This window comes from Methylovulum psychrotolerans (assembly GCF_002209385.1).
Lineage (GTDB): Bacteria > Pseudomonadota > Gammaproteobacteria > Methylococcales > Methylomonadaceae > Methylovulum > Methylovulum psychrotolerans.
In genome coordinates, this window is sequence record NZ_CP022129.1 from 171,673 (window position 1) to 287,015 (window position 115,343).

Here is a 115,343-nt window from a genome sequence, read left to right on the forward strand (position 1 = left end):
TGCCATTTACTACTAACCAATATCTATAACGTTCAAACTTTTCGGAAAAAATCAAATGGTAATTATCTCCGCGTACCATATTCGTAGAGGCCATAGTAGTGACATAAGGAGGACTATAACTTTTTATAAGCAAACCATACATTAGTAACTCATTTTCTAGCGTATCAAGCTTTTCTACTGAATATATTTTATCTTTGGATTTATCAAATGGAATATTACCTAAAATAATTGCAGAAAGCCTATACCAATCATATTTCTCTGATGTAGAAACAAACGAGATCAATGATGCCAGGTTAATAGAATATTTTTTAGTTTCTTCATGTGCATTATTTCGCACACTTATATCTATACTTATATTTTCAAAGCGATTAAGCTGGCTATAAATATACGAGAAATCTTTTTCTTCACTGCTCGTAAAAATGCTTGGCTCGATTTCCGATAAAGCTTTGCTCATTTCCTGATTCTGTTTGCGCAGCTCATTAATCTCAGTCAACAACTCTTCACTGGATACTTTATTAGCCCTAACCCAACCCACTGCCGGAAACATTTTTATCGTTTTTGGCAAGCTTAACGCCACAATCCCAGGTAACTCCTCTTCATTCTGCCAGAATTCGACCAATCTTCCTTTAGAAACTTTTTTTCGAAAAGCATTTAATTGAGCGCGAAGCTTTGGCTTTTGCTCAGATTTAGCAAGTGGTAATTGATCTGGATTTTTGTGTAACAGGGCAATAACCTTTAACTGACGCTCCAGCGCATATTCATATTCTTGTTCGGTATAACTAATCCCTTTGGCAGTTAAAGTACCGTACCTACCACCGATAATTAATAGATAATAATCGCAATCATCGATAATACGTTTAATAAACTCAAATTGGTCTTCATCGGCAGCGGGAAACAGCTCCATACCCGCCGGAATACAATCCAATTGCAATAAAGTTTGGATGACTTTTTTGCGTTCATCCTGCAAATCCGCATAAGTGGAACTGACAAAAATTTGGTATCTTTTTTCCAATGATTACCCCTATCGCTTGAGTTACGGCTTGCCTAATAGTGAGCCTGTAACGGCTCAACCCATCCCAAATCCACCAAATGCCGCCAAGCGACCTCAATATGCGCAGGTTGCAACAAACGGCGTTTACGGTCATTCCACCCTTGCACCGCTGCGGTTACTTTCGGCAAATCATCGGCCTGTTCGCGGGTCGCCACCCAATGCACCGTCGCCAATAACTCCATACCAAAAGGCGACTGAAAGCCCTCAATCAACTCAGTAACCTTGGCGATATGTAAAGACAACGCCTGATTTTGCGATTGCCCGATAAATAACGCCGCCTCGTCAAGAGCTGCCTCGTCGGGGGCGATTTCCGCCGCCACCCTACCATCCCCTAAGCCTCGGATAAAATGCCCATCCATTCTATCCAAAGCGTGACGTAGCGCGTCTGCATACGGACCATACTGATGTTTAACAAATTGTAACCGTAAATCCTCACCAGATTCTTGCAAAAAATAAGCAAGTTTCTGCACTTCAATTTTCGACAAGCCGTAGTTCGGCTCACGATAAATATCCAAAACCTTCAGGATGGCTGCCCTGCCAGCGGTCATTTTGGGGCGCGGACTATTAACAGTCAAATCACTTGCTTTCAGTGTGTCGGTCGGCGTAAATAACAACACCCGCACAGAACTATCGGCAAACGCTTGCTCAATCAACGGCTTTACCTGTCGCCACTCTAAACCACCATTGCCACTCCCCAAAGGCGGAATAGCAATAGAGCGAATTCCTAACTCTGTTACCTGCCGAACCAAATCAAGCAATCCTGCTTGAATAAATTCGATGCGCGATGGCGACCGCCAATGTTCCTTAGTCGGAAAATTAATAATATAGTGCGGTGTCGCTAAGGCTCCCGTCTGATAAACCAACATTTGGCCTATCTTAACTTGCCCTGTTTTACAGGCAGTGGCATAGACCCGAAAATTGGCCGGCCATTTTTTCTTAAATTGCAAAGCAATGCCTTTGCCCATCACGCCTACACAATTCACCGTGTTAACGATAGCGTCAACATCAGTTCGAGCCAACAAATCGCCTTGCGTGAGAATAATCGCCATATTTTTGCCTCTAAAAATACCAATCGGTTTTGACTTCTACCGATAAAGCAACACCTGTCTCCGCCAATATGTTGCGTACAACATCGGCCTTGACCTTATTAGCCACGCCGATACGGGTCATAACAGACAAATGGACACGATGTTTTAACAAAAACTCGGCCTGTCTGCGCTCCATACGTCCTAGATATTTTTCCGCCGTAGGATTATCAAAGAAATATTTACAAAAACCATCTAAGCGGGGTGCTTCAGTAAGCAAATCCCAAGCAACTTGTGTCGCCAATTCCGCTAAATCCGTAAAAGCAAGACTATAGGGTTTGGTGGCGTTGCGGTCATAAAACACAAAGGCCGAATTACTCGCCGTAGCCCGCTCTACCGTCGTTTCAAAATGTAAAATGTCATCTTGTTTATACAAACACCCTGCCACATTGCCGTTGTGTAGAGCCGACAGCATGGGCGAACGCGGCGCAAAATAAAATGGCACATAATCATGGACAGAACCACCCGGTGGATTAGGCACAGGCTTTACTGACCGGGTTGTTTGCGCACCCAGATGGGCAATATTTTGATAAGCCAGCCTCTTGGCACACAGCGCATTCTTGCTAACTAAAGCCCCTTGCCGACAAATAGCCGCCAAATTATCAATAGCCGTAATATGAAATAGCCTGACTGGTGTAGGCATCATGACCGTTTTTAACTCTTAGCCTGATATTCCATAACCGCTTCTTGTGGCCGCAACGTCAAGCGCAAATCCCCGCCCACCTGCCGCACATCCAGCAACTGCAATTCGCGCTTATCCGCCATTGTCAGCACCTTAGGCAAATGGAACAAGCCACGGCCTTGATCGCCTAAGATCGCAGGCGCCATATAGACCACGATTTCATCCAATAAATTTTCCGCCAGCAACGCGCCGTTTAATACCGCCCCCGCTTCGACCAAAACCTCGTTAACCTGCTGTTCGGATAAAAATGCCATAACGGCAGGCAACGCCAACCGCCCGTTTTGCTCAGGCAAACGGTACACCTCAAACCCCGCCGCTTGTAAGCGTTGTTGCTTAACCGCATCATCCGAGCAAGTCAAGATTAACGAGCGGCCCGGTAGAGCCGCCATCCGCGCCGTCGGCGGCGTTTGCAAATGCGTGTCCAGCACAACCCTAAGCGGTTGCAGTACCGGAAAATCGACCCGCGCATTCAAGCTGGGATCATCCGCCAGCACCGTATTAACGCCCGTCAAAATCGCCGAGCTTTCGGCGCGGAGGCGGTGGACATCAGCCCGCGCTGGTGCGGCGGTAATCCATTGGCTTTCTCCAGATGCGCAAGCGGTGCGCCCATCCAAGCTCATCGCCAATTTACTGCGCACCCACGAGCCTTGCCCGGTCATCCGTTTGATAAAACCCCGATTTAACGCTTCGGCATCGGCGGCCAAAACACCGACCTGCACCTCACAGCCAGCCGCCTTAAGCCGCGCCAAGCCCTGCCCTGCAACCAATGGATTCGGGTCTGCCATAGCGGCGACAACACGGCGGATACCCGCCTTAATCAGCGCGTCGCAACACGGCGGAGTCCGGCCAAAATGGCTGCACGGCTCCAGCGTCACATAGGCGGTCGCGCCTTGAGCATCGGCAACACTGTTGAGCGCCGCCACTTCAGCATGGGCACAACCTGCCTGTTGATGCCAGCCTTCGCCAATAATGACACCGTCCCTGACCAGCACACAGCCGACCCGTGGATTAGGGTCTGTGGTATAGCGGCCATTCGCCGCCAACTGGACGGCACGCGCCATATAAAACGCATCATCGCGGGCAGATTGGGACATTAACTGGTCTTCTGTAAATCGGCGATCATTTGGGTAAACTCGCTGACATCCTGAAAGCTACGGTACACCGAGGCAAAGCGCACGAAAGCGACATGATCCAGACCGCTCAATTCTTTCATCACTTTTTCGCCCAGTTCCTGCGCCGAAATTTCCCGTTCACCCAACACCATCAAGTCTTTTTTGATACGGTTGACGGCAGCTTCTATGGCATCGCCTTCGACTGGACGCTTTTCCAAAGCCTTCAACATCCCCGAACGCAATTTCTTTTCATCAAACGGCTCCCGCACACCACCGCGTTTAATCACGCGCGGCATGGTCAGCTCCGCCACTTCAAACGTGGTAAAGCGCTCTTTACAGACATTACATTCACGACGACGGCGCACCTGATCGCCTTCATTCGCTAATCTGGAATCCAGTACGCGGGTATCGTGTGCTCCACAAAACGGACATCGCATAATTCTTAAGCCACTGTTTTATTATGGGCCGGTGAATCCCGGCAGTAATTTTCAAAACCGTTTATTCTATAACATTCTTGCCCGGATAAGGTTTTTTTCTTCGCCGTCACCCAGACGCTAAGGCCGTTCATGCTCAGCGATAATGCCAATACCGCGCCTCGCTGTGCCGGAACCACGCCAAGGCCTTAATGCCATTCGCATAGTGGACAGTCACCGCACCGCTGTCGGCGGTATTCAACACTTGCGCCCCTAACGCTTGATAACGTTGCAGGATTTTCGCGTGGGGATGGCCAAACGGATTTTGGAAACCCGCCGGGATAATAACGGTTTCCGCTTGCACGGTTTGCAAAAATGAAGCCGTTGACGAGGTCTTACTGCCATGATGGGGCGCGACCAACACATCGGCGTGTAACTGGTCGCCATAGGTCCTCAACAAACCGAGTTCCGCCCCCCGCTCTATATCCCCCGTCAACAGCGCCGAACCATAAGCCGAGGTGATTTTGACGACACAAGAATTGTCATTCTCCGAGACAAACAGCCCGGACGGCGGCGATAAGACCGTAAAGCTAACCCCATCCCACTGCCACGCTTGCCCCGCCACACATTGTTGCGGCGCGTAGGCCTGCAAAAGTTGCGGCACACTGGTCAACACCTCAGCCGCCGGGATTTCATGCAACAGCGATTCCGCACCGCCGATATGGTCATTATCGCCATGACTGATCATCAGCTTATCCAACCGCGCCACCCCTTGCAAACGCAGAAACGGCAAGATGACTTGCAACCCGCTGTCGCTTTGCGCGGAAAACTTCGCGCCCGTGTCGTAGACCAGCCAATGGTTAGCCGTCTGCACCGCCACCGCCAAACCTTGCCCGACATCCAACACGGTCACATTCAACTCGCCGGGGCGCAATTTCTGGCTATCCGGGAACAGCAGCGGTAACAGCATCACCGCCCCTAAAAACCGCGACGGCAACCCACGCGGGGCGAACAGCAACAATAAGCCCAACACCGCCATAGCCAAGGCCCAGCCGGAAGGTTGCGGATGGTTAAGGCTAGCCCAAGGCCATTGCGCCATACCAGATAATAGCCACATCAAACCCTGCAATAACTTATCCGCCGCCCCCAGTAACATATTCGCCAAAGGCGCGTAAACAAACAGTAACAGCGTAGCAAGTAAGGCCAGCGGCACTAACAAAAAACTGATCACCGGCACGGCCACCATATTGGCTAACGGTGCGCACAAAGACACTTGCTGAAAAAAGAACAGCAACAGCGGCGATAACCCCACCGAGGTAAGCCAATTGATACGGATAGCTTCGCTCAGATAATGCGGCTTGCCCAAACGCCCCATAATCGCGTAGAAAATCACCGCAACGGCAAAATAAGACAACCAAAATCCCGGTGACAACACCGCCAACGGGTCATAAACCAACACCACAAACGACGCTAAGGCCAAGGTATAAAAAGGCCGCACCGGACGCTGCCAAACAATCGCCAACATCATCACCGCCAACATGACTACGGCGCGTTGCGCGGGTACGGAAAACCCCGCCAACCCGGCATAGACAGTCCCCGCCACTAATGCCGCCAGCGCCGCCACCCGTGGCGGCGACCATGCCAGATAGCCCGTCCGCGCCCACAACCGCGCCACTAACCAATACACGCCGCCCGCAATCAGGCCGATATGGGAGCCGGAAATGACCACCAAATGGGTGGTGCCGGTTTGCCGGAACACCGTCCAAGCCGCTGGGCTAATGTCATTGCCGAAACCGATGGTTAAGGCTTTCAGCAACGCGATGGACTCAGCAGGTATCGGTGCCGCCGACAAACGGTCACTGACCGCTTGCCGCCATAAAGCCAGCGGTGTCCGCCACGAGGCTTCCACTACCCGCACCGCCTTAGGAAAGGGGCGGACACTGCCCGTCGCCCCCATACCTTCGGTGAACAGCCAGCGTTCGTAATCAAAGCCGCCCGGATTGAGCGTCCCATGCGGGGGTTTAAGCTTAACGGTAAACGTCCATAACTGCCCCGCCTTTAGAGCCTGCTCAGGCGCATACCAACTCAGGCGTATTTTCGATGGGATCTGCGGCGGCGCGTCCGTAACTTGCAAATCAAAACGCACCAGATGCTCGGCCTGCTCCGGCAAATCGGCAACCCGCCCGGTAACGACCGTATCAACCCCCGACAACGCCACGGGCAAGCGGTCGGCGAGGCGGTGCTGGGCAAACAGTGCCGCCCAGAGCACACCCAAGAAGAAAAACACCCCGAAGAGCCACCGCCAATACGCCATCAGCCCCGCCGCCCCAGCACACAACACCAGCCAATACCACGACGGCAACTGCGCCAATTGTTGCACCAACACAATCCCTGCTAAAAAAGCCGGGGCGATGACCATCATGGGCGGTCAACGCCGCTGCCTACGTCTAGGCACATCCGGCGGCACACTGGGCTGATAGGCTTTTAAGCCTTGGTCGCCTGTAAGAATTTCCACCACATAATTCATTTGGGCATAATAGTCGGCGACATCTTTGATGGTCGCATCGCCTAATGATAGCTTTTGCGCCGCCAATTTAGGCCAAGTGTCAGCGAGATATTTAAGCTTTTCCGGCGACCATAAGCTAGATTGTTCAGAAAACGCCGCCCACGGGGTTTCACTATCCGCCGTCTTGCGCAACAAATCCGCCAAGGCTTGCCCACGCTCAAACCGATAAGCAGGAGCTTGGGCGATATGGTTGCCCGTTTCAATAAGGGCGGCTAAGGGCAGGACAAACGTCGTTTGGGCTTGTAGCTCGTCTTGAATTGTTTGATCGACCCGCTGCTTATCCCAGCGGTTATCATCTGAGCCACAAGTGTCTTTACCCGGCACAGCCAACCAAACACATAAAATGCTGGTGTCGATAATCAGCACTTTTCTCACTGCGCATCCTCACGCTTCAAAGCGGCCTCAATCCGCCCTTCCGTGCTAAGCTTGCCTAAACTGCCCGAAGCCATCAGCTTGGGCAATTGGTTAACGTCCTCAAGCTGGATTAATTGGCTTACACCCGTTTTGCCGTCACGGTGCGCCACGGTAATGAACGGCAACATTTTGCCGCCTGCCGCATCCAGTAATGCAGGGTTATGGGTGGTGACAATCACATCCACCCCACGTTCTTTGCCTAATGTCCTCAGCATTTCTAACAGCAAATGCGCCCGCGAAGGGTGCAAACCGTTATCAACCTCTTCAATCACCAACAAACTGCCTTTTTCGCGTGTCAATAGCGCAGTGACTATCGCCAGATAGCGTAAGCTACCATCAGACATGCCGCGTGCGTCTATCTCATGGCTGGCCGCCTCGCCCCAGCCTTCCTCACAGTAGAGCATGGCATCAGAGTTAAATCTACCGATGGTTTCTGCCCAGACCCGTTTAATATCCGATTCCGGTAAGGACTTAAAGTAGTTTGTTAGCGTTGCTTCAACTTCTTCTTTGCGCGAGGGTTCAAGTGCCGCTAAAACGCCTGCGATATTGGAACCATCGGTATTGAGTTTTTTTGATAGAGGGGAGTCGTCGCGTATATGGCTAGGGATGGGGTCAAATATGAAAATTTGTTTAAGTTGTGCGAGAACATAATTGATATTAACGAGGGCATCTTTTTCAAAAAATGTTTTAGTTTGGTTTAAGCTAAGGGCTGAGCCAAGGTTTAATGTTAGAATTCCATCTAGGCTTGGAATAGAAGCAAAACTGCTCAGCAAACACAAATTATTCCCGCCACCACCATCTTTACTGTTATACCTGAAAATATCTTTTTCTTTGGGAAGAAGCCCTCCTACCGATTCATACGTCAACAGCGTTAAGCTCTCTGCAATCAACTCTACGTTAAGCTGATTGACCTGAACCGTCAGCACATAACGGCAATCTTGGTTTGCCTCCACACCATCCGCCAAAACTTCAAGCGTAAATTGTCTATGCGGCTTAAGGCAAACCCACTCAATCCCACCCCGCAAAGCCTGAAGCTTGGTATCGCCATTACCATTAATCGCATCAAAAATATAACCCCCAGAAGCCAATCGATGCAAAAACAACAAAGCATCCAAAGCATTCGACTTACCACTGGCATTAGTGCCTATCAACAACGTCAACGGGTCAATATACAACGTGGCATCGGCAAAGCTTTTCCAGTTTTTTAGCCTTAATTCTTTAATCATAATGGTTGCTTATGCTTATCTGTTGTATCGGACAATACGGCTTGGCTACGCGAGAACAGCTACCTATCCTCCCACAATCACCCCATCTTCCATGTGCAACACCTTACCCATCTTCGCCGCCAACTCATGGTCATGCGTCACCACCAAAAAACTCACCTGCAATTCTTGGTTCAGCTCCAACATTAATTGATAAACCTGTTCGGCGGTTTTGCTGTCCAAATTTCCGGTCGGCTCATCCGCTAAAATCACCGCCGGTTTGTTGATTAACGCCCGCGCCACGGCGGCGCGTTGGCGTTCGCCGCCGGACAACTCCCCCGGCTTATGGGCAATACGATGCCCCAAACCGACCCGTTGCAATAAGGTCGTAGCGCGGACTTTCGCCTCGGCGACCGACAGCCCGGCAATCAACAACGGCATGGCGACGTTTTCCAAGACGGTAAACTCGCCCAGCAAATGGTGCGATTGGTAGATAAAGCCCAGCGACTTGTTGCGCAGTTTCGCCTGCTGGCTACTGCTGACCTTGTTCAAGTTCACCCCGTCCAACACCACCTCGCCGCCCGTGGGCTTATCCAAACCGCCCAGTAAATGCAGCAACGTGCTTTTGCCGGAACCGGACGCGCCCATAATGGCAATTTGTTCACCGATGCCTATCTGCAAGTTAACGCCTTTTAAGACCTCGACATCCAACTCACCTTGGCTATAGCGTTTGGTCAGATTCTGGCAAGTTAAAATAGCTGGCTTATTCATAACGCAACACCTCCGCCGGATTGACTTTCGACGCTTGCCAAGCGGGATAAATGGTGGCTAATAAGGACAGCAAAAACGCCATGCCCGCGATGCCATAAACATCCGTCCACAGCAATTTTGACGGCAAATCGCTGATGTAATAGATTTCCGCCGATAAAAATTTAAACCCGGTCGCCTCTTCAATGGCATGGATCAAATCGGCGATATTCAGCGACAGCAACACCCCGCCGACCACACCCAAAGCCGTCCCCGCCAAACCGATCACCGTGCCCAGTACCATAAAAATGCCCATCACCGAACCCGAAGTCAGGCCTTGGGTCTTCAAAATGGCAATATCGCCGCGCTTATCCGTCACCACCATAATCAGCGTCGAGACAATATTAAACGCCGCCACGGCAACCATCAGCAGCAAAATGATCGACATCACCCGCTTTTCCATTTTAATGGCCTGGAAAAAATTATCGTGCGCCTTTGTCCAATCGCTGACCGCATACTCACCGGCAAATTGGTTGGCCAACGCCAAGGTAATGCGCGGGGCATCCAACAAATTATCCAGCCGGATGCGCACCGCCGACACCGCCCCCTCCATGCGGAACAGCTTCGCGGCATCGTCCAAATGGATAAAAGCCATATTGCGGTCATATTCAAACATGCCCACCTTAAAAATGCCGACCACGGTAAAGCGGCGCATCCGAGGCACCACCCCCGCTGGCGTAGAATTGACCTGCGGGCTGATGACGGTGATTTTATCGCCCATCATCACCCCCAAATAATTAGCCAACTCCGCCCCCAAAACAATACCGTATTGCCCAGCCACCAAATCGCCCAGTTTGCCGTCAACCATTTTCTGCGCGACTTCCGAGACATTAGCTTCCTTATCCGGCAACACCCCGGTCAGCACCGTACCGCTAACCCGCCTATCGGCGTTAATCATCACCTGCCCGTTAATAAACGGCGCTGCACCTTGGACATGCTGGATACCCGCCAGTTTTTGGTCTAGGGCTTGCCAATCGTCTAATTGCCCGTATTTTCCGGTCATCGTCGCATGGGCGGTCATGCTGAGCATACGCGCACTGATCTGCTCGACAAAACCGTTCATCACCGACAGCACCGTGATTAAAGCGACCACACTTAAGGCAATACCCAGCACCGATGCCAAGGTGACAAAGGAGATAAACTGTGTGCGCCGCTCTGCCCGCGTATAACGCAGGCCGATATAAAATATTAAGGGTTTAAACATGAATAGTATCGGTAGGAGGAAAAATCAGGATTTTCTGCAATGAGGGCAAAAACCGTATAAATACAGGCCGTGGTCAGTCAGTTCATAACCGAGCCGGTCGGCAATTTCTTTCTGGCGGGTTTCAATCACATGATCGGTAAATTCATCGACCTTGCCGCATTTCATGCACATAATATGGTCATGATGGTCGGCGGTCGCCAATTCAAACACCGAATTGCCGCCTTCAAAATGGTGGCGGGTCACCAGGCCTGCCGCCTCAAACTGGGTCAGTACCCGGTAAACGGTCGCCAAACCAATTTCCTCATTTTCGCTGAGGAGAATTTTATAGACCTTTTCCGCCGTCAAATGCCGCTCGTTAAGCTGTTTTTCTAAAATTTGCAGGATCTTAACGCGCGGCAGCGTCACTTTTAAGCCCGCATTTCTTAAATCATGGGATTCCATTGGTAAACTCCGGTTCGCCGCAATGGCGGCAGTGGGTGAAAATTCTGTCCATTGTAGCCTTTTTCAAGCCATCAAGGCATGACAGTTTTATAGGATAATCGTTTAACATCCTGTATGATTTTACGTTTTTAACCGAACTTGCCGGCCCCATGAGTAAACCGCTTTTTTCCGTCTGTCTGCTATCACTAACCCTAGCCTCCTGCTCGATGGTCTTAAACCACCTGCCCGGCGTATATACGTTGGAAATCCAGCAAGGCAATATTGTCGAACAGGACATGATAGACCAGCTCAAACCGCACATGAGCAAACGCCAAGTGCTGTATATCATGGGTTCGCCGATGTTGAAAAACGTCTTCCACCAATCCCGTTGGGATTATATCTATGCCGATAAAGTCAGCGGCCAAGACGAAGTGAAAAAACGCGTCACCTTAGTGTTTAACGGCGACGAACTGGCCGGAATGCAAGGCGACCTGAAACCGGGCGGCGGCGTACCCACTATCAAAGCCCCTAAGGAGCAGACCGTCAACGTGCCCAAACGCGACTTGGACAAAACCTTATGGGAAAAAATCACCAGCCTGTTTGGCTTTATGCGCAGCGGCGGCACTGACAAAGACCCCGAAAACTTAAAGCCCAAGCCTAGCGAAGCGCCTTACTAATCCCTTTGAAGTGCGGGCAGCCTGCCCGCCTTTGCGGCAAGCCCCTCCCACAAGTAGCTGATGAAAAAGCTACTTGCGCGTGCCGTTTAAAGCCGCAATTTGTTCGGCGGACAATTGCGTGTAACGGATAATTTTTTCCAAGGGTTCGCCGTCCGCCAACATCGTCTTGGCGACAGCATACTTGCTTGCCATTAGCCCCTCTTCCTTACCTTTCGTCACCCCTTCCAGCAAACCTTCCTCTTTGCCTTTCGCAATCCCTTCCGCCAAGCCTTCCTCTTTACCTTTCGCAATCCCTTCCGCCAAGCCTTCCTCTTTACCTTTCACAACCCCTTCCTCAAACGAGGTGTCCATTACATTTTTCACCTCCCAATAGTCCAGCAAGCTTTTTTGGTAATCGTCAAACTGCTTAGGCCGCAAGTGCGCCAATTCGGCAATCTCAAAACCTTTTTGGAAAATCGGCTCATTAAGTATCGCGGGGATATGGTCGAAGTTCTCCAGATTTTTAAGAAAATACAGCCACTTGTCAAAGTGCGTTGCCAATTCATCCGCCTGTTTGTTAAACAACGGCATTTGCAGAAACTTAAAATGCAGCTTATCGTAGAAAATATCGCCGTCCTGGTCTTTCAGACAAACATCGCGGCGGAATTTCGCCGCCTCTTCCTGTTCGTCATAGACAAAATCCAAAATGGCGATCATGTATACGGGCAGTAGCTTGAACGACCAGCCGCCTTTTTGGGCTTGGTTCTTAATCGGAAAAGTCGAATAAAACAGCGAGCGGTCTTTAAAAAATTTCACCTTGGCCTTCTGCATCTCGACGATAAACTGCTCGCCATTGACGTTCTTACAGTAAATGTCAAAAATCGCCTTGCGCTCTTTCGCCGTGCCGGGCATTTTTTCCGGGTTCTTAAAACTCAGCTCCGCCACTTGATGCTGGGGCGGCAACAGTTGGTTTAAAAAATCCACCAACAGGTCTTTACTGGCTTCTTCGCCGAACAACTTTTTAAAGCCGAAATCGGTGTAAGGATTGAGATATTTAGTCGCCATTATTAAGCCATCATTATCAAAAAATGCCCGGTAAGCTGTACCCTAGGGTACAGCCCCTTCAATCGGCGTTCACATCAACGCCAAAATATCCGCTAAAACCTTGCCATTGGTCGCCAAAATCTGCTTAGGGAACACCCCAGCATTACCCTGAAAATCCGTGACCGTACCGCCCGCTTCCAAAACGATCAACGCGCCAGCGGCGACATCGTACAAATTCAGTTCCTGCTCCCAAAACGCATCGACCTGACCGTCGGCGACCAAGCATAAATCCATCGCCGCCGACCCGAACCGCCGCTGCCCGGTAGTTTGCTGGGCGATACGCCCGAACCGCGCCAAATTATTATCGGTCAGATACGCGCGTAAACAGGCAAACCCCGTCGCCACCATTGCATCCGCCAAACTGGCCTCAGCAGAAACCGTAATCGCCTGACCGTTTTTAAACGCACCCTGACCTTTTGCCGCCGTGTAATAGTCATCCAAAGCCGGCGCATACACGGCCCCCGCCATCAGCTCACCGTCAATTTCCAACGCGACACTGATCGACCAAAAATACTGCCCCCTAGCAAACGAATGCGTACCGTCAATCGGGTCAACAATCCAGCGCGAAGCTTGATTTGCCGACTGCCCGCTCTCTTCGCCCCAAAACCCATACTGAGGATATTTTTCCGTCAACACCGCCTGCAAATACGCCTCCACCGCCAAATCGGCGGCAGTCACAAAATCACGCGGATTTTTTTTGTGGATAGCGGTATTTTTTAAATCTCTAAAATGCGCCAAGGCAATTTGCCCCGCTTCGCGCACCACGGTTTCAAGTTCAACAAGGGAAAGGCTCATAGCTTAAACAATCTCAAATTAAAAACCGCATTATACAAGGATGCCCGCGTAGCGCGTGTGACATTGCGCCGCCACCCAAAGAAAATCCGGCACACCTTGCCAGTGCATATACCGGATGCGTAGCCACCCCATCACCTTGTTGTGACAAATTTACCTAGCCTTGGGTAATACTTAATAGTTATTCCCGCATTTATTTGCTACCGTAACGCCAGCCAAACCAAAGGCGTTATATTCTGTTTGGCGAAATCCAGAAGAAGTACGCGCAACAATAGGCAACACTCAAATAGATCCTGTCAGACATACCCAAGTCAAGCCAAAATGGGCTTAACAGCCCATAACGCCTGCATCTTGGCTTACTTAAGACATATTTTTGACGGATTCTATCCGGTAGCCTGCAAAAAACTAATAGATTATCTAGTTAATAATGCAGTCATTTTAACCAGATAAGCTGTGAGCGGTGGCAAAACCGCAGCATGGCGTTAAGCACATAAACTTTTATTAAGCGGTGGATATATGGCAATTTTAAAAGGTAATGACCAAAACAACTCCCTAATCGGCGGCCTGTCCGACGACAAACTGTTCGGCTACGGCGGCAACGACAACCTGATCGGCGACGCGGGCAATGACATCTTAAAAGGCGGCGATGGGGACGACATCCTCATCGGCGGCAACGGCAACGACAGCCTGAATGGCGGCAGCGGTGCCGATATTTTAATTGGTGGCAGCGGAGACGACGTTTACTTCGTCGATAATGCCGCCGATACCCTGATCGAAGCGGCCAATGGCGGCACCGATAAAATCAAGTCCTCCATCAGTTGGACATTGGGCGCAAACTTTGAAAAGCTACTATTGACAGGCACAGATGCCAGCAACGGCACCGGCAACGACCTCAACAACACCCTGAAAGGCAATGATGCAGACAATATCCTAGATGGCGGGGCGGGCAATGATATTTTGAGCGGCGGCTTGGGCATGGATACCCTGCTCGGCGGGGCGGGCAACGACACCCTACAAATCAGCGATTTTAACGGCGATATGATAGACGGCGGCACAGGCATGGACAGCCTGCAAATTATGACGGATAACCAAACGTTGGATTTGCGTACCGCCACGACGCTAAAAAGTATCGAAACCATCCGCTTGGCGGACAGCCACGACACTTTAATCGTCGATGCCCAAAGCATCCTCAACCTCGGCAACACCAACAATACCCTAAAAGTCGATGCCAGCGACAACAGCAACACCCTAAAAATAGACGGCGGTTGGACAGACAACGGCATCATCAACGGCTACCACACCCTGACTAAAGACGGCGCAACCTTGCAGATCAATACCGCCATCACCGATATTGTCGCCCCCGCCCAATACACCATTTCCGACCCGACCAGCGCCGCCAATATCGGCAGTGTGTTCGACAGCTCAGAACAAGACATCACCATTGACTTTGGCGGCAAGCCTTATGACGCTTGGGGAGTCTCCAGTATCGACCTCAGCGGTTTTGGTCTGGAAGACAAATTGCTCATTTCCTTAGGGGATGGCGGCATACAAGGATGGCCCGTTTTCACCATTAATCACGTCAGCCGCAGCCGCTACATCTCACAAAGCTACGGTTTTACCAACCACTGGGGCCATGACTTAGTGTCTTGGCAAGCCGGGGCGACCAAGGCTCTGCTGATTTCTAGCCAGCTAACCCGCATCAGCACCTTTGTCCAACATGTCTATCCCGGCAGTTCCAGCGGCTATTACTACACAACCACTACGCTTAGCGTCAAAACGGTAGGGCATAATGGCTCGGTTGAATTAACCGGACTCCCCGCCGGTCTGCCCGACAGCCAATTTGTTTTTGTCTAAATAACCTCATTCGGCCTGACAAGCTGCGGAACAAAAATCGCAACCAACTCATAATCAATTTCTTGTAAACGGTGGATATATGGCGACTTTAAAAGGTAATGACCAAAACAACTCCCTAATCGGCGGCCTGTCAGACGACAAACTGTTCGGCTACGGCGGCAATGACAACCTGATCGGCGACGCGGGCAATGACATATTAAAAGGCGGCGACGGCGACGACATCCTCATCGGCGGCGACGGCAACGACAGCTTGGACGGCGGTAGCGATGCCGATATTTTAATTGGCGGCAGCGGAGACGACGTTTACGTCGTCGACAGCACCGCCGACACCTTGGTCGAAACGGCCAATGGCGGCACCGATAAAATCAAATCCTCCATCAGTTGGACATTAGCCGCAAACTTTGAAAAGCTCATGTTGACAGGCACAGATGCCATCAACGGCACCGGCAACGACCTCAACAACACCCTGAAAGGCAACGATGCCAATAATGTCCTGGACGGCGGGGCAGGCAATGACATTTTGAGCGGCGGCTTGGGCGTGGACACCCTGCTCGGCGGGGCGGGCAACGACACCCTGCAAATCAGCGATTTTAACGGTGACACCATCGACGGCGGCACAGGCAGCAACAACCTGCAAATCATGGCGACCAACCAAACCATCGACTTACGCACCGCCACGACACTAAAAAACATCGAAACCATCCGCCTAGCGGACAGCCACGACACCTTAATCGTCGATACCCAAAGCATCCACAACATCAGCGGCAACAACACCCTAAAAGTCGATGCCAGCGATGGCAGCAACACCATAAAAATGGATAGCGGCTGGACGGATAAAGGTATCAGCAACGGCTACCACACTTTCACCAAAAACGGCGAGACCCTACTGCTCAACACCGCCATCACCGATATTGAAGCCCCTACCGCCTACACCATTTCCGACCCGACCAGCGCCGCTAACGTCGGCAGCGTGTTCGACAGCTCCGTACAAGAAATCACCCTGCTGACCAGCCCCTACTGGACAACACCCAGCATTGACTTAAGCGGTTTTGGCTTAGAAGACAAATTATTGTTCGCTAATATAAGCGGCGCGTCTTTTGTCGGTACCGACCACGTCAACAGAAGCCACTATATTTCGCAAGCCGATACCTTTGGAATCGGGACGAATGGCATTATCACTGCCTATGCATTCCATGATCGGGTCTCTTGGCAAGCCGGGGCGACCAAAGCCTTGCTAATTTCCAGCCAATACACGCGCAGGACCGGTTATGTTCAAGAATGGCACACCACCTCTCGTGGCGGTTATAATTCAAGCTTCGTCTTTATCTCTAGCACGGCACAACATACCGCGACCATTGAATTGACCGGACTCCCGGCAGGCCTGCCCGATAGCCAATTTGTCTTTGTCTGACACCCCGCCCAACCACGGCTTAGGCCTTTCAGGTTGAAAACACCTGAAAGGCCACCAGCAAAATATCGGGCGGAATGCAAAGGCCTTTAGCCTTTGCGCGATACTAAACCCAGAATACCAACGTTCAGCCCCGCCTACCAGATTCTCGCCGCTTATGACCCAAGCCATCAACCCGCCCCAACTTACCGCCGCCAGAACCTTACAACAACAAGGCGCGTTAGCCGAAGCGGCGGCGCTGTGCCAACAAGCCTTGGCAGAACACCCCCAGCAGCCAGCCTTATTGGCTTTACTGGGCGTATTGTTTTGCCAACAGCAACAGTTTGACCAAGGCCGCGAATGCTTACAGGCCTTGCCGCCGGAAGCTACCCTAGCCACCGATGCCGACACCTTAACCGACATCGCCGCCATCCATTTCCTGTTAAAAGACCCCTTACCCGCCTTAGCTGCTTTAGACCAAGTCCTAAGCCAACAGCCGAACGCCTATCTGGCACAGGCGCGGCGCGGTTTAGTGCGGATGCAATTAGGCCATTTTGCCGACGCGCTGGCCGATTTCCAACGCGCGGTACCATACAGCCCGGCAACGCAACAAGCCGCCTTGCACATCAATATCGCCCGTTGCGCTTTATATCTGGAAGACTTTGAACTCGCCCTGCAAGCCGTGGCACACGCACAGGCGGCGGGCGGTGGGCATTTACAGCAATGGTTACTGGTCGCGGTGGACACCTACGTCGCCCTACGGTACTGGGAAGCCGCCGAAACCGCCATCCAACACGCCTTAGACGCAGGTTTGGATGAACTCAAATGCGTCAAACTCTTAGCATTGGTCTTAGCCGGACAAGACAAACACGCACAAGCCGCCGAATCGTTACGCAACGCCTTAAGCAAGCACCCAGAAGATGTCGAATTGCTGATGCAGCTAGCCACCCTGGCGCGGGTGCAAGGCCATTATGGCAAAGCCGTACGCTATATGCAGACCGCCATCCAACACGCACCGGATAACGCGTCATTATGGGCGCAACTGGCGCAACTGGGGGCAAAGTATTTTGACGAACAGGGCGCACGGTTAGCCGCCGAACAAGCCCTAACGCTGACCGCCAACGATTCGGGCTTAAGCCGCGCCGAAGCCCTAGTGGCAATCGCCAGCGTCACAGGCGAAGAAAGTCTGGCGGAAGACTACTATCGGCAAGCATTAGCGCAAGTGCCGGACTATACCCCCGCCTGCTTAGGCCTAGGGCAATTATTATTGCAATGGGGGCGGGTAGACGAAGCCCTCACCCATTTTGAAGCGGCAACCGCCCGGCATCCGGTCGCTGCCTTAGGCGCGTTGATTAACGCCCGGCGCTTCCCCGAAGACCCCGAACGCTTGGCGCACATAGAACGGGTCGCCTACCTGCCCAGCTTACAAGGCGCGGTGTCCGGCTGTTTGCTGTTTGATTTGGCGGCGGTTTGGGAACACCTAAAAGACTACCCCAAAGCCTTCCAGTTTGTTAACCAAGCCAACGCCGCCAACCGTAAATTACTCAGCTACAATGCCGAGCAACATAGCCAACAGTGCCGGGCGATACGCCAAACCTTCACGGCGGATTTTTTCGCCCAAACCCAAGCTTACGGCAACCCGTCCGCCCAGCCCACCTTTGTCTTAGGGATGCCCCGCTCCGGCACCACCTTAGTCGAACAAATCTTAGGCGGCCATAAAGACATTTTTGTCGCGGGCGAAATCGGCCTCCTGTCAGGCATTATCCAAAAACTCAACGCCTGGGAACGCCATCTAGGCTCAGGGCAACACTACCCCGCCTGTGTCCGCGACTTAACCGCAGACCAAGCCCGCCACTATGCCGACGAAATCCTCGCGGAGTTGCGCCACTACGCCCCCGATGCCCGCTATATCGTCGATAAATTGCCGCATAATTTTGAAAACATCGGCCTAATCCGCCTGCTTTTCCCCAACGCCCCCATTATCCATGTTCTGCGCGAACCGCGTGATGTCGCCGTCTCCAACTACTTCACCGATTACCAAGCCAAATTTGGCGGCATGGGCTTCGCCTACGACCTAGAAGACATCGGCAAACAACTGCGCGACCATCAAGCCTTAATGCGCCATTGGGATGCGGTACTGGTAAAACCGATTTTGACCATCCGCTACGAGGATGTCGTCGCCGACACCGAAGCCGCCGCCCGGCAAATCCTCACCTACCTGCAACTGGACTGGACAGACACCGTATTGAATTACCAAAACTTAGAACGCGCCGTAAAAACCGCCAGCGTCTGGCAAGTGCGGCAACCCATCTACAACACCTCAACCGAAAAATGGCGGCGCTACGCCGATTTCTTGCAGCCCTTGGAAGACATCCTCAACGCCCCGCCAAGCGAGGCGCAAACCGACCCGGAGCCGCCCGCCGCCTTACCCGCAGGCTATTTCTTTCAAGGCATGACGCGCTTACAAGCAGGCGAACAGGAAGCCGCCGCCACGATTTTTAGCACCATCCTGCAACACCAGCCCCAGCACGCCGCCGCCCTACACATGCTGGGCATTGTCCGCTTCCAACAAGGCCAAGCCGAAACCGCTCTCAAGCTCTTACAACAGGCCATCGCCAAACAGCCGCACCATGCCAGTTGGCACCAAAACCTCAGCGTCATCTACAACACCTTAGGGCTAAGCGAACAAGCCCGCCGGGCACAGGCAACAAGCCAACAACTACACGCAAAGCAAGCCGCGCAAAAACTGCAAGCCGAAAACCCCTTAGGCTTTTCGCTGGCTATGCCGTGCGGGAACGACGGGGAAGACATTGGCTCCCTCCCCTGCAAAGGGCCCTTCGGCTTCGCTCAGGAACCGAGGGGTGGGGTTTAACACACTGAGGCGTAAATGAACGCCTACTTAATTTTATGCACGCTCCTAAGTCCTCAACGTAAACGTCACCGGCCCGTTATTGACCAACGCCACCTGCATATCCGCACCAAACTGCCCGAACGCCACCTGCGGATAAGTCGCTTGCGCCAATTCCTGCAAATAGCCAAACAACTCACGCCCCTGCTCAGGCGGGGCGGCACTGGCAAAACTGGGACGGTTGCCTTTTTGGGTATCCGCCACCAAGGTAAACTGCGGCACCAACAACAAGCCGCCGTTAATATCCCGCAGGCTTAAATTCATCCGGTCATTGGCATCGGCAAAAATCCGATAATTTAGGATACGCTCTAACAAACGTTGTGCAGCTTGGCGGGTATCCGGCTTTTCCACCCCCACCAACGCCATAATCCCCGTACCGATCACGCCAATATCCACCGCATCAACCGTCACCTTCGCGCTAGTCACGCGCTGTATTACACTAATCATCGTTTATCCGCTGTCAAAAAACCCCTACCCTCTCCCTTAACCATCACAGCCCTCCCCTACGCACTGGTTAACCTCCACCGTAATATGCGAAAGCTTACCCAAACCGCGTAAACGGTAAAAAGGCTTAAGCAAGGCCTTATAATAATCCGGCGCTTGCGGCTGATGCGACACCACCGAAACAATCACCGCAAAATGCCCAGGCCCTACACACCAAATATGCAAATCCGCGACCCGGTTATCGGCATCTTGCTCAAGGGCTTGCCGGATCTCCGTTTGATAATGCTGCCCCACGCTTTCATCCAACAACACCGGGCTAGTTTCGCCAATCAAGGTATAAGACCAACGGGCAATCACCAGCACCCCGACAATCCCCATCACCGGATCCAGCCACACCCAACCATAAAACTTACCCGCCACCAACGCGACAATCGCCAGCACCGAAGTCAGCGCGTCCGCCAAAACATGCGCATAAGCCGCCTTAAGGTTATGGTCGTGATGATGCTCGTGGCCGTGGCCCTCATGAGCGGCATGATGATCGTGATGGTCATGGTCTTTCAGCAACCACGCACACAACACATTCACCAACAGCCCCACCCCAGCCACCACCAACGCCTCGTCAAAATGAATCGTCCGAGGATGAAAAATCCGCTCGCCAGACTCCAGCAACATCATCAACGCCACCACCCCCAGCGCGATAGAACTGGCAAATCCACCCAACACCCCCACCTTACCCGCACTAAACGCAAACGTATGGTCATCCGCATGAAGCCTGGAATAGCGGTAAGCCAACAGCGTAATCATAAACGCCGCGACATGCGTCGCCATGTGCCAACCGTCCGCCAGCAACGCCATCGACCCATACAGCGTCCCCGCCATAATTTCCAACACCATCATAATCAAGGTCAGCACCAACACCTGCCAAGTACGCCGCTCACCTTGTCGACTAATCACAGCGAAATCATGATGATGCTGCAAATCCTTGAGTTTTTGTGTGTGCATGGCAGTGGTTCCGAGGTTGATGGCGAAGGGGCGCGGGAAATTGGACATTCATACTGCGCTTGCCCCATCTGTTTGTGCTGCGGCAGGATTCTGCACGAACGGACGGGGACAAGCGCATGAACACCACGCCTGTTGGCTTATAGTACGCCAAATGACTGGGAGAACGGTAATTTCATTGGTTTTGCCGTGCGGCTAAAAACAACTCATAATTTGATTTCGCCTGTTTTGTCGTTGGGTGATCTGCACCTAAGACCTTTTCACAAATTGCCAGATTTCTTATAAAATACTCTTTGGCTTGATCATGCTTACCTTGTACATAATAAAGCAAGGCTAAATTATTCAAACTGTTGGCGACATCAGGATGATCTTTACCTAAAACCTTTTCCCTAATACGCAATCCCTCTTTAAACAACGGTTCGGCTTGTGCATACTTGCCTTGTCTTCGATAAAGTTCCGCTAAATTGCTTAAACTCAGCGCAACACTAGGATGCTCTTCCCCTAAGGCGTTTTGCCTGATAGTTAAACTTCGTTGACACAAAGGCTCGGCTTCATCATATTTTCCTTGAGCATGGTAAACTACAGCTAAGTTACTTAAAACATCGGCAACATCAGGATGATTTTGACCCAAAGCTTTCTCCCTAATAACCAAACTCCGTAAATACAACGATTCAGCTTCTCCATATCTCCCTTGCACCTCATAAAGTGTTGCTAAGTTATTTAAACTGCTAGCAACATCGGGATGGTCTTTTCCTAAGATAGCTTCCCTAATAGCTAAACCTTGTTGATACAAGGGCTCTGCTTGCTCATACTTGCCCTGCTTCCGATACAGTTCCGCTAAGTTGCTTAAACTCAGTGCCACATCAGGATGCTCTTGCCCTAAAGCGTTTATCCTAATTTCTAAACTTCGTTGAAACAAAGGCTCCGCTAGCCCATATTTACCTTGCGCGTAATACAGCATAGCCAAGTTATTTAGACCAAGAGCTACATCAGGATGTTCTGCCCCCAAAGCTTTTTCATAAATAGCCAAGCCCCGCTGATACATAGGTTCCGCTTGCCCATATTTCGCTTGCGCTTGATAAAGATTAGCCATATTATTCAGTATATTAGCAATCACTGGATGATTTATTCCCAAAGACTCCTGCAACACCGCCAGAACCCGTTGATATATGGGCTCTGCTTGCTCAAACTTAGCTTGCGCTTGATACAGATTCGCCAGATTATTTAAACAATTAGCAACATCAGGCGCATTTTCTCCTAAAGCTTTTTCATAAATAGCCAAGCTTTGCTGATACAAAGGTTCGGCCTGTTCATACAATCCTTGGGCTTTATAAATAACAGCCAGATTATTTAAACAATTAGCAACATAAGGATGATCTTTTCCTAATGCGTTTTCATAAATTTCCCTACTTTGTAGAAATGCTTGTTCCGCGTGCGCATACATCCCTTGCTCTTGATATGCATCACCTAAGCTATTTAAGTTTTGCGCAATATCAAGATAATGCTTACTGGCTTTTTTAGCAGCATCGTAATTAACTACAGGAGAAAAGCCGTTAACCGGAACACTCTTTGAAAAATCACCAACAACTATTGACGTGTTCATCATATTCCTCTTTTATTTCTCAGAATCATTTTTTAGCCTCTTATAGTTATCGGCTATTTGCCGCAACCTATAGTCAAGGTCTTTGGGTAAAGAATTTTCTTCGCCCAAAATTTCAAAGAAGTTTGCCAACGCCCTTCTTATAACCACCAATTCATCGTAATATGGCAAAATGACATTGTCTTTGTTAGCCGTACCGTATTGGAAGCTGTTCCCTATTTGCCCGCTCATTCCATCAGCACTTTGTTTACAATCGGTATTTTCTTTGCGAATTTTCTCAGCAATTGAGCGTATTTCTTGAGCAATATCAGTAAAAGCATCATCTTGGTCGCCCCACTTAGACACTGGCATTAAATCTTTTGGCAACCCCTGCAACTTCATAAAATCACAACCCTCAGTGTCACAAGGACGCAGCAATACCGGAACTACCGTCGCTGACTTTTCCTCGTGTCGCTGCATGGCGCGTTTTACTTCATAATCGCAATAATCAGAATTCAAAAAATCAGAGCTAATCAGCAATAAAATAATATGGGCAGCTTCAAGATTGTCATCAATGGCTTTTTCCCATTCCTCGCCAGCGGGGATTTTACGGTCGTGCCAAGCATCAATCACCTTGTCACGCTTAAGCTTACTTAAATGCTCCGCCAATTTATTACGAAAGCACTCGTCTTTATGCGAATAAGAAAAAAACAATTTTACAGTAAACTGATCTGACATAAGCTAATTCAGGAAGAAAGTATCCAAGACGCCGTTTTATAAAAACAACAAATTTTCTTGAAAAACAGGATTATTTAAATCAAGACACACCTTAGACATTCTGGCATCACTCGCCTTCATGCAGTTTTTCCATCACGCTATCGAGACTGGCATCGCTTGCCGGATGGGCGGTAGCCCATGCTAACGCCTGTTGCAAATCGGCGGCTACTTTAGGATGCTGTAACCAGTGTTCGTTGTCGGGGATAACCGTTATAGTGCGGATTAGCCACACGCCTTGCTTTTGCTCCTCAACCAGCACTTGCCTGTCCAGCGATATTTGCTCATTCCGGCTTATCACTTTGATACTGGAGTGGGATATTTGTCGTGCCATAACGGCTCCTAAAATACTAATGCACTATGCAGTAATTTAACACAAAAAACACAAAACATACCCTTGCTTAATAACGATATAAAGCCCATCCCCTAAAACCAAAAATGCACCCCAGCCACCCAACGGGTCATATCGGTGCGGCTGTCGATATGGTTAACCGTTGGCGCGGTAGACCATTCCACACCAATATAAGGCGCGAATTCGCGGCGGATTTCATAGCGTAACCGTAAGCCGCTTTCAAAATCAGACAAGCCACTGCTAATACCGCGCCCGGCATCGCCTTGGCTATAAAAATTGGCTTCGACACGCGGTTGCAGGATCAGGCGTTGGGTAATCAGCAAATCATATTCGTTTTCAATCCGAAACGCGACCCGGCCTTGCTCGCCGATATAGGCGGTGGCTTCGACATACAGCCAATACGGGGTAAAGCCTTGTAAGCCGAAAGTGGCCCAGCTACGCTCAGGCCCTGCCCCCGCATCATAGCGGATACCCAGTTGCGTATCCCAGAACGGGGTTAAGGCGTGGCCCCATAGCACTTCATTACGCGCATCGGTAAATTGCCCCGCGTCGATATTGCCTTCCGCCCTGATCACGGCCCGGTCGGCGGTTTTACCATACCACGCTTGCCAATCGTAGGTCATCAGGCTCTGCGCCCCAGTACCTAAGCCTTCCAAACGGTCAACCAGCAAGGCGGCAAGGGGGTGTTCTTCTTTATGGCTATGGGCAATCCCTGGGCCAAAATCATAGCCGTCAGAATAGGCATCAGGGTCGCGGGCATCTTTAGGGGGGTGGTCGTTAGCTGCGGTATACCCTGTGTGCTGATGCAGACCAGCCGCAACACCAACGCCATGCTGGTGCTGTTCAGGCGCGGCATCAACACCATGCTGGTGCTGTTCAGGCGCGGCATCAACGGGATGCTGGTGCGGTTCTGGCACGGCACCAACAGGATGCTGGTGCGGTTCTGGCGCAACATCAACGCCATGCTGATGCGGTTCTGGCTCGGCATCAACGGGGTGCTGATGCGGTTTGGGTGTGGCGGCAGGATGCTTAGGTTCTTCCATCGCCTCCATGTCCTCGGCGGACATATCCGCCATATTATGATGCTGATGATCCATAGCAGGCTCGGCCTTAGCTGACGGCACATTGCCCAACAGCGCTAAAAGTAACAGGCGTTTTTTCATGCCACCACCACCACCCGGAACATGCCGCCGTGCATGTGATAAAACAAATGGCAGTGCCAAGGCCAATAGCCCCGCGCATCGGCGGTAACTCGGAAACTGACGCGCTGGGCGGGTTGCACCACCACCACATGCTTGCGTACCTGCACTTGGCCGTCGGAGCTTTCCAAATCGCTCCATAAGCCGTGCAAGTGCATGGGGTGGCTCATCATCGTATCGTTAACAAAAATCACCCGCAGGCGTTCGCCGTAACGGAAATGGATAGGCGTGGACTCGTCAAACGCCACCCCATCCAAAGACCAACTATAACGCTCCATGTTGCCAGTCAGGTGCAGTTCTATGTCGCGCCCTGGTGGCCGCTGATCGCTGATAATACCCTCTACGCTGCGCAAATCGGCATACGTCAAAACCCGGCGGCCATTGTTGCGCAAGCCCACACCCGGATCATCCAAATTCGTGCGCGGCGTATCGACCCGCATATCGACACTCGCGCCGTATTCGCTTTTGGCGTGATGGACGGCGACTTGGCTGGACATTGCCCCCATCATATCGGTCATGGCCAAGGGTTCCGGCTTATCCGGCGTGGGTACAGGGGCCGACAAACCCGTGCGAATGGCTAAGGTAGCGCAAGCAAAACCGCTTCTGTCCATAGACTGGGCAAACACGGTATAGGCTTGCTGGCTGGGGCTAACCAGCACATCGTAGGTCTCCGCAGGGCCTATACGCAACTCATCGACACTAACGGGAATAATCGGCTGGCCATCGGCATGGACAACAGTGAGGCTAAGGCCGGGGATACGCACATCAAAAAAAGTTTGCGCCGCCGAATTGATAAAGCGCAAGCGCACCCGCTCACCCGGTTGGAACAGCCCCAACCAATGATCCGCCGCCGTTTTGCCATTGATTAAATAAGTGTAAGTGTACCCGGAAATGTCCGCCAAATCGGTCATGGACATGCGCATTTCGTTCCACATCGCCCGCTTGTCCAACGCCGCCCCTAGGCCATCGTGCGCAACATCATGGATAAAATCCACCGCCGTGGGCTGGTTGAAATTGTAGTAATCGCTCTGTTTTTTCAGCTTGGCAAACACCGCCAACGGGTCTTCATCCGTCCATTCCGACAATTGCACGACATAATCACGGTCAGCGACAATGGTTTCGGTGGCGGGGCTGATGACAATCGCCCCATACAGCCCAGTTTGCTCCTGCATACCCGAATGCGAGTGATACCAATAAGTGCCGGATTGCTGGACTTTAAAGCGGTAGGTGAAGCGGCTGCCCGGCGGGATACCGTTAAAACTGATACCGGGCGCACCGTCCATTTCATAAGGCAAAATCAAGCCATGCCAATGTATCGACGTGGTTTCCGCCAACTCGTTAACCACCGTTAGCGTCACCGTATCACCTTCGCGCCAGTGCAAAGTCGGCGCGGGGATGGAGCCATTAACCGTGGTCGCAGGACGCGCTGTACCCGTAAAATCAACCATAGTTTGGGCAATAGTCAGGGTAAACGCCGTGCCGCTAAGCACGTCGGCACTCGCTGCCCGACACTGGGCAGGCAACAGCGAGGCAATGCCCGTCGCGGCAAGGCCTTTCAGGAAATAGCGGCGGGTCGGCACAAAAGGCGGCATAGGCAAAATAGGGGCTGATAGACGGTAACTTAGTGTACCTTAAGTACCGTTAACCACCTAAAAGCGGCAGGCCGCGTGAGGGTCAAAGCTGGGCAAGAATGGCACTCATGTGCTTATTATTGCGCATATAGCCATGCCGTTCATTGACAAAATACTTGCCCAAAGCATGTAGCCTGGATATTTGCGCCACTTCAAACACATCCCATTCATAGCCTTGGCCAATATAATTGACCGCCATAGCCTTAGGCATACCGCCCTGAGTGGCGGCAAGCGGTTCGGCATGGAGTTGGAAACACCACAACACAGGCGTACCTGTCGCAACCGATACCCCAACAGCATGAGGCTCTACGGTATGGATAAGGCTACCGTATGCCAAAGACAGCATTTCCCGATCATTTACTGCGTTGATAATCGTCTGTAACATAAAAGCTCTCTGATAATGAATCTCCTCAGCGGTTACCTGTTTGGGTGGCTTTGGCCTTCCCTATCAACCGCCAAGCTTAACTCAACACCCATCAGCTAAAGCTGGCGGGTTGAAAATCCGCTGACTAAAACACGGGCTACCTGCACATTTGTGCGGGCTGAAGCCGCCAGATGGAAATTAAAACCAGATATAAGCTGATTGTACCGGATGATGGGGTGCGTATAAATCGGGTATTTTGTTGATTTTGTTGCCCAACATGAACGTGTTGCGCCATACGATTGCCACAAGCATTAAAAGATCATCGCTGCCTCTTGCCAACAGATTGACAATAAAAACACGTGCCGCCCGAAACACAATATCGGCGGCAATTCGGTATGGATTGCCATAATGACGGGGCTATTTATGGTCGCTGCATTTCTTCACAGTAAACGTCCTCAAAACTCATATAGCCTAAACTGATTTTAAAATTTGCCCTCTTTTACCATAAGTATCTACACAAATTTTGCAACCCTTTAATTTTGATAAAATCATCACTTTTATCAAATGCACTAACCATTAGTTTTACAATGACTAATAAAAGTTGCGTAGACACTTATGCCCCTTTACATTGCAAACAGCGAGGCACACGGTTATGGCAGCTTGCCTTTAAACTACTAAAAAATCTGCCGAAGTCATCGCCAGCCCCTTACCGAGCAGGGCGACCAGCACCACCGCCGCCTTGCCGCTGCCATCGCTATCGTAAAACAGGCCACCAGAGGTGCTGTTATAGAGGATGTGGTCGTTACTGTCTTCGACCGCGCCAGCGCCGAAAATTTTGAACTGGTCGGCGGCCAATGTGCCAGTGTCTAAGGCGGTGAAGATGCCGTGCGCCAGTTGGATGGTGTCATCGGCGACCGTAAAGTCAGTGACGGTGTCGGTGTTGCCTAGGCCTAAGGCAGAGCTAAAGACAAAGCGGTCTTGGCCTAAGCCCCCCGCTAGGACATCGTTGCCTAGGCCGCCGTTAAGCACGTCATTGCCCGTCCCGCCCCATAAGCTGTTGTTGGCGGCGCTTCCCGTCAGGGTATCGTTGTAGGCGCTGCCGTTGAGGTTTTCGATATTGCTCAGGGTGTCGATGCCGGCGCCGCCAGTGTTCTGCGCTCCGGTCAATCCTAGGTTGACCACCACCCCGGCAGTGGCGGTCGCGTAGTGGACGGTGTCCACGCCATTGCCGCCGTTGATGCTGTCATTGCCCGCATCGCCGCGCAGACTATCGTCGCCGTCGCCGCCGTTGAGGCTGTCGTTGCCCGCGCCGCCATCAAGGACATTGTTGGCGGTGCTCCCCGTCAGGGTGTCGTTATAGGCACTGCCGTTGACGATTTCGATGTTGCTAAGGGTGTCGGTGCCGGCACCTAGGGTGTTTTGCGCCGTGGTCAGGCTGAGGTTGACGGCCACACCAGCACTGGCGTTCTCATAGTTAGCGATGTCCACGCCATTGCCGCCGTTAAGGATGTCGTTGCCGCCATCGCCGCGCAGGTTATCGTTGCCGTCACCACCGTTAAGGCTGTCGTTGCCGTCACCGCCTTGCAGGATATTATTGGCGGCATTGCCGGTCAGGGTATTGTCCAAACCATTGCCGACCGCAAACGCCGCGCCCGCCAATAAGGTCAGGTTTTCGACATTGGCCGATAACCGCCAACCCACCGAGCTGTAGACGCTGTCTATCCCATCACCGCCGTATTCCAAGACCTTATCGGCGGCACTGTCCAGCCAATAGCTGTCATTGCCGGTACCACCGACCAAGACATCGTTGCCCGTACCGCCATTGAGGCTGTCATCGCCGGCATAGCCATAGAGGATGTCATTGCCTGCCAAACCATTCAGCGTGTCGTTGCTGTCGTTATAACCATATAAGGTGTCGTTGCCCGCTGTGCCTTGCAAGGCTTTGGCCTTGATGTCCGCCCAACTCCACACGGTGCCGTCACTGAACTGGAATTGCTCGATAAGGGCGGCAGTTGAGCTAAAGCAGTTGTGGACGGTCAATTGGCCGCCGCTATACGCCAGCAACAAACCGCTGCCATCGTAACCGATACGGCTGACTTGGCTGATGTCGGTGGCCAGCAGGTTGGTAAACTTGATGGTGTCGGTGCCGGATTCATCATAAAGCGTGTCCGCCCCGTCGTTTTTGGCGAACAAATAAGTGTCATTGCCCGACCCGCCGATCAGAGTGTCATTGCCCGTGCCGCCATTGAGGGTGTCATTGCCGACATAGCCATAGAGGGTGTCATTGCCCGCCAAACCGTTAAGGGTGTCGTTGCTGTCGTCATAGCCGTACAGTTGGTCATCGCCGCTAGTGCCGGTCAGGCTGATGTGCGTCTTGATGTCCGCCCAGCCCCACACCGTGCCGTCGCTGAACTGGAACTGCCCGATGCGGTTGTTGGTTGAATAAAAATAATATTCGACGGTCAATTGGCCACCGCTGTAGGTCAATAACAAAGTGTTGCCAGGGTAGTAGCCGTTATAATCAATCCGGCTGACACTGATGTCGGTGGCCAGCAGGTTGGTGAACTTGACGGTGTCGGTGCCGGATTCATCATAAAGCGTGTCTACCCCATCGTTTTTGGCGAACAAATAAGTGTCATTGCCCGACCCGCCATTCAGATAGTCATTGCCCGTGCCGCCATTGAGGGTGTCATTGCCGCCATAGCCATACAGGGTGTCATTGCCGGCCAGACCGTTCAGGGTGTCATCGCCGCCGTCAAAGCCATATAAAGTGTCATTGCCGGAGGTCGCGTGCAAAAATTTCGCCGTGATGTCCGTCCAGCCCCACACCGTGCCGTCGCTGAACTGGATCTGCTCGATGCGGGTGTTCGCCGAGGCAAAGTAACTGTACACGGTCAGCTGGCTGCCGCTATATGAGAGCAGCAAATCATTGCCGTTATAGTTGGTACGACTGACTTGGGTGACACCGCTGGCCGCCACATCGGTGAACTTGACCACATCGGCACCGCCTTCATCATACAGCGTGTCCGCGCCATCATTTTTGGCGAACAGATAAGTGTCGTTGCCCAGCCCGCCATACAGGGTATCATTGCCGGAGCCGCCATTGAGGGTGTCGTTACCCTGACCGCCAGACAGGTAGTCATTGCCTGCCAAGCCGTTCAGGGTGTCGTCGCTGTCGTCATAACCGTACAGCCAGTCATTGCCCGCCGTGCCTTGCAAAACTTTGGCTTTAATCTCCGTCCAGCCCCAGACCGTGCCGTCACTGAATTGGAATTGCTCGATACGGTTGTCCGCCGAGTCAAAATAACCTTGGATGGTCAGTTGGCCGCCGCTATAGTTCAGTTGCAAACTGGCGGTGCTGTTGTAAGTGATGCGGCTAACCTGGGTGATGCCGCTGGCGGTGACATCGGTGAACTTGACCACATCGGCGCCGCCTTCATCATACAGCGTATCCGCACCATCATTTTTAGCGAACAGATAGGTGTCGTTGCCCTGCCCGCCTTCCAGGTAGTCATTGCCCGTGCCGCCATTGAGGGTGTCGTTGCCAGCATAGCCAAACAGCCAGTCATTGCCCGCCAAACCGCTTAGGTGGTCGTCGCTGTCGTCATAACCATTGAGAGAGTCATTGCCGTTGGTGCCGGCCAGGCTGATGTGCGCCTTGATGTCCGCCCAACCCCACACCACCCCGTCACTGAACTGGAACTGTTCGATGTGGTAGTCCGCCGAATCAAAATAATTCCAGAAGTACAGTTGGCTGTTGCCGCCATAATTTAGCTGCAAATCCAAGCCCGCCACTCGGCTGACCTGGGTGATGCCGGTGGAGGCTAAATCGGTGAATTTGACCACATCCACGCCACCATTATCATAAATATCGTCCATGCCATCGTTTTTGGCAATCAGGTAGGTGTCATTGCCACCCATGCCCCCTAAGGTGTCATCGCCCGTGCCGCCATTGATAGTGTCGTTACCATCATTGCCCCACAACGAGTCATTGCCGCCATAGCCGTAGATAAAATCATCCTGCGCCGTGCCGTCATAAAAATTGTCGTTATTGTCGCCATTATACGTTGCCATTGTGTGCCACCTTAGGTTGGATTGCCAGAAAAACCTGCTTACAAAAACCTAGAGCTTATACCAAGTATTATTCAATATCCATAGGATTTTTAGTTCAACTTAAACATTTTAGGTGTTTATGTTATGCTGATTTAGTGTTGAGTTTCTGTTGAAAATGAGGCAGGATATGGGCGTGGCAAATGGGACAATCAGCAGGAGCCGCAGGTCGGATTTACTTACAGGGCATAAAAGCACTAGCGTAACCTGACAGGATCGGCCACGACAAACCTATCTAATTGATAGTAATGCTCATATTGTGTTTTGAGGACATAGCCAAATAAGGCATTAAATGTTTTAACGCCCTTAAAATATCCGTCATTCCGGCAATTCCTTTATGCCCCTGAAGGTATGCCGGAATGAAAGGTTTATTAATGGCCATCGTATTTTCGTGTATTTTAAAAAAGACCTCAAAACACAATACGGGCTTTTTTATAGCATAGTAAAGGCAAGCAGTTACCGTTAACTTATTCCACCTTTTCCAAATCCTCAAGCCAATCGCGCCACACCGACATCAAAACCGCCATCAGCGTGGGGCCTAAAAACAACCCCAACAAGCCCCATGCTTCCATACCGCCAAAAATCCCCAGCAACGTCCAGATAAACGGCAGTTTGACCGCATTGCCGATCAGCACCGGACGCACATAATTATCGGCAATTAAGGTCAGCACCATGCCGTAACTGAACAGGGCAATGGCGGCGGTGAAATGGCTTTCTGCCGCCAACACCAAAGAACACGCGCCAAAAATCAGCTTGGCGGCAAACGGGATCATGGCAAAAATGCCAGTCAAAGCCCCCAACATCGCCGGATGTCCCAACCCCGCAAAATGATAGCCCACCCCCATCAAAATACCTTTGGCGATACCGATCAGCATCATGCCGTTGACCGTACCGCGCACGGCGGCGGCGGCGTGGCGCAGATAACGCTCGCCAACATCACCAAAAATCCGCCGGCCACTGGCTAAGACTTGGCGGCTTAGGGTATCACCATGCTGGTAGACAAACAGCAACACCAACAAAATGACAAAAAAACTCATCAAGCGTTGTATCAGGTGACCGGCGAAATTTTTGGTATAGCCCAACGCCCCGCTAGTGCTCAGCCAGTGCAAGGTACTATTGGCCGCCTCCCGGCTACCCAAGGATTTTTGCCAAAATTCTTGCGCCGACTCGCTCATCATAGGCAATTTTATCAACCAATCAGGCGGCGGAATGCCAGTCTTTTGCACCACCAACAACCATTGCCCCAGCGCATTCGTTTCCGCGAACAGTTTAACCAAGGCATAACTGAGCGGCACCAGAATCATCGCCCCAATCAGCAAGGTCAGGCCTACCGCCCCCCAAGTGATACTGCCATGGCGTTCTTTACTGAGCAGTAAGCGGCGGTAAATCGGCCAAGTGCTGATGGCCAGCACCACCGCCCACCCCAATAAAGGCAGAAAGCCTTGGACAACCCAGCCCCCTAATAATAAAAGGATAGCGACGGCAGTTAAACGCGCCCGTGTTTGCAGTGAATCGGTCATGACAGATACAGGATGATGAAAACGGTGCGGCATTCTAACACCGAAGCCCCACCGAAAACACACTGTCTACAGAAAGTGGCGGCTAGCGTTTGCCCCGGCGCAGCGGAGATTGCTCCAATAACGCCACCACCAACAAATATTCGCCCATTAACGCCGAAGCCAATAGCCAGCTCGGCCAAGCCCAATACGACTGCAAATAAGCTTGGGTAACCGATAGGCCGATACCTAACAGGATATAGCCCAAAATCCGCACCAATGGATAAGCGACCGGATAAAACCGCCGCCCCAACAGATAAGACACCGCTGCCATACTGGCATAACAGGCCAAAGTCGCCCATGCCGACCCCATATAACCGAATAAGGGAATCCACCAGACATTCAGGCCGATAGTCAATGCCGCCCCGCTTATAGATACCCACGCGCCCATTAAGGTGCGGTCAGTCAGTTTGTACCAAATCGACAGATTGACATAAATGCCTAAAAATAAATTCGCCAACAATAAAATAGGCACCACCCCTAAGCCCGTGCGGAATTCCGCACCCATAAAATATTGGAAAAAATCTAAATACAGCGTCACCAGCAGAAAAATCGCCACACAAAAAATGACAAAAAACTTCAGCACTTTGGCATACACATCACGCGCATCATTTTTGTCGGCATAGGCAAAAAAGAACGGTTCGGCGGCATAGCGGAACGCTTGGATAAACAGCGACATCAGGACAGACAGCTTGTAACAGGCACTGTACACGCCCAGCATCTGCATATTAGTGGCGTAATCGTAGGGCAATAAATATTTTAACAAGGCGCGGTCGAGCATTTCGTTAATAATGCCCGCGAAGCCGATCACCATCATCGGCGCGGAATACCGCCACATCCGCGCAAACAAACGGCGGTCAAACCCCCACACCAACCCCGCCAATTGCGGCAGCAGCAATAACGCCTTACAGGCACTGGCCAGCAAATTAGCGATAAACACATAACCCAGACCGATATGCGGGCTGTACACATAGACCAGCCAAGGCGGCGGGTTATGTGCGTACAGCTTGGGGCAGTAGACAATAAAAAACACCGTCAAACCCACCGTTACGGCAATTTCCAGCAGCTTGATAAACGCAAACCTAAACGCCCGCTCTTCGGCACGGAGCCGGGCAAACGGCAACGCCGCCAACGCATCCAAGGCCAAAATCAACCCGAACCACAACACATACTCAGGATGGCTAGCGTAATTCAGTGCAGTCGCTGCGGTCTGGTCGGCAAAAAACACGCCCAGAAAAAACAGTCCGTTGACCAACAGGACAAACCATAACGCCGTTGAATACGCCGTGTCATGGCGTGGGTTCGCCTTATCGCGGAAGCGGAAATAGCCCGTCTCAAAACCGCCCAGCAACAACACCGACAAAAACCCCGAATAGGCATAAAACTCCGACACCACCCCATACTCTTGCGCCGAAAACGAATAAGTCAGCAGCGGTACCAGCAGATAATTTAAAAATCGGGCGAAAATACTGCTAAGCCCGTAGATGGCAGTTTGCGAGGCGAGTTTTTTTAAGATGCCCATAGCGAGGATGTGATTGCAAAAAGGGAGGCGCGATTATATAGGAGTTGACGCATTACGGGGTGGCCGTAACCGCTACTTTCAGCTACTTTTCTGGTGATACAACCAAAAACTGTATTCTACCTACCTTTAGCGATAAAAATTGCAAATTTATTTTTAAAATAGTGAGGTATTCACTACCTTGCCAGTAAACCAACACCTATAATCCGCACTGTGCACAACGCAAACCTATCCACAGCGTTTGCCGATATTGCACAAAACCACCCGCAAGGTTAAGACAACGGCACAAGAGCGAGATATGTCGCTTTATACCGCTTGGCCTGAAGTACAACATCCATTAGGAGAAGAAGAGATTATGAAAACAAGCATCTTGATAGGCATTATTTTATGCACATTGTCAACTTATGTAGCCGCAGCCGAGACTCCGGTCACACCAGCACCAGCCCCCACCAGCACCCCGACACCTGACGCTGGCAAAGCCAAAACAGACGGCACTAACACCCCCAGCGCCCCAAAACCCAGTATTGCGGACTACTGCCGCGAACACACTTGCTAACAGAAGGGGTACACAACATGACTATTATCAAACGTCTGCAATATGCCGCATTCATCGGCATGATCGCCACTGCCGCCGCCAGCCATGCCGCCGACCCGCATTGGACCTATGACGAACAAGCCGACTGGGGCGCATTAGAAAACACCGACCCCACTGCCCCCATTCCGGCCTTGTATCCTTTTGCCGAATGCGGCTTAGGCCAAAAGCAATCGCCTGTCGACATCAGCGTACCCGCCGCCAAGGCTTCCTTAAACCACCTAAATCCGCTGTACGCATCAGTACCGCTTTCGGTCAGCAATAACGGCCATACCATCAAGGTAAACATGCCGATAACCGCTAACCCGAACGCCTTGTTCATCGGCAAAGAAAATTATCAGTTGCTGCAATTCCACTTCCACGCCCCCAGCGAGCATACCCTGAACGGTAAGACTTTTCCGCTGGAACTGCATTTTGTCCACGCCACACCTAGCGGCAAGCTGGCCGTACTGGGTGTCATGATCAAAGCGGGCGCGGAAAACCCAGAATTCCAAAAAATCTTGGATAATGCACCAAGCATTGCAGGCAACACCAACACCCCCGTTGGAGTCACTTTAGATCCCAACGGGCTGTTATCGCCCAGCAGAAAGTTTTACTCCTATGCCGGTTCATTAACCACACCGCCGTGTACTGAAGGTGTCGATTGGTCGGTCGCCCGCGCCCCCATTACCGTGTCCAGTGCCCAAATTGCCGAATTTGAAGCCCTGTATATCAATAACGCCAGACTACCCCAAGCATTAAATGGCCGCATAGTGGACATTTTACCTTAAGCGCTTAGGCGGATGTCGGCAACTGGCGGCATCCGCCTTTTAGGCGGTTCAGGATATTACCAATACCGCCTAACTTAAGCAGGCAATTGCTATACTTATGCCACAACCAAGCTAGTGACCAAACCAGCCCATGAAGCTATTCTTTCTAGCCGCACTACACTTAATAACCGCTTGTGCCGCACAGCCCTACACACCCGCTCCATTAGCCGACCAAGCCCAAAGCAGCACGACCGTCTACGTCGTTAGCCACGGTTGGCATACCGGCTTTGTCATCCCCGCCGACGCTCTCCAAGCGCGTATCCCTGCCCTAAAAACCCGCTTTACCGATACCCTGTTCTTAGAAATTGGCTGGGGTGACAAAGGCTTTTACCAAGCCCAAGAAATCACCACTGGACTGACCTTAAGGGCGATGTTTTGGTCATCCGGTTCCATTCTCCACATCGTCGCCGTACCGCGCAATGTCCGCCGCTATTTTGCCAGTAGCGAACTGGCCAGCCTTTGCCTCAGTGAGCGCAATTACACGGCACTGCTTGGCTTTATCGCCGCCAGTTTCGCTAAAGATCCACAAGGGCAGGTACTGCCGCTCAAACAGGGCATTTATGGCGACAGCCAGTTTTACGAAGGCGTGGGCACTTACCATCTCTTCAACACCTGCAATAAATGGACGGCGAAAGGCCTGCAACAAGCAGAGCTAGAACTATCCCCCACGTTCAAATTAACCGCTGGCAGCGTCATGGCGCAGGTGCGCGGCGGTAGACAAACTTGCCCCCAAATCGCGCCGTAATATCAAAAATCCAATTACCTTATCTTTATTGGCTCTATATTGTTTCAGGGTCTTTTGCCAAAAAGGTAGGAGAAGCCGTTAATAAGCTTGGTAGAAGTTACGCATTGACGGCCAGGTTACAATATAGCTAATCCGATATAAAAAGATGTCCTGTAACCGCCCCAGTGAAGAGGTCGTCAACGGAACATCGTGCTTGGTTGCGGATGGATTTAAGCTGTGCCCATTTGTGTTCGATAGGGTTAAGGTCTGGTGAGTATGGGGGCAAAAACTCAAGGGTATGCCCTGCTTTCTCGATACGGCTTTTAATGTCTTCCCGCTTGTGGAAGGCGGCGTTGTCCATCACCACGATGCTGCCGGCGGGGAGTTTTGGCACCAAGTCCTGTGCGGCCCACGCATAAAAAACGTCGGCGTTGATGTTGCAAGGGAACAATGCAACCGTCAGTAACGCCCCTTTGATGAGCGCCCCTATCGCATTTGTCCTGCCCTTTGCGCCTTGAGCCTTTGGAGTTGAGCCGCCACCCCTAAGGTGGCCATTATTGACAGGCCGCGTTAGCGACCTGTTTTACCGCTTTGAGCGGTTCACACCATAAAGCCCCCAGCTTTGCTGGGGGATATTTACTTTAACAAAAATCTCCATTTCAACGTAACCATCATTTCTTACGTCGTTTAAGTAATGTTCTAACATTGGAAATTCATCGGGTTCAAAACCACTACCTGGAAGCCAATCGGAATATATGCCTAATTGAGCGTTAATTGTGTTTTCTGGACTACCTTTGAAATAGAGTACAGCGTATTTACCTTTGGGTATTTTAGATAATGTGAATGGAGGATTAACCTGAATGCTGTCACCAATAACGACCGACGCTATATAACGGCATTTATCTATCGGTGTAACGGTTGGATTATGATAACAAAAGGCAAAACGTTCTTGCTCATTGGTTTTTATAGCGTTAGCAATTGCCCATTGGTTTAATTTATCCCATGCCTCAAATATGGAGTCAGGCCTATAGCCAGATGCTGAAGCCAAAGTACATACAAGGCGTTTTTCCAATTCTTTTATCTCTACTTTTATCATTTTATCTCCTAAAGAAGTTTGCTTCGCCACTTGATTAGGATACAAATCTCTAGGATTGAAATCTTTTCCATACTTGCTAAAAATTTTTCCAATCTTGCTATCTTTGACTGTCTCTGGATTTCTTATTTCTGATGGACTAAAACCAAAATAGATTTTTACTGTTTTTGCAAAATTAGCGCTCGAAGAAAAACCATTCCCCAAAGCCACATCAGTAATGCTCATTTCAGGTTTGAATATTAGAATATTGATTGCATGTTCAAGCCGTCTCCTAACGATGTAGTCATTAACGGTCTCTCCTACCACACCTTTAAAAATACGATGGAAGTGAAAATCTGAAAAATGACTTATTTGGGATACCTCATTGAGTGATAATTTTTTATTGAGATTATCTTCAATATATTTAATCACCCGTTCTATGCGCTTTTTATATTCTGTATTCATAAGACATTATCGAAGTTAAAACACCTCTGGCAAAGCCGGAAGCTTGTAAATGTGAATAGTCCAATCCCATTTCCGCCACTAGAGGTCTTTCTGGACACTAAATAAACTACCTTGTTTTGAGATACACAGAACTGAGAAGTGTTGATGCTTGCATCTATAGCATATCCGATGTATAAATCGGCTATTAATGTCTGTTTTGTCAACAAAACAGAACACATAACTAAATGCTTGCACAGAAGCGTTGGCTAAAAAATAATTTTTCCAAACATTCGTGACATTACCGGATACCCATGCCATCTTAACTGAATTCCAGACAGTAAAAAATCTGGAACTATGGCCGTCCATATCCTCTCCTTATCTGGATTGTTTCCATTGGGCTTTTAATGGTCGTTTTTTAATTGCACCGTCCGGCGTATAAATCCGCTGACGTTTTGCTGAGATTTACATGCGTTGTCGGATTACCCCCCTTTTGATTTATACCTTGCTTACGATTCAGCTTAGCGGCTGCATGATGGGGTCGGATTATGTCCGCCAAAAACTGACCGTACCCGCCGAATTTAAAGAACTTAAAGGTTGGAAGCAGGCCCAACCTAAAGATCATGTTTTGAAGGGGAAGTGGTGGGAAATGTTTAACGACCCTAGGTTGAATAGTCTGGAAGAACAGGTCGCCACAGGCAATTTTTCCTTAGCCCAAGCAGAAGCCCAATACCGCCAAGCCGAACACTTGGTGCTGACGGCGCAGTCGGCGTTATTTCCGGTGGCCTCGGCCAGCGGCACGTTTAACCGCTTCTTGGCCGCTAGCGGCCAAAGTGTCGCCGTACCCGGTGTGCGCAACTTATTTGGTCTAGCTTTGTCCATGTCTTGGCAACCGGATTTGTGGGGCAGTGTCCGCCGCCAAATCGAGGCCAATACCGATACTGCCCAAGCCAGTGCCGCGACGATGCAGGCTCTGCGGCTATCCCTGCAAGCGACATTGGCGGTGGATTACTATCAGTTGAAAATGCTGGACGGACAAAAGGCCTTACTGGATGGCACCGCTGATGCCTATAACAAAATTTTAACCATCACCAAAAACCGCTATGCTGTGGGGGTTGCCGCCAAAAGCGATGTGGTGCAAGCCGAAGCACAAACCGAGTCGGTCAGGGCGCAAGCCATTAACCTCGGCGTACAACGGGCGCAATACGAACACGCCATTGCCGTCCTGATAGGCAAAGCCCCCGCAGAAGTGGCCATGCCAGCCGAACCGCTTGCTGTGTCACCGCCATCAGTACCACTGCAACTGCCTTCAGAATTGCTGGAACGGCGACCAGACATTGCCACTGCCGAACGTAAAATGGCCGCCAGCAACGCCCAGATAGGTGTGGCTAAAGCGGCTTATTTCCCGACCTTGAATTTGGGGGCTACCACGGGTTATCAATCTACCTTGTTAAACACCCTATTAGACTCGGCTCGCCGTTATTGGGCTTTAGGCCCTGCCGCCGTAGCGTTGAGCATTTTTGACGGCGGTGCTAAAAATGCCCAGTATAAACAAGCTATTGACCAGTATGATGCCAATGCCGCCGCTTATCGGCAAACGGTGTTAACCGCTTTCCAACAAGTCGAAGATAATTTGGCCGCTGTACGGATTTTGGAAGAAGAGTCGCAAGTGCAAAACAAAGCCGTGGCCGCCGCTAATCAAGCGTTGGAGCTTACCCTAAACCAATACAAGGCCGGAACCGTCAATTATCTGAATGTCATGACGGCACAGACGGTGGCTTTGTCAAATAGGATAACGGCAGTGCAGCTACAGGGTGCGCGTCTGACCGCTGCCGTACAATTGGTGACTGCCCTAGGCGGTGGCTGGGATAACAGCAAGGTGCCATCCTCTAAAGATATGGGCAAGGACATTAAATGGACAGATTATTTGAGCATCCCGCTGATAGATCAAGGCAAATGACCCTACCCTATAACCGATTACCTGATCCGGCTAACTTATATCCGCTTATCCATGAATAAAGATACACCCGCTCAACCCAACCCCCCCAAAACCACACCTTGGCGGCTCATCCTGCTTTGGCTGGCCATTATTATGATGGTTGTAGCTGCCGCCGTGTATTTTTTCCGGCCAGCCGCTAATGATAATCCTACCGACCAAAAACACGCTAAGGGGAATTTTGCTAAAGGCGGCGATAATAGCGAGACCAAAGGCGACTGGTCGGAAAATGCCCCGATTAGTATCAGTGTCGCTACGGCCCGTCAAGGGGATATGCCCATTTATCTAAATGGCTTGGGTACAGCGACCGCCCTACGCACTGTGACCGTCCACTCGCGGGTCGATGGCGAATTGATGCGCGTGGCGTTTACTGAAGGGCAATTAGTCCGGCAAGGCGATTTGCTGGCAGAAATTGACCCCAGACCTTTTCAAGTGCAATTGAAGCAAGCGGAAGGCCAGCTCATACGCGACCAGGCCTTACTGAAAAATGCCCAACTCGATTTAAGCCGTTACCAAACCTTGCAGGCACAAGACTCTATTTCCGGTCAACAAACCGCGACCCAAGCGGCTCTGGTCACCCAATACCAAGGCACTGTAGAAATGGATCAGGCGCAAGTTGACAACGCCAAGTTGCAACTCACCTATGCACGGATTACCGCACCGATAAGCGGACGCATCGGCTTGCGCTTGGTTGACCAAGGCAATATTGTCCACGCCAGCGACACGGCGGGGATAGTGGTCATCACCCAGACCCAACCCATTTCGGTGGTATTCACGCTACCCGAAGATGCGGTGCCGTCGCTCATGAAGCGCTGGCAAGCGGGTGATGGCCTTAATGCCGAAGCCTTTGACCGGGCCGGACATACCAAGCTCGCCAGCGGTAAGGTTTTGGCCGTGGATAACCAAATAGACACCAGCACCGGCACGCTCAAACTCAAAGCCCAATTTGATAATATGGAGGGCAAGCTGTTCGCCAATCAGTTTGTCAACATTAAAATGCGCCTGGACACCTTACAGGCGGCAGTGCTGGTTCCCAGCGTCGCTGTCCAGCGCGGTGCTGACGGCGCTTTTGTTTATGTGGCTAAAGACGATGGCAGTGTTGAGGTCAGAGCCGTCAAAACCGGCCCGTCCGAAAACGAAACCGTCGCCATTCTTGACGGCGTGGCCGTCAATGAGCAACTGGTGGTTGACGGTACCGACAAGCTCCGCGCTGGCAGTGCCGTTAACGTGGTCAAGCGCGACAACCAAACCCTAGCGCCAGAACCCCAGCCATCTTCACCCCAGCCTCCTACTGGCCGACACCCTGCCCGCCCATGAGCTATTCCCAAACGCCAGCAGGTGGTTTTAACCCCTCGCGTCTTTTCATCCTCAGGCCTGTCGCCACCTCATTGCTGATGCTGGCTTTGCTGCTGGTCGGGATTTTAGCGTACCGATTATTGCCCATTTCGGCACTGCCGCAGGTTGACTACCCGACCATCCAAGTCACCACCCTTTATCCGGGCGCCAGTCCGGAAGTCATCACCTCGGTCATCACCGCACCGCTGGAACGCCAATTTGGGCAAATGCCGGGGCTAAAACAAATGTCCTCCAGCAGTTCGGGCGGCGCGTCCATGATTACCCTGCAATTCAATCTGAAATTGGACTTGGATATTGCCGAGCAAACCGTGCAGGCCGCCATTAACGCCGCCAACAGCTTTTTGCCCACCGATTTGCCTATGCCGCCGATTTACAATAAGGTCAATCCGGCGGACACCCCTATCCTGACCTTAGCGGTCAGTTCATCCAGCTTGCCCTTAGCCAAGGTTGAGGACATGGTCGATACCCGTCTGGCGCAGAAAATTGCCCAGATACCCGGGGTCGGCATGGTAAGCATCAGTGGCGGACAACGCCCGGCGGTGCGTATCCAAGCCAATGATAAGGCTTTGGCCGCTTACGGGATGAGCCTGGATGACTTACGCACCGCCATTGCCAGCGCCAACATCAACCAGCCTAAAGGTATGCTTGATGGCCCGTTGCGGTCGGCCATTATCGACAATAACGACCAACTCCGCTCCGCCGCCGAATACCGTGACCTTATCGTCGCTTACCGCAACAATGCGCCGGTGCGGCTATCCGCCGTCGCCGTCGCGGTGGATTCCGCCGAAAACGTCAAGCTGGCGGCTTGGGCCAACAACACGGCAGCGGTGATCGTTAATATCCAACGCCAACCCGGCGCCAACGTCATCGACGTGGTTGACCGGATTAAGCAACAGTTGCCGCATTTGACCTCGACCCTGCCAGCGGCGGTTGATGTGTTGCCTTTGACTGACCGGACGGTGACTATCCGCGCCTCCGTCCATGATGTGCTGTTCGAGCTGATGTTGGCGGTGGCTTTGGTCATTATGGTGATTTTCGTATTTTTGCGGAATGTGCCCGCAACGCTGATACCCGGCATTGCCGTGCCGTTATCGCTGATCGGCACGTTCGCCGTGATGTATCTGGCTGGGTTCAGCATTAACAACTTGACCCTGATGGCACTGACCATCGCCAGCGGTTTCGTTGTTGATGATGCCATCGTGGTGATCGAAAACATTTCCCGCTACATCGAACGGGGTGACCCGCCGCTCCAAGCCGCGCTGAAAGGTTCTGAGCAAATCGGCTTTACCATCATTTCCTTGACCTTTTCGTTGGTGGCGGTCTTAATCCCTTTGCTGTTCATGGGGGATGTGGTCGGACGGCTGTTCCGTGAGTTTGCGATTACCTTGGCCGTGGCCATTCTAATTTCTGCTGTCGTGTCGCTGACCCTGACCCCCATGATGTGTGCAAAAATGTTGCGCCCACTCGGTGCGAAACAGCCAGAAACTGCCCGCCCCGACGCTATTTTTAGCCGTGTCACCGCCACTTACGGACGTAGCCTGCATTGGGTGTTCCGCCACCAGAGCTTGGTTTTGCTGGCGGCATTGGCCACTATGGTCATGACGGTTATACTCTATATTTCCATCCCTAAAGGCTTTTTCCCTATCCAAGATACGGGGCTGATTCAAGGCATTTCCGAAGCGCCGCCGAGCATTTCCTTCGCCGCCATGGCCGAACGGCAAACGGCTTTAGCCAAAGGAATTTTAAACGACCCGGACGTAGAGAGCCTGTCATCGTTTATCGGCGTGGACGGCAGCAACCCCACCCTGAACAGCGGGCGGTTTTTAATCAATTTAAAACCCCAAAACCAGCGTGCGGCGACCGCCGAGGGCATTATCCAGCGCTTACGCGATAATCTGGCAACGGTTGCGGGCATTACGCTGTATCTGCAACCTGTGCAGGATTTGACGCTGGAAAACCATATTAGCCGCACCCAATTCCAATTCACCGTGCAGGCGGTCAACTTAAAAGACCTGGAGCTTTGGAGTCAACGCTTAGTCACGCGGATGCGCAACGTCCCACAAATGGCCGATGTCGCCAGTGATGTGCAAAACCAAGGGCTACAAGCCTACATCACTATCGACCGCAGCACCGCCAGCCGCTTAGGGGTCAGCACCGCCGCCATTGACAACGCTTTATATAATGCTTATGGGCAACGGCTAATATCCACTATCTTCACCCAATCTAACCAATATAGGGTGGTGCTGGAAGCCGACCCGGCCACCCAGCATGGCCTGGAAGACTTGGCCAGATTGCGGATACCTTCCACCAACGGCAACCAGATTTTACTGTCGGAATTCTCCCAGGTATCGGAACGGCTGACCCCCTTGGCCATTAATCACCTCGATCAGTTCCCGTCCACCACCATTTCCTTCAACCTGATGCCGGGCGCGGCCTTAGGGGATGCGATTGCGGCCATTGAGGACATTAAAAAAGATTTGGCTATGCCGCTGAGCATCCAAACCGACTACCAAGGCGCGGCGTTGGCATTTAATGCCTCGCTAGGTAATACCTTATGGCTCATTGTCGCGGCCATCATCACGGTTTATATTGTGCTGGGGATATTGTATGAAAGCTATATCCATCCCTTGACCATCCTGTCGACGCTACCGTCCGCCGGGGTGGGGGCTTTATTGGCCTTACTGGGCAGCGGCAACGACTTGGGCATCATTGCGGTCATCGGCATTATCCTCCTGATCGGCATCGTCAAAAAGAACGCCATCATGATGATAGACTTTGCCTTGGAAGCCGAACGCAAACAAGGTCTGCCGCCCGAAGAAGCCATTTATCAGGCCTGTTTGTTGCGCTTACGGCCTATTTTAATGACCACCATGGCCGCTTTACTGGGTGCGTTACCGTTGATGCTGGGTACGGGTGTCGGTTCGGAGTTGCGCCATCCTTTAGGGATAACCATGGTGGGCGGCCTGTTATTCAGCCAGTTACTGACTTTGTACACGACTCCCGTGATTTACCTCGCTATGGATGGCCTGGCCCGTCGGCTACGCGGCGGCTTGCCGCATAACAGCATGATTGACAACAGCGAAGCCTAACCGTGAACCCGTCCGCGCTCTTCATCCGCCGCCCTGTCGCCACCACGCTGCTGACCATCGCCATTGCCTTGGCAGGCTTTGTCGCATTTTTGCAATTACCCATCGCGCCGCTGCCGCAAGTAGATTTTCCGACCATTACTGTGGGGGCTTCCCTACCGGGCGCCAGCCCACAAACAATGGCCGCCACGATAGCGACACCGCTAGAGCGTGCCTTAGGTCGGATTGCCGGGATCACCGAAATGACCTCGGCCAGTTCGCTAGGGGCCACTTCCATCACTTTGCAATTTGATTTAAGCCGCGATATTAATGGCGCGGCGCGTGATGTGCAAGCCGCCATCAATGCCGCCAGCAGCCTATTGCCCACCAACCTGCCCAACCGCCCCAACTACCGCAAGGTCAATCCTGCCGATTCGCCTATCTTGATTATGGCCTTGACCTCGACCACCTTAAGCCGTGGGCAAATGTACGATGCGGCAAGTACCACACTCGCGCAAAAAATCTCCCAACTGCCGGGCATAGGTCAAGTGTCGGTAGGCGGCGGTTCCTTACCCGCTGTGCGCGTTGAACTGAATCCGGGTGCCCTTGCCAAATACGGTGTCGGCCTTGACGATGTCCGCACCGCCATCACCAGCAGCAATGTCAACCGCCCGAAAGGTATATTGGAAAGCGGCGACCGCCACTGGCAAATCCACGCCAACGATCAGGCGGCACAAGCAAAAGACTATTTGCCGATGATCGTCTCTTACCGTAACAATACGCCAATACGGATAGCCGATTTGGGCACGGTGGTGGACTCGGTGGAGGATTTGCGCAATGAAGGCCTAAAAGACGGCCAGCCGGCGGTACTGTTAATCCTTAGCAAACAACCCGGCGCCAATGTCATCGAAACGGTAGGCAGCGTCAAGGCTATGATGCCGCAACTACAAGCCATGATTCCTGCCGCCATGAATTTGTCGATAGTCATCGACCGTTCCGTCACCATCAGCGCTTCGGTACATGAAGTTGAGCGCAGCCTAGTCATTGCTATTGTCTTGGTGATTTTGGTGGTGCTGCTGTTCCTGCGCAACCTGCGCTCGGCCTTAATTCCCATCATCGCCGTGCCTGTCTCCCTGATAGGCTCTTGTACCATCATGTATTTGTGCGACTATAGCCTGGATAATCTATCCCTGATGGCGCTGACGGTCGCGACCGGGTTTGTGGTCGATGACGCGATTGTAGTGTTGGAAAATAGTAGCCGCCACATCGAAAAAGGCCTGTCACCTTTTAAAGCCGCCCTTATCGGTGCCCAAGGGGTCAGCTTTACGGTCTTGGCGATGAGCCTGTCCTTAATTGCCGTTTTCCTACCCATCCTGTTAATGGGCGGTATCGTCGGGCGGCTGTTTCGGGAATTTGCCGTGACCTTATCCGCCTCGGTCATGGTATCGTTGCTGGTGTCGTTAACCGTCACCCCCATGCTGTGCGCCCGCTGGTTAAAAGCGGCCGATCCCCAACAGCAACCTGGGCGTTTAGCGCGTTTGTTGGAACATTTTTTCCAGAACGTACACAATGGCTATCAGCGTAGCCTGCGCTGGGCTTTACGCCATGCCCCGTTGATGGTCGTGATGCTGTTCACCTGTATTGCTTTAAACGTGTATTTATACAGCATTGTGCCGAAAGGCTTTTTTCCGATACAGGATAGCGGCAGGCTCAGCGGCAGCATCCAAGCGGATCAGGGCATTTCTTTCCAGGCCATGAAAACCAAGCTACATGATTTCGCCGAGATATTGGCAAAAGACCCCGCTGTCGTCAATGTCGTCGGCTTTGCGGGCGGCGCACAAAACACCAATTCCGGGCGCATGTTTACGGTACTGAAACCACCCGGCCAACGCGAGCCAATTGGCGACATCAGCAAACGCCTGCGCAAAGAACTGTCGGTGGAACCGGGTGCCCGCTTATTTTTGCAACCCGTCCAAGACCTGCGCATCGGTGGCCGCATGTCGTCGGCCATGTATGAATACACCTTGCAATCGGAACATTTAAGCGAACTGCGGGAATGGACACCCAAACTGGTCACTGCGCTGGCGGCCTCTCAGGAACTGGCTGATGTTAATACCGACCAGCAAGACCGGGGTCAGCAACTGTCTTTAGTGGTTGACCGTGACAAGGCTTCGCGTTACGGCATAAGCCAAGCCGCTGTCGATGCTACCTTAAACAACGCCTTCGGCCAGCGCCAAGTGTCGGTCATCTACCAGCCGCTCAACCAATACCATGTCGTGATGGAACTCGCGCCCGACTATTGGCGTGACCCGCAGACCTTAAAACAGCTCTATGTCGGCTCTACACCTACCCGGCAAAAAACCACGGTCAGCCAAGTGCCGTTATCGGCCATCGCCGAATTTAAGCCCAGCAACGCGCCTTTGACCGTCAACCACCAAAGCCAATTTGCCGCTTCGACCATTTCTTTTAACCTTAAACCGGGTATATCATTGTCGGATGCCACCCGGATCATTGACCGGACGATGCAGGACATCGGCGTACCTTCATCGGTGCATGGCGGTTTTCAAGGTTCCGCCAAAGCCTTTCAAGAATCCCTACGCAACCAGCCTTGGTTGATTTTGGCGGCATTGCTGAGCATTTATATTGTCTTGGGCGTGCTGTACGAAAGCTATGTGCATCCTTTGACCATCCTCTCCACCCTGCCCTCGGCAGGTGTCGGGGCGCTCTTGGCATTAATGGCCTGTGACACCGAATTCAGCATCATCGCCCTGATTGGGGTGATTTTGTTAATCGGCATCGTTAAAAAGAATGCCATTATGATGATCGATTTCGCCCTACACGCTGAAAGGGAACAAGGCATCAGTGCGGAAGAAGCCATTTTCAGCGCCTGTTTGCAACGCTTCCGCCCCATCATGATGACCACCCTAGCCGCCATGCTCGGCGCATTGCCGTTGGCTTTTGGCTCAGGTTACGGTGCTGAGTTACGCCAGCCCTTAGGCATTTCCATCGTCGGCGGCTTATTGGTCAGCCAGTTGCTGACCCTATACACCACTCCCGTCGTATATCTGTATATGGATAGGCTGAGTGTTTGGGGGCAACGGACATTTAAGCGCAATGGCTGAATTTATCTATAGGATGTGGTCGGTAAGCGCAACAGTCAGTTAGCGTCTTTGCCTGCGTTGATGCGTTCAATGGCATAGCTAAGGTTAATTCTTGCTTGCTTTTCATGTGAGCCAAAAAAGTAGTCTGTCCGGTAAATTCTTTGTTGGTCTAAAAAGCGTTGTAGGATTTCTACCCGTTTCCCGTTAAATATTTTTTCAGGCACAAAGCAGTATTCCTCCCGAATTTGCTTTTCGTATTCATAAAACCTTGACGGGGCAGCACCTAAAATGCTCAGGTCAATATCGACAAGTAGTGCTTCATCGGTGGTTTTAGTCGTGCAGCTATGTTTTGTTGTCAGGATCAGATCATAAATTCGCTGGATGTTTTCTTGAGGCACTAACTGAGCTTCAAGGTAATGCTTGGCGAGATTTGCGCTTTGCTCCTCATTGTCCAATTTATGCGTGTCGTAAATTGCGTCATGAAACCATAAGGCTATTATGATTTCACCGTAATGAGCCGCCAAATGCTTTGCCTGTTCCGCTTGAAGCAAGCATTCGTATAGGTGCTGGATAGTGTGATATTTCCGATGTTTTTCGGAATACAGCGCTATTAAATAGCTAAACCCTTGCTGTGGCCCAGGTTTATGGCTAATTTCATGCCAAGCAACATTCCACAGTTGTTGAAGCAAAGACAGTTGCATAAAACTCGAATTATCGTTTGATGAAAGAATAGTATTAAGCGTTGAAGGGAGACCATTACAGGGAAACCCGAAAAAAATGCATAACATAAATACAGATTGTCGCAGATTATGGGAGAATTTCTTATTGATTTTATTTTAAGTTTTTTGCTTTCCCTCTCCCATAATCCGTTACAATCAATCTTTATCCATGTTATGCCCCTTTCCTAAGGCTTAACCGCCAACACCCGCAAGCGCACATAATCGGCAACCCAACCTTGGTCTTGGCAATACAAGTGCGGGCGTAAGCAAGCGGTCATTTCGTCCAAAAACACGGCTTTTTGCGCGGCGTTTAATTGACGGGTAATGCCGTCGGCGAAAATTTCCAGCCATTTGCGGATGCCGCTGTTTAAAGGCGTGGGTCTTGGGATTAGCTGGATAGTTTTAACCTGAAAGCCCGCCTGTTCCAGTTTGTGCCGATACTCATCAGGATGCGGGAAGTACCACGGGTTAATAAAGCCACCCCAGTCTGGGTGGCGTTTAAAAACATCTTCCATTGCCCAGACTAAAGCGGCAATGTCACCCGCACCACCGAATTCGGCGGCAAATCGTCCGCCGGGCATTAAGGCGCGGTATATGCCTTGCAAAACTTTATCCGATTCATGTATCCAATGTAAGACGGCATTACTGAACACGGCGGTAAATTCTTGTTGGTAGCTTAAGGCACAAGCGTCTTGGACGAACGCGGTCAAGCCACGTTGTCGGGCACGCGCGATCATATTAGGGCTGGCATCAATACCGACGACCGTGCAGCCATACTGTTGCAGTTGTGCGGTCAATGCACCGTCACCGCAGCCAATATCCAGTATTTTGTCTTGCGCTTGCGGATTCAGTAACCCGACTACACCGCCAGCCGCTTCGGCGACGAAAGCCGCATGGGTGATATAGTCGTCGGCGTTCCATTGGGGTTGGGTCATATTATCTCCTTAGTTAAAACTGTTTAAAACGGCGGCTAACGAGGCACTGACGATGTCGTTATGACAGGCCATGCCGATTTGGGTAACGCCAGCGCAGTGCAGGCGGATATAACAGGCCGCTTGTGCGTCGCTGCCTTGCGCCAAGGCGTGTTCGTGGTAATCGCTAATCTCTATGGCCTTACCCAAATGGCGGCTTAAGGCATTAGTAAACGCCGCCAACACGCCGTTACCTTGGCCAGTGAGATGCACCTCACCCGCTGCCGAATGCAGTTGTGCCGATACTTGATAGGGCGATGCCACTTCAAAGCTCACCAAGCGATAAGCGGCAGGCTCCAAATAACGGCGACGGAATAAGGCCACCAGTGCTTGGGCACTGATTTCACAACCTTGCCGCTCCGACTCTTGCTGGACTATTTGGCTAAAATCCACTTGTAACCAGCGCGGCAAGTGCAAGCCCAAGGCCTGTTCGATCAAATAGGTAGAGCCCGCCTTACCCGATTGGCTATTGACCCTGATCACCTCCTGATAATTGCGCCCGACATCGTTGGGATCTATCGGCAAATACGCGACTTGCCAAGCTTCTTCGGGTTGGGAAGCCGCCAAACATTTTTTAATCGCATCCTGATGGCTACCAGAAAACGCCGTGAACACCAAATCACCGATATATGGATGGCGCGGATGCACGGCGATTTGGTTAAACTGGCTAACTTGCCGGGCTATGTTGGTCATATCGGAAAAGTCCAATTCCGGGTCGATACCTTGGCTGTAGAGGTTCATCGCCATCACGGCAATATCCAAGTTTCCGGTGCGCTCGCCATTACCCAACAACGTGCCTTCTACCCGTTGCGCCCCCGCCAACATCGCCAATTCGGCAGCAGCCACCGCACAGCCCCGGTCATTATGGGGATGGATACTCAATATAACCGCTTCGCGGGGCTGGATATGGCGGCTGAACCATTCGATCTGGTCGGCATAAACATTCGGTGTGGCCATTTCCACCGTCGCGGGCAAGTTAATGATGATAGGGCACTTGGTGCTGGGTTGCCAGACGCGGCACACGGCTTGGCAAATCTCTAAGGCGTAGTCCAGCTCGGTGGCATTAAAGCTTTCCGGTGAATATTCAAACCGCCACGCCGTTTCCGGTTGCGCCAAAGCGCAGGCGCGAATGGCTTCGGCGCCGGTCACCGCTAAGGCGGTGATACTGGCTTTATCCAGGTTAAAAACCCGTTCGCGCTGGAGCTTGGAAGTAGAATTGTACAAATGCACTAACGCCCGCCTAACCCCTTGTAAAGCGGCGAAGCTGCGTTCAATCAAGGCCGGACGGGCCGGGGTTAATATCGAAACAGTGACATCGTCGGGAATTAAGTTTTGCTCAATCAACAACCTGGCAAAATCAAAATCGGTTTGTGAAGCGGACGGAAAGCCTATTTCGATTTCTTTAAAGCCGACAGCAACTAACAAACGGAAAAAATCCAATTTCTGGGCAATAGACAGCGGATTAATTAAGGCTTGGTTGCCATCACGCAAATCGACACTACACCAGCGCGGGGCTTGCTGAATCTGCCGATTGGGCCATTGCCGTTGCGGCAAATCCACAGGCGGGAAAGACCGATATTTATGGTGATTAAAGGCGGAAATTTGGGCTTTGCTCATAATGATCTACACTCACTGTTAAAGGTTTGAATACAGCGATAGTATAGATAAGACCTGAGGGAGAATAATTGTTATTATGACCGTGATGATCATTATTTTGGCAAACATACACCATTAATTTACATTAAACGCTTTTATATTGCGTTATGTATAAATAGTTGGCAATTACAGTAGGTGAAGGTATGAAATTGGACATGATGGACAGACGCATTCTTGATGAAATGCAAAAAAATGCGCGGATTTCTAATTTGGATTTGGCGGATAAAATCGGCTTATCGCCGTCGCCTTGTTCGCGGCGGGTCAAGCAATTGGAGGATGAAGGATTGATAGACCGCCATGTCACATTATTAAACCAAGCCAAGCTGCAACTTAAGCTAATTGCTTTAATACAAGTGAGTATGGATCTGCACACGCCGGAGCGTTTTGAAGCATTCGAGGCACAGGTGCGCAATTACCCGGAAGTGCTGGAATGTTATCTGATCACCGGCCAGGCAGCGGATTACCTATTAAAAGTGATTGTACCGGATATGGAATATTATCAGGCTTTTTTGCTGGGCAAATTGACCCGCATCCCAGGGGTCAGCGGGGTGCAGTCGAGTTTTGTGCTGCGCAAGGCCGTTGATACTACGGCATTACCCTTGGGGCATTTATGACAATACCGACAAAAAACCCTACTGTGAGCAAGCCTACATAGCCACATCAGACAATTGTTTGAAAGATAACGGAGCTTTTACCGTAAAAATAAAATAATAATTTATTTAAATCAATAAGTTAAAATTATTTTTAATGTTGGCACAGCGGTTGCTATATCTGTAATGTCATTAACCACAACATCCTACACGGGAGAAGATCATGGCATTACGTCAATGTGCAATATACGGTAAAGGTGGAATCGGTAAGTCTACCACAACTCAAAACCTGGTGTCTGCTTTGGCAGAACTGGGCAACAAAGTAATGATTGTCGGCTGCGACCCTAAAGCGGACTCCACCCGTCTGATCCTGCACGCTAAAGCGCAAACTACCATTATGAGCTTAGCCGCCGAAGCAGGCAGTGTTGAAGACTTGGAATTGGAAGACGTGTTGAAAGTCGGCTACGGCGGCATCAAATGCGTCGAATCAGGCGGCCCTGAGCCAGGCGTCGGCTGTGCAGGCCGCGGTGTTATCACTGCGATTAACTTTCTGGAAGAAGAAGGTGCTTACGATGATGAGCTTGACTTCGTTTTTTATGATGTACTTGGGGATGTTGTGTGTGGTGGTTTTGCCATGCCAATCCGTGAGAACAAGGCGCAAGAAATTTACATCGTTTGTTCAGGCGAAATGATGGCGATGTATGCCGCCAACAACATTGCTAAAGGTATCGTGAAATATGCGAACTCAGGCAGTGTGCGTTTGGCCGGCCTGATCTGTAACTCGCGTGAAACTGCGCGTGAAGACGAACTGATTTCTGCCCTGGCTGCCAAAATCGGCACCACTATGATCCACTTTGTACCTCGCGACAACGTTGTCCAACGCGCTGAAATCCGCCGTATGACTGTTATCGAATATGAGCCAAATGCAAAACAAGCGGATGAATACCGCCAATTGGCCATTAAAATCCGTGATAACAGAAACTTCATCATTCCAACCCCCATCACGATGGACGAATTGGAAGAACTGATGATGGAATTCGGCATTATCGACCAAGAAGACGAATCTATTATTGGTAAAACTGCCGCTGCTGAAGCAGCTGTGGCTTAATACCGAACCACCGTAGGGACGCAGCTGTAGGGACGCAACTTGCGTCCCTACACCACCAGCTCACCTCTCTACAGCATTCCGTCCTAAAACCTGTCTATGGGGGATTACCCATGACATCAGTAGGAGACACAACATGGCCGCTCTAACCAGAGAAGAGACTGAAGCGTTGATTCAGGAAGTTCTGGAAATCTATCCCGAACAAGCCAAAAAAGACCGCGCAAAACACTTGGCGGTTAACGATCAATCGCTCGAAAAATCCAACAAATGTATTACTTCAAACCGTAAATCCCAACCGGGCGTAATGACCATCCGTGGTTGTGCTTACGCAGGTTCCAAGGGTGTGGTTTGGGGCCCTATCAAGGATATGATCCATATTTCCCACGGCCCAGTCGGTTGTGGACAGTATTCGCGTGCTGGCCGCCGTAACTATTATGTCGGTACAACAGGCGTGAACACTTTCGGTACGATGAACTTTACATCAGACTTTACCGAAAAAGACATCGTTTTCGGCGGCGACAAAAAGCTGGCGAAAATCATGACCGAAATCGAACAATTGTTCCCGCTGAACAAAGGCATCAGCATCCAATCCGAATGTCCGATTGGTCTGATTGGTGACGATATTGAAGCGGTCGCCAAAAAAGCCAATAAGGAAATCGGCAAACCGGTAGTGCCTGTCCGTTGCGAAGGTTTCCGTGGCGTGTCGCAATCCTTAGGCCACCATATCGCTAACGACGCGATCCGGGATTGGGTTTTGGAAAACCGCGACGGTGATGACAGCTTCCCGACCACCCCTTACGATGTCGCGGTCATTGGTGACTACAACATTGGCGGTGACGCTTGGGCTTCACGCACCTTGCTGGAAGAAATGGGTCTGCGGGTCGTTGCCCAATGGTCTGGCGACGGTACGATTGCGGAAATTGAAAAAACCCCAAAAGTTAAGCTGAACCTGATCCATTGCTACCGTTCGATGAACTACATCGCCCGGCACATGGAAGAAAAGTATAAAATCCCCTGGATTGAGTACAACTTCTTCGGCCCTACCAAAATTGCCGAATCGCTGCGCCGGATTGCCTCACATTTTGATGACACCATCAAAGAAGGCGCCGAAAGGGTGATTGCCCGTTATGAAGGCGAATACCAAGCCGTCATCGACAAATACAAACCCCGCCTGCAAGGCAAACGCGTCATGCTGTACATCGGTGGCTTACGTCCCCGCCATGTTATCGGTGCTTATGAAGATTTGGGCATGGAAGTGGTCGGTACTGGTTATGAATTTGGCCATAACGATGACTATGACCGCACCATCAAAGAAATGGGTAACTCTACCCTGATTTATGATGACGTGACCGGCTATGAGTTTGAAGAGTTCGTCAAGAGAATCCAACCTGACCTGATCGGCTCAGGCATCAAGGAAAAGTATATCTTCCAAAAAATGGGTATCCCTTTCCGGCAAATGCACTCTTGGGATTATTCCGGCCCTTATCATGGTTATGACGGTTTTGCCATTTTCGCCCGCGATATGGACATGACTTTGAATAACCCTTGCTGGAAGCAAGTAAAGGCACCTTGGAAAACGGATGCCGCCAGCAGCGAAGCCGTTAAGGCCGCCGCGTAAGTTTGTATCTTGTTCCCATGCCGGAACAGCGCTGCCATTAAGCCAGATCCTTCCGATCCTTAATGTAAACCGCCTCAGGGCAGTGCTGCGCCAGTATGGGGATACTGCTAGCCACTCCGGCGATACCGGACAGAGCGTTCACAGAGGCCAGCCTATAGCCGATGGGCGCGATTCATTCTTTCCATCAAAAACGCCGTCCACAGATTAGTGGCGCGTAGGAGATTACCATGAGCCAAGAAGTCGATAACATCCAACCCAGCTATCCCTTATTCAGAAACGACGAGTACAAGGAAAACCTGGCTAACAAACGTGCCGCTTACGAAGAGCGTCATCCTCAGGAACAAATTGATGAAGTATTCCAATGGACAACCACCAAGGAATACCAAGAACTGAACTTCAACCGCGAAGCCTTAACCGTCAACCCTGCGAAAGCTTGCCAACCCTTAGGCGCGGTCTTATGTGCGCTAGGTTTTGAAAAAACCATGCCTTATGTGCATGGCTCGCAAGGTTGCGTAGCCTATTTCCGTACTTACTTCAACCGTCACTTTAAAGAGCCGATCGCTTGCGTATCCGACTCCATGACCGAAGACGCGGCCGTTTTCGGTGGCCAAAAAAATATGTTCGCCGGTCTGGAAAACGCTAAAGCCTTATACCAACCTGACATTATCGCCGTATCGACCACCTGTATGGCGGAAGTTATCGGTGACGACTTGAATGCGTTTATCAACAACGCCAAAAAAGCCGGCCATATCGAACAGGATTATCCTACCCCGTTCGCACATACCCCAAGCTTCGTCGGTAGCCATACCACAGGGTGGGACAATATGTTCGAGGGCATGATCAAGTATTTCACGCTCAACCATATGACTGACAAAACCGTTGGCTCCAACGGCAAAATCAACTTAGTGCCGGGCTTTGAAACCTATTTGGGCAATTTCCGCGTCATGCACCGCATGATGAAAGAAATGGGCGTTGATTACAGTTTGTTAAGTGATCCGTCCGAAGTGTTGGACACCCCGGCTGACGGCACCTTCCGCATGTATGCGGGCGGCACGACCCAAGCGGAAGTGAAAGACGCACCGAACGCCATTGACACGCTGTTGCTGCAACCTTGGCAATTGGAAAAAACCAAAAAGTTTGTCCAAAACATTTGGCATCAACCAGCCACAGCCATCAACATCCCAATGGGCTTGGAATGGACTGACCAGTTCTTGATGGAAGTGTCCAGACTGACCGGCAAACCCATTGCAGCGTCTTTGGAACTGGAGCGTGGCCGTTTAGTGGATATGATAACCGACTCCCACGCTTGGATGCACGGTAAAAAGTTCGCCCTGTACGGCGATGCCGATTTCGTCATGGGTATGACCAAATTCCTGCTGGAATTGGGTGCAGAACCTTCTGACGTATTATGCAACCATGCCAACAAACGTTGGTTGAAAGCGATGGAAAAAATCTGTAAGGACTCACCTTACGGCAAAAATACCCAAATCCATATTGGCCGTGATTTGTGGCATTTCCGCTCATTGATGTTCACCAACAAACCGGATTTCATGATCGGCAACTCTTACGGCAAATTCATCCAACGTGACACCTTCTACAAAGGTGAAGCGGACGAAGTGCCATTGATCCGTATTGGCTTCCCGATTTTTGACCGTCACCATTTGCACCGCATGACTACCTTAGGTTATGAAGGCGCTATCTACATGCTAACCACGCTGGTCAATGCCATCTTGGAACAACTGGATAAAGAAACCAAAGGCATGGGCACAACGGATTACAACTACGATTTGATCCGTTAAGATTTAAGCTAACCGCTTAAGCCGATAGGGCGCACTTTGAATAAAGTGCGCCCTGCCGCGTTCCCACCTATTTTCGGCGTAAAGTGCTCGCTGCTTTATGTTAAACCCAACGGAGAGTCCTAATGCCTAGCGTCATGTTGAAAAAAAACCCGGAAGGCAAGTTGGTCTTCTACGTTCCTAAAAAAGACTTGGAAGAAGTGGCGGAATCCATTGAGTTCGACACCCCAGAAAAATGGGGTGGTGAAGTCGTCCTGAGCGACGGCTCAAAATACTACTTTGAACCGATAGATCCACCTGACTTTCCTATTACCTTACGCGCAAAACGTGTAGATTCAGGAGAATAATCATGGCCTTATATATTGTTGAAGCGGATTGTATTTCATGTGGCGACTGCGAACCAGTCTGCCCTACCCAATCCATCACGGAAGGTGCTATTGTCTTTAAGATTGACAAACGCACCTGTACCGAATGTGAAGGCGATTTTGACGTGCCACAATGCGTTAAAGTTTGTCCTATCGACAACTGCATTTTGCCATTAGAGGCATAAGATCATGAGCCAGAACGCGCTATCACGGGAACTGGCTCTGCGCATCGGGCTGGCGGCACGCGCCTTGCCCGATACCGATGCCAAACGTCTGCTAACCGTCTTGGCCCATTGTGTCGACGCGCCCCTGACCGAGGCCAAAGTTGCCGCACTTGATCTGCTGACGCTGAAAACGGCCTGCCGGGGTGAGTTTTCCCATCTTGGCGATGACGTTTTACAACAGGCCTTAAGTATCCTTAAAAATACAGCGGCGGAAAAAATTTTACCCGCTATCGTGGCCTACCAAGAAGGCGATCTGCCGAATTCGGTCAGAATCGCCTGTGCCAGTGACGATGCCATCCATGTCAATGGCCATTTTGGCGCTTGTACTTGGTTTATGGTCTACCAAGTTAACCGAGACGAAGCAAGATTGGTCGATATCCGCACCGCCGACATTCCGCAAGGCTTGGTAGTCGATGACAAAAATGTGTTCCGTGCCGAACAGATACAAGATTGCAAGGTGGTGTACGTCACTTCCGTCGGCGGGCCTGCTGCGGCCAAAATCGTCAAACTGGGTATCCATCCCATGAAATTGGCCGAAGTCGTCAGCTTAGCCGAGGTTATCGCCGAATTACAGCAAGTCATGGCGGCCACCCCGCCACCATGGTTAGCAAAAGCGATGGGCATAGCCGCCAGCGAACGCTTTAAATTTGAACGTGAGGCGGCGGGTAGTTGAATTGAAGGCTTGGTTGGCTAAAAGCCAGCTTAAAAGCCTGCTAGTTTAAAGGTCTGTTTAGTTTAAAGGTCTGTTAAAGAGTTGGTCGGACAAGCCGTTTCTGTCCGGCCTTCCTCTGTGAATTAAAGGCAAGATAACGATCCCATCCCCATTTATAATCCCTAAGGGTATGTGTTGCGTACCCTTAGGGGTTATAAATAGAATCCAGAAATAGTTTATTTGGAAACCCACAAACCGCGTAGCCAATCATTGAAAAAAAAGCAATATTTCAAGGTAATTCAGGAGAAAAGCATGATAACAGTAGAGCAAACCCAAGAAATAGCCCAAAAAATTGCTGAGTTGGGGCTTTCGGACAGCACTGTGTCAGAGCTTAGACAAGACTATCGGCCCATTCATTTTACTTATTGTATGGATGATGATTTGCCTAACAACACCCCGATACTGAGCCAAGATGGCTTTAACTTGTATTTGATTGATGGCCGGGAACATTGTCTGTGCCTCACCCAAGATTATGCGACGGCAACCGGTATTGTCGTTGCCGAAATTATCCCAGACTAGCGGGAAGTACGCGCATGTCCAATCAAGAGCGCCCAGTCACCCTGCCCATAGCCGATTGCAGCTTATGCGCATTCCGCAGCAAAACCTTACTGATGGGCCGTTGTATGCCTGGCGACACCTGCATCACGGCAGAAAGTGGCCGGCAAATCGACCGCTTTTTACGCGTCAACCCTGCTTATGCCGAGCATTTTCTGCATGATGCATTTTGGGAGCGCCGCGCCATAGCCGTCCGTTATGCCCCGCAAAAAGCCTTGGCGGAATTAGTCCATGATGACGATGAAGTGGTCAGACGCGCCGTCGCCTACCGTTTGCCAGTCTCACAACTGAGCCAACTGCTCAATGATTCCGACCGCGAAGTGCGTATGACCGTCGCCGACCGCATCGCCCCCGAAGCTTTGGAGCAACTGGCGAACGATCCCGATTATATTGTCCGTCTGACCGTCGCCAGACGCTTGCCGCAAGGCCGCCTGTTCCGTCTCATCCGTGACTATGACATACAGGTACGGAAAGTGGTTGCCGAACGCTTACCTGAGGTCAGTTTAGGGCTGATGGTTAACGACGAATCCCCCGAAGTCAGGCGTATCATTGCCGAGCGTATGAGTCCTGACGATGCTGTACTTCTCTTAGGGGATCCTGATTGGGTGGTACGTTACACCGCTGTGCAACGGGTTGCCCCTGAAAACTTAAGCCCCCTGCTCGACGACCCCGAGCCGGATGTGCGGGCCGCCGTCCGGCAACGCTTAGGCGGCCCTGCCCAAACCACAATACTGGATGTATTATGACGATGGAGCAAACTGCCCAATTAGCCGGACAACAACTCGCCAAACTCTGTAAGCACACCTTACCCGGCCAAAATGACGATGCGTTACTGGCAAAAATCCAAGCCTTAGTGCCAGATTATGCAGTGCGCTTAGCGCGTACCGGCAGCGAATGGTATCGCTTAGGCGGTATTGTCGATATGCACGGCAACCGTATCGCTAACGACTTGGTGGAATGGACTGAGCGGACGTTTATCGAATGTGGCAAAGATTTACAAACCTTAATTGACTACACCCATAGCCAACAACTGATCGCCACCCGCCAAACCGGCAACACTTTATATTTTGTCATCCAAACGGGCAATCGTGCCGAGGATTTTATCCAGTTAGATATTGATAAAATCCGAGAAATGTCTGACCGCCTGCTCGCCAGTAACGTGATGCCGCCGGAAGACTTGGAAGATTTTATCGATCCCTTAAAGCCCGAATGTATCGACACGTTTGGCATTGGCAGTGCCCGATATGCCTATCGGCGCAAAACCGATGTGACGGTGTTCATGAGCGAAATCAATAAATACCATCTGGACAAACATCCGGTGCAACGCTTTATGGAGGATTGGGACCGTAGCAGCATCCAAGCCAAAGCGATGTTATCGGACGACTGGATTGTCCGCCCGTTCCGGCATACCGGACGTTTTGGCGAACAGCAGATTAACGTTGAAATTATCAACACCCAGACCAAAAACCTTCCGCAATTAGACGACATACAAGGTAAAAAAGGCCTAGCCTTACAGAACTTGCTGACCCGTTTCGACCGTCAGGCCGGTTATCCCTTTGCATGGTTTTTTTACATGGTCAAAGGCAAGCTTGTTTCACCCCACTGCGGTGTCGCCGTTTTTAAAGACATCAGCGGGGATTTTTCTTACCTGCCCGAACGCGATGCGGCCATCCTTACCGATTGGATTAACACGCCCTATAACGTTTAGGTAGTATCTTGACTTTCATCAACCGCTTTGCACATCAAGCGAAGCACGCTTAAAAGGAGTACCACTATTATGTCAATCGCACAAATTAAAGCCTTCTCTGAACAGGCAAAAACCGACCCTGAGCTTAAGGAGAAACTGTTGGCTGTGCAGAAAATCCGCGAATTGATCGCCTTAGGCAAAGAATATAATTACGAACTTGATGAAGTGGAACTGTATCCACCCAATGAGCCGCAATTTGTCGAAGCCCAACTTTCAGAACGTATGGCTAAGGCTTTGTTACGCGTTTAAATTAGCGCATGGACTTTCTGGCCGCGTTAAAAAAATACCCTTTTTAGCGCGGTTGGGGCTTTAAGCTAAGCTTCCCCCCTTCCCTTGTCTAACAGATGCATCCTTGCAAAACTCTCTGCCTTAAAGGGTAACAACAGCAAAACGCCGTATTTGCTGATTAATTACTTCCCTTCAAACCAACTGTCATGCTTGGAGCGTGGGCATATTACCCGCTTGCAGGCAAGATGCCCACGCGTGCCCTCTAATCATCTACTTGCTTTGCCCATTGCGGCAGTCACTCACTCCTCAAAAAATAACGCCTTTCCCATTAAAAACATAATGTCTATTTTTTAATATAGATGTGCAAAAATACACTTATGTTGGTATTCATGCTATTATCTAACAAAGACAATAGCTTGTTTAGCAAACAATAGACTTGGATTAACCATGAGAAAAGCATTTGGGGCAAAATTAAAAATGGCCAAAGAATTTGTCGGTTTTGATGGCGAGGCGCGTGAATTCCGCGCCCTGTTCAACAAGCTCGACAAAACCGACAGTTACCACAATTTATACAGCCCCCAAGACATCAGGGAGGCAAAACTAAAACTGCATGGGCTAGACCCAGCCGCAGGCCGCTCGCGTACCCTCCCGCCCATTATCAATTGCCGCATGGCCAAAGGCGGTACGGGTAAAACCACCATCTGTGGTGGTGTGGCGACCGCCTTGTCGATGTTCGGTTATAAAGTCCTGATGCTTGACGGTGACCCACAAGCCTCGCTGACCGGATTGTTTGGCATTAACTGGGCGACCGAAGACATTACCCACATCGGCGAACTGATGTTTAAGCACTGCCGCAAAGAAAGTTACGATATCCGCCAAGCCATCTGGCCGATTTATGAACATGGCATGTTGGACTTGATTGCCTCGGACATTTCCTTGGCGAACTCGGACTCGTGGTTAATGTCGCTGGCGAACCGGGAATTCACCTTTAAAAAATTCCTAGAAACCAACGTCGATTTTTTTAGCCAGTACGATGCGATTCTGATTGATTCCGCCCCCTCGACCAACTTATTGACCAACACCTTTATGTGCGCCTGCGACAAAATTCTGGCGGTGGTGTGGTTAGACGGGCAATCCCTTAAGGCCATGCAGGTCTTGGCGGCGAATGTCGATGAACTGAACAGCGCGTTTGAAGGTACGGGCTTCCATTTAAATGTCCATATTGTCGCCAACGGTTACCATCCCAGCTACGGCTCTTGCAAAGAAGCCCTGACGACCTTGGTGCAATCTTATCCCGGCCTATTAAACAATGTCGTCATTCCCCACTCCACCAGTTTTATGCGGCAAATCGAATTGTTTAAGGAAGAGGATAGCGGTACGGTACTGGAGCGCGAACCGAATTCGATGGCGGCGCGGTCGATTATTGACCTAGCGAGAAGCTTGATTAAAGAATATCATCTGAAACTCGCCGACCACGATTTAATCTAGGACAACCCTCATGAGCAACAAAAAAAAACGCCTGACGATAAGCGGCCTAGTGGACAGCGGCGTGATAAAAACCGCCCAGGATGATATTCCTAAAGCCATCTTGCCGCAATTTAAAGCCCGCAACGACACGATTAACCTTGACCCAAACGTTGCCGATGTCAAAAACATCAATGTCGATTTGATAGAACCCAATCCCTTCCAACCCCGCCGCTACTTTCCCGAAACCAGTCTGAGCGAGTTGGCGCACTCAATTGCCGAAACAGGCTTGCTACAACCTATTTCCGTCCGTCGGAGCCGTAAAGAAGGCTGGTATGAAATTATTGCGGGCGAACGTCGTTGGCGGGCCTATAAGCAACTGGCAATGGCGGCGATTCCGGCCATTATCTACGCCTGCGATGATGCCGACATGGCGATTATGGCGATCACCGAAAATGTCGAACGCGAAGAGCTGAGCGATTATGAAATCAGCAAAGCCATTAAGCAGGTCGAAAGCCTGTTCCCGTATAAAACCCGTCTCGCTGAAGCCCTAGGCTTCCAACGCGAAGACATGTACCGTTATTTCGCCTACGATGCCTTGCCGGATTTTATCATCGAAAAATTGGAGATTAACCCAGTGCTGCTGTCCCGCAACACCGCCAGCGACATTAAGCGTCTGTTGAAAAGCATACCCGAAGCACAACAAGATGTGGCTTTAAATGCCCTGAAAGAAGCCATTGCGATGGTCGAAAAAAAAGACTTGGACCAATCGAAAATCGCCCGCTATGTCGCCACCATGGTCAGCAAACCGATCAGCCTGCAAACCAACCAGCTGCATTTCCGCTTGAAAGGTAAAAAAATCGGCTATTACTCGTCATCAGCCAATGGCATCACCCTTAAACTGTCAGCCGGGGTTTTTGACGATGCGGAATTAAACCAATTGCAGACGATTATTAATACGATGCTGGCGGATAAAGAGCAGCAGGAAGCAAGTTAGGCGTTTTAGCAGGCTATCGCCATGTCCTATCAATTGCTATAGCGTTTGACGTTAAGCAAACGACAGGCTAAAAGGGCAGATAGTTTGTATGGCGTGTTGCGGTGGCTCAGCGTTGGTACATGCGGTTAGGCTATTGTGTTCCAGTTGGCGGCTGCTTTCCATTAAAACCATCACAGTTATCGCAGAACATAATCGGAAAAACGCTAAGAAGTGTATCGACTAGATACACTTTTTCACTAAAAACGGGCAGGCTAATTTCAGTGAGTTTGTCCTTAAAATGCCCAGAGTAAAATGGTCACCGTTATGACCTATCAGTTGGCATTCCTCTTCAAAGCCATCGGCAAGACGATTGCCCTTCAATTGGGCTGATTACCCCCTATGAAGCTATAGTTGCGAGGATAAAAACTGTATCTACTAGATACACTTTTTACCTTTCGCTTAAGCAGGGCAGTTACATTAAAATTGTTCACCCCATTATTCCGTTTTAAGCTGCCAATTCAACGGCATCACTTCCCCGTTGGCTGGTGTCAGGGAGTCAGGTTGAACACGCTGGGGTGCAATGAACACCTACTTAATTTTATACACGGTTCCTAGGTGACTTTAAAGCGGATATTCACATTTTGGCAACGTCAATTGAATGATCTCCCAAGATTGGATGATTTTCGGCGTTACCCATTTTGACCGCAACGATTGCGGTCTATAAAGATATTTCTTTACACAAAAAAACCATCTATTTTTATAAACTATGTTATATGCCACATTAACTTTTAATAGTTGTGTTATATAACATAGTTCTCGTTTTTCAAGCCGCAATAGCCTGCCATGCGACACTTTGTCGCATTCATTTATCTCACCACACTGCTTACCATTACGCCATTCAAAACAGGTGATTTTTATAAATCAATCACATAGAGCATTTGTGCCCATTAAATAGTGGTCTCAAATGTAATAACAAAAAGGGGTGAAGTATGGCTTGGGACGAAGACACGACGATTTACCATGTAGTTATCAATCATGAACAACAATACTCGATTTGGCCGGAATATAAAGAAGTGCCTAAAGGTTGGGATACTGTCGGCAAGATGGGTCTCAAACAAGACTGTCTTGATTATATCAAGACAGTCTGGACAGATATGCGCCCTTTAAGTTTGCGCAACGCAATGATGGCAAGCGCAAAACTTATCGAAACGCAAACGGCGGCAGGCTAATGGCATTCATTCCACTTATCGGCCATGTAAAAGCTTGGCCTGTTGTTACCGGATACATTCTACTATCGCCCTATAGCGGTTCATCTTATCCGTTAGCTATGGTTTTGGGGATGTGTTTACGATGGCTTGGAAAATCAGCCTCAATCCATACGGAAAAAAGACAAGCCTCATTCTCTGATTGGTATCTAACCCCAACCCGCATCATTGGAGATTTTCTGGCACACCGCCCATTCCGACACGCCCTAAGCGTGGCGCAGGCAGGGCGATCAAAGGAAACTTATCCTCTACTGGAGGCATTATGGAAAATTTGATGGCGTTCCGAGCGGCTACCGACTCTTCGGCAAAAAAGGCACCTGCAAAAAGCCCCTATCCATTGTTAGAACGTAGGGAGGGCTTATCGCCGTTAACTTTCTTTAGCGATTTTGTGGAAAAAAGCCGACCGGTCATTATACCTAACGCACTGAAAGATTGTCCGGCACTCTCGCGTTGGACTATGGATCATCTTGCTCAAGTTGCAGGTAATCGTCCCGTCCAACTTAAGCAAGGCTTAAACGAAGAAGGCGTTAACGGCTTACGGACAATTACCACCCGTTTGGATGGCTATTTGGAGCAATTGGCAGATTTTGAAAACTTGCTTCAACGCAACGGGGCAACGGCGAAACAAAGACCCGCTTATTTGCATGACTTACCGTTATTGAGCGTGTTACCGGATGCCGCCAACGATCTTGAGGGTTTTCCTACCACTTATTTTCCAGAATGGTATCAGACTGACTGGCTTAAGTTTGCGCAATTTTTTCTAGGCCCCAGCCATAGCTTAACGCCCCTGCATTTCGATTGCTTGCTCACTCATAACCTATTCTTCCAAATCAAAGGCCGCAAACGTTTCACCTTATTGCATCATGACCAATTACCATCTTGTTATCGCTATAAATGGCGTTGGTGCGAAGTGGATGTCGAAAACCCCGATTTTATACGCTACCCTCTTTACCGTGCCGCGCAAGTCCAGGAATGTATTGTGGAAGCGGGTGACATGCTGTACATGCCGCCGGGAATGCTTCACCACGTCCGCAGCCTCGATTGTTCCATCTCTTTCAATGTGGATTGGCATACACGCGGCAGTGCCATCCGAGGCGTTATGGCATTGCTGAAAGGAATGCCTATTAAAAACGTTTATTACAATACTGTGATCGCTTTGGGGCAATGCGCCGGATTATCCGCCGGACAGGTATTGCCTTGGTACCGTTCATATCTGAATTACGTCTCATAGGGAGATTATTGTGCGCTTCATCGAAGAATCAGGACTGGCTGCGAACCCCCAAACAACTTACGCCAATTTTGTAGAATTGGCCCGTGGGCGGGCGAGTGAACAGCCCGATAAGACGGCCTACGTTTTTTTACAGGACGGCGAAAATGAAAGCGGTCGCTTCACCTTTGCCGAATTGGACTATCGCGCCCGCACTATCGCCGCCCATCTTCAGCTTATGGGCATGACCGGTGAACGGGCTTTGTTGCTCTATCCGCCGGGGCTTGATTATATTGCGGGTTTTTTCGGTTGTTTGTATGCCGGTGTGGTTGCCATACCTTGCAGTCCGCCTACACGGCGGCAAAAGTCACGGCTTTGGGCGGTGATTAACGATGCCACGCCCGCCATTATCATGAGCACCTCTGATTTTGCGGCGAAAATCCGCAATGAATTGGAGGAATGGCCTGAATGTTTAAGTTCAAATAAAGAACCCAACCTGTTAGGAGATGACAAGAGCAAACCAGGCTTGACATGGTTTGCCAGCGACAAGTTGGAATCCGACATTACCAGAAATTGGCTACCACAGGCATTAGGTTCCAATAGCTTGGCTTTTTTGCAATACACATCCGGTTCCACTGGAAATCCTAAAGGAGTGATGGTTAGTCACGGTAATCTAATGGCTAATCAGAAAGCGATAAAACAGGGTTTTGGACATACCGACCAAACCACCGTTGTCGGTTGGCTACCTCTGTATCACGATATGGGCTTGATCGGCAACCTGTTACAACCGCTTTATCTTGGTGCCACGGCAATTTTAATGCCGCCTATGGCATTTCTGGAAAAACCTATCCGTTGGCTTAAAGCCATTTCATTCTATCGGGCAAGCACATCGGGCGGGCCGAATTTTGCTTATGACCTTTGTCTGCGTAAAGTGACGGCAGAGCAGATGCAATCCTTGGATTTGAGTAGTTGGCGTTTAGCCTTCAACGGTTCAGAGCCGGTACGCAGTGCCACCATGGAGCGCTTTGCAGAAAAATTTGCCGATTGTGGTTTTCGCCGCGCCAACTTTTTCCCTTGCTATGGCTTGGCTGAAGCGACGCTTTTTGTGTCAGGGGAAAAACTGTCCGCTACGGAAAATGTTATGTGTGCCGATGCGGGTCAGCCCGCAAGTGCAGTGGCTTGTGGCTTAGTCTCTGAGCATCACGAAATCCGTATTGTTGATCCCGCAACAGGCCAACTATGCCCAACAGGACACGTCGGTGAAGTTTGGGTGTCCGGGCCTAGTATAGCCAAAGGCTATTGGAACCGTCAGGAAGAATCGGAACAGATTTTTCGGATGCCTATAAGCGATGCAAGCGTCAACACCGCGCAAACTTTTCTTCGCACTGGCGACTTGGGATACCTTAATAATAGCCGCCTGTTCATAACAGGCCGTATCAAAGACTTAATCATCATCCGGGGACGGAATTTTTATCCGCAGGATATTGAACAAGTGCTGGTGGAAGAAATCCCTGAACTTATTCCCGATGCCTGCGCCACCTTTTCGAAAAGCGACGGTGACGAAGAGCAATTAGTTGTAGTTGCCGAAATAACCCGTACCGCGATACGCTCAGATAGCTATCTGATGATTGCCGCCGCCATGCGTAAAAGCTTGGCCGAAACCTGTGGGCTGGCGATCACCGAATTGGCTTTGGTACAACCAGGTACGGTGCCGAAAACATCCAGCGGTAAGCTTCGCCGTCAACCCTGCAAGCAAATGTACATGGAAAACGCCTTGCCGATCTTATTCCGTTCCGGTGCTCAAGCGGACGTGGATAGTTCCAGTGCCGGAGAATCTGGCGGACAAGTCAACGAAGCGGAGGCGCGAGCCACGCTGTCACCAGAATCCCAAATCCTGCAACAGGCGTTGGCGGTTGTCCCAAAGGCACAGCGCGTGGCGTTAATCGCCCGTTTTCTCTGCCAAAAAACCGCGCTTTTGTTGAAAATTGAAGCATCAACCCTAACCACCGATGTTCCCCTGCGCTCGTTGGGGCTGGATTCGCTCAAAGCCGTTGAACTTAAGTATACGACCGACGAATTGCTAGGTACTGATGTGCCGTTATCGTTGTTTTTGTCCGATTATTCGTTGCAAACAATAGCTGAAAAACTCTCCGAAACCGCCACAGACACCACAGCAGGCATTGCCGCCACCCAAAATACCGCCACTCATGGCACGCTTTACACTTCGGGCCTGTCTGCGGGTCAATCCTCCATGTGGGCGATGCAGCAGTTAGGGGGGGCTTCCGGTGTAATGACAAAGCCGGATAGTATTGTCTATAACCTGCATTTGGCCTTACGCATTAATGGCAGTATTGATCTGGAACGCTTAAAGCAAGCCTTTCGGCATTTGCTGGAACGCCATACCCTATTACGCACTGTATACCGCGCTGATGACAATGGGCATATTAGCCAACAAGTGCTACCCCTATCTGGATTAGCGGATTTTTTTACCTCCGTTGAAGCCTGTTCATGGTCACAAACCCAATTGCAAGCCGATATGACCCATCGGGTTAGGGTGGCTTTCGATTTGGAAAACGAGGCGTTACTGCGTACCGTTTGTTATCTGCATGGAAAATCGAACCCAGATCATACCGATCCGGTATCTGCTGGAGAAACCTATACGCTGTTGATTTGCGCCCATCATATCGCCGTCGATTTGTGGTCGGTGCTTATCCTGGTCAAAGAATTGCAAGCCATCTATGCAGGTAAGGAAAGGCAATTAAACGCGCTCAAGTCCAACTATGCCGATTTTGTTGCTTGGCAAAGGCATTACTTGGATGGTCCGGCCTGCGGTAAGGCTTGGGATTATTGGCATCAGCAATTGCAAGGGGAACTTCCTTTGCTGGCTTTGCCAACCGATAAGCCAAGACCGGCGGTGTCAGATTATCAGGGCGCTTCGGTGGCATTCACCTTAGATAGCGAGATCAGCGAACAACTGAAAAGACTGGCCGGACAGCAGGGGGTAACCCTGTTTGCCTTATTGCTCACCGCATACAAGGTGTTGTTGCATCGGCATACCCATCAGGAAGATATTATTGTCGGTGTTCCTAGCAGCGGACGTAGCCAAGCGCGGTTTACCCAGATCGTTGGGAATTTCGTCAACCCGTTACCACTGCGCAGTAGCCCTAACGGCAACAAGCCGTTTTTAACCTATTTGACGGAAGTCAACGAGGCTTTACTAAACGCGTTGGCACATCAGGATTTGCCTTTCCCCTTGATGGTGGAGCGGCTACAACCCGAACGCGTTGCCGATCATTGGCCGATTTACCAGACTATGTTTGTATTGCAACAAGTCCAGGCCGATTTTGATAAGCATTTGGCTCAGTTAAGCTTGGGGGAGGATGGCGACTTTTCAGATTGGGGAGTCATGCAAGCGCGACCATTGGCACTACAGCAACGGGTCGAGAATTTTGATTTTAAGCTCATGGCCGCACAATGCCACAATGGGTTTCAGTTTTCCTTCCAGTATCGCAGTGACTTGTTTGAGGCCGCGACCATTGCCGCTTGGGCGCAGCGTTTCCAACAATTGCTTATGGGTATTGCCAATGACTGTACCGCCAAACTGAAAGATTTGCCGTTGCTTACTGAGAACGAGCGGCATAGCCTGACCGTTGCCTGGAATGCTACGGCAACCGTTTATTCGGGAGCAGACAGCATCCATCGCTTGTTTGAAGCGCAAGTAGACAAAACCCCGGAGCAAATAGCTCTCGTTTATCAAGACCGGCAACTTAGCTACCTAGAGCTGGACGCGCTTAGCAATCGCTTGGCCAATGCCCTGATAGCAGCAAAACTGGCCATCAATATCCCTATCGGTATTTGCGCCCAACGCTCATTGGCAATGGTGGTGGGGTTACTGGGTATATTGAAGGCAGGCCATGCTTATTTGCCGCTTGATCCTGATTATCCACATGAACGCCTGTCGGCGATGTTGGCTGATGCCGACACGCCGGTGATTTTGGTTCAACCGGAATTTGCCGGAATATTTGCGGATTTTAACGGCAAATTGTATAGCCTTGATGTTGGCTTGACAGATTTTGGCGGTTTTTCCGAACAAAGGCCGACTAGCCCAGTTGATAGTGAAGCGCTGGCTTATGTGTTGTTCACTTCCGGTTCTACGGGACGGCCTAAGGGTGTGGGTGTGCCGCATAAAGGGGTGCGTAACCGTCTGCTATGGATGCAGGCCTACTTCGGCTTAGATGTGGGCGATGCTGTGCTGCAAAAAACCCCTTACACTTTCGATGTCTCAGTATGGGAATTTTTCTGGCCGTTAATAACCGGTGCGCGGTTGGTCATGGCGCCTCCAGGCGACCATAAAGACCCTGCACGGTTAGTTGACCTGATTGAACGGCACGGTATCACTACTCTGCATTTTGTGCCGTCGATGCTGGCGGCCTTCCTTAACATGGCTGATTTTGACCGTTGCGGATCTTTGCGGCGCGTCATTTGTAGTGGTGAGGCGTTGACTGCCGATTTACAAAATCGCTTTTACGGACATGCAAAAGCTGGGCTTTTCAATCTATATGGGCCGACCGAAGCGTCTATTGATGTTACGGTGTGGAATTGCCAACGTGACACTTCCGAGCATCTGGTACCCATCGGCCATGCTATCGCCAACACTCAAATCTATCTTTTGGATAAGTATCTGAATCCAGTACCGGTCGGGGTTGCAGGTGAGCTTTACATCGGCGGCGTACAATTGGCCCGCGGATATGTAAACCAAGCAGGACTGACTGCCGAACGGTTTGTACCCAATCCCTTTTCTACAGCGGGCGGGCGCCTATATCGTACTGGCGATCTGGCTTGCTATCGTCAGGATGGCAATATCGATTATTTGGGCCGGATTGACCACCAAGTGAAAATGCGTGGTTTTCGGATTGAATTGGGTGAAATCGAAGCCGTATTGTTACAAAACACTATGGTCAGAGATGCTGTCGTAGTTGTCCGCGAAGAGGGCCCTAGCGATAAATATTTGGCGGCTTATTGGGTGGCCAAACAAACATCCGTATCGGACAAGGAAGCGTTACAACGCTTTCTGCAAGAGCGCTTGCCCGATTATATGGTTCCGACCATTTTGATAGAACTGGACAACCTTCCAGTGACGGATAACGGCAAACTGGATCGTAAAGCCTTGCCAGTACCAAACCTTAGTGCCCAATTTGCCGGACATTACCTAGCGCCAAGCAATGAAACAGAAACGGTATTAGCGCAGATATGGGCTGATTTGTTAAAAGTCGAACGGGTCGGCATCCACGACAATTTTTTTGCCTTGGGTGGAGATTCCATTTTGGCTATCCAAGCCGCTGGCCGGGCGCGGCAAGCCGGACTGGCCTTTATGCCCCGCCATCTTTTTGAACTTCAAACTATCGCCAAGTTGGCGGAAACGATAAGCCAAGACCAAACCCATAGCTTGGCTCAGGATAACAGCTATGGCAACGTGCCATTGACACCTATCCAACATTGGTTTTTCGAACAAAATTTCGCCAATCCCAATTATTGGAACCAAGCGTTGCTATTGACAATGAAAACGCCTTTGGCTGTGCCATTATTGGAAAAAGCCTTTGATTATCTGGTTTCTCAACATGATGCGTTAAAGTTTCGCTTCAGCCAAGAAAATAAGGTTTGGCATCAGGAAAGTTTGCCCCATTTGGCGCATTCTGTATTCCGACGTGTGGATATGGCTGGTATTCCTGATGCGGATAAAGCCAATGTTATGCTTGCCGAATGCGGACGTAGCCAAGCCAGCTTAGATTTAAAGGCCGGTGTCCTATTGCGGGCGGTATGGTTCGACTATGGCGACCACCAACACTCCCGTCTGTTTATCGTTATCCATCATTTGGTGGTGGATGGGGTCTCCTGGCGCATTTTATTGGCGGATTTACAAAGCATTTATGTTCAGCTTGCCGAGTCAAAAACCGTGGTGTTGCCCGCCAAAACCACATCATTCAAACACTGGGCCGAACAGCTTAGGCTATTTGCCCAAGGCGGGGAGTTGCAAAATGAAGCCGATTATTGGCTAACTATCACCGCTGCGGATACCCCTGTCTTGCCGTTAGACTATCCTGACGGTTCACGCCTTGAAGGCGTTGTTGCCAACTGTATTGAGTCGCTAGATGAAACGGGCACCCAGGCATTACTGGGTGACGCACTATTAACCTACCGCACGGGCGTTGATGAGTTGTTGCAGGTCGCCTTGGCACAAACCCTATGCGAGTGGTGCGAGGGCGAAAGCGTGGTTTTTGACCGTGAAGGCCACGGGCGGGAAGACTTGTTTGACAACCTTGACCTGTCACTTACGGCAGGTTGGTTCACCAGCTTATATCCAGTCCGGCTCCAGTTGCCCAAAGATGCCAGCATCAGTCAAACCATCAAATCCATAAAGACGCAATTGGCGCATATCCCCCGTAAAGGCATTGGTTACGGCGTGTTGCGTTATGCCGATTTGCCCGCCATTTCGGCAAAACTGGCCTCTGCGCCTAAAGCACAAGTGCTGTTCAATTATCTTGGCCGCTTCGACGAAGCCTTCACCAATGCCCCTTGGCAACTCGCCCCTGAAACACCGGACGCGTTTAGGGGCTCCAATAACACCAGCGTTTATGAATTGGAAATCAATGCCTATGTGAGCCAAGGGCGGCTCTATACGCAATGGCGATACAGCACCGAACGTTATCGGACAGCAACGGTAGCGGGTTTGGCCAAACGTTTTATCGAACATTTACAAAAATTGCTTGACCATTGCCTTAGCGCAGAAGTGGCCGGATTTATGCCATCCGATTTTCCTCTGGCGGACTTGGATCAGGACGCGCTTGATGCGTTGCCGTATACGGCCTCAGAAATCGAAGACATCTACAGGCTTTCGCCCATGCAGGAAGGTATGCTTTTCGATACCTTGATGGCTCCCAATTCAGGCATTTATCTGATGCAGGATCGGTTTGAGATGCACGGGGTGATAGACGAAAATCTGTTCCAACGCGCTTGGCAAATGATCATTGACCGTCATAGTGCCTTACGCAACGGCTTTCTGTGGGAAACCACCCCTCATCCCGTGCAGATTGTACATCGCCATGTCAATGTGCCTTTTGAATTTCACGATTGGCGGTCGTTGCCTCCTGACGAACAGCATAGCCGATTGGAAGACATCCTGGCGGCGGAACGGTGGCAAAGTTTTGATTTCCTTAAGCCGCCTTTAATGGCTATCCGTTTAATACAGTTAGCGAAAGGGCGTTACTGTTTTGTCAGAAGTTACCATCATATTTTGATTGATGCTTGGTGTATGTCGTTGATGTTGGTTGAATTGATGGCTAACTATAAGGCCTTATCCAGTGGTCAGCCCCAGCCCCAACCACAACCGCCGCAATTTCGCAGTTACATCGCTTGGCTGCAAAAACGCGATACCGAAACCGCCAAACAATTTTGGCAACATTATTTGTCCGGGATTACTGAAGCGACACCGTTTAATGTCGATAGGCTTTTGCCCTCTACAGATACGGGCACGCTGGGTGTCGCCGATGCGATTATGTTACTGTCGGCGAAAAATACCAAGCAGTTGGCCGCAATGGCCCAACACCATAGGGTCACGCCCAACACTTTTGTGCAGGCGGCTTGGGCAGTGCTGCTGAGCCACTATAGCGGATGCACGGAAGTTGTGTTTGGCGTGACCGTCTCAGGACGGCCCGCCGAATTGGCGGGCAGTGAAGACATGCTGGGGGTGTTCATCAACACCCTACCGTTACGGGTCGCCATCGACACGACGCTGTCGGTATCGGAATTCTTAAGCCTGTTATTACAGCAAAATATCGAATTACGGCAGTATGAATATACACAGCTGGTGCAAATACAAAACTGGACTGGAATGGGGCGCGAACAACCCTTATTCGAAAGCTTATTGGTATTTGAAAATTACCCTGTTGACCCCAGTCTGCGTACAAACGCAAACCCGTTGCACATAGTGGATGTGGCGACCCGTACCCATACCAATTACCCGCTCAACGGCATGGTTATCCCTGGCGAACAATTGCATCTGCAAATCACCTACCATAAAAACAGGTTTGAAACGGCAGTCGTAGAGCGGATGCTGGGACATTTCAAAAATCTGCTGGAGGCCATGATCGCTAATCCAGGCCAACGGCTGGGTGAAATCTCCCTGCTGGCACAAACAGAACGCCAGTTAATGCTGCAACACTGGAATCAGACGGCACACGCCTACCCAGAACCTTGCGATATGGTCAGCCGTTTTGAGTGGCAAGCCGAACACAAACCCGATGCCATTGCAGTCGCCTGTTCCGGCAAGCAACTGACTTATACAGAACTCAACCAGCGTGCCAACCGCGTCGCCTACGCATTGATGTCCGAGGGCGCTGAGCCAGAGACGCTAGTCGCGTTATTTGGCGAGCGCGGCATTGATTATCTGGTCATGATGCTGGGTGCGTTCAAAGCAGGCATGGCTTACCTGCCCTTAGACCCTAGCCATCCAGATAGCAGGATCGCCCAAGTGTTGGAAGAAAGCGGCACCTTGTGGATATTGACTTGCACGGCACATTTTGAACGCGTATCGGCATTGGCGGACATCGCAGGGGGGACACCAGCGATGCAAAAGCCTGCGTCATTAAATCTCCAGTTGCTGTCACGCCCCGATGTCCTTGTTTTGGAAGACTTGGAATTATATGAAACCAGTTTGGAAAACCCGCCCAAGCTTCATCACCCTGACAATTTGGCCTTCGTTATTTTTACATCCGGTTCTACCGGCACCCCTAAAGGGGCGATGGTTGAATATAAAGGGATGTTCAATAACCTAATCACCAAAGTGCCGACCCTGAACTTAACGGAACGGGATGTCATTGCGCAAACGGCGGGGCAGTGTTTCGACATTTCTGTTTGGCAGCACCTGACCGCTTTGGTCTGTGGGGCGCGGGTCGAAATCTTTCCTGACGACATTGTCAAAGAACCTTACCTCTTGCTGGCGAAATTGGCCGAACGCGGCGTTACTGTGTTGGAAGCGGTGCCGTCCATGCTTCAAGCCCTGTTGGACAGTGCTGACTATACCGTTGCATTGCCTAAATTGCGCTGGCTGATTGCCTGTGGCGAAGCCTTCCCGCCGGAAGTCTGCCGCCGTTGGATGGAGTGGATGCCTCATGTCAAGGTACTCAACGCCTATGGCCCGGCGGAATGTTCGGATGACGTGTCGTATTACCACGTTCCGGGCATACCTGGCGAAACTGAAACCATCGTACCTATAGGCCGGCCCGTACATAACACACAGTTGTATCTACTGAACCAATGGTTAGAACCTGTCCCTGTCGGCGTACCTGGGGAAATTTGTGTGGCCGGTATCCAAGTCGGGCGCGGTTATCTTGAGCGGGCAGATTTGACTGCCGAAAAATTTATCCCAAATCCCTTTATCTTTGCCCAAGACGGGCTTGGTGATGAAGTGGGCGGACGGTTGTACCGCACCGGTGATTTAGGCCGCTATCGTGAGGACGGTGCTATCGAATTCCTAGGACGTATCGATCATCAGATCAAAGTCCGTGGGGTTCGCATCGAACCGGGTGAAATCGAAGCACAGCTTCTGTCTTTTGCCGATATTGAACAAGCCTTAGTTACCGTCCGAGAAGATGGAGTGGGGGAAAAACGCTTAGTGGCTTATGTGGTATGTAACAAATCGCTTGCCAATAGCGATGCTGAATTATTCGCAAAATTGCGCGGCCACTTAGCGGCTAGATTGCCCGATGCAATGATGCCGCAGGCTTTTGTCCGACTTGATGCCATGCCGCTTGGCGGAACTGGCAAGATTGACCGTAAGGCCTTGCCGATGCCGGACATGGCAGGACAAAGCGACCGCGCTTATGTTGCCCCGCGTAATCCCACCGAACAAGCGCTTGCCACTATTTGGAAAGAGGTGCTGGCTATAGACAAAGTTGGCGTGGCGGATAACTTTTTCGATCTGGGTGGACATTCGTTGTTGGCGGTGCAAGTGTTGTCACGGTTACGGCGGGCTTTTGGCATTGAAGTACCGTTACGCAGGCTTTTCGAGGCCTCCACTATCGAAGCGTTGGCATTGTTGGTTGAAACGCTGCTGATAGAGCAATTGGCCAGCCTGTCTGAAGAAGAGGCGGAGGCGTTATTGCTTGAAGAGGAACAGGACTTAAGGTAGGCCAACACAAAAATCCGTTACTACTTTCAAAATAAAAATAAAAATAAAAATATAAAAGGCATAAATGACTACTAGAAAAATACAGCAAAAAATATTTTATCCGACTTCTTTGGTGCTGGCGGTGATAATGTCAGATGCCTGTTTGGCCGCCGAGGTGCTGACAAAAAAAAGATCACCTACCAAAAAGACAGAAGCGGTTTTAAAAAATTCGGATATCGTTGAATTGAAGACAGTAACTGTGGCTGGAAAAGCCGCTCAAGAACCTGGCGATCCTTATGACAAAAGCTACAGTTCCACTAATAGCACTGCCGCCACGAAAACAGATACGCCATTAATAGAAACTCCAGTGTCTGTGCAAGTTGTGCCAAGAGTGGTAATGGACGACCAAAAATCAGTGACGGTTAAGGACGCATTAGAAAATATCAGTGGCGTAAGGCCTCAACCTACGTTGGGAAATGATGTTGGTTTTTTGATTAGAGGATTTAGGCAGCCTAAATTTTTTCGGAACGGCTTAGTTGCCAATGGGACAAATGCCAATTTCCCCAGTTTTTTCGATACCGCAAATATTGAACGCTTAGAGGTGTTGAAAGGCCCTGCTTCTATTCTATTTGGCCGTATCGAACCTGGCGGGCTGATCAACTTAACCACAAAAAAGCCGCGTGATATAGCTTATTATTCCTTAGAACAGCAGTTCGGCTCCTACGATTTCTATCGTACCCAGTGGGATGCCACTGGGCCGGTCACAAAAAACGGAAAAGTACTGTATCGCTTCAATGGTTCCAACCTTAACAGCAACTCTTTCCGAGACTTTATCTTTAAAGATCGCGTCATGGCTGATGCCAGCCTGACTTGGCGTGCGACCGATGCCACGGATTTTACTGTCGAAGTGGAAGGTATAGACCAAGATTATCAGGCAGATTACGGTATTCCGGTAGTCGGCACACGTCCGGCCGCCATTCCGGTCAGCCGGAGTTTCGGTGATCCTAACGATCCGGTGGATCACGCCTCAAAAGTCAATCTGAATACCGAATTGACGCATCGCTTTAATGAGTCATGGATATTCCACAACCGTTTTTTGATGCAACGCACCAATTCTGCAGAAACATTCATTAACCCGGCACCTGCTTTCGGAAAGGCTTTAAACGAAATAACTGGCGAGATGCAACGGAATATTTTCTTTCAGAGCCAGGACACGGAATCGTACGCCACCAATCTCGATTTGACCGGCAAATTCCAATTTGGCTTGACTCGGCATGAGATCTTAGTGGGCTATGATTATTTAAGATCGTTTACAAAGTATCACACACAAGGTTTTTATGATACGGCGAACTCGGCATTAAACATCAATATCTATAATCCAGGCCCTAGTTATGGTATAGATCCGGCGCTGTTCACTAGCACTCTACTTAATACCGAGCCTTTAGACACTGGGAGTAATTTTTCCGTATTTAAGGATCAATGGCATGGCGTTTATTTCCAAGACCATATTGTCCTTTGGGATAAATGGCATGTCTTAGGTGGCGGCCGTTACGATTGGACGGAAACTGGTACAGCCTATAGGGAATCTTTCGCGGTGGCCGATAACGCTTTAAGCCATTCCTCCCCTAGCATTATCCGAAAAAATGAAGGTTTTAGCCCTAGAGTAGGTCTTCTTTATCAACCTTTGAATTGGCTAAGCGTTTATGGAAATTGGACAACATCGTTTGGGGCTAGTAATGGCATATCTTCCACGGGCGCTACCTTTGCTCCCCAAATTGGCGAGCAATTCGAGGCGGGTTTCAAGACCGAGTGGTTTGATAAACGGTTGTTTGCAACCATTGCCTATTACCATCTCACCAAAGAAAACCTGTTGGCCCCCGATCTGTCCACACCCGATCTGAATGATAGCGTGGCAATTGGCAAACAAAGAAGCCAAGGCCTTGAGTTGGATGTGTCCGGCCAACTAACCGAAGAAGTGAGCATGATCGGAAATTATGCCTATACCGATGCCCAGATCATTACAGATACTCGGAAACTGAATGGTCACCTGAACGGCTATGAGGGTAACCGTTTACCTAATGTGCCCAAACACTCAGGCAGTCTTTGGCTGAAATATGACATAAAGCGGTATGTGCCGCTTAGGGGGGTAAGTTTCGGTGTCGGCGCCTATGCGGTAGGCCAACGTGAAGGTGATAACGAAAACTCCTTCCAATTGCCAGGTTATGTGCGTCTCGATGCTTTTACCGCTTACCACTGGAAAGTCGGTGGGATGAAATGGACAGCGCAATTAAACGTCCGTAATTTGCTTGACAAAACCTACTATGAATCGACTGATCCTAATTTGAATCTCTCGCCGCGTTTAAGCGTTTATCCGGGTAGCCCATTGTTTGTGATGGGTTCGATTAGATTGGAGTATTGATTTGATGCTTAACCGCATCAGATAGGTAGTTTGCCCGATAATCTGTTGGTGTTGTATTTAGGTAATCTGGGCAAAAACGTTGCGATGGCAAATGGCTGATAACCAATCGGGTTACTGAACCATTTCATAAAAGCCACAATAATCGGCCTTATTAAATATGAAACGTACTCATGATGGCTTATCCGGCGACGGTTTCGGATCTGCCGTAAGTCTTACTAAAAACCAGTTAGTCAAACTCAAAACACGCCGCAAATTTTGGTTGGATGTCCATTTATGGTTGGGTCTATTGTTGGGGCTGCTGTTGGCAGTCTATGGTGCGACCGGCAGCATTTTGGTATTTCATACCGAAATTGACGAGTTGTTAAATCCAGGGTTATTGAAAGTTCGTTCAGACGGTGGTTATTTGGCGTATAAACCGCTAGCAGACATTTTCGAAGTCGGCAAATCCGCATTACCGATAGATGCTAAACAAACGTTTGCAACGTATCCGCGCAACGACGAAGCGGCTTTCCAATTGGCTTATTTAGTTCCTGCCTTAGATGGAAAAACCGAAATTTGGCAAGTTTACGTCAATCCCTATACCGCGCAAATCGTCGGCAAACGCCTGATGGGGGCATCGGACAACCTATTTCCGTCCACTTTCATCGGCTTCGTATTCGAACTCCATTATTCCTTGCTGTTAAAGGAGGAGTTCGGCGCTGTCGTGGTCGGTGTTTCTGCCGCCCTACTTATTATTTCGGTGCTAACGGGTCTTATCGTTTGGTGGCCGTTGACCGGACGGTGGTTGCAGGCGTTAACGGTCAAACGCAAGGCAAGCAGCGAACGTTTTAATTACGACCTGCATAAAACCTCAGGCTTTTATACTGCGCTAGTGATGTTGCCAGTCCTATTTTCAGGCATTTATATGGTCTTACCGCAAAACGTAGTGCCGGTATTGGAAGTGTTTTCACCTGTGACATATCGTTATTGGTTCCGCTCCACACCCGTCGCTGGAGAGCAGGCTATTTCGATGGATAAGGCTGTCGCTATCGTTGACCAGCGATATCCGAAAGGGCGGCCTCATTGGATTTATGGTGCGCCCAATATTTATGACACTTATACCGTATGCAAAGATGGCGTTGATAGGCCGGGTAGTTGGTTGCAACGTATTTGCGTCGTAGTTGACCGTTATTCTGGCAAAATTCTTGACATTGACGATCCGGCCGATGCCTCTGTCGGTGATGTTTTCACCCATTGGCAATGGCCTTTACATTCAGGGCAAGCGTTTGGCTGGGTGGGGCGTATTTTGGTGTTTGTGACGGGATTGGCGTGTCCGGTGCTGTTTATCACTGGGCTGATCCGCTGGTTACAGAAAAAAAATGCCAAATCATTATGTAAATCAAATAGCAATAAAAATACGCATAATAGCTTCCAGTTAATTGCCAATAGTGATTTAAAAACATCTGAAGACTAATACTTATTAAATGTTTCATGTTCCCCCTGGCAGTTGCCGTTTTCGTCATCTTGTTTAGGTTTTTTTTCATAAATATTGAGGTTTACAAATGCAAGAAACACAAAATAACGTTTTAAACGGCCAAGACGGTGTTGGGCCTATTTTTGTCCTTTCGTTGGAGCGCTCCGGTTCCACTTTATTGAGAAATATATTGGACGCTCATCCAGATATATTTAGTCCGGCCGAATTGCATATAGGCAGCTTATGCCAATTTATGTATGAAACGTCTTATTCTTGCCTATCGCAAATCGCCACTCATTTGAGCGAGGAAGATAAACAGGCTGAGGCAAAAGTTGAGGTTAGACGCGTTGTGACCGAATTAATGAATGGTTATGCTGCGCAAAAAAACAAAATATTTTGGTGCGACAAAACGACAGTCAATATTAACCATATTGACATCCTGAGCAGTGTTTTTCCGAATGCGAAGTTCATTTGTTTATATCGCAATTGTCTCGATTTTGTCTCTTCTTATCTGAGCGTAAGCAAATTAGGGTTTATGGAGGAGATAGCGCCTTATATACAAAGGAATCCCTATAACATCGTTTCTTCCATCGTCGATTATTGGATAGATAACAATAGCGCTATCCATGCATTTGAACTGGATAGTTTTCAGAAATGTTTCAAAGTGACATACGAACAAATCGTTTCCTCCCCCGATGAAACATTGGATGCATTATTTGCTTTTCTCGGTTTGGCTTGGGATAGCCAATTTCTTGAACGCGTGTTCTCCCACGAAGGAAAAGGACCCGTGGACGGCGACATAAAATTCCAATTTTCAACTAAGCTGTCTACAGATTCCATAGGTCAAGGTTCCAAGATACCCTTGACATCAATCCCAGATAATCAGCTTGTCAGATTGAATAGTTTGCTAGTCAAGCTTGGCTATCCCACATTACTTTGCCGCCAATTTGAAGAACATCCTACCCAAGCACCCACCCAGAATATTAACGGTGATTGTGCAAATCCTTTTTTGGCAGACTTGTTCGCCAATCATTTTCCAAAATTGATTAAGGATCGCTTAGGGACTTTCCGTGCGCTCAACTGTGTTTGTAAATTGCAAGTGAATGGGGCAGAAAGCGGGGTGTGGACTTTCGATCTTACTAAGCCGGAAGGTTTAGTGCATACAGAAGATGCGGAAGCCGTTTGTACCTTGGGTGTGTCGGCGGAGGTGTTAAAAGACTTAGTTTCAGGTAAGGCAACAGCTTTGGAGGCGTTTCAAAGAGGCCTGATAGGCGCGTCTGGGGATAGGAGAATGGCAATTAATTTCGGGCGGCTTCTGTTTGGCCAATAGGCCATATCTGACAATTCCAACAGGGTTCTTTAAGGATGGGGCAAAAGCTGGTTTCTTTAGGTTTGGCTTCCGATGATTTGCGTTTGTTCGAAGAACAGGGTGTGGCTAGGTCAGTTGCAGAAAGGGTTTCAACTACTAAACCGCAAAAGTGAAGCGATTAAATAAAATTACTTTATGTTAATGAAAGCTATGAAAAATAAAACGCAATTATCTGATCCTAAGCTTGGCTTGTCTGCCGCCAAACAGGCGCTATTGCAAAAACGCTTGCAAGCGAAACCGATATTCCATCAGCCTGGGCAAGCGGCCATTTCCAAACGCCCTATCGGTCAATCACCGTTATCGTTTTCCCAGCAACAACTGTTTTTTCTTGACCAATTGGAAGCCGACAGTTCCGCGTATAATTTTTCCATTGCTGTACGCCTTAAAGGCACGCTCAATGTCCCGGTATTAGAAAAAGCCATTAATGAGATCATCCGTCGGCACGAGGCCTTACGGACTCAGTTTGTCACCATCGGTATAGAGCCTATCCAGCAAGTTTTGCCAGAACTGAGGGTATCCGTCACAGTGGAGGATTTATGCGGGTTGGATAACCAAGTCGGCCAGCTGTTTAACCAAGAGTCGGCAATGCCTTTTAATTTGGCCCAATGTCCTTTGCTGCGGGTCAGGCTTTTTCTGATGGCCGATGTCCGTCCAGACCAGCAAGAGTTTGTGCTGATGATTACCATGCCGCACATTATCACGGATGGTTGGTCGGCCGCCGTTTTGTATCGGGAATTGGCGACGTTATACGAGGCTTATGTCCAAGGTTGGCCTTCGCCATTGCCGGAATTGGCTATCCAATATCCTGATTTTTCTTATTGGCAACGCCAGCAATTGCAGCCAGATGTGCTTGCGAAAATGTTTGCCTTTTGGCAACGCCATTTGTCTGGGTTAGACACCGATTTTGAATTGCCGACCGATAGGGTAAGACCGGCGGTGCAAACCTATAACGGTAGTGACCACCACTTTTTTTTGGCGCAAGGATTGACTGAAAACCTGCGGCAATTGTGCAGGAAACGCAACGTGACCTTATTCGCGCTGTTGTTTAGCGCGTTTAATGTGCTTTTGCACCGCTATGTCGGGGAACGGCATATTTGTGTAGGGACTCCGGTAGCCAACCGTGGCAGTGAGGATATTGAAGCCCTGATAGGTTTTTTCGTCAATGTGCTGGCTTTGCACACCGATCTTTCCGGCAATCCTACCTTCACCGCCTTACTGGATAGGACACAGGCAACGATGCTCGATGCCCAGCCCTATCAAGAGTATCCCTTCGAATTGTTAGTCAAACAGCTGAAGTTGGCTAGGAATCCCAGTTTCAACCCCTTATTCCAAGTTATGTTCGTATTGCATAACGTGCCTTTTGGCTCGATACGGGTGACAGGATTGGATATCACGCCATTTCCTATCGAAAATACTATTGCCAAATTTGATTTGACCCTGCATGTGACTGAAGAACACGACCAGTTGCATGCGGCCTTTGAATACAATGTCGATTTATTTGATGCGGACACGATTGCCCGCATGGGCGAACATTTTCGGGCGTTGCTGGAAAATATCGCCGATGCCCCAGAAACGCGGATCAGTGAATTGCGCTTGTCAGTTCCGCAGGAAAATCGGCAATTGTCGCCAAAATGGCAGGATGTCGAGTACATTACAGCAGATGAAAACCCTTGGCAAATCACAGAAGGCGATGTTGTCCACTCGTTGTTTGAAAAACAGGCGGGCCGTATACCCTCTGCCATCGCCTTATCGGCCAGTGGCCTGACCTTGACGTATGCCGAACTTAACGCTAAGGCCAACCAATTGGCGCATTATTTGTTGGACAAAGGCCTAAATCCCGGTGCGTTGGTCGCCTTGTGTTTCGGGCGCAGTTGGGAAATGGTGGTGGGCATTTTGGCCGTACTCAAAGCAGGCGGTGCTTATTTGCCGATAGATCCGCAATACCCTAAAAACGAAATCAAGTATCTGTTGGAAGATTCCGGTACGGCTCTGATTTTGTCTAAAACATCGGTATTGCCTGTTTTGCCGGATATAGCGGTGCCCATAAGCTGCATCGACAGTGATTGGGATATGATTTTTGGGTATTCCGCCACAAATCCGGTGCTGGCGATCCCTTCTGGTAATCTGGCTTATGTCATTTATACCTCCGGCTCTACCGGGCAACCCAAAGGTGTCGCCATTAGCCACCGTAACTTGTGGTGCTCGACCCTAGCCCGGTTCGCTTACTACCCCGGTCAGGTGGCAAGCTTTTTGTTGCTCTCGTCTTTTTCGTTTGACAGTTCAGTGGCTGGCTTATTTTGGACATTGTGCCAAGGCGGGAAGCTGTGCATACCTTCCGACACCCACCATACCGACCCGACGTTTTTGGTGGCATGGATAAGGCAGGAGAAGATTAGCCATCTGTTATGTTTGCCGTCTTTTTACAACGTTTTGTTGGAGCAAGCCGATGCCGGACAACTGAAGAGCTTGCAGGCCGTTATTGTCGCAGGGGAAGCCTGTTTGGCAAAAGTGGCCGCCTATCATTACGCCCAATTGCCTGCCACCACCCTCTATAACGAATACGGGCCTACCGAAGGCACCGTCTGGTGTACGGTCTACCAAATCCCAACAACAATTGCGGATGGCTCAATACCCATTGGCCATGCCATTCCTGGGGTGCGCATATACATTTTGGATACCTATTTCAATCCGGTGCCGGTTGGCGTACCAGGGGAAGTGTATATTGGCGGAGAAGGTGTTGCTATCGGCTATTTGAACCAATCGGCATGGACAGCAGAACGCTTCATACCCAATCCCTTTGACCAAGTGGTGGGAACCCGCCTTTACCGGACAGGAGACCGTGCGCGTTACTGTACCGATGGCAATATCTTATTTTTAGGCAGAGCCGACCAGCAAATCAAACTGCGGGGATTTCGGGTGGAATTAAGCGAAATCGAAGCCAAATTGCGCAAACATTCCGCTATCAAAACAGCCGTTGTGCTTCATGCTGAAACGGCCTCAGGAAGTCAGCGCCTTATTGCCTACCTCACCGTCAAGCCTGAGCAAATCCAAACGGACACCAACAGCTTGCGCACTTTCCTGCACGACCATCTGCCCGATTATATGGTTCCGTCCACATTCGTGTTCCTTGATAGCCTGCCAACTACCTCTAACGGCAAGCTAGACCGTAAAGCTTTGCTCAAAATGGTTATCGATGAACAACCGGAAGGCCAGTATTGTCCTCCCAACACCCCCACCGAAGAAACCTTATGCGTGATCTGGGCACAGCTATTGGGGTTAGAAAAAGTCGGTATCCGGGATAATTTTTTCGAGCTGGGCGGCGATTCCATCCTGAGTATGCAAATGGTCAATCGGGCAAAACAAGTCAATTTGACGGTCAAGCCTAGGCAAATACTCGAATGTCAAACCATCGAGGCGTTAGCGAAAGTTATCGGTTACGCCAACGCCGTGCAGGCAGACCAAGGTGTCATCACTGGGGAAGTACCGTTGACGCCTATTCAGCGGTGGTTTTTCGCACAAGCTTATACCAATCCTAACCATTGGAACCAAGCCGTTTTGCTGGATGTAAAACAACCTATAAATCCTACCTTGTTGGCGGGTGTCGTACAGCGGTTGCTGAGTCAGCACGATGTCTTACGCAGCCATTTTTACCAAGACAATGGCGTTTGGCAACAATTGTTGCCGGAAACCGCCGACAGTGCGTGCGAAATTATTTCGAACGACCTCTCTAGCCTTGCTGGAAACGGCTGGCAAGCCGCATTGGCCGAACAGGCAACGCATTGGCAACGTAGCCTTAATTTGAGCCACGGGCCTATGGTCAGAGTGGTTTGCTTTGATTGCGGGCAAGATGTGGGCAGCCGTTTATTGGTTATTGTCCACCATCTGGTGATGGACGGGGTCAGTTGGCGGATTCTGTTAGAAGACGTGGGTGTTCTCTACCAACAAGCCCTTGATGGTAAGAAAATGGTCTTGCCGGACAAAAGCTCCCCTTTCAAACTGTGGGCGGAACGTCTTTCCGCTTACGCGCAAACGGCGTTGGCGGAGCGCAATGTCAACTATTGGCTGAATACCGATTGGGCCAGAGCCAATCATATCCTGCCCACCGATATTGCCGACGGCCTGGATTCTGAAGCAACCAGCGAAACCTTATCCGTTACTTTAAGTTCGGCAACAACGTCACTATTGTTGCAAAACGCGCCGCTTATTCATGGCGTACGGATCAATGAGGTACTGCTGGCGGCAGTTGTGACCGTACTGGCCGAATGGACGCAAAATAATGCGGTATTGCTGGAAATGGAGGGTCATGGCCGTGAACAGCTTTTTGATGATGTTGATATATCGCGTACGGTCGGCTGGTTTACCACCTTATTCCCTGTTTTATTCGAGTTTTCAGCAGGCCAAAGGTTTCCCGCGCTGGTGCAAGCGCTACAAAAGCAACTGGCTATTATACCCAACCATGGCCTTGATTATGGAGTGGTGCGCTATTTGGGCAAAAATCCCGAACTTACCAAACGTCTGGAAGCCATTCCCACCCCTCAATTTGGCTTTAATTATTTAGGCCGTATCGATCAGGGCAACGGGGCAAATCCCCAATTTTCCCTTGTGCAAGCACCTGTCGGCCATCTCAAAGACCCGGCGGCGCAACGGACGCACAAGCTGAATATTGACGCTTCAGTCATAGCCGATGCCTTACATATTGATTGGAGTTACAGTAGCGCGTGTTACCGACCAGACACGATTGAAGAGTTGGCTAACACGGTTTTAAACATACTCGAAGATTTTGCTACGGCTTGTCCTGCCGTGGCATTGCCTGACAACACCTTGGTTTCAGATTGCGTCGAAAAATCACCCGCCCCCCTAGATTTACGGGCGGAAGCGACATTGGCTACCGACATCGCCCCTAATTTCAACATCGGTGCTTCTTACACCCCTTCACGCAATATTTTGTTGACGGGTGTCACCGGATTTGTCGGCGCGTTCCTGCTTGACGAACTCCTTACGCACACCCAAGGGCTTATCTATTGCTTGGTGCGGTCTGATACCGTCCAAGATGCCGCCATTAGAATTGAGGTGACCCTTAATTGTTATGGCATCAACAACCCTTGGGTGAAACATCGGGTCGTGCCTTTATCCGGTGATTTGGCAAAACCGTTGTTAGGTCTGCCAGAAACGCAATTTCGGAAATTGGGCAAAACCATTGACGTAATCTATCACAACGGCTCATCGACCAATTTGTTATTGCCCTTTCAGGCCTTGAAAGCGGCCAATGTTTCAGGCACGCGGGAAATTTTACGCCTCGCTTGTCTCGGCAAGCCCAAGCCCGTCCATTACATTTCGACACTATCCATTTTCGAAGATGATACCGCAACGCTGCCGCCCGGATTTTCCGAAGATGATCTACCTAGCTTAAAAACTAAGCTGACAATGGGCTATGCGCAAAGCAAGCTAGTGGCGGAACATTTGCTCCGTGTTGCAAGCGGACGGGGCTTACCGGTTAGCGTTTACAGATTGGGTGCCGTAACAGGACATAGCCGTACGGGCGCTTGGAATATCGGGGATTTCCATTGCCGATTCCTTAAAGTATGTCTAGACCTTGGCATGTTTCCGGCCAATAAGGCCGGGTTCATGCTGATGCCCATCGATTTTGTCAGTCACGCCATCATCGGATTGGCCAACTCCGATGCCGCACCAGGACGTACTTATCATATCTGTAACCCTAATGCGACACCCATGGACGAGCTTATCACTTGGCTAGACAGATATGGGTACCCAACCGTGAAAGTGCCGCCATCGGAATGGATTTATGCGTTTCACGCGCTGACTTCGCAATTGCAACACTCTACGTCACAGACTATAGCAGGGATGGTCGAACCTTTTGTCGAACACCACCATGATAACGCTGTCCCTTATCAAAATGGCCAGACAACACAAGCGTTGGCAGGCATCGGCATTGCCTTACCGACTATTGATGAAGGCGTGTTTGGCAAATCGCTTGATTATATGATCGGCTCAGGCTTTTTGGAACCGCCCACCGTGTCCTTATGCCAAGGAAAAGTACCGAGTACCGCCAAAAGCCACGGCATTATGACAAGGCCCTAATGCCCCGCCGATGAAACTGACCAAACACACGGCATCGCAGACCGGCCACCCTAATTTCTGAGGATATGACATTGAGCAAAAATCTTGACAGCAACACCATTGGACAAAATGCCCTGAAAGCCAGATGGGCAATCTATGAACCTGCGACCAGCACAACACTAGACACTATATGGCAACGTAACCAAGCCGGTAAAGCCACTTTCTTATTGGCTTCCCAACCTGTGTTTGCCGAATCGGCACAAGCCGCCTATTTGTTGTGCGAGTATATTAATGCCTTACGGAATAAAGCCGCCAAAGACATTTATAAGACTTTTTTTTGTAACTCCCGTATTGAGGCGCTGCATGGGGCAATAAAAATATCCCGGCACAATGCGCGTCTCAGCCATCCTGACAATGACGGCTTAGTATTGGTTTACGACCAAGAGCGCTATTACGCGGATTTATTCGATCCCTTGTCACAAGGCATCGACAAAGCACTGGTTCCCGGAGTGCTTTTTTATGAGGAACTGGCAGACTTGTCAAGTCAGCTGAATAACAGCAGTACGAAAGCCGCTGCGGTGGTCATGTGTTTATACGATGATTTTCCTCTTGATGAACTCAATCGGATACAACACCTGTGCCGGGAAAAACAAACCCTCTTAGTTCTTAACACCGCCCATGCCTCCTGTGGTATGACGGAATCAAGCTTGGCACATTTGGCTGATAAGCCGGATATTGTCGTTTGGGGAGAGGCGTTGACCGACTATCAAGTGCCTTTTGGCGCTTTTTCCGTGCTTGATAGGTTTTATAAACCGTGGGCTAAGGTCTCCACTTGTTTCATGCACTCGTCCACCTACGGTGGCAACAGCTTAGTCACTAGCATGGTGCGGGATAAAATCCTCAAGAGCCTGCCCATAACGGCAAAGATAGCCGCCAAGTTCAACGCTATTGCCGATAAGCCCGCCGTAAGGATAAACGCCTTCTGCACCTACATTAACCCCATCACTCCATTAATTTGTCATGCCGCAAAGCTGGATTTGGATATCACACAGGCCAAAGGTACAAAAATCACCATTAAAAATCAATCTACTGGAGAAATTGATTTAATTGATTGCATTGGCGGGGCGGGCAGTAACCTGCGCGGCTATAACCCGGCCGATATCGGCCAAGCGTTGGAAGCGCACCAGCCGGACACCGATTATTGGTCTGAACTTGCCCGCCTGTTAAGCGGCTTGGTCGGGCTGGATCATGCTTTTCCCGCCGTTAGCGGCGCGTGTGCGGTCGATATTGCCATTACTCTGGCGATGTTGGCTAACCCGCAACGCAGCAAGATCGTTATTTTCAAAGGCAATTATGCCGGCAAAAGCTTGATTTCCCTAAACGGCAGCGAGGATGAATTTGATCGGAAACCCTTTGTGCCGTTGTATTGGGATATTGTCTATCTGGATATTTTTTCGCCGACCGCCGATGTTGACTTGTTGCAGCAATTGCGCTCTGGGGAAATTGCGTTGGTTTGGTTTGAAGTCATGCAAGGCAATAGTCTAAACCAAGTGCCGCCCAAGTTGATAGACATCATCTTTCAGTATAGGAAAGACCTTGGTTACATTGTTGGCATTGATGAAATCCTCAACGGCATGTTTAGGACAGGGTCATTCGTATCGTTTGACCGTGACCAATACCAACCGGACATTATTACCCTGTCCAAAGGTTTAAGCGATTTGACATTCCCGATTTCCGCTGTACTGGTTAGCGATACTGTTTATCAGCAAGCCAAGCATACCAATGAACAGGTGGTGACACGCTATGAGAACCAGTTCCTAAACCAATTAGGGGCGCATATCGCTTTGAATGGCCTCACCCAAGCAAATGCGCCGGGCAATCGGGAACGGATCAGGTACGCAGGCAACCGACTAAAATCCGAGTTGTGGGGAGTTGCTGGCCGCGCCCCGTTATTAAAAGGGATTAGGGGAGAAGGCTTACACTTGCACTTGATGCTTGATATGGAACAATTTCCGTTGTCCTTATTTGGTAAAGACGTTTCCGAATTACTCATTTCCCGCTTATGCCTTTCCGAAGGCCATGTCCTGCAATATTTTTGCCGACTGCTGCCGCCGTTGAACATCTCCGACCGTGAAATGGAGCAATTGGTGGTGGGTATAGAAAAATCTTTAAAAATCAGCCGTTTTTCTTTATTTTTATTTGGCCTCAAGCAAATTTTAGTTTTTTTGTACTTATTATCACTGGCACAACTAAAGTCGGCGATTACAGGACTGACGACACAATTGTCGGGTTTACGGTATGGCAATGAATAGGTTATTTTTTGTTGACCTCAAGGGCGGCGGCAATAACGGTTCTATGGAGTAAGGTATGCGGAAAATTACTTTGTATACTTTGCTTGGCTTAACTGTTTTAGCCTTAGCTTGCATGTATACCGCCTATCGTTTTGTCGGGATGTTGCCGGACTCCGATATTAAGGCCGATCTAAAAGGTTTAAGTGCGCCTGCTTATTCAGAAATCGATAACTACGGTATCCCGACAATACATGCCAACAATAAGGAAGATGCTTTTTTGCTATTAGGTTTTATAACTGCCCGTGACCGCTTGTTCCAGATGGATTTGTTACGGCGGCATATGGCCGGACGTTTAGCAGAAGTGATGGGGCCTGAATTAAAAAACACTGACCGATGGCATCGCGTGATGGGCTTTGAGCAGGTTGCGCACGCTATTGTTGAACGTCTTCCGCAAGAGCAAAAGCGGGTGCTCGAAGCTTATGCGTTAGGGGTCAACCAAGCCATAAAGTCTTTAGCAGTTTTACCGCCCGAATTTTCGCTTTTGGGCTATAACCCTTCCGCTTGGCGACCTGAAGACAGTTTACTGGTGATCTTGGGGATGGAAGAGGATTTAGGTTGGACAGGCGATGAGGAACGCATGACCACTGTTATGGAAGCGGCCTTGCCAAAATCTGTAACGCAATTTTTTTTGCCGCCCGTCGACCTTTACACCACACGGTTACTGAACGGTAAAGCCAGCACAGCAATACCTTCCATCCCCACGAAAGAGCTGTCCGCATTATTGCACAACATCGGCAATCCCGAATACTATGCCGGTTTAGCGACCAAAGCACCTCCGCCTAAAGGATCAAATGGCTGGGTAGTCGGATCTGCAAAGACTTGGGATGGTCGGGCTATTTTAGCTAACGATATGCATTTATCACTACGCGTTCCAAATATTTGGTATAGAGCAGAAATCCGTTATGGTGATGTGGCGCTTACTGGCCTTACTTTGCCTGGCGTCCCCCTGCTTGTCGTTGGTTCTAATGGGAATGTGGCTTGGGGGTTTACCAATATAGAAGGTGATTTCGTGGATTTGGTGTCATTGGAAATTAATCCCACCGACGCTGGCAGCTATCGCACTCCGAAAGGCTGGATGAAATTCAATGAACGGGAAGAAACGGTTAAGGTTAAAGGCGAAGCGGATTTGACGTTTAGAGTGCAATCCACCGAGTGGGGGCCGGTGTTACCAGAATTCTCATCCGTTACACCGACAGCGGTACACTGGGTCGCTTTAGATCCCGAGGCGACAGATTTGCATTTGCTTGATTTGGATGCCGCCAAAAATGTTATAGCCGCACAAAAAATTTTCAATCAGGCGGGAGGCCCGCCTTTGAATGCCTTGGTGGCTGACAACCAAGGCAATATTGGCTGGACATACACAGGTAAAATTCCTAAACGCTTCGGACTGGACGGTTCAGTGAGCCGTTCCTGGGCTAACGGCTTAGTTGGTTGGGCTGGTTATATTTTGCCGGAGGAATTACCGCGCCTGCTGAATCCTCCGTCTGGCTTTATCGTCAACGCCAATCAAAGAATGCTGGATAGTAGCTATCCTTATGTAATAGGACATTATTTTGACCATGGGTATCGTGCCTACCGGATTAGCGAACGGCTCCTTGAAGCGAAAAATATCACCGAACGGGAAATGTTTGCGTTGCAATTGGATACTAAGGCGGAATTCTACCGTTTTTATCAGCAGTTGGCATTATCCCTCCTAGGGAAAAGTCAAGATAAGGAACAAATACATCTAGCGGAGATTTTGAACAAGTGGGATGGTTTTGCCGAGCGGGATTCAGTGGGATTTGCCGTCTTAGTGGAATTTAGAAAATTATTGCTTGATGCCGTGATTTCCCCATTTATGGTGAAGTGCCGTGAACACGATCCTAAATTCCGTTTCACCTCGACCATGGCCGATGTGCCTTTACAGCAATTATTAACAGCAAAACCGCCGTCATTACTGCCTGATAAGCAGCATTTCCCCAACTGGGAGGCATTTCTTCTTAAGCTACTGATACAGGCTGAAGGTAAAGTATTGGCAGGCCATTCAGCCAATTTTCAAGAGGTGTTCGCATGGGGTACCGTCAACCAGGTAGCTATCGCCCATCCTTTTTCAGATTCGTTACCGTTGTTGCAGCGTTGGTTAGATATGCCGCAGGCCGCAGTATCGGGTTGTGATGAATGCGTGCGCATGTATACGCCAGGCATTGGTGACAGTGAGCGTCTGATTGTGTCGCCAGGGCGTGAAGGTAATGGCATTTTGCATATGCCTGGCGGACAATCCGGTCATCCGCTTTCACCCCATTACGGCGACCAACAGCAGGCTTGGACAGAAGGTATTGTTTTGCCTTTGGAAGCCGGAACAAGCCAACACCGCTTGGAATTTGTACCAATAACCGAATTGCAAAATTAGAGAGGACTTATGCACATGATTTTGCCTATCATTTTTTATCTATACTGGGTTTGTAAAGCTTTAGCTTGGAAACCTTTAAGACGGATTAGATTCGTCAAATATGAAACTAGGGTTTTCCTAATCGGATACCCAAGCCGGAGTTTCGGTATTAGCAGAGGATGGCTAACCGTATGATGTTTTTTTTACTGCGTAATTCAGGCTGGCTTTTGATTTTCTCAATGAGTTCCGGCTTGCTGGCTGGCTTGTCTGGTGCTGGTTTGATAGCTGTCATTAATATGGCTCTGGACGGCAAACAAAGTACTTTGCCGCAATTGGGCAAGTTGTTTGCCGAATTGTGTGCATTGTTGTTTCTGGCTCGGATTGGCTCGGCTTTTTTATTGATGCGACTGGGTCAGAATGTCATTTTCAATTTGCGTCTGAAACTGAGCCGACAGATTTTGCGGACTTCTTTTCCACATTTGCAGGCTATTGGGCCGGCTCGAATCTTGGCTTGCCTAACCCAGGATATCGCCACTTTTGCGGAAGCATTCCAATGGCTGCCGATGCTGTGTGTAAATGCCGCAATTATTGGGGGATGCCTACTCTATTTGGGCTGGTTGTCAGGTACTTTGCTGGTTATCGTGATATTGGCGATCATTGTGGGGATAGGTGGTATTCAGTTAGTCGAAAGTCATGCCCAGCATAGGTTAAGCATGGCTCGGGAATCTGACGATAAGCTATACGGGCATTTTCGTAGCCTGACGCAAGGAATGAAAGAGTTGAAGCTGCACGAGTTACGGCGCAATGCCTTTTTGACTGACCGCTTGGAAGTGGCGGCAAAAAATTATCGGCAGCATTATCTGCAAGGTAACGGTTTTTACATTCTGGCGGGTAATTGGGGCAACATTTTATTTTATCTGCTGATTGGTACAGCACTTTTTCTGTTGCCGAATATCCGGGAAGCTGTCGCTGGATTGTCTACGCTTGCCTGTCTGGATGTAGTTAAATTGCCCGCTTGGCCGGACATGACCCCAGAAATTGTACGCGGCTATTGTTTGACCATTCTCTATATGATGTTTCCTTTAGCAACCTTAATGGACGGGGTGCCCGTTTGGGTCAGGGGCAGTATTGCCTTAAAGAAGATTGAGGCTTTAACGTGGGATTCTTGTGAACCTGAATCAGCCGAGACAAGCGGGTCATTGTCTTTTGCCGATCCGGAAGTTTTGATGCTCAACGGCGTAACCCACCGTTACCGCCGGGAAGGCGAAGACCGCCCTTTTACCTTAGGCCCCTTGGATTTGACCTTACAACCCGGCGAAGTGGTTTTTCTTATCGGTGGCAACGGTAGCGGCAAAACGACACTGGCGTTGTTATTGGTTGGACTTTATGTGCCAGAGCAAGGGGAGATTCGCTTAGGTGGGCAGCGTATTAGCGAAACTAACCGAGAAAGCTACCGCCAGCAGTTTTCAGCCGTTTTTTCCGATTTTTACCTATTCGATAGCCTATTGGGTTTTCAAGGCAAAGAGTTGGATACGGAAGCGCGTGTGTATTTAGCCAGATTGCAATTAGATCATAAAGTCAGTATCGAAAACGGAGAATTTTCGACACTGGATCTATCTCAAGGCCAACGGAAGCGGCTAGCATTGTTGGTCGCTTATCTGGAGGATCGCCCCTTTTATCTGTTCGATGAATGGGCGGCCGACCAAGATCCGATATTCAAGAAAATATTTTATACGGAACTACTGCCCCTACTAAAAGCTAAAGGCAAAACGGTGATAGTGATTTCACACGATGACCATTACTTTTATATGGCCGACCGATGTTTGAAAATTGAGGATGGGGCATTAAAAGCAATCGTGGCCGAAAGCCCTATATATGAGAGAGCCGAAGAAGGCTTAACAGGAGATGCGCCAATAGTGTCAAACTAAATCCGGCAAACCGCACTTTTTGGCTAATCTGGATTAGCAGACTTGTTGATCGTATGAATATAAGATGCCCTAACCTTCAAAAGGGCAATAATTTAAAAATAATGTGGAGATATCATCATGGCACAAGAAGTTATTCAATCCGAAACGGGCTATGCTTTCGATAGAGGGGCGTTATTGCACCCGCTTATTGATGAAGAATCGGTTGTTGTTGAGACGCAGGGTAATAACTATTACCTTGACCGCCAAGCGGGGGTTGAATCGAATGCCAGAAGTTATCCCCGCCGTATCCCCATTGCCATTCGCCGGGCGGACGGCATTTTTGTTGAAGATATGGATGGCCGTCAGTATATGGATTGCTTGGCCGGGGCGGGGGCTTTAGCTTTAGGACACCATCATCCTGTTATTGTGGAAGCTATCCGACGGACTTTAGCGGAGGGCATACCCTTCCAGACCTTGGATTTGACGACACCGGTCAAGGATCTGTTTGTCGAAGAGTTGTTTGCCAGCTTACCTAAAGCTTTTGCCTCCCAAGCCCGCATCCAGTTTTGCGGCCCGACAGGTGCCGATGCCATCGAGGCGGCCATTAAGTTGGCGAAAACAGCTACCGGCAGGCGGTCAGTTTTGGCTTTTCATGGCGCTTATCATGGTATGACACACGGCGCATTAGCATTGACTGGCGAGATTGCCCCCAAATTGCACATATCTGGGTTGATGTCGGATGTGCATTTTCTCCCATTCCCCTATGTTTACCGCTGTCCTTTCATGTTGGGTGGTGAAATAGGCTGGCGGGCTTCCCTTGCCTATATCGAACGGCTCTTAGATGACAGCAACAGCGGCATCACCCCGCCAGCAGCCATGATTTTGGAAGCCGTACAAGGAGAGGGAGGGGTTATTCCGGCACCGGACGAATGGCTGCGGGAAATTCGCCGAATGACCAAAGAACGGGGGATTCCGCTGATTATCGATGAAGTGCAAACCGGTGTCGGCCGGACTGGCTGTATGTATGCTTTCGAACATGCCGGTATCCAACCGGACATCTTGGTGCTGTCAAAAGCGATAGGCGGAGGCTTACCGTTAAGTGTGGTCATGTACCACAAAGATTTGGATCATTGGCAACCTGGTGCCCATGCAGGTACTTTTCGCGGCAATCAACTAGCGATGGCTACCGGAACGGCGACGCTCCAGTATGTAAAATCCCATAGGCTGGAACTGCATGCCCATGAAATGGGTATACGGTTGATGGGCATACTCCAAAATATTCAGAAAAATAAACCGCAAATCGGCGACATCAGAGGGCGCGGATTGATGATTGGCATTGAGATCGTCAATCCGGTGGCAGTGCCCGATGCGCTCGGTATCTATCCCCCCAACCGGCAACTGGCTGTCCGTATCCAAATGGAATGCCTAAAACGCGGCTTGATTGTGGAATTGGGAGGCCGCCAAGGTAGCGTGGTACGGCTTCTACCGCCTTTGATCGTGACAAGCGAGCAAATCGACCAGATAGGCACTATTTTCTCCGAAGCGATTCGGGCCGTACAGCACTGAAAAAAATGAAAGTTTTTTTATTAACATCTCCCAAGCCGAGACTTAACGTTTACCTTTTGCCGCTATGGCTGTTCGGCAGCGTTTGGGGAATCATGCACATCGTCACCGCACCTTCATTGACACAACTAGTCGGCTTAAGCTGCCGAAAACCGAACAGACCGAACCGGCTCCAGACCGGCACGCCGTGATGTTAAGTGTGACGGTTGACGGGCGAGCTTTATCGGACGAACGTGCGGTGGCTTTGGCAGCCTTGTTGGAAGCCGAATTGAAGCCCTTGCAGGAACAAGATCCGGAAATTAAGCTGCAATTGCAAGCCGACCGTACCGCTATGCTTGATGTTGTGGCCAAAGTGATGGCGAGCGCACAGCGTTCGGGTATTGGTAAATTATCGTTTGTGACAATGCTGCGCTAGCCTGATGAAAACGGTCTATCAACCTTTATGGTTAGCATTTTTTGTGCTTATTCTGATGTTGCCGGGTTGTCAGGATTTACCTAAACGCGATGCTAAAGCCAGCGGTATTAGCTTGCCTGCATCTTGGCAAACGCCAAATTCCGACACATCTGAAGCTATACCGCATTGGTTAAGCAGCTTTGCCGACCCCTTACTGACAGCCTTGGTGCATACCGGATTAAGCCAAAATTATGATTTGCAAGCGGCGGCGGCGCGGGTGCAAGCCGCGCGGGCATCGGCAGCGCTTGCAGGGGCCGGGCGGTTGCCGCAACTGTCATTTTCCCCCAGTTACCAGAACAACAATGATGTGGTTTCCGGGCGGTTTTCTGAATTTTCCGCCTTGTTTGACCTCAGTTGGGAAATTGACTTATGGGGACGTATCCGTTCTTCACAACAGGCCGCCCAACACGATGCCGAGGCGGCTGTCGCCGACTTGCGGGGTGCCCGGTTGTCTTTAGCGGCGCGAACCGCACAAACGTATTTTGAATTGGTCGAGGCCAAACGTCAGGTACAAGTCGCCGAACAATCCGTCAGCGACCGTCAGGCTATTGGCGATTTGGTGCGCGGACGTTTTAATCTGGGCCTGACCCGTGGTCTGGACGTGCGTTTGGTGTTGACCGATTTAGCCAATGCCCAAGCCCGGCTTGCCGATGCGCGTAACCAAGTGCAAACCATCACGCGTAGGCTAGAAACGTTGCTCGGCCACTATCCCGAAGGCAAGACCTTGGCGACAACACAATTGCCCGCACCGCCCGCCAACTTAGCGGAAGGGTTGCCCGCGCAATTATTGGTACGGCGGCCTGACCTTGTGGCGGCATTTGCCCGTCTGCGCTCGGCGGATGCCCGCCTGTCCAGTGCACAACGGGCATTATTGCCGCGCCTGACATTAACAGCCAGCGGCGGTTCGGCAAGTCCGGCATTAGCGGAAATCATCGGCCCGCACGCCGCCGCCTGGAATCTGGCGGCGGGTCTGACCCAGCCGCTGTTCACTGGCGGACGCTTGCAAAGCGGCATTTATTTGCAAAAAGCTCTGGTCACAGAAGCCCTCAACAATTACCGCAGCACGGCCCTAAATGCCTTCCGCGAAGTTGAACAGGCATTAGCGGCGGAACAATGGTTACAAAAACAAGAACAATCCTTGCGCGAAGCCGTGGCTCAAACCCAAGAAAGCCGTAAATTGGCAATCTATTCTTATCGGCAAGGACTGATCCAAATCCTCACTTTGTTGGACAGTTACCGCAGTACCTTAGAAGCCCAGAGTGCACATCTTGCCGTACAGCGGCAATTATTGAACAACCGGATCAACTTATATTTGGCTTTAGGTGGGGATGTGGATGCTATCAATTGAAATTAACCGCATCGTTTTTGCCAGTAAGGCACTACGCGCTAGCAGATCACCCGGCATTTGGAGCGCTTGATGGGTACTGTCAAACAGCTAAAAATTCTCTTGCCCATTGCCGTACTTTTGCTAGGTATCGCCGCCGTTTGGAGGTTATTGGTTTACCAACCTGCCATGCCTACGCAAACCCGTATCAGCGAACCACCGTTGGTAAGTACGTTGACCGTCATGCCGGAAACCGTGCGTTTGGATGTACAAACACAGGGTGTAGTCAGGCCGCGCACGGAAATTGATTTAGTCCCGGAAGTGTCCGGAAAAATTATTTTTGTCCATCCAGAATTGAATGCAGGCGGCTTTTTTGCCAAAAACGAATTGCTCATTGCCATAGAGCCGCGTGATTATGATTACGCCGTTACCGAAGCGCAAGCCCGTATTGCCGAAGCCCAACGCCTGTTGATCGCCGAACAGGCACAAGCCGTGCAAGCGCGGAACGAATGGAAAACGTTAGGCGAAGGCCAGCCCACACCGTTGGCGATGCGTGAACCGCAATTGGCGGAAGCACGGACGAAACTGCAAGCCGCCGAGGCCGATTTGGCAAAAGCGCGGCTTAAACGTAGCCGCTGCGAATTACGCGCACCTTTTGCCGGGCGGGTTAAGGAAAAACTCAGTGGTTTGGGGCAATTTGTCCAACCTGGGGAAAAACTGGCACGGCTATATGCCACCGACATTGCCGAAATCCGTCTACCGATAGCTATGGATGAACTGGCCTTTATCGATTTACCGTTAGGCAAACCTAAACGGGAACAAACGGCGGCCACATTACCGACGCTTAGCTTGACCGCCCAGTTAGCCGGACGCACAGCAACGTGGGAAGGGCGTATCGTCCGTACCGAAGGCGTTGTCGATGAGGCTAATGGGCAATTATATGCCATTGCCCAAGTCAGCGAACCTTATGCACAATACGCGGGGCAAACCCCATTGCTTGTCGGCTTGTTTGTACAAGCCGCCATTCACGGCCACACTTACCAGAATGTGTTTGTATTGCCGCCAACGGCTATCAATAGCGATCAAGAAGTTTGGTTGGTCGATGCCCAACAGCAGTTGCACAAACAGAAAGTTGCTATTTTGCGGCAAGAAACGCAACGGATATTGGTTGTGGGTGGGCTTAAGGCAGGCGATCAAATTGTCACCTCCGGCCTCCAAGTCCCCATCATGGGGATGCACGTCCGGCTGGATGGCGCAACCGAAAAGATGCAAGCGGCATCCCCCAATACAGTAAACCATGACCCTTCCTAAATCAGATCCTACAGGTATTTTAGCGTGGTTCGCCAGTAATCCGGTTGCCGCCAATTTGCTGATGCTGCTGATTTTAGTCGGTGGCGTGTCCAGTTATACACGGCTGGATACTGAAGTGTTCCCGCGCTTTAGCCCGCAACAAATCGAAATCAAAGCGCTTTATCCAGGTGCTGGGCCTTTGGAAATAGAAAGCGCGGTCTGTATCCGCATTGAAGAGGTCATTTTTGATGTCCAGGGTATCAAACGCATCAATACCGAAATCACCCAAGGCGAATGCCTGATCAAAGTCGCGGTGTTACCCGATTACGATAAGTTACAACTGATGAACGCCTTGAATGGCCGTATCCAAACTATTTCGCGGCTACCTAAAGGCTTGGAAAAAATCAGCGTGAAAGCCGCCGCCCGTGAAGAAGATGATGGCCTGATTTGGGTGGCTTTGCATGGGGCTACCGATAGCTTGGCGTTGAAACGTTACGGTGAATACATCCAACAACAATTGACCACCGTTCCGGGCGTGAGCAAGGTGGTCAATTATGGTGAGGTTCCCTATGAAATAGCCATTGAAGTGTCATCGGCCAAACTGCAACAATACCATTTGGCCTTAAGTGATATTGCTGCCGCCCTGCGCCGTGCATCACTGGATTTGCCGGCGGGTGTCGTCAAAAATCCGGCGGGGGAAGTACTGTTGAAGATCAACGGCAAAGCCAGCAACGCGGCGGCGTTGGCGGCGTTGGTGTTGCGTAGCCAAGCCGACGGTTCGCATATCTTGTTGGGCGATGTCGCCACCGTTACGGACAGTTTGGCAGAATTGCAGTTTGAATGGTACCACAACGGTGAAACGGCACAAGGCTGGGCAGTCCATGCCGAACGTGACAGCGTTGTGGTTGCCCAACGTGTCAATGCCGCAATCAAAGACATGCAAAAGCATCTCCCCGAAGGCTTGACGTTGAAAACTTGGTGGGATGATTCCCAAGCTTACCAAGAACGTATCAGCACCTTAATTGAAGACGGCCTGAGCGGCTTTGTGCTGGTATGTCTGGTGTTGACTTTATTTTTGCGCCTGAAAGTGGCGTTGTGGGCAGGTATGGGCATTTTAACCTCAATATTGGGGGCGTTGTGGCTGATGCCCTTATTCGATGTGTCGTTAAATATGTTATCGCTGTTTGGCTTTTTGTTGGCGATGGGCGTTTTGGTGGATGATGCCATTATTATTGGCGACAGCATCCACAGCCAACAAAGCCAAAACAAAACCTCCAACTTAAATGCCGCCATCCGTGGTGTCCAAGAAGTCGCTGTTCCCGTAACCTTGGCAGTGCTGGTAGCTTTAGTGGCATTTCTGCCCGGCCTGTTCCTGTCCGGTTGGTTTGGGCAAATGATGCGCCCCATTTGCATGGTGATGATCCTGACATTAGCGTTTTCGCTGATTGAAGCCATGCTGATCCTGCCCGCACATTTGTCAGCCCCCTCGCCCATGCCCACCCAAGCGTCCCGCTTAGACCGTTTACGCGATAAACTCAATCAGGGTTTGGATCACTTTGTCCAGTATGCCTATCGGCCTTTTTTGGAAACCGCACTGGCATGGCGTTATCTGACGATTGCTTGTTTCATATTACTGTTGTTGGTCAGCGGGGCATTGGTCGGCAGTAACCGTGTCCGCCAATCCTTGCAACCTGATGTCACACTGGACAGTTTTTGGGTCAACCTGACCGTTCCCGAAGGCGCACCGTACAGTGAAGTCAAAACCCTAGCAAAACGGGTGGAGCAGGCGTTTTTTTCCTTGCGTGATGAACTCGATGCCAAGCAACGCCAACAACATGGTTTGGCATCTGGGCAAGCCGGAGAAACAAGTGTCATTGCTGGTTTAGAAACCATGATATGGGCAAGTCAGGCAGGATTTTGGACGGAATTTTCCGCGTTGGGCAGGCAACACATCGTCGTTGAAGATTTTATCCGTGAATGGCGGCGGCGTGTTGGCGACGTGGGACGGGGCAAAATCGACTTTTTATACAAAGAAGGTGATGTGCCTTATGACTTGGAATTTGATTTGGGTGCAACCGACCCGGCTGTTTTGGCGGCGGCTACCGAACCGTTCAAACAGCAACTTGCCGCCTATCAAGGCGTTGCCGATGTCATTGATTCCGCCGAACCCGGCAAACCGGAATTGCAGCTCAAGCTAAAACCTACCGCCGAGCGCCTAGGGTTACGTTTGGAAGATTTAGCCGAACAAGTGCACGGGGCCTATTACGGCGAAGAAGTGCAAAGGCTACAACGTGGGCGCAGTGAGGTGAAAGTGATGGTACGGCTACCGCTTGCCGAACGCCGGACGATAGAGCACTTAAAAGTTCTGCCGATACGGATTGCTGAAGGCGCGTCCGCCCCTTTGGGAACCTTGGCGGAATTAAGCCAAACGCCAGGTTATGCCAAACTGATCCGCCAAAATCGCCAGCGGGTGTTGAAAGTACAAGCACGGGTTGACCCTAAAGAAGCGGATGTCAACGCCATTTATACCGACATAAAAAATCGTGTTTTGCCTAAATTCCAACAAAATTATCCGGGGCTAAACGTGGAACTGGGGCAAAACCGTCAAGAACAGGAAGCCACCACGGCATCGCTAGGCCGCAACACCTTAATCGCTTTATTTGTGATTTACGCACTGATTGCCGTGCCGTTCCGGTCTTATGTAAAACCGTTGATTTTTCTGCTTGCCGCCCCTGTGGCTTGGAGCGGCGGGATATTGGCGCATGGCTTGTTGGGGTTGCCGTTGTCGATGGAATCTTTGGTAGGCATGATTGCCGCCAGTGGTGTGGTCATTAACGATAGCTTGGTGTTGCTGGATAGCATTAGGGAACATGATGACCCTGACCGCCCACTCACTGAACAGATTATCGAGGCTTGCACATCACGCTTCCGTCCTATCTTACTGGCGTTCCTGACCAATTTCGTCGGATTCCTGCCGACCTTGATGGAAACCAGCCCCCAAGCGCAATTTTTAATTCCGATGACCCTGTCGTTGTCCGCAGGATTATTGTTAGGCATGGCGGCAAGCTTGATATTGACCCCGGTGTGTTATGCAGTCGGTTCTGCTACAACTATTTACGGGCGTTGACCTCGCAGCGGCTGCTCAATGCCGCTTTGAGGCGTTTTCAACAATCAACGGTAACATTGCCATTTAAGATAGACCTTTATTGCTTAAGTCTTTATCATTCTAATAGGGGTGAAAGCGGTTAGCTAATAATAGAGGAGTGTTTATGCCCTATCCGGGTGGTGGTGCTGATAAAATGGGCAATTATTATGAAGCGTTATGGACGGTGTACTGTTTATTGCGCATACTCAAAGGCGAAGCAACTGGCATTATCTTAGAGCCATTGGGCGATGAAGGCGATGGTGTCGAATTTAAACTGGAAACAAACAGCGGTAGCGAATACCACCAAGTCAAACGCCAAAACGGCTCGGCAGGGCATTGGAAACTGCCGGAGTTAAATGCTAAAGGGGTATTGGCTGCTGCCAAGGCGAAACTCAGTAAGGATGAAGCCGCGCAGTTTCGGTTTATTTCTCAAGACTCTGTCGCTAACTTACCCGAACTGTGCGGGCGGGCAGTAACCGCTGCTGACTATGATGCCTTTAAGACGTTTGCCTTAGATGCGGAGGTGCATTCGACCGCATTTGCCCAACTGTGTGCTTATTGGGATATGCCTGATGAACGGGTTTATGCGTGTTTGCGGTGCGTTAGGGTTGAAACCCTCAGCGAAGATACGCTGTTGGAGTTGGTTAAAGCACTGGCGGCAACCTTAGTATCAGGCAATGAACAGGCTATTGTTGCCAGCCTACGCGCTTGTTGTGAAGACTATTGGCATCGGCCATTAGACCGCGAGGCGATAGTGGCGCACTTGGCAAATGCGGACTTTACGCTGATAGCTTCGGCGCAAGACAGGCTAAAGGATGGCGCGGGCAATACCATACTCTGCAATCAAACCCAAATAGGGCGGCAAATCAATCTGGGCAACAACAGCACTTATCACGAAACCCACATCCACTATGCGGAAAAATCTCTCCCCCGCCACCTGACCACCACGCCGTTCATCCCCGACGTGTTCCAAGGCCGCGAGGAAGATTTATTGGCGATACGCGCCAAGCTGGAAGCAAACAGCCAGCCCTTGCTATTGGTCAACGGCCAGGGCGGTATCGGCAAAACTTCGTTGGCGGCGAAGTATTGGCAAAGCTACCAAGGCCATTACGCCCACACCGCTTGGCTGTATGCCCCCAGCCGCTTGGACGATGCTTTGCTGATGTTGGCCTTGCCTTTGCAGGTGAACTTCCCCGATACCATGCTCACGGCGCAACGCTTGGAGGTGCTGCAAACCGCCGTCGCCAACCTCACCGCGCCCTGTTTGCTGATTATCGACAATGCCAATAATGCCGATGAATTGGCGCAACACTGGGGCTTTTTACATGCTTGCACCAACTGCCATATTTTGCTTACCAGCCGCCTGAACGGCTTTAACGGCGCGGGCTATTATCCGATTAAAGCCTTGCCGGAAGATGTGGCCTTACGCGTATTTAACAGCCATTACCCGCAGCACCGGACAGCAGATGACGGGCTGTTTTTTGGCATTTATCAAGCGGTGGGCGGCAACACGCTGGTGCTTGAGCTGTTGGCGAAGAACTTGGCAGCGGTGAACGCCAACAAGGTGTTTTATCCGCTTAGCCAGTTGCTGGCGGATTTACAACAGCGCGGGCTGTTGCAGTTGGCGAAAACCAAAACGGTTAAGGTCATGGGCAAAGGCGCGTTGCCCGCCTTACAGGTCGCCAACCCCACCGCCATCATCGCCGCCCTGTATGATGAGTTGGAACAGATAACACCGCTCAGCAAGGTGGAACAATGGTTGCTTTGTAATCTGGCGGTGTTGCCAGCGGAAAACTGGGCTTATGGCGATTTGGCAGACTTGCTGTTAAGCCCTGAAGATGATGAAGAAATCTTCTCCGACACTCTCAGTGGCTTGGCGGTACGCGGCTGGTTGGAAAACAGTATCCAAAATGGAATAAGCCACTACAAATCCAGCCCCGTGGTGCAGGAAATTACCCGCCATAAAAACGCGGAACGCTTGCAGGGTTATTGTGCGGGCTTGGTCGTTAAGCTGATAGACAAGCTGGATTATGAAGCTGACAGTGGGCATTTACTCAACGCCAGCTACGCGGACGCGGCGGCTTACTGCCGCCATGCCGAAACCGTCACGACTGGGTTGCCGGGGGATCGCAGTCTTGCCGTGTTACACGAACGCATAGGCCGCTACCACTTGACCACTGGCAACATGGACAAGGCTTTAAGGGCTTTTACGGAATACCATACATTTATGGCTACGCTCCACGAGTGTGAGCCGAATAACCTAAGCATTAAAAGCAGTCTGGCGGTTGCTTGCCAATACTTAGGCAGTGTCCACAACATGCTTGGCGACCTAAGACAGGCCTTGCACTGGTGTGAAGAAGACTACAGACTGTCACAGGAACTCCATGCCGCCGCCCCCGGCCATCTGGACTTTAAAAACGGCTTGGCGGTTGCTTGCCAACACTTAGGCATCACCCACACCACGCTGGGCGACCTGCAACAGGCCTTGCGCTGTTACGAAGACTACCACTGCCTGGAACAGGAACTCCATGCCGCCGCCCCCGGCCATCTGGGCTTTAAAAACAACTTGGCGGTTGCCTGCTCAAAATTAGGCGACACCCACACCAAACTGGGCGACCTGCAACAGGCCTTGCACTGGTACGAAGAATACCATCGCCTGGAACAGGAACTCCATGCCGCCGCCCCCGGCCATCTGGACTTTAAAAATGGCTTGGCGATTGCCTGCCAATACTTAGGCATCGCCCACACCACGCTGGACGACCTGCAACAGGCCTTGCGCTGTTACGAAGACTACCACCGCCTGGTACAGGAACTCCATGCCGCCGCCCCCGGCCATCTGGGCTTTAAAAACAGCTTGGCGGTTGCCTGCCAAAAGTTAGGCACCACCCACGCCACGCTGGGCGACCTGCAACAGGCCTTGCGCTGGTATCAAGACTACCACCGCCTGGTACAGGAACTCCATGCCGCCGCCCCCGACCATCTGGGCTTTACCAACGGCCTAGCCTCTGCCCTCGTTTTTTTAGGCCAACATTATGAACAACAGGGCAATCTCCCCTTAGCCTTGGGCTATTATCGGCAAGCTCAAACCCTATCGGCGGAATTAGTAGCCAAGTCGCCGCTTTATGTGGAGTTTCAAAATAATCTGGCTTGGGTTAATGGACGACTGGAAAGCGGATAAGCATAAACCATTTTCTCCTAAGAAAATGGCCTCTAATTTATCCGGTCTGTTTTTACAAAAAATTGGGCGGTAGCCATAAAAAGTGTATCTACTAGATACACTTTTTATGGCTGCGCTACCTGATCCGTAATCAATATCTGTCCTTTGATAAAGGCAAGTACAAAAGCCGTTATAGGATTTGTACTTGCACCCACACCACAGGCAGATTGCCGCTGATTAAATAATCACAAATAAGTTAGGGAATTTAGAAGGGCTGGAACGGTCAAAAAAGTGTATCTACTAGATACACTTTTTACCCTAAACGAAAAGCAGATTATCTGCTTTCATTGCGAAAAATTACGGCGTAATATAAGGGGGTTGTAGGTATATCATCATATCCTTATTAAGGAGAGCATAAGAAGGTAGAAAAGTGTATCTAGTAGATACACTTTTTAAGATAGGGTGAATATGTATGGGGGGATTATTGGTTATAGTCGCCATAATTCGTATGGGTGATACTATTCCATCAGCGTAAAAAGCAACCCTACAAACCCCTAAAAAGTGTATCTACTAGATACACTTTTTAGGGCTAAACACACACCAACCGGACAACCACACACCCTACGCGCATTAAACATCAGCAAAAAGCTATCGGATCATTCTCTGTCTATAAAAAAATAGGCTTGTCGGCATCCCCCACAAAGCCCATCTATAAAAACGAATAACAGGAAAGCACCATGAGCAAAACCATCAATTACATCCGTTGGTTCAATGAACTGACTATCGACGACATCCCTTTAGTAGGCGGTAAAAACGCTTCGTTAGGGGAAATGTACCAAGAACTGACCCCACAAGGCATTTTAATCCCCAATGGCTTTGCCATCACGGCCGAGGCTTACCGTTATGTGTTGGAACAAAACGATAGCTGGACAGCATTGCATCAGGCTTTGGATGCGTTAAACCCCGATGATGTCAACGATCTTGCCAAACGCGCCCGCCAAGCCCGCGAGATCATTTACGCCGCGCCCTTGCCCGATGATTTGGTGCAACAAATCCTGACCGCCTACGCGCAATTGCAACAACAATATGGCGAAGAAGATACCAGCGTCGCGGTGCGCAGTTCGGCGACGGCTGAGGATTTGCCGACCGCCAGTTTTGCTGGTCAGCAAGACACTTATTTAAACATACGCGGTGAGCAGGCATTATTAGAAGCCTGTAAACGCTGTTTTGCCAGCTTGTTTACTGACCGGGCTATCCATTACCGCATCGACCAAGGCTTCGACCATTTCAAACTGGCCTTGTCCATCGGCATTATGAAAATGATCCGCTCTGACTTGGATGCCAGCGGCGTGATGTTTTCCTTAGATACCGAATCCGGTTTCAGCGATGTGGTGTTCATCACTGGCGCTTATGGTTTGGGTGAGAATGTTGTCCAAGGCGCGGTAGACCCGGATGAGTTTTACGTCCATAAACCGACTTTCCGGGCAGGCTATAGGGCGGTACTGAAACGCACCTTAGGCGCGAAAAAAATTAAGATGGTGTATAGCGACGGCAACACCCGCGAACCGACCCGCAATATTGTCACCTCGGAAGCGGAACGGCAACGCTTTTGCCTCAGTGACACAGACGTACTGACCTTAGCCGATTACGCCTTAAAAATCGAACAGCATTATAGCCGTAAGGCAGGCCATGATAAGCCGATGGATATGGAATGGGCAAAAGACGGTTTGGACGGTAAGCTGTACATCGTCCAAGCACGGCCCGAAACGGTGGTGTCGCAATTGCGCGGCATGATTTTGGAGCAATATGTCCTAAAAGGCCACGCCCAAGCCATCGTCACTGGCCACGCAGTCGGCAGTAAGATTGCCACGGGCAATGCGCGTATCATTCACCATGTCAACCAACTGGGTAGCTTTAAGGCAGGCGATGTACTGGTCGCCGATATGACCACGCCGGACTGGGAGCCGATTATGAAAATCGCCTCGGCGATTATCACCAACCGGGGCGGGCGTACTTGCCACGCGGCGATTATCTCCCGCGAATTGGGGGTTCCGGCGGTTATCGGTTGCGACAACGCCACCACGGCCTTAAGCAATAACTCACCTGTGACGGTGTCGTGTGCCGAAGGCGATAACGGCAAGGTGTATGCGGGGATATTGGATTTTGACATCAAAACCACCGATTTGTCCGGCCTGAAACACCCGAAGACCAAGATCATGCTGAACATCGGTAACCCTGAACTGGCCTTTAAGACCAGCTTCCTGCCGAATGACGGGGTCGGTTTGGCACGGATGGAGTTTATCATCACCGAATACATCAAAGCCCATCCTATGGCCTTGCTGCATCCTGAACGGGTGCAAGATGCTGATGAGCTGGAGCAACTGCAATTGCTCACCCAGAATTACGCCAACGCCAGCGAGTTTTTTATCCAACGCCTTTCCGAAGGGGTAGCCACCATTGCCGCCGCGTTTTACCCCAAGCCTGTGGTGGTGCGCATGTCGGACTTTAAGACCAATGAATATGCCACCTTATTAGGAGGCCGCTGGTTTGAGTTTAACGAAGAAAACCCTATGATCGGTTTCCGGGGCGCATCACGTTACAGCCATCCCGCGTATGCCGAAGGCTTTGCTTTGGAGTGTGCCGCCATGAAACGGGTGCGCGAAGAGATGGGGCTGAGCAATGTGATATTAATGATCCCGTTCTGCCGCCGTATTCAAGAAGCCGAACGGGTCTTGGCCTATATGGCGGAACTGGGCTTAAAGCGCGGCGAGAATGGGCTGGAAATTTATGTGATGTGCGAGATACCCAATAACGTCATTCAAATTGACGGCTTCTCCGAACACTTCGACGGCTTCTCCATCGGCTCCAACGACCTGACCCAATTGACGCTGGGGGTAGACCGCGATTCCGCTATCGTCGCCGAGGATTTTGACGAGCGCGACGCGGGCGTTAAGGAAATGATCCGCTTGGCCGTGACAGGGGCGCACCGTAACCACCGCCACTGCGGCCTGTGTGGGCAAGCCCCATCCGATTATCCTGAAATGGCGGAGTTTCTGGTGGAAATAGGTATTGACTCCATGAGCTTAAACCCGGATACCGTATTGCAGACGACGCAATTGGTCTTGGATACGGAGCAACGCTTAGGAAGGGGATAAAGATAAGGCAGGTACAAGCTGGGTAAGTCCCAGTTTGTACCTGCCCAGCTTAAATAGGGTATTTATCGGTTACAGCCAAAAACGCTTCATCCCGAAGGATGGCAACCCAATAACATGGCGGCTTTCGGCATGACGTATTTGCAAAAAGTAGCGGTCAGCCCAGATCCTGCCAGATCAGGATTTGGGCTCCTCAGTATCATCCGATACGTTTCCACAAGCTGCGTCAATGCCATGATTATCAATATCGCACACCGATTCCAGCCACATGGCGTTGATGATGGCAAAAGCGGCGGCGAAACCAACGCCGAGTATCCAAGTAAAGTACCACATGATGTCGCCCCTTTTAATAAAGTGTGTGTGAATCTTTGGCAATCGCCGCTTCGGTGATGCTGCCCCACAACACTTTGTAAACCCAACGTGTGTAAAGCAAGACTATCGGCAAGAAAATAACGGTAATCCAAAATGACAGCAATAAGGTCGTATGGCTGGCGCTGGCATCCCATAGCGTCAGGCTGGAACGGGGATCGCTCGTAGAAATAAGTAAGAACGGAAACAAAGCAAAACCCACCGTCAGCAATATACTGGCAAGCCCGACACTGCTGCACAAAAACGCCGCCATCGTTGTCGGGCCCCGACCCAACAGCCATGCTAAGGCCAGTCCTAAAAAGCCCAATATCGGCGCCAGCATCATTAAGGGATAAGCCAAAAAGTGCTGTAACCAGCCTGGGCCTGCCGCAATCACGGTTTTATTTAGCGGATTAGACGGCGCGTCGGTCGCTGCCATTTGTGTTATTTCTGGGCGGTCTACGCCGATAAACGCCCACAGCATGACGGCGGCCAGACCTGCCAACAGCAACGGCGCTAATAAGGACAATGCCTGGGTAGCACGTTCATGGACGATGCCTTCGGTACGCCATTTTAGGAACAGCGCACCATGAAAACTGCTGGCCAATAAACTGACAACGCCGCATAACAAGGCGAATGGGCTTAGCAATTCCCAGAACGAACCGTCGTAAAATGTCCGTAAATCTTGGTCGAGATGGAAGGGCAGGCCGAGCAGCAAATTGCCGACCAGCACCCCCAGTAAAATCGGCGGTAACGTCCCGCCCACAAATAAGCCCCAATCCCAAGCGTTACGCCAGCGCGGATCACTGATCTTGCTGCGGTAATCGAACCCGGCGGGGCGGAAGAACAAAGCGAACAGCACCAACAGCATCGCCGCGTACAAGCCCGAAAATAGCGTCGCATAGACGGCAGGCCAAATGGCGAATATTGCCCCGCCCAGCAAGATCAACCAGACTTGGTTGCCTTCCCACGTTGGCCCGATCGTATTGATAATAATGCGCCGCTCGACATCGGTCTTACCCAGTAACGGCAATAAAGTGCTGACTCCAAAATCAAAGCCTTCCGTGACCGCAAAAGCAATCGCGACAACGCCGATAAACACCCACCAGATCAGGCGGATAGCTTCATAATCAATCATAGTTCAATCCTCGTCAATAATGGCCGGGTTATGGCTGATGGCCATGATGTTGCACATGGCGGGCATGGTCGCTCAGTTGCGCCGTAAAATAGGCATGGATGGCGGCTATCAGTCCAGGCTCATCGCTGACAAACGCAATTTGCCCGCCATCCGGCAAATCCTGATAAGCAAAATGCACCCGCCCCGCTGCCGCACTCAGTTCTTTAACGCCCGGCATGTCATTGCCGTGGATGCGTTGCGGCCCGGAGAAATCGCCTTTAACAAACTGTGCGCTAAGTCCTGCCAGATGTTGGCGGATCAAGGCAATTTGCCTGCTATCACCCGCCTCTTTAGCAATCACCTGCTGGATGCCGCCGTTATCGGTCGGCTTGAAAATATGCAGGGTCTTTTCTAAACTGAACGGCATGACATGGCTACCGCGTTCGGCAACGGTATCGAGCCGCTCGGTGGAAGCGGGTTCAAGCGCGTAGACACCCGTGCTAAACGCACACGAGATTAAACAGTAGGCTATTAATTTATTCATGGACGGCTCCGCTGGTCTGTTCATGATAATAACGCCCGGTATGTAAGCTGCTGGGGCCTAGGCGGACATATTTAAGCATCAGATAAATCTCGATAATCAGCAACACGGTATAAAACAAGGCAAAGCCCGCGATACTGAACCACAATTGGCCGATACTGACACTGGACACGCTCAGATGGGTTGGCAATACGCCGGAAATCGTCCACGGCTGGCGGCCCACTTCGGCGACGAACCAGCCAGTTTCGGCGGCAATCCACGGCAAGGGGATGCACCAGACCGCCAACCGCATCAGCCAGCGTTTTTGGTCGGCGACACGGGTGGCACAATAGTAAAATGCCATAGCAAACACGAACAGCATCGTAAAACCGCAGGCCACCATAACCCGGAATGTCCAGAACAGCGGCGCGACTTTAGGGATACTGTCATTAGCGGCTTTTTCTATCATTACAGAGTCGGCATCCACCACGTTTTCGGTATACTTTTTCAGCAACAGGCCATAACCCAAATCGGCCTTATGTTCGGCAAAGTGTTGTTTTGCGGTATCGCTATGGTCACCACTGCGCAGTTTTTGCAAGTCCGCGTAAGCCACCATGCCATTTTTGATCCGTGCCACACTTTCCGTGCGCAATTCTTGTAAGCCTTTGACTTCTTCATCAATGGAGCGGGTGGCAATCAAGCCCAGCAGATAGGGAATTTTGATGGCATAATCGGTGGTTTGCTTGTCTTGGTTGGGAAAGCCGAATAGGGTAAAACTGGCCGGCGCCGGTTCTGTATGCCATTCCGCCTCAATCGCCGCGAGTTTTATTTTTTGCGTTTCGCCTTCGGTATAGCCGCTTTCGTCACCGAGTACGATGACAGACAATATTGAGGCCAAACCAAAAGCCGAAGCGATTGAAAACGAACGGCGGGCAAAGCCCATGTCACGCTTGTTCAGCAAATACCAAGAGCTGATGCCCAACACGAACATCGAACCCGTGACATACCCCGCCGCTACCGTGTGGACAAATTTGACCTGCGCCACCGGATTTAAAATGACTGCGGCAAAGCTGGTCATTTCCATGCGTAACGTTTCGTAGTTAAATTCTGCCCCCACCGGATATTGCATCCAACCGTTAGCGATCAAAATCCATAATGCCGACAAGCTAGTGCCGACCGCGAGCAGCCAAGTTACAATAAGGTGTTGCACCTTTGTCAATTTATCCCAACCGAAGAAGAATAGGCCGACAAACGTCGATTCCAAAAAGAAGGCCATCCAGCCTTCGCTGGCTAATAACGGCCCAAAAATGTCGCCGACATAATGCGAGTAATACGCCCAATTGGTACCGAACTGAAACTCCAGCGTCAGCCCCGTGGTTACCCCCATAGCAAAATTGATGCCGAATAGCTTACCCCAGAATTTGGTCATATCCTTATATACTTCACGTCCGGTCAACACATAAACCGATTCCATAATGCCAAGGATAAACGTCATGCCTAGGGTTAGCGGCACAAATAAAAAGTGATACAAGGCCGTCAGGCCAAATTGCAGCCTGGACAACATAACGATATCGTCACCGATCATGACGGGACTCCTGTGTGGGTTGTGAAGAAAAAGGCACCGCCGTTGGGGCAATGGGTAAGGCAAAATGCACGGCAATATCCGGCTTGGCCGCTGGGCGGTCTTGCCAACGGAAGATCAAAAACCAAAGCCCCGTCAGTAAGATGATTTTGACGGCCAGAGCCAAGGCTATTTCCCGGCGCAATAAACTGGGCGATTGGTGCGGATTGTTAGGCATATTGGCTTCTTGGCAATAAGGATTGATGTTTTTTAAGATTTGTCGGCTTTATCGGTAGGCTTGCCTATCACTAAGGTCGATAAACCCAACAATAAAATGGAGCCGGATATTAACAAAATCTCTGTGCCCTCTGTGTGGTGGGTCTGGATATCGGCGATCAATAACCGGGATAATGCCGTAATGGCGATATAAATCAGACAGCGCACTGGCATGGCATTGGTCTGAAAATAAATCCCGACCATCGCCCCCAATTCCAAATAAATAAACAGTAACAAAATATCGTCTATGGTGGTATGCCCCTGGGCGACCATACCCACATAAGCGGCAACCGCCGACCAGATCACACTCGCCCCGATAACAAAGAGCGCGAAATAATGGAAGGCCTCAATGAGCAAATTGCCCACCATATCGATACGCGCCTTATAAATTTCGCAAAGCTCGCTTAGCGGTAGTTGTCGTTTCATAGTATCCTCATTTTAGTGGCTAGGGTATTGTAAAAGAAAACAACCTGCGTCTATTTTTATTAAAATGCCGCTGTTGCTGACTCACTTTAGCCATTATGCCACTATATTACAAACATCTAATGCAATTGACAGGCCAAATTTAGGCTTAAGGGCGATTTGTCCTTATTTGCTGGGAGGAAAGGTAAAATGCTTGATTTTAAAATGTTTCGGATCTAAAAAATGAAACATTTATATTTCATATTGAAACAATTTTGAAACGTGTTAAGGGTTAACCATTCGCTCTTAGTCTTCGATATAACTCGCTTAGCGATTATTGTTTCATAGTGCCATACAGATTATTTTTAAGGTTGCCATCATTGGGATTATCAACAATATCTTGCCCGTTTACACAATGGTATGTTTTTAAAAGGTGAGAGGGGGATTGCTTGTAGAGTTGTGAAGAGAAATGGTGTTTGCTGGACATAAAAAAACAAACGACAGTCGCCGCCGGGCTTTTAGAACAACGTTTCGTTAGGCAGTTTTTGCGTGTATATACTTTAAGCGGTCAGGTTTTCGGTTTTAGGATTAACCGTTCGGCCTGAGCTTGTCGAAGGCTGGACGGTTAATCCGCCCATGGTTCGACGGGCTCACCACGAACGGATTAACCGAAAACTTGACCGTTCAGAGTATAACTAGAGATTGTTAACAAAAGGCTTTTGGAGTATATTTCCCAAAGAATGGGAGTTACCTTATGTTATGCACCTATTTCGGTATATTTAACGGCATCTTTTTAGAATGCCAACTTAATGTTAGACGCATTCTGGGCTTCGTAGAAAGTTTGTTAAAAATAATGGTAAGCGGCATTTTTTAGCTGAATATTCGGTGTCGTTTAATTACATAACTTTGGCTTCGCTATAGGCTTTCGGGTGGTATACCTCTTACTACAACATTAGGCATAGTAAGTAATGCAATCAACGGTTGAATTTGATTCAGAGCTGTTTAGCCCTTACCTTCCTGATGAATCTCAGGTTAATCCACATTGCTATGGAGCGGAACTCGCCTATTGGCTTTCAAGAAAATTGGCAGACCATGGGATTGTCACTTCGTATCCCAACGCTGAAGACTGGGGCTGGTTTATTGAATATCTGACTGAATCAGGTGATGAGTTTTGGCTATGTTGTTCAAATCGCAATAGTTCAGCTAAACAGTGGCAATGTTTCATTGAAGCTAAGACTAAGCGTTTATTTGGGAGGAATAAGCCTAAAATTGAATGCGCCAAATCTCTGTTAAAAGCTTTATGCTGTATTTTAGAAGAAGAACAAGAAGTCAAAAATATCAGGTGGTGCAAAGAACCTTGGATTACTGATTGGGCTAACCGCCCTGAGTAGCCAAACTCAGGGCGGCAGATGCAGCATAGTCCGACATGACTACCTACCAAGAATATGCACTGCCTCAATCCATATCAATACCCAACACCCTAACCGCATGGGCCATAATCTCATCAGGGTTGAAAGGTTTGGTAATGTACATATCAGCGCCGACTTCTTTGCCTTTTTCCTTATCGTATTCCTGGCCTTTGGCGGTCAGCATAATAATAAACACGTCATCTAATGCCCAGTCTTGCTTGACGATCCGGCAGACTTCAAAGCCGTTCATCTTCGGCATCATCACGTCTAACAGAACCAGGGCAGGGCGTTCCTCTTCGATAATCGCCAACGCTTCCTCACCATTTTCGGCAAGGAAAAACTCCACATCGTAATCTTCCAAGTCTTCTAGGGTTTGTTCCAGCAACATGCGGATATGGGGTTCGTCGTCGGTAATCAGGATTTTTTTGTTCATAATCGTATCGGGTTAGGTAAAAGTCAAAGATAACGTGAGCGTAGCATATCCGCCGCGCTTTCATCCAGCAATTCGCGGCGGCGTACGTTTTCAAAATGCGCCAGCAGATCATCAACGCGCAGCCGTTGTTTTTGCGCGTCCCTAAAGTCATGCAGGACATTGCCACGGTGCATCATGATAATACGGTCGCCGAGATTGACGGCTTGCTGCATGGAATGCGTCACCATCAGGGTGGTCAGGCCTTCGCGTTGGATGACTCTATCGGTCAGGGCAATCACTTGGTCGGCGCTTTTGGGATCTAATGCGGCGGTGTGTTCGTCGAGCAGTAACAATCTGGGTTTAAGCCAAGTCGCCATCAATAAGGTCAAAGCTTGGCGTTGGCCACCCGACAAGGAGCCGATGGCGCTGTCCAAACGGTCTTCCATGCCCATTTTCAGTTCGCGGACGCGGTCGCGTAATTCGTCGCGCAACTGCCGCGAATTCGCCCAACTTAAACCGCGGAATTTGCCGCGTTTAGCCGCCAATGAGAAGTTATCTAAGATCGACATGTTCGGGGCAGTGCCGGAAAACGGGTTTTGGAATACCCGACCAATCAAGGCGGCACGGCGGTGTTCCGGCCAAGTGCTGACATCTTGCCCATCCAGTTCTATACGTCCGGCATCAATGGCAAAGCTGCCGGCAATGGCATTCAGCAGGGTGGACTTGCCGGAGCCGTTGCCGCCTAAGACGATGACAAAAGCCCCTTCGGCAATGTCAAGGTTGATGCCGCGCATGGGTCGGACTTCATTAACCGTACCCGCATGAAAAGTTTTATAGACTTGGCTTAAGCGTACCAAAGGGGCGGCGGCCAAGGTGGTGCTAGTGTTCATGCGACCCCCGGCTGTTTGCGTGCGCTCAGCTTGCCCATCATATCAGGTAAGATCAAGGCAGCGAATACAAACACCGCCGTCACCAGTTTCAGATCGTTGGGGTTAAGGCCGAACGATAAGGCAATCGCCACCAATTGCCGGAACAGGATAGAACCGACAATCGTGCCGACAATGGCGACCCCGACACTGCTTGCCCCCGTTAAGGCTTCGCCGATAATGACGCTCGCCAAACCCCAGACCACCATACCGATGCCCATTTGTACGTCGGCAAAGTTTTGGTATTGCGCCCATAAGGCGCCTGCCAAGCCGACCAGGCCATTCGCCACCGCCAGCCCAAAGATACGGTAGTTTTCGACATTGCCGCCTAAGGCGCGGATCATTTGCGGGTTATCACCGGAGGCGCGCATGGCGGTGCCGATGTCGGTGCGCAGAAACGCCCACAAGGCCAAGGCCACACAACTGACCAAGGCAAACATCAGCAACAGCATGGTCAGGTCGGCACTGGACACTGTCCAACCCCATAAATCCGTTTCGGCTGCGCCAAACCAGGCAACGCCTAATTGTTCGCAGTAAGTGGCGACAGTAACAGTGCCTAAAAAAGGGATGTTACTGCGCCCCATGACATGCAGGTTGACCGAGTACAGGGCCGTCATCACCAAGATGCCCGCCAGTAAGGAATTGATGCGGAAACGGGTTTGTAAGATGCCGCTGACCAAGCCCGCTGTTGCCCCGGCCGCAAATCCGGCACAACACGCCCAGAGCGGGTGGATACCATGCCTGACCAGTAAGACACTGGCGACCGCCGCGCCAAAGGTCAGCGAGCCGTCAACGGTAATGTCGGCAATGTCAAAAATGCGGTAAGAGACATACACGCCCAGAGCCAGTAGGGCAAGTATAATGCCTAGCGTTAACGCGCCTATTAATAATGTCATAAGGAATCCTCAGCGTTGAAATGGACGGGGGCGCACCATAACGCGCCCCGCCGCAAATAGCTTTCGCCCGCCCCGATGCCTTCACGGTCATCATTGAGCAAATGCAATACCCCGCGTAGGGTCTGTGCGTCCATCAACCGCTCCAAGCTTTCGGACAGTTCAACAAAACCTTTGCGCACTGGCGTGAAGGGGACGACACTGGCATGGACGTGCATAAACAGATCGCTGTCTTCGGCGCTGGGGTGCAGTTGGGCGGCTAATGGTAAGGCGGGGTTACGCGCGACCACCCCAACAATTAAGCAGGTCTCTTCAGCATACGCCGGTTCGGCGGTAAACAACAAACGGTCGCGGATACCCGGAAAGCTAAAAAAGTCCGCATCTAAAGGTGTTGGCGGCACTTGTAAGGCCGCGCCGATCAGATGGGCCGTTTCAGCGACCAAAACCCATGAGACAATGGGGCTAGCACAGACCTCTAATGCCGCTTGCGCCAAGTCGCTCAGGCATATCGGCGGCGTTGCCGGGGTTTCGCCAAACCGTAACAGATAACGGAACGGGCCGCTGGCTTGCAGGCCGTGCCAAATACTGACTTCAGGCTGTAGCCCGCCCTCTTGCTGTAGCCAGTCGGGATGTTCGGGATCATTACCGGGTAAGCTGATGGCTAATCCCGCCACGGCGAGCAATTCCCCAGCATGATCGGCATTATGGGCGGCCCCTAAGCTCCCTAAGCCGATTACCCAATGGTC

Annotated in this window: 80 protein-coding genes and 1 pseudogene (2 of these 81 only partly in view); 42 read left to right on the plus strand and 39 right to left on the minus strand. The window is 50.3% G+C overall.

Annotation, left to right across the window (positions count from 1 at the left end):
• From CEK71_RS00840 to fur, 11 genes are all read right to left on the minus strand, one after another.
• Positions 1-1,012, minus strand: the 5' portion of a protein-coding gene (locus tag CEK71_RS00840) for a DUF4062 domain-containing protein (protein ID WP_088617608.1). It extends 41 nt beyond the left edge of the window; 1,012 of the gene's 1,053 nt are visible here — the first part of the coding sequence; the start codon lies at positions 1,010-1,012; its stop codon lies off the left edge, out of view.
• A gap of 32 nt (positions 1,013-1,044) precedes the next feature.
• Positions 1,045-2,100 carry a type II toxin-antitoxin system antitoxin DNA ADP-ribosyl glycohydrolase DarG gene (gene darG / locus CEK71_RS00845; RefSeq protein ID WP_088617609.1) on the minus strand — a complete coding sequence of 352 codons (1,056 nt, stop codon included), beginning with the start codon at positions 2,098-2,100 and terminating at the stop codon, positions 1,045-1,047.
• A 10-nt stretch (positions 2,101-2,110) separates the two neighbouring features.
• Positions 2,111-2,782: a type II toxin-antitoxin system toxin DNA ADP-ribosyl transferase DarT gene (gene darT, locus CEK71_RS00850; RefSeq protein ID WP_088617610.1), complete on the minus strand. Its 672-nt coding sequence runs from the start codon at positions 2,780-2,782 to the stop codon at positions 2,111-2,113.
• A gap of 8 nt (positions 2,783-2,790) precedes the next feature.
• Complete coding sequence (gene ribD / locus CEK71_RS00855) at positions 2,791-3,912, minus strand: bifunctional diaminohydroxyphosphoribosylaminopyrimidine deaminase/5-amino-6-(5-phosphoribosylamino)uracil reductase RibD (protein ID WP_088617611.1); 1,122 nt, start codon at positions 3,910-3,912, stop codon at positions 2,791-2,793.
• On the minus strand, positions 3,912-4,367 hold the full coding sequence (nrdR, locus tag CEK71_RS00860) for a transcriptional regulator NrdR (RefSeq protein ID WP_088617612.1): 456 nt from the start codon (positions 4,365-4,367) through the stop codon (positions 3,912-3,914). Before nrdR ends, ribD begins: the two co-directional genes overlap by 1 nt.
• A gap of 133 nt (positions 4,368-4,500) precedes the next feature.
• On the minus strand, positions 4,501-6,765 hold the full coding sequence (locus CEK71_RS00865; protein ID WP_088617613.1) for a DNA internalization-related competence protein ComEC/Rec2: 2,265 nt from the start codon (positions 6,763-6,765) through the stop codon (positions 4,501-4,503).
• 6 nt (positions 6,766-6,771) lie between these two features.
• Positions 6,772-7,284 carry a hypothetical protein gene (locus tag CEK71_RS00870; protein WP_088617614.1) on the minus strand — a complete coding sequence of 171 codons (513 nt, stop codon included), beginning with the start codon at positions 7,282-7,284 and terminating at the stop codon, positions 6,772-6,774.
• The gene (locus CEK71_RS00875) at positions 7,281-8,549 is read right to left on the minus strand and encodes an AAA family ATPase (protein ID WP_088617615.1); all 1,269 of its coding nucleotides are present in this window, start codon (positions 8,547-8,549) and stop codon (positions 7,281-7,283) included. The genes CEK71_RS00870 and CEK71_RS00875 overlap by 4 nt, the downstream gene beginning before the upstream one ends.
• 63 nt (positions 8,550-8,612) lie before the next feature.
• Positions 8,613-9,296 carry a lipoprotein-releasing ABC transporter ATP-binding protein LolD gene (lolD, locus tag CEK71_RS00880; RefSeq protein WP_088617616.1) on the minus strand — a complete coding sequence of 228 codons (684 nt, stop codon included), beginning with the start codon at positions 9,294-9,296 and terminating at the stop codon, positions 8,613-8,615.
• Positions 9,289-10,536 (minus strand): lipoprotein-releasing ABC transporter permease subunit, encoded by a 1,248-nt coding sequence (locus CEK71_RS00885; protein ID WP_088617617.1) that lies wholly within the window; start codon positions 10,534-10,536, stop codon positions 9,289-9,291. Before CEK71_RS00885 ends, lolD begins: the two co-directional genes overlap by 8 nt.
• A gap of 24 nt (positions 10,537-10,560) precedes the next feature.
• A complete protein-coding gene (gene fur, locus CEK71_RS00890) occupies positions 10,561-10,977 on the minus strand; it encodes a ferric iron uptake transcriptional regulator (RefSeq protein WP_088617618.1) in 417 nt (138 codons plus the stop codon).
• A 149-nt stretch (positions 10,978-11,126) separates the two neighbouring features.
• Here fur and CEK71_RS00895 point away from each other — a divergent pair, with 149 nt between their 5' ends.
• The gene (locus tag CEK71_RS00895) at positions 11,127-11,633 is read left to right on the plus strand and encodes an outer membrane protein assembly factor BamE (RefSeq protein WP_088617619.1); all 507 of its coding nucleotides are present in this window, start codon (positions 11,127-11,129) and stop codon (positions 11,631-11,633) included.
• 69 nt (positions 11,634-11,702) lie between these two features.
• On the opposite strand, the gene CEK71_RS00900 is transcribed toward CEK71_RS00895, so the two are convergent.
• Together CEK71_RS00900 and CEK71_RS00905 are read right to left on the minus strand one after the other, a co-directional pair.
• A complete protein-coding gene (locus tag CEK71_RS00900) occupies positions 11,703-12,677 on the minus strand; it encodes an Rpn family recombination-promoting nuclease/putative transposase (protein WP_088617620.1) in 975 nt (324 codons plus the stop codon).
• A gap of 69 nt (positions 12,678-12,746) precedes the next feature.
• Positions 12,747-13,511: an inositol monophosphatase family protein gene (locus CEK71_RS00905; RefSeq protein ID WP_088617621.1), complete on the minus strand. Its 765-nt coding sequence runs from the start codon at positions 13,509-13,511 to the stop codon at positions 12,747-12,749.
• A gap of 513 nt (positions 13,512-14,024) precedes the next feature.
• Here CEK71_RS00905 and CEK71_RS22360 point away from each other — a divergent pair.
• From CEK71_RS22360 to CEK71_RS00930, 3 genes are all read left to right on the plus strand, one after another.
• Positions 14,025-15,362: a calcium-binding protein gene (locus CEK71_RS22360; RefSeq protein ID WP_157678901.1), complete on the plus strand. Its 1,338-nt coding sequence runs from the start codon at positions 14,025-14,027 to the stop codon at positions 15,360-15,362.
• 79 nt (positions 15,363-15,441) lie between these two features.
• On the plus strand, positions 15,442-16,773 hold the full coding sequence (locus CEK71_RS22365) for a calcium-binding protein (RefSeq protein WP_157678903.1): 1,332 nt from the start codon (positions 15,442-15,444) through the stop codon (positions 16,771-16,773).
• A 154-nt stretch (positions 16,774-16,927) separates the two neighbouring features.
• Positions 16,928-19,621, plus strand: a complete 2,694-nt coding sequence (locus CEK71_RS00930) for a tetratricopeptide repeat-containing sulfotransferase family protein (RefSeq protein ID WP_088617625.1) — start codon at positions 16,928-16,930, stop codon at positions 19,619-19,621.
• Positions 19,622-19,666: 45 nt separating this feature from the next.
• Here CEK71_RS00930 and dtd read toward each other — a convergent pair whose 3' ends face one another.
• From dtd to CEK71_RS00985, 11 genes are all read right to left on the minus strand, one after another.
• A complete protein-coding gene (dtd, locus tag CEK71_RS00935) occupies positions 19,667-20,104 on the minus strand; it encodes a D-aminoacyl-tRNA deacylase (RefSeq protein WP_088617626.1) in 438 nt (145 codons plus the stop codon).
• Between the two features lie 36 nt (positions 20,105-20,140).
• Positions 20,141-21,151 (minus strand): CDF family Co(II)/Ni(II) efflux transporter DmeF, encoded by a 1,011-nt coding sequence (gene dmeF / locus CEK71_RS00940; RefSeq protein WP_232463729.1) that lies wholly within the window; start codon positions 21,149-21,151, stop codon positions 20,141-20,143.
• Positions 21,152-21,275: 124 nt separating this feature from the next.
• Positions 21,276-22,706, minus strand: coding sequence for a tetratricopeptide repeat protein (locus tag CEK71_RS00945; protein WP_088617627.1), 1,431 nt, complete (start codon positions 22,704-22,706; stop codon positions 21,276-21,278).
• 9 nt (positions 22,707-22,715) lie between these two features.
• Positions 22,716-23,417 carry a toll/interleukin-1 receptor domain-containing protein gene (locus CEK71_RS00950; protein WP_088617628.1) on the minus strand — a complete coding sequence of 234 codons (702 nt, stop codon included), beginning with the start codon at positions 23,415-23,417 and terminating at the stop codon, positions 22,716-22,718.
• 106 nt (positions 23,418-23,523) lie between these two features.
• Complete coding sequence (locus tag CEK71_RS00955; protein WP_088617629.1) at positions 23,524-23,787, minus strand: hypothetical protein; 264 nt, start codon at positions 23,785-23,787, stop codon at positions 23,524-23,526.
• A gap of 92 nt (positions 23,788-23,879) precedes the next feature.
• Entirely contained in the window at positions 23,880-24,968 is a 1,089-nt protein-coding gene (locus CEK71_RS00960) for a copper resistance protein B (protein ID WP_232463730.1), read from the minus strand.
• Complete coding sequence (locus CEK71_RS00965; protein ID WP_088617630.1) at positions 24,965-26,596, minus strand: copper resistance system multicopper oxidase; 1,632 nt, start codon at positions 26,594-26,596, stop codon at positions 24,965-24,967. Before CEK71_RS00965 ends, CEK71_RS00960 begins: the two co-directional genes overlap by 4 nt.
• 82 nt (positions 26,597-26,678) lie before the next feature.
• On the minus strand, positions 26,679-27,020 hold the full coding sequence (locus tag CEK71_RS00970) for a hypothetical protein (RefSeq protein ID WP_088617631.1): 342 nt from the start codon (positions 27,018-27,020) through the stop codon (positions 26,679-26,681).
• 645 nt (positions 27,021-27,665) lie between these two features.
• The gene (locus tag CEK71_RS00975) at positions 27,666-31,073 is read right to left on the minus strand and encodes a beta strand repeat-containing protein (RefSeq protein ID WP_088617632.1); all 3,408 of its coding nucleotides are present in this window, start codon (positions 31,071-31,073) and stop codon (positions 27,666-27,668) included.
• A 503-nt stretch (positions 31,074-31,576) separates the two neighbouring features.
• Positions 31,577-32,629 carry an AI-2E family transporter gene (locus CEK71_RS00980; RefSeq protein ID WP_088617633.1) on the minus strand — a complete coding sequence of 351 codons (1,053 nt, stop codon included), beginning with the start codon at positions 32,627-32,629 and terminating at the stop codon, positions 31,577-31,579.
• Positions 32,630-32,711: 82 nt separating this feature from the next.
• Positions 32,712-34,187 carry a lipopolysaccharide biosynthesis protein gene (locus tag CEK71_RS00985; RefSeq protein WP_088617634.1) on the minus strand — a complete coding sequence of 492 codons (1,476 nt, stop codon included), beginning with the start codon at positions 34,185-34,187 and terminating at the stop codon, positions 32,712-32,714.
• A gap of 352 nt (positions 34,188-34,539) precedes the next feature.
• Here CEK71_RS00985 and CEK71_RS22370 point away from each other — a divergent pair, with 352 nt between their 5' ends.
• From CEK71_RS22370 to CEK71_RS00995, 3 genes are all read left to right on the plus strand, one after another.
• Positions 34,540-34,740 carry a hypothetical protein gene (locus tag CEK71_RS22370; protein WP_157678905.1) on the plus strand — a complete coding sequence of 67 codons (201 nt, stop codon included), beginning with the start codon at positions 34,540-34,542 and terminating at the stop codon, positions 34,738-34,740.
• 17 nt (positions 34,741-34,757) lie between these two features.
• A complete protein-coding gene (locus tag CEK71_RS00990) occupies positions 34,758-35,546 on the plus strand; it encodes a carbonic anhydrase (protein WP_088617635.1) in 789 nt (262 codons plus the stop codon).
• A 130-nt stretch (positions 35,547-35,676) separates the two neighbouring features.
• Positions 35,677-36,330, plus strand: coding sequence for a TIGR02117 family protein (locus CEK71_RS00995; protein WP_088617636.1), 654 nt, complete (start codon positions 35,677-35,679; stop codon positions 36,328-36,330).
• Between the two features lie 127 nt (positions 36,331-36,457).
• Here CEK71_RS00995 and CEK71_RS01000 read toward each other — a convergent pair.
• A pseudogene (locus CEK71_RS01000) lies at positions 36,458-36,820 on the minus strand (transposase); the annotation flags it as partial.
• Between the two features lie 72 nt (positions 36,821-36,892).
• The gene (locus CEK71_RS01005) at positions 36,893-37,846 is read right to left on the minus strand and encodes an AraC family transcriptional regulator (protein WP_088617637.1); all 954 of its coding nucleotides are present in this window, start codon (positions 37,844-37,846) and stop codon (positions 36,893-36,895) included.
• Positions 37,847-38,291: 445 nt separating this feature from the next.
• Here CEK71_RS01005 and CEK71_RS01010 point away from each other — a divergent pair, with 445 nt between their 5' ends.
• The 4 genes from CEK71_RS01010 to CEK71_RS01025 are packed head-to-tail and all read left to right on the plus strand — an operon-like array spanning position 38,292 to position 47,361.
• On the plus strand, positions 38,292-39,782 hold the full coding sequence (locus tag CEK71_RS01010) for an efflux transporter outer membrane subunit (RefSeq protein WP_088617638.1): 1,491 nt from the start codon (positions 38,292-38,294) through the stop codon (positions 39,780-39,782).
• 51 nt (positions 39,783-39,833) lie between these two features.
• Entirely contained in the window at positions 39,834-41,135 is a 1,302-nt protein-coding gene (locus CEK71_RS01015; protein WP_157678907.1) for an MdtA/MuxA family multidrug efflux RND transporter periplasmic adaptor subunit, read from the plus strand.
• Entirely contained in the window at positions 41,132-44,263 is a 3,132-nt protein-coding gene (locus CEK71_RS01020) for an MdtB/MuxB family multidrug efflux RND transporter permease subunit (protein WP_088617639.1), read from the plus strand. Before CEK71_RS01015 ends, CEK71_RS01020 begins: the two co-directional genes overlap by 4 nt.
• Positions 44,264-44,265: 2 nt before the next feature.
• Positions 44,266-47,361 carry a multidrug efflux RND transporter permease subunit gene (locus CEK71_RS01025; protein WP_088617640.1) on the plus strand — a complete coding sequence of 1,032 codons (3,096 nt, stop codon included), beginning with the start codon at positions 44,266-44,268 and terminating at the stop codon, positions 47,359-47,361.
• 35 nt (positions 47,362-47,396) lie between these two features.
• On the opposite strand, the gene CEK71_RS01030 is transcribed toward CEK71_RS01025, so the two are convergent.
• The 3 genes from CEK71_RS01030 to leuA form a co-directional block, all read right to left on the minus strand.
• A complete protein-coding gene (locus tag CEK71_RS01030; RefSeq protein ID WP_088617641.1) occupies positions 47,397-48,041 on the minus strand; it encodes an HD domain-containing protein in 645 nt (214 codons plus the stop codon).
• Between the two features lie 203 nt (positions 48,042-48,244).
• Positions 48,245-48,994 carry a class I SAM-dependent methyltransferase gene (locus tag CEK71_RS01035; protein WP_088617642.1) on the minus strand — a complete coding sequence of 250 codons (750 nt, stop codon included), beginning with the start codon at positions 48,992-48,994 and terminating at the stop codon, positions 48,245-48,247.
• Between the two features lie 9 nt (positions 48,995-49,003).
• Positions 49,004-50,647 (minus strand): 2-isopropylmalate synthase, encoded by a 1,644-nt coding sequence (gene leuA, locus CEK71_RS01040; protein WP_088617643.1) that lies wholly within the window; start codon positions 50,645-50,647, stop codon positions 49,004-49,006.
• Positions 50,648-50,829: 182 nt separating this feature from the next.
• Between leuA and CEK71_RS01045 the strand changes: the two genes are divergently transcribed.
• The 30 genes from CEK71_RS01045 to ppsA all read left to right on the plus strand — a co-directional run bounded on the left by CEK71_RS01045 (position 50,830) and on the right by ppsA (position 106,736).
• Positions 50,830-51,300 carry an Lrp/AsnC family transcriptional regulator gene (locus tag CEK71_RS01045; RefSeq protein ID WP_088617644.1) on the plus strand — a complete coding sequence of 157 codons (471 nt, stop codon included), beginning with the start codon at positions 50,830-50,832 and terminating at the stop codon, positions 51,298-51,300.
• A gap of 199 nt (positions 51,301-51,499) precedes the next feature.
• Positions 51,500-52,384, plus strand: coding sequence for a nitrogenase iron protein (gene nifH / locus CEK71_RS01050; protein ID WP_088617645.1), 885 nt, complete (start codon positions 51,500-51,502; stop codon positions 52,382-52,384).
• A gap of 133 nt (positions 52,385-52,517) precedes the next feature.
• A complete protein-coding gene (gene nifD / locus CEK71_RS01055) occupies positions 52,518-53,999 on the plus strand; it encodes a nitrogenase molybdenum-iron protein alpha chain (protein WP_088617646.1) in 1,482 nt (493 codons plus the stop codon).
• Between the two features lie 227 nt (positions 54,000-54,226).
• Positions 54,227-55,798: a nitrogenase molybdenum-iron protein subunit beta gene (nifK, locus tag CEK71_RS01060; RefSeq protein WP_088617647.1), complete on the plus strand. Its 1,572-nt coding sequence runs from the start codon at positions 54,227-54,229 to the stop codon at positions 55,796-55,798.
• Between the two features lie 122 nt (positions 55,799-55,920).
• On the plus strand, positions 55,921-56,142 hold the full coding sequence (gene nifT / locus CEK71_RS01065) for a putative nitrogen fixation protein NifT (RefSeq protein WP_088617648.1): 222 nt from the start codon (positions 55,921-55,923) through the stop codon (positions 56,140-56,142).
• Positions 56,143-56,144: 2 nt separating this feature from the next.
• Positions 56,145-56,345, plus strand: coding sequence for a 4Fe-4S binding protein (locus tag CEK71_RS01070; protein WP_088617649.1), 201 nt, complete (start codon positions 56,145-56,147; stop codon positions 56,343-56,345).
• A gap of 4 nt (positions 56,346-56,349) precedes the next feature.
• Complete coding sequence (locus CEK71_RS01075) at positions 56,350-57,057, plus strand: NifB/NifX family molybdenum-iron cluster-binding protein (RefSeq protein ID WP_088617650.1); 708 nt, start codon at positions 56,350-56,352, stop codon at positions 57,055-57,057.
• A 291-nt stretch (positions 57,058-57,348) separates the two neighbouring features.
• Positions 57,349-57,615 carry a DUF6129 family protein gene (locus tag CEK71_RS01080; protein ID WP_088617651.1) on the plus strand — a complete coding sequence of 89 codons (267 nt, stop codon included), beginning with the start codon at positions 57,349-57,351 and terminating at the stop codon, positions 57,613-57,615.
• A gap of 14 nt (positions 57,616-57,629) precedes the next feature.
• The gene (locus CEK71_RS01085) at positions 57,630-58,397 is read left to right on the plus strand and encodes a 4Fe4S-binding leucine-rich repeat protein (RefSeq protein WP_088617652.1); all 768 of its coding nucleotides are present in this window, start codon (positions 57,630-57,632) and stop codon (positions 58,395-58,397) included.
• On the plus strand, positions 58,394-59,359 hold the full coding sequence (locus CEK71_RS01090) for a hypothetical protein (RefSeq protein WP_088617653.1): 966 nt from the start codon (positions 58,394-58,396) through the stop codon (positions 59,357-59,359). Before CEK71_RS01085 ends, CEK71_RS01090 begins: the two co-directional genes overlap by 4 nt.
• Positions 59,360-59,428: 69 nt before the next feature.
• Positions 59,429-59,647, plus strand: a complete 219-nt coding sequence (locus CEK71_RS01095) for a Nif11-like leader peptide family natural product precursor (RefSeq protein WP_088617654.1) — start codon at positions 59,429-59,431, stop codon at positions 59,645-59,647.
• 426 nt (positions 59,648-60,073) lie between these two features.
• Positions 60,074-61,114, plus strand: coding sequence for a ParA family protein (locus tag CEK71_RS01100; RefSeq protein ID WP_088617655.1), 1,041 nt, complete (start codon positions 60,074-60,076; stop codon positions 61,112-61,114).
• Positions 61,115-61,124: 10 nt separating this feature from the next.
• Complete coding sequence (locus CEK71_RS01105; RefSeq protein WP_088617656.1) at positions 61,125-62,087, plus strand: ParB/RepB/Spo0J family partition protein; 963 nt, start codon at positions 61,125-61,127, stop codon at positions 62,085-62,087.
• A 968-nt stretch (positions 62,088-63,055) separates the two neighbouring features.
• A complete protein-coding gene (locus CEK71_RS01110) occupies positions 63,056-63,295 on the plus strand; it encodes an MbtH family protein (RefSeq protein ID WP_088617657.1) in 240 nt (79 codons plus the stop codon).
• A 298-nt stretch (positions 63,296-63,593) separates the two neighbouring features.
• Complete coding sequence (locus CEK71_RS01115) at positions 63,594-64,562, plus strand: cupin-like domain-containing protein (RefSeq protein ID WP_232463731.1); 969 nt, start codon at positions 63,594-63,596, stop codon at positions 64,560-64,562.
• A 10-nt stretch (positions 64,563-64,572) separates the two neighbouring features.
• The gene (locus CEK71_RS01120; protein ID WP_088617658.1) at positions 64,573-74,724 is read left to right on the plus strand and encodes a non-ribosomal peptide synthetase; all 10,152 of its coding nucleotides are present in this window, start codon (positions 64,573-64,575) and stop codon (positions 74,722-74,724) included.
• Positions 74,725-74,788: 64 nt separating this feature from the next.
• Positions 74,789-77,122, plus strand: coding sequence for a TonB-dependent siderophore receptor (locus tag CEK71_RS01125; RefSeq protein ID WP_088617659.1), 2,334 nt, complete (start codon positions 74,789-74,791; stop codon positions 77,120-77,122).
• Between the two features lie 157 nt (positions 77,123-77,279).
• Positions 77,280-78,575, plus strand: a complete 1,296-nt coding sequence (locus CEK71_RS01130; protein ID WP_088617660.1) for a PepSY-associated TM helix domain-containing protein — start codon at positions 77,280-77,282, stop codon at positions 78,573-78,575.
• A gap of 88 nt (positions 78,576-78,663) precedes the next feature.
• A complete protein-coding gene (locus tag CEK71_RS01135; RefSeq protein WP_088617661.1) occupies positions 78,664-79,905 on the plus strand; it encodes a sulfotransferase in 1,242 nt (413 codons plus the stop codon).
• A gap of 189 nt (positions 79,906-80,094) precedes the next feature.
• On the plus strand, positions 80,095-86,043 hold the full coding sequence (locus CEK71_RS01140) for a non-ribosomal peptide synthetase (protein ID WP_198328406.1): 5,949 nt from the start codon (positions 80,095-80,097) through the stop codon (positions 86,041-86,043).
• A 71-nt stretch (positions 86,044-86,114) separates the two neighbouring features.
• Positions 86,115-88,334, plus strand: a complete 2,220-nt coding sequence (locus CEK71_RS01145; protein WP_198328408.1) for an aminotransferase class III-fold pyridoxal phosphate-dependent enzyme — start codon at positions 86,115-86,117, stop codon at positions 88,332-88,334.
• Positions 88,335-88,389: 55 nt separating this feature from the next.
• The gene (locus tag CEK71_RS01150) at positions 88,390-90,762 is read left to right on the plus strand and encodes a penicillin acylase family protein (protein WP_088617664.1); all 2,373 of its coding nucleotides are present in this window, start codon (positions 88,390-88,392) and stop codon (positions 90,760-90,762) included.
• A 170-nt stretch (positions 90,763-90,932) separates the two neighbouring features.
• Positions 90,933-92,669 (plus strand): cyclic peptide export ABC transporter, encoded by a 1,737-nt coding sequence (locus CEK71_RS01155; protein WP_088621455.1) that lies wholly within the window; start codon positions 90,933-90,935, stop codon positions 92,667-92,669.
• 117 nt (positions 92,670-92,786) lie between these two features.
• The gene (locus CEK71_RS01160) at positions 92,787-94,214 is read left to right on the plus strand and encodes a diaminobutyrate--2-oxoglutarate transaminase (protein ID WP_088617665.1); all 1,428 of its coding nucleotides are present in this window, start codon (positions 92,787-92,789) and stop codon (positions 94,212-94,214) included.
• A gap of 82 nt (positions 94,215-94,296) precedes the next feature.
• The gene (locus CEK71_RS01165; protein ID WP_232463732.1) at positions 94,297-94,626 is read left to right on the plus strand and encodes an ExbD/TolR family protein; all 330 of its coding nucleotides are present in this window, start codon (positions 94,297-94,299) and stop codon (positions 94,624-94,626) included.
• Between the two features lie 4 nt (positions 94,627-94,630).
• Positions 94,631-96,013 (plus strand): efflux transporter outer membrane subunit, encoded by a 1,383-nt coding sequence (locus CEK71_RS01170; protein WP_088617666.1) that lies wholly within the window; start codon positions 94,631-94,633, stop codon positions 96,011-96,013.
• Positions 96,014-96,082: 69 nt separating this feature from the next.
• Positions 96,083-97,300 carry an efflux RND transporter periplasmic adaptor subunit gene (locus tag CEK71_RS01175; protein ID WP_088617667.1) on the plus strand — a complete coding sequence of 406 codons (1,218 nt, stop codon included), beginning with the start codon at positions 96,083-96,085 and terminating at the stop codon, positions 97,298-97,300.
• Positions 97,287-100,406: an efflux RND transporter permease subunit gene (locus CEK71_RS01180; protein WP_088617668.1), complete on the plus strand. Its 3,120-nt coding sequence runs from the start codon at positions 97,287-97,289 to the stop codon at positions 100,404-100,406. The genes CEK71_RS01175 and CEK71_RS01180 overlap by 14 nt, the downstream gene beginning before the upstream one ends.
• 142 nt (positions 100,407-100,548) lie before the next feature.
• Positions 100,549-103,602 carry a tetratricopeptide repeat protein gene (locus CEK71_RS01185; RefSeq protein ID WP_088617669.1) on the plus strand — a complete coding sequence of 1,018 codons (3,054 nt, stop codon included), beginning with the start codon at positions 100,549-100,551 and terminating at the stop codon, positions 103,600-103,602.
• Positions 103,603-104,318: 716 nt separating this feature from the next.
• On the plus strand, positions 104,319-106,736 hold the full coding sequence (gene ppsA, locus CEK71_RS01190) for a phosphoenolpyruvate synthase (RefSeq protein WP_088617670.1): 2,418 nt from the start codon (positions 104,319-104,321) through the stop codon (positions 106,734-106,736).
• Between the two features lie 174 nt (positions 106,737-106,910).
• On the opposite strand, the gene cydX is transcribed toward ppsA, so the two are convergent.
• From cydX to CEK71_RS01220, 6 genes are read right to left on the minus strand one after another with little or no spacing between them, the layout of a single operon-like run.
• Positions 106,911-107,066, minus strand: coding sequence for a cytochrome bd-I oxidase subunit CydX (gene cydX, locus CEK71_RS24055; RefSeq protein ID WP_088617671.1), 156 nt, complete (start codon positions 107,064-107,066; stop codon positions 106,911-106,913).
• Between the two features lie 13 nt (positions 107,067-107,079).
• Positions 107,080-108,219, minus strand: a complete 1,140-nt coding sequence (gene cydB, locus CEK71_RS01200; protein ID WP_088617672.1) for a cytochrome d ubiquinol oxidase subunit II — start codon at positions 108,217-108,219, stop codon at positions 107,080-107,082.
• 28 nt (positions 108,220-108,247) lie between these two features.
• Entirely contained in the window at positions 108,248-108,742 is a 495-nt protein-coding gene (locus tag CEK71_RS01205; RefSeq protein ID WP_088617673.1) for an aspartate carbamoyltransferase, read from the minus strand.
• Positions 108,735-110,303, minus strand: coding sequence for a cytochrome ubiquinol oxidase subunit I (locus tag CEK71_RS01210; protein WP_088617674.1), 1,569 nt, complete (start codon positions 110,301-110,303; stop codon positions 108,735-108,737). Before CEK71_RS01210 ends, CEK71_RS01205 begins: the two co-directional genes overlap by 8 nt.
• Positions 110,293-110,517 carry a cytochrome oxidase putative small subunit CydP gene (cydP, locus tag CEK71_RS01215; protein WP_088617675.1) on the minus strand — a complete coding sequence of 75 codons (225 nt, stop codon included), beginning with the start codon at positions 110,515-110,517 and terminating at the stop codon, positions 110,293-110,295. Before cydP ends, CEK71_RS01210 begins: the two co-directional genes overlap by 11 nt.
• Positions 110,518-110,549: 32 nt before the next feature.
• The gene (locus CEK71_RS01220) at positions 110,550-110,981 is read right to left on the minus strand and encodes a phosphate-starvation-inducible protein PsiE (RefSeq protein WP_088617676.1); all 432 of its coding nucleotides are present in this window, start codon (positions 110,979-110,981) and stop codon (positions 110,550-110,552) included.
• Positions 110,982-111,925: 944 nt separating this feature from the next.
• Here CEK71_RS01220 and CEK71_RS01225 point away from each other — a divergent pair.
• Complete coding sequence (locus CEK71_RS01225) at positions 111,926-112,348, plus strand: hypothetical protein (protein ID WP_088617677.1); 423 nt, start codon at positions 111,926-111,928, stop codon at positions 112,346-112,348.
• A 64-nt stretch (positions 112,349-112,412) separates the two neighbouring features.
• Here CEK71_RS01225 and CEK71_RS01230 read toward each other — a convergent pair whose 3' ends face one another.
• The 4 genes in view from CEK71_RS01230 to CEK71_RS01245 are tightly spaced (at most 23 nt apart) and all read right to left on the minus strand, a layout consistent with a single transcriptional unit that may run on beyond the window.
• Entirely contained in the window at positions 112,413-112,799 is a 387-nt protein-coding gene (locus CEK71_RS01230; protein WP_088617678.1) for a response regulator transcription factor, read from the minus strand.
• Between the two features lie 23 nt (positions 112,800-112,822).
• Positions 112,823-113,668, minus strand: coding sequence for an ABC transporter ATP-binding protein (locus CEK71_RS01235; RefSeq protein ID WP_198328410.1), 846 nt, complete (start codon positions 113,666-113,668; stop codon positions 112,823-112,825).
• On the minus strand, positions 113,665-114,600 hold the full coding sequence (locus CEK71_RS01240; protein ID WP_088617679.1) for an ABC transporter permease: 936 nt from the start codon (positions 114,598-114,600) through the stop codon (positions 113,665-113,667). Before CEK71_RS01240 ends, CEK71_RS01235 begins: the two co-directional genes overlap by 4 nt.
• Positions 114,597-115,343: the 3' portion of an STAS domain-containing protein gene (locus CEK71_RS01245; RefSeq protein WP_088617680.1), read on the minus strand. It continues 489 nt past the right edge of the window; 747 of the gene's 1,236 nt are visible here — the last part of the coding sequence; the start codon falls outside the window, past its right edge; its stop codon occupies positions 114,597-114,599. Before CEK71_RS01245 ends, CEK71_RS01240 begins: the two co-directional genes overlap by 4 nt.

Coding starts and splice junctions, on each gene's coding strand:
- darT (WP_088617610.1), bottom strand. CDS start 2,782: ATGATGCCTACACCAGTCAGGCTATTTCATATTACGGCTATTGATAAT.
- nifT (WP_088617648.1), top strand. CDS start 55,921: ATGCCTAGCGTCATGTTGAAAAAAAACCCGGAAGGCAAGTTGGTCTTC.
- CEK71_RS01020 (WP_088617639.1), top strand. CDS start 41,132: ATGAGCTATTCCCAAACGCCAGCAGGTGGTTTTAACCCCTCGCGTCTT.
- CEK71_RS01185 (WP_088617669.1), top strand. CDS start 100,549: ATGCCCTATCCGGGTGGTGGTGCTGATAAAATGGGCAATTATTATGAA.
- CEK71_RS01010 (WP_088617638.1), top strand. CDS start 38,292: ATGCGTTGTCGGATTACCCCCCTTTTGATTTATACCTTGCTTACGATT.
- CEK71_RS01100 (WP_088617655.1), top strand. CDS start 60,074: ATGAGAAAAGCATTTGGGGCAAAATTAAAAATGGCCAAAGAATTTGTC.
- CEK71_RS01125 (WP_088617659.1), top strand. CDS start 74,789: ATGACTACTAGAAAAATACAGCAAAAAATATTTTATCCGACTTCTTTG.
- CEK71_RS01220 (WP_088617676.1), bottom strand. CDS start 110,981: ATGAAACGACAACTACCGCTAAGCGAGCTTTGCGAAATTTATAAGGCG.
- CEK71_RS22370 (WP_157678905.1), top strand. CDS start 34,540: ATGAAAACAAGCATCTTGATAGGCATTATTTTATGCACATTGTCAACT.
- CEK71_RS01110 (WP_088617657.1), top strand. CDS start 63,056: ATGGCTTGGGACGAAGACACGACGATTTACCATGTAGTTATCAATCAT.
- CEK71_RS00985 (WP_088617634.1), bottom strand. CDS start 34,187: ATGGGCATCTTAAAAAAACTCGCCTCGCAAACTGCCATCTACGGGCTT.
- CEK71_RS01170 (WP_088617666.1), top strand. CDS start 94,631: ATGAAAACGGTCTATCAACCTTTATGGTTAGCATTTTTTGTGCTTATT.
- CEK71_RS01230 (WP_088617678.1), bottom strand. CDS start 112,799: ATGAACAAAAAAATCCTGATTACCGACGACGAACCCCATATCCGCATG.
- CEK71_RS01210 (WP_088617674.1), bottom strand. CDS start 110,303: ATGATCGGTGACGATATCGTTATGTTGTCCAGGCTGCAATTTGGCCTG.
- CEK71_RS00900 (WP_088617620.1), bottom strand. CDS start 12,677: ATGGCGACTAAATATCTCAATCCTTACACCGATTTCGGCTTTAAAAAG.
- CEK71_RS01085 (WP_088617652.1), top strand. CDS start 57,630: ATGTCCAATCAAGAGCGCCCAGTCACCCTGCCCATAGCCGATTGCAGC.
- CEK71_RS00950 (WP_088617628.1), bottom strand. CDS start 23,417: ATGTCAGATCAGTTTACTGTAAAATTGTTTTTTTCTTATTCGCATAAA.
- dtd (WP_088617626.1), bottom strand. CDS start 20,104: ATGATTAGTGTAATACAGCGCGTGACTAGCGCGAAGGTGACGGTTGAT.
- CEK71_RS00980 (WP_088617633.1), bottom strand. CDS start 32,629: ATGACCGATTCACTGCAAACACGGGCGCGTTTAACTGCCGTCGCTATC.
- CEK71_RS22365 (WP_157678903.1), top strand. CDS start 15,442: ATGGCGACTTTAAAAGGTAATGACCAAAACAACTCCCTAATCGGCGGC.
- CEK71_RS01135 (WP_088617661.1), top strand. CDS start 78,664: ATGCAAGAAACACAAAATAACGTTTTAAACGGCCAAGACGGTGTTGGG.
- leuA (WP_088617643.1), bottom strand. CDS start 50,647: ATGAGCAAAGCCCAAATTTCCGCCTTTAATCACCATAAATATCGGTCT.
- CEK71_RS01015 (WP_157678907.1), top strand. CDS start 39,834: ATGAATAAAGATACACCCGCTCAACCCAACCCCCCCAAAACCACACCT.
- CEK71_RS00995 (WP_088617636.1), top strand. CDS start 35,677: ATGAAGCTATTCTTTCTAGCCGCACTACACTTAATAACCGCTTGTGCC.
- CEK71_RS01130 (WP_088617660.1), top strand. CDS start 77,280: ATGAAACGTACTCATGATGGCTTATCCGGCGACGGTTTCGGATCTGCC.
- CEK71_RS01035 (WP_088617642.1), bottom strand. CDS start 48,994: ATGACCCAACCCCAATGGAACGCCGACGACTATATCACCCATGCGGCT.
- CEK71_RS01205 (WP_088617673.1), bottom strand. CDS start 108,742: ATGAATAAATTAATAGCCTACTGTTTAATCTCGTGTGCGTTTAGCACG.
- CEK71_RS01180 (WP_088617668.1), top strand. CDS start 97,287: ATGACCCTTCCTAAATCAGATCCTACAGGTATTTTAGCGTGGTTCGCC.
- CEK71_RS00975 (WP_088617632.1), bottom strand. CDS start 31,073: ATGGCAACGTATAATGGCGACAATAACGACAATTTTTATGACGGCACG.
- CEK71_RS00955 (WP_088617629.1), bottom strand. CDS start 23,787: ATGGCACGACAAATATCCCACTCCAGTATCAAAGTGATAAGCCGGAAT.
- CEK71_RS00990 (WP_088617635.1), top strand. CDS start 34,758: ATGACTATTATCAAACGTCTGCAATATGCCGCATTCATCGGCATGATC.
- CEK71_RS01080 (WP_088617651.1), top strand. CDS start 57,349: ATGATAACAGTAGAGCAAACCCAAGAAATAGCCCAAAAAATTGCTGAG.
- CEK71_RS00930 (WP_088617625.1), top strand. CDS start 16,928: ATGACCCAAGCCATCAACCCGCCCCAACTTACCGCCGCCAGAACCTTA.
- cydX (WP_088617671.1), bottom strand. CDS start 107,066: ATGTGGTACTTTACTTGGATACTCGGCGTTGGTTTCGCCGCCGCTTTT.
- CEK71_RS01045 (WP_088617644.1), top strand. CDS start 50,830: ATGAAATTGGACATGATGGACAGACGCATTCTTGATGAAATGCAAAAA.
- lolD (WP_088617616.1), bottom strand. CDS start 9,296: ATGAATAAGCCAGCTATTTTAACTTGCCAGAATCTGACCAAACGCTAT.
- darG (WP_088617609.1), bottom strand. CDS start 2,100: ATGGCGATTATTCTCACGCAAGGCGATTTGTTGGCTCGAACTGATGTT.
- CEK71_RS00960 (WP_232463730.1), bottom strand. CDS start 24,968: ATGAAAAAACGCCTGTTACTTTTAGCGCTGTTGGGCAATGTGCCGTCA.
- CEK71_RS01160 (WP_088617665.1), top strand. CDS start 92,787: ATGGCACAAGAAGTTATTCAATCCGAAACGGGCTATGCTTTCGATAGA.
- CEK71_RS01090 (WP_088617653.1), top strand. CDS start 58,394: ATGACGATGGAGCAAACTGCCCAATTAGCCGGACAACAACTCGCCAAA.
- CEK71_RS01095 (WP_088617654.1), top strand. CDS start 59,429: ATGTCAATCGCACAAATTAAAGCCTTCTCTGAACAGGCAAAAACCGAC.
- nifK (WP_088617647.1), top strand. CDS start 54,227: ATGAGCCAAGAAGTCGATAACATCCAACCCAGCTATCCCTTATTCAGA.
- CEK71_RS01070 (WP_088617649.1), top strand. CDS start 56,145: ATGGCCTTATATATTGTTGAAGCGGATTGTATTTCATGTGGCGACTGC.
- CEK71_RS00965 (WP_088617630.1), bottom strand. CDS start 26,596: ATGCCGCCTTTTGTGCCGACCCGCCGCTATTTCCTGAAAGGCCTTGCC.
- CEK71_RS01140 (WP_198328406.1), top strand. CDS start 80,095: ATGAAAAATAAAACGCAATTATCTGATCCTAAGCTTGGCTTGTCTGCC.
- CEK71_RS01235 (WP_198328410.1), bottom strand. CDS start 113,668: ATGAACACTAGCACCACCTTGGCCGCCGCCCCTTTGGTACGCTTAAGC.
- CEK71_RS01150 (WP_088617664.1), top strand. CDS start 88,390: ATGCGGAAAATTACTTTGTATACTTTGCTTGGCTTAACTGTTTTAGCC.
- CEK71_RS00885 (WP_088617617.1), bottom strand. CDS start 10,536: ATGTTTAAACCCTTAATATTTTATATCGGCCTGCGTTATACGCGGGCA.
- CEK71_RS00865 (WP_088617613.1), bottom strand. CDS start 6,765: ATGATGGTCATCGCCCCGGCTTTTTTAGCAGGGATTGTGTTGGTGCAA.
- nrdR (WP_088617612.1), bottom strand. CDS start 4,367: ATGCGATGTCCGTTTTGTGGAGCACACGATACCCGCGTACTGGATTCC.
- CEK71_RS00895 (WP_088617619.1), top strand. CDS start 11,127: ATGAGTAAACCGCTTTTTTCCGTCTGTCTGCTATCACTAACCCTAGCC.
- CEK71_RS01030 (WP_088617641.1), bottom strand. CDS start 48,041: ATGCAACTGTCTTTGCTTCAACAACTGTGGAATGTTGCTTGGCATGAA.
- CEK71_RS00875 (WP_088617615.1), bottom strand. CDS start 8,549: ATGATTAAAGAATTAAGGCTAAAAAACTGGAAAAGCTTTGCCGATGCC.
- CEK71_RS00945 (WP_088617627.1), bottom strand. CDS start 22,706: ATGATGAACACGTCAATAGTTGTTGGTGATTTTTCAAAGAGTGTTCCG.
- CEK71_RS00970 (WP_088617631.1), bottom strand. CDS start 27,020: ATGTTACAGACGATTATCAACGCAGTAAATGATCGGGAAATGCTGTCT.
- CEK71_RS01175 (WP_088617667.1), top strand. CDS start 96,083: ATGGGTACTGTCAAACAGCTAAAAATTCTCTTGCCCATTGCCGTACTT.
- CEK71_RS01005 (WP_088617637.1), bottom strand. CDS start 37,846: ATGAATACAGAATATAAAAAGCGCATAGAACGGGTGATTAAATATATT.
- CEK71_RS22360 (WP_157678901.1), top strand. CDS start 14,025: ATGGCAATTTTAAAAGGTAATGACCAAAACAACTCCCTAATCGGCGGC.
- CEK71_RS01225 (WP_088617677.1), top strand. CDS start 111,926: ATGCAATCAACGGTTGAATTTGATTCAGAGCTGTTTAGCCCTTACCTT.
- fur (WP_088617618.1), bottom strand. CDS start 10,977: ATGGAATCCCATGATTTAAGAAATGCGGGCTTAAAAGTGACGCTGCCG.
- CEK71_RS01240 (WP_088617679.1), bottom strand. CDS start 114,600: ATGACATTATTAATAGGCGCGTTAACGCTAGGCATTATACTTGCCCTA.
- nifD (WP_088617646.1), top strand. CDS start 52,518: ATGGCCGCTCTAACCAGAGAAGAGACTGAAGCGTTGATTCAGGAAGTT.
- cydB (WP_088617672.1), bottom strand. CDS start 108,219: ATGATTGATTATGAAGCTATCCGCCTGATCTGGTGGGTGTTTATCGGC.
- CEK71_RS01115 (WP_232463731.1), top strand. CDS start 63,594: ATGGAAAATTTGATGGCGTTCCGAGCGGCTACCGACTCTTCGGCAAAA.
- CEK71_RS01155 (WP_088621455.1), top strand. CDS start 90,933: ATGATGTTTTTTTTACTGCGTAATTCAGGCTGGCTTTTGATTTTCTCA.
- ppsA (WP_088617670.1), top strand. CDS start 104,319: ATGAGCAAAACCATCAATTACATCCGTTGGTTCAATGAACTGACTATC.
- ribD (WP_088617611.1), bottom strand. CDS start 3,912: ATGTCCCAATCTGCCCGCGATGATGCGTTTTATATGGCGCGTGCCGTC.
- CEK71_RS01075 (WP_088617650.1), top strand. CDS start 56,350: ATGAGCCAGAACGCGCTATCACGGGAACTGGCTCTGCGCATCGGGCTG.
- CEK71_RS00905 (WP_088617621.1), bottom strand. CDS start 13,511: ATGAGCCTTTCCCTTGTTGAACTTGAAACCGTGGTGCGCGAAGCGGGG.
- cydP (WP_088617675.1), bottom strand. CDS start 110,517: ATGCCTAACAATCCGCACCAATCGCCCAGTTTATTGCGCCGGGAAATA.
- dmeF (WP_232463729.1), bottom strand. CDS start 21,151: ATGTCCAATTTCCCGCGCCCCTTCGCCATCAACCTCGGAACCACTGCC.
- nifH (WP_088617645.1), top strand. CDS start 51,500: ATGGCATTACGTCAATGTGCAATATACGGTAAAGGTGGAATCGGTAAG.
- CEK71_RS01105 (WP_088617656.1), top strand. CDS start 61,125: ATGAGCAACAAAAAAAAACGCCTGACGATAAGCGGCCTAGTGGACAGC.